112 protein-coding genes and 2 tRNA genes (2 of these 114 only partly in view) are annotated in these 112,862 nt (G+C 68.7%); 43 read left to right on the forward strand and 71 right to left on the reverse strand.

Features of this window, described 5'->3' with window-relative positions:
- On the reverse strand, positions 1-83 hold the 5' end (the start) of the coding sequence (locus FSY98_RS00875) for a biotin transporter BioY (protein ID WP_144872844.1). Its footprint begins 502 nt before the window's first position; the window shows 83 of its 585 coding nt (coding positions 1-83); the start codon lies at positions 81-83; its stop codon lies off the left edge, out of view.
- 53 nt (positions 84-136) lie between these two features.
- Here FSY98_RS00875 and FSY98_RS00880 point away from each other — a divergent pair, with 53 nt between their 5' ends.
- The gene (locus FSY98_RS00880; RefSeq protein ID WP_144872847.1) at positions 137-703 is read left to right on the forward strand and encodes a TetR family transcriptional regulator; all 567 of its coding nucleotides are present in this window, start codon (positions 137-139) and stop codon (positions 701-703) included.
- Position 704: 1 nt separating this feature from the next.
- On the opposite strand, the gene FSY98_RS00885 is transcribed toward FSY98_RS00880, so the two are convergent.
- The 7 genes from FSY98_RS00885 to sufB are packed head-to-tail and all read right to left on the reverse strand — an operon-like array spanning position 705 to position 7,293.
- Positions 705-2,084 (reverse strand): MFS transporter, encoded by a 1,380-nt coding sequence (locus FSY98_RS00885; protein WP_144872850.1) that lies wholly within the window; start codon positions 2,082-2,084, stop codon positions 705-707.
- Complete coding sequence (locus tag FSY98_RS00890) at positions 2,081-3,235, reverse strand: MalY/PatB family protein (RefSeq protein ID WP_144872853.1); 1,155 nt, start codon at positions 3,233-3,235, stop codon at positions 2,081-2,083. The genes FSY98_RS00885 and FSY98_RS00890 overlap by 4 nt, the downstream gene beginning before the upstream one ends.
- Before the next feature lie 2 nt (positions 3,236-3,237).
- Complete coding sequence (locus tag FSY98_RS00895; RefSeq protein ID WP_144872856.1) at positions 3,238-3,570, reverse strand: metal-sulfur cluster assembly factor; 333 nt, start codon at positions 3,568-3,570, stop codon at positions 3,238-3,240.
- A 9-nt stretch (positions 3,571-3,579) separates the two neighbouring features.
- The gene (gene sufC, locus FSY98_RS00900) at positions 3,580-4,350 is read right to left on the reverse strand and encodes a Fe-S cluster assembly ATPase SufC (protein ID WP_144872859.1); all 771 of its coding nucleotides are present in this window, start codon (positions 4,348-4,350) and stop codon (positions 3,580-3,582) included.
- Positions 4,351-4,677 carry a non-heme iron oxygenase ferredoxin subunit gene (locus FSY98_RS00905; RefSeq protein WP_144872862.1) on the reverse strand — a complete coding sequence of 109 codons (327 nt, stop codon included), beginning with the start codon at positions 4,675-4,677 and terminating at the stop codon, positions 4,351-4,353.
- Positions 4,674-5,873, reverse strand: coding sequence for a Fe-S cluster assembly protein SufD (gene sufD, locus FSY98_RS00910; protein ID WP_144872865.1), 1,200 nt, complete (start codon positions 5,871-5,873; stop codon positions 4,674-4,676). The genes FSY98_RS00905 and sufD overlap by 4 nt, the downstream gene beginning before the upstream one ends.
- Position 5,874: 1 nt before the next feature.
- Entirely contained in the window at positions 5,875-7,293 is a 1,419-nt protein-coding gene (gene sufB, locus FSY98_RS00915; RefSeq protein WP_144872868.1) for a Fe-S cluster assembly protein SufB, read from the reverse strand.
- A 235-nt stretch (positions 7,294-7,528) separates the two neighbouring features.
- Here sufB and FSY98_RS00920 point away from each other — a divergent pair, with 235 nt between their 5' ends.
- Both FSY98_RS00920 and FSY98_RS16580 read left to right on the forward strand, forming a co-directional pair.
- Complete coding sequence (locus FSY98_RS00920) at positions 7,529-8,662, forward strand: heme A synthase (protein WP_144872872.1); 1,134 nt, start codon at positions 7,529-7,531, stop codon at positions 8,660-8,662.
- Positions 8,663-8,753: 91 nt separating this feature from the next.
- Positions 8,754-9,236: a hypothetical protein gene (locus FSY98_RS16580; protein WP_186307506.1), complete on the forward strand. Its 483-nt coding sequence runs from the start codon at positions 8,754-8,756 to the stop codon at positions 9,234-9,236.
- Here FSY98_RS16580 and FSY98_RS00930 read toward each other — a convergent pair.
- On the reverse strand, positions 9,182-10,087 hold the full coding sequence (locus FSY98_RS00930) for a heme o synthase (protein ID WP_144872875.1): 906 nt from the start codon (positions 10,085-10,087) through the stop codon (positions 9,182-9,184). The genes FSY98_RS16580 and FSY98_RS00930 overlap by 55 nt on opposite strands.
- 147 nt (positions 10,088-10,234) lie before the next feature.
- Here FSY98_RS00930 and FSY98_RS00935 point away from each other — a divergent pair, with 147 nt between their 5' ends.
- From FSY98_RS00935 to pgl, 8 genes are all read left to right on the forward strand, one after another.
- Positions 10,235-10,768, forward strand: a complete 534-nt coding sequence (locus FSY98_RS00935; protein WP_144872878.1) for a hypothetical protein — start codon at positions 10,235-10,237, stop codon at positions 10,766-10,768.
- A gap of 179 nt (positions 10,769-10,947) precedes the next feature.
- Positions 10,948-11,607, forward strand: coding sequence for a hypothetical protein (locus FSY98_RS00940; RefSeq protein WP_144872881.1), 660 nt, complete (start codon positions 10,948-10,950; stop codon positions 11,605-11,607).
- Positions 11,608-11,836: 229 nt separating this feature from the next.
- The gene (gene tkt / locus FSY98_RS00945; RefSeq protein WP_144872884.1) at positions 11,837-13,936 is read left to right on the forward strand and encodes a transketolase; all 2,100 of its coding nucleotides are present in this window, start codon (positions 11,837-11,839) and stop codon (positions 13,934-13,936) included.
- A 14-nt stretch (positions 13,937-13,950) separates the two neighbouring features.
- Positions 13,951-15,063, forward strand: coding sequence for a transaldolase (gene tal, locus FSY98_RS00950; protein WP_144872887.1), 1,113 nt, complete (start codon positions 13,951-13,953; stop codon positions 15,061-15,063).
- Entirely contained in the window at positions 15,060-16,667 is a 1,608-nt protein-coding gene (locus FSY98_RS00955) for a glucose-6-phosphate isomerase (RefSeq protein WP_144872891.1), read from the forward strand. The genes tal and FSY98_RS00955 overlap by 4 nt, the downstream gene beginning before the upstream one ends.
- Before the next feature lie 21 nt (positions 16,668-16,688).
- Complete coding sequence (gene zwf, locus FSY98_RS00960) at positions 16,689-18,239, forward strand: glucose-6-phosphate dehydrogenase (protein ID WP_144872894.1); 1,551 nt, start codon at positions 16,689-16,691, stop codon at positions 18,237-18,239.
- The gene (locus FSY98_RS00965) at positions 18,236-19,171 is read left to right on the forward strand and encodes a glucose-6-phosphate dehydrogenase assembly protein OpcA (RefSeq protein WP_144872896.1); all 936 of its coding nucleotides are present in this window, start codon (positions 18,236-18,238) and stop codon (positions 19,169-19,171) included. Before zwf ends, FSY98_RS00965 begins: the two co-directional genes overlap by 4 nt.
- On the forward strand, positions 19,168-19,956 hold the full coding sequence (gene pgl, locus FSY98_RS00970; RefSeq protein ID WP_144872899.1) for a 6-phosphogluconolactonase: 789 nt from the start codon (positions 19,168-19,170) through the stop codon (positions 19,954-19,956). Before FSY98_RS00965 ends, pgl begins: the two co-directional genes overlap by 4 nt.
- 12 nt (positions 19,957-19,968) lie before the next feature.
- Here pgl and FSY98_RS00975 read toward each other — a convergent pair whose 3' ends face one another.
- The gene (locus tag FSY98_RS00975; protein WP_144872902.1) at positions 19,969-21,039 is read right to left on the reverse strand and encodes a DMT family transporter; all 1,071 of its coding nucleotides are present in this window, start codon (positions 21,037-21,039) and stop codon (positions 19,969-19,971) included.
- A 61-nt stretch (positions 21,040-21,100) separates the two neighbouring features.
- Here FSY98_RS00975 and def point away from each other — a divergent pair, with 61 nt between their 5' ends.
- The 3 genes from def (at position 21,101) to FSY98_RS00990 (ending at position 23,779) form a co-directional block, all read left to right on the forward strand.
- On the forward strand, positions 21,101-21,667 hold the full coding sequence (gene def / locus FSY98_RS00980; protein ID WP_144872905.1) for a peptide deformylase: 567 nt from the start codon (positions 21,101-21,103) through the stop codon (positions 21,665-21,667).
- A gap of 119 nt (positions 21,668-21,786) precedes the next feature.
- Positions 21,787-22,302 (forward strand): septum formation family protein, encoded by a 516-nt coding sequence (locus FSY98_RS00985; protein ID WP_144872908.1) that lies wholly within the window; start codon positions 21,787-21,789, stop codon positions 22,300-22,302.
- Positions 22,303-22,429: 127 nt separating this feature from the next.
- A complete protein-coding gene (locus tag FSY98_RS00990; RefSeq protein ID WP_144872911.1) occupies positions 22,430-23,779 on the forward strand; it encodes a hypothetical protein in 1,350 nt (449 codons plus the stop codon).
- A gap of 66 nt (positions 23,780-23,845) precedes the next feature.
- On the opposite strand, the gene FSY98_RS00995 is transcribed toward FSY98_RS00990, so the two are convergent.
- The 5 genes from FSY98_RS00995 to dusB all read right to left on the reverse strand — a co-directional run bounded on the left by FSY98_RS00995 (position 23,846) and on the right by dusB (position 29,222).
- A tRNA-Asn gene (locus tag FSY98_RS00995) sits at positions 23,846-23,921 on the reverse strand.
- Positions 23,922-24,018: 97 nt separating this feature from the next.
- On the reverse strand, positions 24,019-24,792 hold the full coding sequence (locus tag FSY98_RS01000) for an ATP-binding cassette domain-containing protein (protein ID WP_144872914.1): 774 nt from the start codon (positions 24,790-24,792) through the stop codon (positions 24,019-24,021).
- 35 nt (positions 24,793-24,827) lie between these two features.
- Positions 24,828-26,693: a DNA primase gene (dnaG, locus tag FSY98_RS01005; protein WP_144872917.1), complete on the reverse strand. Its 1,866-nt coding sequence runs from the start codon at positions 26,691-26,693 to the stop codon at positions 24,828-24,830.
- On the reverse strand, positions 26,693-28,078 hold the full coding sequence (locus FSY98_RS01010) for a deoxyguanosinetriphosphate triphosphohydrolase (RefSeq protein WP_144872920.1): 1,386 nt from the start codon (positions 28,076-28,078) through the stop codon (positions 26,693-26,695). Before FSY98_RS01010 ends, dnaG begins: the two co-directional genes overlap by 1 nt.
- Positions 28,068-29,222, reverse strand: a complete 1,155-nt coding sequence (gene dusB / locus FSY98_RS01015) for a tRNA dihydrouridine synthase DusB (RefSeq protein ID WP_144872923.1) — start codon at positions 29,220-29,222, stop codon at positions 28,068-28,070. Before dusB ends, FSY98_RS01010 begins: the two co-directional genes overlap by 11 nt.
- A gap of 59 nt (positions 29,223-29,281) precedes the next feature.
- On the opposite strand from dusB, the gene FSY98_RS01020 reads away from it, so the two are divergent.
- Positions 29,282-29,773, forward strand: coding sequence for a glutathione peroxidase (locus FSY98_RS01020; RefSeq protein ID WP_144872926.1), 492 nt, complete (start codon positions 29,282-29,284; stop codon positions 29,771-29,773).
- On the opposite strand, the gene FSY98_RS01025 is transcribed toward FSY98_RS01020, so the two are convergent.
- Complete coding sequence (locus tag FSY98_RS01025; RefSeq protein ID WP_144872929.1) at positions 29,770-30,462, reverse strand: DsbA family protein; 693 nt, start codon at positions 30,460-30,462, stop codon at positions 29,770-29,772. The genes FSY98_RS01020 and FSY98_RS01025 overlap by 4 nt on opposite strands.
- 54 nt (positions 30,463-30,516) lie before the next feature.
- Here FSY98_RS01025 and FSY98_RS01030 point away from each other — a divergent pair, with 54 nt between their 5' ends.
- Positions 30,517-31,128: an AAA family ATPase gene (locus tag FSY98_RS01030; RefSeq protein WP_144872932.1), complete on the forward strand. Its 612-nt coding sequence runs from the start codon at positions 30,517-30,519 to the stop codon at positions 31,126-31,128.
- On the opposite strand, the gene FSY98_RS01035 is transcribed toward FSY98_RS01030, so the two are convergent.
- Positions 31,068-31,871 carry an isoprenyl transferase gene (locus tag FSY98_RS01035; protein WP_144872935.1) on the reverse strand — a complete coding sequence of 268 codons (804 nt, stop codon included), beginning with the start codon at positions 31,869-31,871 and terminating at the stop codon, positions 31,068-31,070. The two genes, FSY98_RS01030 and FSY98_RS01035, sit on opposite strands and share 61 nt — an antisense overlap.
- Positions 31,868-32,611, reverse strand: coding sequence for a DNA repair protein RecO (gene recO, locus FSY98_RS01040; RefSeq protein WP_144872938.1), 744 nt, complete (start codon positions 32,609-32,611; stop codon positions 31,868-31,870). The genes FSY98_RS01035 and recO overlap by 4 nt, the downstream gene beginning before the upstream one ends.
- 34 nt (positions 32,612-32,645) lie before the next feature.
- Here recO and FSY98_RS01045 point away from each other — a divergent pair, with 34 nt between their 5' ends.
- Positions 32,646-33,338, forward strand: coding sequence for a trimeric intracellular cation channel family protein (locus tag FSY98_RS01045; RefSeq protein ID WP_144872941.1), 693 nt, complete (start codon positions 32,646-32,648; stop codon positions 33,336-33,338).
- A 192-nt stretch (positions 33,339-33,530) separates the two neighbouring features.
- Here FSY98_RS01045 and leuA read toward each other — a convergent pair whose 3' ends face one another.
- Positions 33,531-35,285: a 2-isopropylmalate synthase gene (leuA, locus tag FSY98_RS01050; protein WP_144872944.1), complete on the reverse strand. Its 1,755-nt coding sequence runs from the start codon at positions 35,283-35,285 to the stop codon at positions 33,531-33,533.
- A gap of 195 nt (positions 35,286-35,480) precedes the next feature.
- On the opposite strand from leuA, the gene FSY98_RS01055 reads away from it, so the two are divergent.
- A complete protein-coding gene (locus FSY98_RS01055) occupies positions 35,481-36,116 on the forward strand; it encodes a hypothetical protein (protein WP_144872946.1) in 636 nt (211 codons plus the stop codon).
- Here the strand turns inward: FSY98_RS01055 and FSY98_RS01060 are convergent.
- From FSY98_RS01060 to lepA, 13 genes are all read right to left on the reverse strand, one after another.
- Complete coding sequence (locus FSY98_RS01060; protein ID WP_144872950.1) at positions 36,113-37,078, reverse strand: NADP-dependent oxidoreductase; 966 nt, start codon at positions 37,076-37,078, stop codon at positions 36,113-36,115. The two genes, FSY98_RS01055 and FSY98_RS01060, sit on opposite strands and share 4 nt — an antisense overlap.
- Before the next feature lie 37 nt (positions 37,079-37,115).
- Complete coding sequence (gene era / locus FSY98_RS01065; RefSeq protein WP_144872954.1) at positions 37,116-38,012, reverse strand: GTPase Era; 897 nt, start codon at positions 38,010-38,012, stop codon at positions 37,116-37,118.
- Positions 38,005-39,297, reverse strand: coding sequence for a hemolysin family protein (locus tag FSY98_RS01070; RefSeq protein WP_144872957.1), 1,293 nt, complete (start codon positions 39,295-39,297; stop codon positions 38,005-38,007). The genes era and FSY98_RS01070 overlap by 8 nt, the downstream gene beginning before the upstream one ends.
- Positions 39,294-39,752, reverse strand: a complete 459-nt coding sequence (ybeY, locus tag FSY98_RS01075) for an rRNA maturation RNase YbeY (protein WP_144872960.1) — start codon at positions 39,750-39,752, stop codon at positions 39,294-39,296. The genes FSY98_RS01070 and ybeY overlap by 4 nt, the downstream gene beginning before the upstream one ends.
- Positions 39,753-39,768: 16 nt before the next feature.
- The gene (locus FSY98_RS01080) at positions 39,769-40,794 is read right to left on the reverse strand and encodes a PhoH family protein (protein WP_144876542.1); all 1,026 of its coding nucleotides are present in this window, start codon (positions 40,792-40,794) and stop codon (positions 39,769-39,771) included.
- A gap of 61 nt (positions 40,795-40,855) precedes the next feature.
- A complete protein-coding gene (locus FSY98_RS01085; protein ID WP_144872963.1) occupies positions 40,856-41,203 on the reverse strand; it encodes an HIT domain-containing protein in 348 nt (115 codons plus the stop codon).
- 42 nt (positions 41,204-41,245) lie between these two features.
- The gene (locus tag FSY98_RS01090) at positions 41,246-41,974 is read right to left on the reverse strand and encodes a 16S rRNA (uracil(1498)-N(3))-methyltransferase (RefSeq protein ID WP_144872966.1); all 729 of its coding nucleotides are present in this window, start codon (positions 41,972-41,974) and stop codon (positions 41,246-41,248) included.
- A 13-nt stretch (positions 41,975-41,987) separates the two neighbouring features.
- A complete protein-coding gene (dnaJ, locus tag FSY98_RS01095; protein WP_144872969.1) occupies positions 41,988-43,103 on the reverse strand; it encodes a molecular chaperone DnaJ in 1,116 nt (371 codons plus the stop codon).
- Positions 43,104-43,137: 34 nt separating this feature from the next.
- Positions 43,138-44,169: a heat-inducible transcriptional repressor HrcA gene (gene hrcA, locus FSY98_RS01100; protein ID WP_144872972.1), complete on the reverse strand. Its 1,032-nt coding sequence runs from the start codon at positions 44,167-44,169 to the stop codon at positions 43,138-43,140.
- A 127-nt stretch (positions 44,170-44,296) separates the two neighbouring features.
- Positions 44,297-45,514, reverse strand: a complete 1,218-nt coding sequence (gene hemW / locus FSY98_RS01105) for a radical SAM family heme chaperone HemW (RefSeq protein ID WP_144872975.1) — start codon at positions 45,512-45,514, stop codon at positions 44,297-44,299.
- On the reverse strand, positions 45,514-46,164 hold the full coding sequence (locus tag FSY98_RS01110; RefSeq protein WP_144872978.1) for a DUF1990 family protein: 651 nt from the start codon (positions 46,162-46,164) through the stop codon (positions 45,514-45,516). Before FSY98_RS01110 ends, hemW begins: the two co-directional genes overlap by 1 nt.
- A gap of 10 nt (positions 46,165-46,174) precedes the next feature.
- On the reverse strand, positions 46,175-46,708 hold the full coding sequence (locus FSY98_RS01115) for a DUF1990 family protein (protein ID WP_144872981.1): 534 nt from the start codon (positions 46,706-46,708) through the stop codon (positions 46,175-46,177).
- Complete coding sequence (gene lepA, locus FSY98_RS01120; RefSeq protein ID WP_144872984.1) at positions 46,709-48,562, reverse strand: translation elongation factor 4; 1,854 nt, start codon at positions 48,560-48,562, stop codon at positions 46,709-46,711.
- A gap of 239 nt (positions 48,563-48,801) precedes the next feature.
- Between lepA and FSY98_RS01125 the strand changes: the two genes are divergently transcribed.
- From FSY98_RS01125 to FSY98_RS01145, 5 genes are all read left to right on the forward strand, one after another.
- A complete protein-coding gene (locus FSY98_RS01125) occupies positions 48,802-49,785 on the forward strand; it encodes an ABC transporter permease (RefSeq protein ID WP_144872987.1) in 984 nt (327 codons plus the stop codon).
- A gap of 1 nt (position 49,786) precedes the next feature.
- Complete coding sequence (locus tag FSY98_RS01130) at positions 49,787-50,719, forward strand: ABC transporter permease (RefSeq protein WP_186307508.1); 933 nt, start codon at positions 49,787-49,789, stop codon at positions 50,717-50,719.
- Positions 50,716-52,659, forward strand: a complete 1,944-nt coding sequence (locus tag FSY98_RS01135; RefSeq protein WP_144872990.1) for an ABC transporter ATP-binding protein — start codon at positions 50,716-50,718, stop codon at positions 52,657-52,659. Before FSY98_RS01130 ends, FSY98_RS01135 begins: the two co-directional genes overlap by 4 nt.
- Before the next feature lie 141 nt (positions 52,660-52,800).
- On the forward strand, positions 52,801-54,513 hold the full coding sequence (locus FSY98_RS01140) for an ABC transporter family substrate-binding protein (RefSeq protein WP_144872993.1): 1,713 nt from the start codon (positions 52,801-52,803) through the stop codon (positions 54,511-54,513).
- A 69-nt stretch (positions 54,514-54,582) separates the two neighbouring features.
- On the forward strand, positions 54,583-55,332 hold the full coding sequence (locus tag FSY98_RS01145) for an alpha/beta fold hydrolase (RefSeq protein WP_144872996.1): 750 nt from the start codon (positions 54,583-54,585) through the stop codon (positions 55,330-55,332).
- On the opposite strand, the gene FSY98_RS01150 is transcribed toward FSY98_RS01145, so the two are convergent.
- Positions 55,256-56,515 (reverse strand): MFS transporter, encoded by a 1,260-nt coding sequence (locus tag FSY98_RS01150; protein WP_144872998.1) that lies wholly within the window; start codon positions 56,513-56,515, stop codon positions 55,256-55,258. The genes FSY98_RS01145 and FSY98_RS01150 overlap by 77 nt on opposite strands.
- Before the next feature lie 267 nt (positions 56,516-56,782).
- Here FSY98_RS01150 and rpsT point away from each other — a divergent pair, with 267 nt between their 5' ends.
- On the forward strand, positions 56,783-57,043 hold the full coding sequence (rpsT, locus tag FSY98_RS01155) for a 30S ribosomal protein S20 (RefSeq protein WP_144873001.1): 261 nt from the start codon (positions 56,783-56,785) through the stop codon (positions 57,041-57,043).
- 168 nt (positions 57,044-57,211) lie between these two features.
- Here rpsT and FSY98_RS01160 read toward each other — a convergent pair whose 3' ends face one another.
- From FSY98_RS01160 to FSY98_RS01170, 3 genes are all read right to left on the reverse strand, one after another.
- Entirely contained in the window at positions 57,212-57,907 is a 696-nt protein-coding gene (locus FSY98_RS01160; protein ID WP_144873004.1) for a histidine phosphatase family protein, read from the reverse strand.
- Positions 57,904-58,947, reverse strand: coding sequence for a DNA polymerase III subunit delta (gene holA / locus FSY98_RS01165; RefSeq protein WP_144873007.1), 1,044 nt, complete (start codon positions 58,945-58,947; stop codon positions 57,904-57,906). Before holA ends, FSY98_RS01160 begins: the two co-directional genes overlap by 4 nt.
- An 83-nt stretch (positions 58,948-59,030) precedes the next feature.
- The gene (locus tag FSY98_RS01170; RefSeq protein ID WP_144873011.1) at positions 59,031-61,373 is read right to left on the reverse strand and encodes a ComEC/Rec2 family competence protein; all 2,343 of its coding nucleotides are present in this window, start codon (positions 61,371-61,373) and stop codon (positions 59,031-59,033) included.
- Positions 61,374-61,559: 186 nt separating this feature from the next.
- On the opposite strand from FSY98_RS01170, the gene FSY98_RS01175 reads away from it, so the two are divergent.
- Positions 61,560-61,997, forward strand: coding sequence for a VOC family protein (locus tag FSY98_RS01175; RefSeq protein ID WP_144873014.1), 438 nt, complete (start codon positions 61,560-61,562; stop codon positions 61,995-61,997).
- Positions 61,998-62,010: 13 nt separating this feature from the next.
- On the opposite strand, the gene FSY98_RS01180 is transcribed toward FSY98_RS01175, so the two are convergent.
- On the reverse strand, positions 62,011-62,832 hold the full coding sequence (locus FSY98_RS01180; RefSeq protein WP_260857199.1) for an SDR family NAD(P)-dependent oxidoreductase: 822 nt from the start codon (positions 62,830-62,832) through the stop codon (positions 62,011-62,013).
- A gap of 57 nt (positions 62,833-62,889) precedes the next feature.
- Between FSY98_RS01180 and FSY98_RS01185 the strand changes: the two genes are divergently transcribed.
- On the forward strand, positions 62,890-63,435 hold the full coding sequence (locus FSY98_RS01185; RefSeq protein WP_144873017.1) for a TetR/AcrR family transcriptional regulator: 546 nt from the start codon (positions 62,890-62,892) through the stop codon (positions 63,433-63,435).
- 32 nt (positions 63,436-63,467) lie between these two features.
- Positions 63,468-63,890: a VOC family protein gene (locus FSY98_RS01190; RefSeq protein ID WP_144873020.1), complete on the forward strand. Its 423-nt coding sequence runs from the start codon at positions 63,468-63,470 to the stop codon at positions 63,888-63,890.
- Here FSY98_RS01190 and FSY98_RS01195 read toward each other — a convergent pair.
- The 3 genes from FSY98_RS01195 to FSY98_RS01205 all read right to left on the reverse strand — a co-directional run bounded on the left by FSY98_RS01195 (position 63,880) and on the right by FSY98_RS01205 (position 68,515).
- Positions 63,880-64,482: a ComEA family DNA-binding protein gene (locus tag FSY98_RS01195; RefSeq protein ID WP_260857200.1), complete on the reverse strand. Its 603-nt coding sequence runs from the start codon at positions 64,480-64,482 to the stop codon at positions 63,880-63,882. The two genes, FSY98_RS01190 and FSY98_RS01195, sit on opposite strands and share 11 nt — an antisense overlap.
- 112 nt (positions 64,483-64,594) lie before the next feature.
- Positions 64,595-67,171 (reverse strand): leucine--tRNA ligase, encoded by a 2,577-nt coding sequence (gene leuS / locus FSY98_RS01200; RefSeq protein ID WP_144873023.1) that lies wholly within the window; start codon positions 67,169-67,171, stop codon positions 64,595-64,597.
- A gap of 33 nt (positions 67,172-67,204) precedes the next feature.
- Positions 67,205-68,515, reverse strand: coding sequence for an anthranilate synthase component I family protein (locus tag FSY98_RS01205; protein ID WP_186307510.1), 1,311 nt, complete (start codon positions 68,513-68,515; stop codon positions 67,205-67,207).
- Positions 68,516-68,556: 41 nt separating this feature from the next.
- Here FSY98_RS01205 and FSY98_RS01210 point away from each other — a divergent pair, with 41 nt between their 5' ends.
- The 3 genes from FSY98_RS01210 to FSY98_RS01220 are packed head-to-tail and all read left to right on the forward strand — an operon-like array spanning position 68,557 to position 71,156.
- Positions 68,557-69,234, forward strand: a complete 678-nt coding sequence (locus FSY98_RS01210; RefSeq protein WP_144873026.1) for a DedA family protein — start codon at positions 68,557-68,559, stop codon at positions 69,232-69,234.
- 4 nt (positions 69,235-69,238) lie between these two features.
- Positions 69,239-70,264: an App1 family protein gene (locus tag FSY98_RS01215; RefSeq protein ID WP_144873029.1), complete on the forward strand. Its 1,026-nt coding sequence runs from the start codon at positions 69,239-69,241 to the stop codon at positions 70,262-70,264.
- Between the two features lies 1 nt (position 70,265).
- Positions 70,266-71,156 (forward strand): 3-methyladenine DNA glycosylase, encoded by an 891-nt coding sequence (locus tag FSY98_RS01220; RefSeq protein ID WP_144873032.1) that lies wholly within the window; start codon positions 70,266-70,268, stop codon positions 71,154-71,156.
- A 22-nt stretch (positions 71,157-71,178) separates the two neighbouring features.
- Here the strand turns inward: FSY98_RS01220 and FSY98_RS01225 are convergent, their stop codons facing one another.
- The 3 genes from FSY98_RS01225 to FSY98_RS01235 all read right to left on the reverse strand — a co-directional run bounded on the left by FSY98_RS01225 (position 71,179) and on the right by FSY98_RS01235 (position 74,215).
- Entirely contained in the window at positions 71,179-72,357 is a 1,179-nt protein-coding gene (locus tag FSY98_RS01225; protein WP_260857203.1) for a glycoside hydrolase family 3 N-terminal domain-containing protein, read from the reverse strand.
- A gap of 4 nt (positions 72,358-72,361) precedes the next feature.
- Positions 72,362-73,018 (reverse strand): SDR family oxidoreductase, encoded by a 657-nt coding sequence (locus FSY98_RS01230; RefSeq protein WP_144873035.1) that lies wholly within the window; start codon positions 73,016-73,018, stop codon positions 72,362-72,364.
- 132 nt (positions 73,019-73,150) lie between these two features.
- Positions 73,151-74,215, reverse strand: coding sequence for an NAD(P)/FAD-dependent oxidoreductase (locus FSY98_RS01235; protein ID WP_144873038.1), 1,065 nt, complete (start codon positions 74,213-74,215; stop codon positions 73,151-73,153).
- Positions 74,216-74,350: 135 nt separating this feature from the next.
- On the opposite strand from FSY98_RS01235, the gene FSY98_RS01240 reads away from it, so the two are divergent.
- A tRNA-Ala gene (locus FSY98_RS01240) sits at positions 74,351-74,423 on the forward strand.
- 64 nt (positions 74,424-74,487) lie between these two features.
- On the opposite strand, the gene FSY98_RS16585 is transcribed toward FSY98_RS01240, so the two are convergent.
- A complete protein-coding gene (locus FSY98_RS16585; protein WP_186307511.1) occupies positions 74,488-74,733 on the reverse strand; it encodes a hypothetical protein in 246 nt (81 codons plus the stop codon).
- 106 nt (positions 74,734-74,839) lie between these two features.
- On the opposite strand from FSY98_RS16585, the gene FSY98_RS16590 reads away from it, so the two are divergent.
- The 6 genes from FSY98_RS16590 to FSY98_RS01270 all read left to right on the forward strand — a co-directional run bounded on the left by FSY98_RS16590 (position 74,840) and on the right by FSY98_RS01270 (position 79,728).
- The gene (locus tag FSY98_RS16590; RefSeq protein WP_186307512.1) at positions 74,840-75,577 is read left to right on the forward strand and encodes a MerR family transcriptional regulator; all 738 of its coding nucleotides are present in this window, start codon (positions 74,840-74,842) and stop codon (positions 75,575-75,577) included.
- 64 nt (positions 75,578-75,641) lie between these two features.
- On the forward strand, positions 75,642-76,355 hold the full coding sequence (locus FSY98_RS01250; RefSeq protein ID WP_186307513.1) for a CPBP family intramembrane glutamic endopeptidase: 714 nt from the start codon (positions 75,642-75,644) through the stop codon (positions 76,353-76,355).
- 11 nt (positions 76,356-76,366) lie between these two features.
- Entirely contained in the window at positions 76,367-77,302 is a 936-nt protein-coding gene (gene bla / locus FSY98_RS01255; RefSeq protein WP_186307514.1) for a class A beta-lactamase, read from the forward strand.
- A 154-nt stretch (positions 77,303-77,456) separates the two neighbouring features.
- A complete protein-coding gene (locus FSY98_RS01260) occupies positions 77,457-78,248 on the forward strand; it encodes a glycosyltransferase family A protein (RefSeq protein ID WP_144873047.1) in 792 nt (263 codons plus the stop codon).
- Complete coding sequence (locus FSY98_RS01265) at positions 78,245-79,105, forward strand: endonuclease/exonuclease/phosphatase family protein (protein ID WP_144873050.1); 861 nt, start codon at positions 78,245-78,247, stop codon at positions 79,103-79,105. The genes FSY98_RS01260 and FSY98_RS01265 overlap by 4 nt, the downstream gene beginning before the upstream one ends.
- A complete protein-coding gene (locus FSY98_RS01270; RefSeq protein ID WP_144873053.1) occupies positions 79,102-79,728 on the forward strand; it encodes a hypothetical protein in 627 nt (208 codons plus the stop codon). The genes FSY98_RS01265 and FSY98_RS01270 overlap by 4 nt, the downstream gene beginning before the upstream one ends.
- Before the next feature lie 44 nt (positions 79,729-79,772).
- Here FSY98_RS01270 and FSY98_RS01275 read toward each other — a convergent pair whose 3' ends face one another.
- The gene (locus tag FSY98_RS01275) at positions 79,773-80,261 is read right to left on the reverse strand and encodes a pyridoxamine 5'-phosphate oxidase family protein (RefSeq protein ID WP_144873056.1); all 489 of its coding nucleotides are present in this window, start codon (positions 80,259-80,261) and stop codon (positions 79,773-79,775) included.
- 163 nt (positions 80,262-80,424) lie between these two features.
- Here FSY98_RS01275 and FSY98_RS01280 point away from each other — a divergent pair, with 163 nt between their 5' ends.
- Together FSY98_RS01280 and FSY98_RS16595 are read left to right on the forward strand one after the other, a co-directional pair.
- A complete protein-coding gene (locus tag FSY98_RS01280) occupies positions 80,425-81,570 on the forward strand; it encodes an AI-2E family transporter (RefSeq protein WP_144873059.1) in 1,146 nt (381 codons plus the stop codon).
- 98 nt (positions 81,571-81,668) lie between these two features.
- Entirely contained in the window at positions 81,669-81,842 is a 174-nt protein-coding gene (locus FSY98_RS16595) for a hypothetical protein (protein WP_186307515.1), read from the forward strand.
- Between the two features lie 67 nt (positions 81,843-81,909).
- On the opposite strand, the gene FSY98_RS01285 is transcribed toward FSY98_RS16595, so the two are convergent.
- The 7 genes from FSY98_RS01285 to FSY98_RS01315 are packed head-to-tail and all read right to left on the reverse strand — an operon-like array spanning position 81,910 to position 89,814.
- A complete protein-coding gene (locus tag FSY98_RS01285) occupies positions 81,910-82,959 on the reverse strand; it encodes an Lrp/AsnC family transcriptional regulator (RefSeq protein WP_144873062.1) in 1,050 nt (349 codons plus the stop codon).
- On the reverse strand, positions 82,956-83,855 hold the full coding sequence (locus tag FSY98_RS01290) for an alpha/beta fold hydrolase (protein ID WP_144873065.1): 900 nt from the start codon (positions 83,853-83,855) through the stop codon (positions 82,956-82,958). The genes FSY98_RS01285 and FSY98_RS01290 overlap by 4 nt, the downstream gene beginning before the upstream one ends.
- A gap of 46 nt (positions 83,856-83,901) precedes the next feature.
- A complete protein-coding gene (locus FSY98_RS01295) occupies positions 83,902-85,080 on the reverse strand; it encodes a Xaa-Pro peptidase family protein (protein WP_144873068.1) in 1,179 nt (392 codons plus the stop codon).
- Between the two features lie 14 nt (positions 85,081-85,094).
- Entirely contained in the window at positions 85,095-85,997 is a 903-nt protein-coding gene (locus tag FSY98_RS01300) for an ABC transporter permease (RefSeq protein WP_144873071.1), read from the reverse strand.
- Positions 85,994-86,956, reverse strand: coding sequence for an ABC transporter permease (locus FSY98_RS01305; protein ID WP_144873074.1), 963 nt, complete (start codon positions 86,954-86,956; stop codon positions 85,994-85,996). Before FSY98_RS01305 ends, FSY98_RS01300 begins: the two co-directional genes overlap by 4 nt.
- 30 nt (positions 86,957-86,986) lie before the next feature.
- On the reverse strand, positions 86,987-88,606 hold the full coding sequence (locus tag FSY98_RS01310) for an ABC transporter substrate-binding protein (RefSeq protein ID WP_144873077.1): 1,620 nt from the start codon (positions 88,604-88,606) through the stop codon (positions 86,987-86,989).
- Positions 88,606-89,814, reverse strand: a complete 1,209-nt coding sequence (locus tag FSY98_RS01315; RefSeq protein WP_144873080.1) for a dipeptidase — start codon at positions 89,812-89,814, stop codon at positions 88,606-88,608. The genes FSY98_RS01310 and FSY98_RS01315 overlap by 1 nt, the downstream gene beginning before the upstream one ends.
- A gap of 167 nt (positions 89,815-89,981) precedes the next feature.
- Between FSY98_RS01315 and FSY98_RS01320 the strand changes: the two genes are divergently transcribed.
- A complete protein-coding gene (locus FSY98_RS01320; protein WP_144873083.1) occupies positions 89,982-91,637 on the forward strand; it encodes an ABC transporter ATP-binding protein in 1,656 nt (551 codons plus the stop codon).
- A 46-nt stretch (positions 91,638-91,683) separates the two neighbouring features.
- Here FSY98_RS01320 and FSY98_RS01325 read toward each other — a convergent pair whose 3' ends face one another.
- From FSY98_RS01325 to rplU, 11 genes are all read right to left on the reverse strand, one after another.
- Positions 91,684-91,968: a hypothetical protein gene (locus tag FSY98_RS01325; RefSeq protein ID WP_144873086.1), complete on the reverse strand. Its 285-nt coding sequence runs from the start codon at positions 91,966-91,968 to the stop codon at positions 91,684-91,686.
- A gap of 106 nt (positions 91,969-92,074) precedes the next feature.
- Complete coding sequence (locus FSY98_RS01330; protein WP_144873089.1) at positions 92,075-92,764, reverse strand: SDR family oxidoreductase; 690 nt, start codon at positions 92,762-92,764, stop codon at positions 92,075-92,077.
- Position 92,765: 1 nt separating this feature from the next.
- Complete coding sequence (gene rsfS / locus FSY98_RS01335) at positions 92,766-93,143, reverse strand: ribosome silencing factor (protein WP_144873092.1); 378 nt, start codon at positions 93,141-93,143, stop codon at positions 92,766-92,768.
- On the reverse strand, positions 93,143-94,375 hold the full coding sequence (locus tag FSY98_RS01340; protein WP_144873095.1) for a hypothetical protein: 1,233 nt from the start codon (positions 94,373-94,375) through the stop codon (positions 93,143-93,145). The genes rsfS and FSY98_RS01340 overlap by 1 nt, the downstream gene beginning before the upstream one ends.
- On the reverse strand, positions 94,372-94,974 hold the full coding sequence (nadD, locus tag FSY98_RS01345; RefSeq protein WP_144873098.1) for a nicotinate-nucleotide adenylyltransferase: 603 nt from the start codon (positions 94,972-94,974) through the stop codon (positions 94,372-94,374). The genes FSY98_RS01340 and nadD overlap by 4 nt, the downstream gene beginning before the upstream one ends.
- A gap of 6 nt (positions 94,975-94,980) precedes the next feature.
- Positions 94,981-95,205 carry a hypothetical protein gene (locus FSY98_RS01350; RefSeq protein ID WP_144873101.1) on the reverse strand — a complete coding sequence of 75 codons (225 nt, stop codon included), beginning with the start codon at positions 95,203-95,205 and terminating at the stop codon, positions 94,981-94,983.
- A gap of 64 nt (positions 95,206-95,269) precedes the next feature.
- Positions 95,270-96,523, reverse strand: a complete 1,254-nt coding sequence (locus FSY98_RS01355) for a glutamate-5-semialdehyde dehydrogenase (RefSeq protein WP_144873104.1) — start codon at positions 96,521-96,523, stop codon at positions 95,270-95,272.
- A 9-nt stretch (positions 96,524-96,532) separates the two neighbouring features.
- The gene (proB, locus tag FSY98_RS01360; RefSeq protein WP_144873107.1) at positions 96,533-97,318 is read right to left on the reverse strand and encodes a glutamate 5-kinase; all 786 of its coding nucleotides are present in this window, start codon (positions 97,316-97,318) and stop codon (positions 96,533-96,535) included.
- Positions 97,315-98,814 carry a GTPase ObgE gene (obgE, locus tag FSY98_RS01365; protein ID WP_144873110.1) on the reverse strand — a complete coding sequence of 500 codons (1,500 nt, stop codon included), beginning with the start codon at positions 98,812-98,814 and terminating at the stop codon, positions 97,315-97,317. The genes proB and obgE overlap by 4 nt, the downstream gene beginning before the upstream one ends.
- 75 nt (positions 98,815-98,889) lie before the next feature.
- Positions 98,890-99,153 (reverse strand): 50S ribosomal protein L27, encoded by a 264-nt coding sequence (rpmA, locus tag FSY98_RS01370; RefSeq protein WP_144873113.1) that lies wholly within the window; start codon positions 99,151-99,153, stop codon positions 98,890-98,892.
- A gap of 18 nt (positions 99,154-99,171) precedes the next feature.
- Complete coding sequence (gene rplU, locus FSY98_RS01375; RefSeq protein ID WP_186307516.1) at positions 99,172-99,480, reverse strand: 50S ribosomal protein L21; 309 nt, start codon at positions 99,478-99,480, stop codon at positions 99,172-99,174.
- Positions 99,481-99,692: 212 nt separating this feature from the next.
- Here rplU and FSY98_RS01380 point away from each other — a divergent pair, with 212 nt between their 5' ends.
- Complete coding sequence (locus FSY98_RS01380) at positions 99,693-99,962, forward strand: DUF4031 domain-containing protein (RefSeq protein WP_144873116.1); 270 nt, start codon at positions 99,693-99,695, stop codon at positions 99,960-99,962.
- Here FSY98_RS01380 and FSY98_RS01385 read toward each other — a convergent pair.
- Complete coding sequence (locus tag FSY98_RS01385; RefSeq protein WP_144873120.1) at positions 99,924-102,497, reverse strand: Rne/Rng family ribonuclease; 2,574 nt, start codon at positions 102,495-102,497, stop codon at positions 99,924-99,926. The two genes, FSY98_RS01380 and FSY98_RS01385, sit on opposite strands and share 39 nt — an antisense overlap.
- 292 nt (positions 102,498-102,789) lie before the next feature.
- Here FSY98_RS01385 and FSY98_RS01390 point away from each other — a divergent pair, with 292 nt between their 5' ends.
- Positions 102,790-103,401: a vitamin K epoxide reductase family protein gene (locus tag FSY98_RS01390; RefSeq protein WP_144873122.1), complete on the forward strand. Its 612-nt coding sequence runs from the start codon at positions 102,790-102,792 to the stop codon at positions 103,399-103,401.
- A 63-nt stretch (positions 103,402-103,464) separates the two neighbouring features.
- Here the strand turns inward: FSY98_RS01390 and ndk are convergent, their stop codons facing one another.
- The 5 genes from ndk to FSY98_RS01415 all read right to left on the reverse strand — a co-directional run bounded on the left by ndk (position 103,465) and on the right by FSY98_RS01415 (position 110,204).
- The gene (gene ndk / locus FSY98_RS01395; RefSeq protein WP_144873125.1) at positions 103,465-103,881 is read right to left on the reverse strand and encodes a nucleoside-diphosphate kinase; all 417 of its coding nucleotides are present in this window, start codon (positions 103,879-103,881) and stop codon (positions 103,465-103,467) included.
- A 1-nt stretch (position 103,882) separates the two neighbouring features.
- Complete coding sequence (locus tag FSY98_RS01400) at positions 103,883-104,296, reverse strand: DUF4233 domain-containing protein (RefSeq protein WP_260857205.1); 414 nt, start codon at positions 104,294-104,296, stop codon at positions 103,883-103,885.
- On the reverse strand, positions 104,293-105,645 hold the full coding sequence (locus tag FSY98_RS01405; protein WP_144873131.1) for a folylpolyglutamate synthase/dihydrofolate synthase family protein: 1,353 nt from the start codon (positions 105,643-105,645) through the stop codon (positions 104,293-104,295). Before FSY98_RS01405 ends, FSY98_RS01400 begins: the two co-directional genes overlap by 4 nt.
- Positions 105,642-109,016 carry an isoleucine--tRNA ligase gene (gene ileS, locus FSY98_RS01410; RefSeq protein ID WP_144873134.1) on the reverse strand — a complete coding sequence of 1,125 codons (3,375 nt, stop codon included), beginning with the start codon at positions 109,014-109,016 and terminating at the stop codon, positions 105,642-105,644. The genes FSY98_RS01405 and ileS overlap by 4 nt, the downstream gene beginning before the upstream one ends.
- A 342-nt stretch (positions 109,017-109,358) precedes the next feature.
- Positions 109,359-110,204 (reverse strand): endonuclease domain-containing protein, encoded by an 846-nt coding sequence (locus FSY98_RS01415; protein ID WP_144873137.1) that lies wholly within the window; start codon positions 110,202-110,204, stop codon positions 109,359-109,361.
- Positions 110,205-110,403: 199 nt separating this feature from the next.
- Here FSY98_RS01415 and FSY98_RS01420 point away from each other — a divergent pair, with 199 nt between their 5' ends.
- On the forward strand, positions 110,404-111,054 hold the full coding sequence (locus tag FSY98_RS01420) for a pentapeptide repeat-containing protein (RefSeq protein WP_144873140.1): 651 nt from the start codon (positions 110,404-110,406) through the stop codon (positions 111,052-111,054).
- Here FSY98_RS01420 and FSY98_RS01425 read toward each other — a convergent pair.
- Together FSY98_RS01425 and FSY98_RS01430 are read right to left on the reverse strand one after the other, a co-directional pair.
- Positions 111,044-112,552 carry an ABC transporter ATP-binding protein gene (locus tag FSY98_RS01425; protein WP_144873143.1) on the reverse strand — a complete coding sequence of 503 codons (1,509 nt, stop codon included), beginning with the start codon at positions 112,550-112,552 and terminating at the stop codon, positions 111,044-111,046. The two genes, FSY98_RS01420 and FSY98_RS01425, sit on opposite strands and share 11 nt — an antisense overlap.
- Positions 112,549-112,862 carry the 3' end of an ABC transporter permease gene (locus tag FSY98_RS01430; protein WP_144873147.1) on the reverse strand. The gene runs 499 nt beyond the window's last position, so only the last 314 of its 813 coding nucleotides appear in the window; its start codon lies beyond the right edge, outside the window; its stop codon occupies positions 112,549-112,551. The genes FSY98_RS01425 and FSY98_RS01430 overlap by 4 nt, the downstream gene beginning before the upstream one ends.

The following is a 112,862-nucleotide window of genomic DNA, read 5'->3' on the forward strand; positions in this document are numbered from 1 at the left end:
ACGGAGCCGAGCACCGCGATGAGCGCGGCGAAGACGGCGATGCGGGCGAGATCGCGGCCGATCTCGGCGCGGTGTCGAGCCATGATGTATCCTCCTGAACACTGTTCACCTGAACGGTGTTCACTATAGTGAGGTTATGAGCCCCGAGCACAACTCGACCCGGCACGACCGCGACAGCGTCGCCGACGTCGCTCTCGCACTCCTCGACGAGGTCGGGCTCGCAGACCTCTCCATGCGGAGGATCGCCGGCCGCCTCGATGTGCAGCCGAGCGCGCTGTACTGGCACTTCTCCAGCAAGCAGGAGCTCCTCGCCGAACTGAGCGACCGCATCACCGCGCCCCTCCTCCGGGCCGTCGACGACGATGTGCTCCCCCTCGCCCGCCGCATCCGCGACGCGCTCTTCGCCTATCGCGACGGCGCGGAGCTGGTTCTCAGCTCCGCCGCGCTCGGTCTCGGATCGGCGCACGCGCAGACCGCACTCGAACACGCGCTGCGTCGGGCGGATGCCGATTCTCCCTACGACCGGGCCGTCGCCCTGATGCACTTCATCCTTGGCCACTCGACCCTCGTGCAGCAGCGCATGCACGCCGACAGCTACGGAGCGACCGCTTCGGGTGTCGGGGACGACGCGACGGCCGGTCTCGACCGCGTCTTCGACCTCGGGATCGCAGCCATCGCCGGACTCGAGCGCATCCGATCCTGATCTACCTGCGAGCGGTCGTCGGCTCCGCGCCGTGACCGAGGCGCAGCCCGGGGACGAGAGCGACGACGATCAGCACGGCGCAGATCGCGAAGACCGCGGGGAACGCGTCGACACCGCCTCCCAGTGTGGCGACTGACAGACCGGCCACCGCGATCACGATGGCGGCGCCTGTCGAGTCCGAGATCGACAGGGCCGACGAGTTGAAGCCCTGATTACCTGGGTCCGAGTACGCCAGGGTGAGCACGGTGAGGCGTGGATAGAGCAGCCCCATCCCGCCACCGGCGAAGCCCCAGCCGAGCACCACGAGCACCGGCGAGACGGCGCCCAGCGACGCGAGGATGACGAGCGCCATCGCGACGAACAGCAGAGCGAGGCTGAGCACCGTGATCCGCAGATTCCCGAGCCGCTCGCCGTACCGGCCCTGCAGCTGCGACGCGCCGGCCCAGGCGAAGGCGGCGAACATGAGCGCGAGCCCTGCCCAGGTGGCGGTGAATCCATACCGTTCGATGAGGAGGTACGGGATGTAGGCCTCTGCGGCGAAGAACGTCCCGGCGACCACCCCGCGCATCAGGACGACACTGGGCAGTCCGCGTCCGGAGCGGAGGGTTCGGCGCGGAAGCAGCGGGAGCACGGCGACGCCGATCACGGCGATCGCCCCGAGCGCCACCGGCCAGCCGATCGCGGCATCCATGTCGGCACTGAAACCGACCACGACGGCGGACACGGCGACCACGACGGCCAAGGCCATCCTCACGACGAGAGCGCGACGATCCTGGGGCTCGCCCCGCCCGAGGTCGAGACCGCGGAGACGGACGGCAATCATCACGAACGCGAGAGCGGTGAGCACCGCCACTCCGAGGAACGCCCAGCGCCAGTCGAGGTATTCCGCCACAGCTCCGGCGAGGAACGGCCCGATCATCGACGGCACCACCCACGCGGCGGCGAAGGCCGCGAAGATCCGTCCGTGCAGATGCGGCGGGTACAACCGCGCCACCACCACGTAGAGCGCCACGGTCTGTCCGCCGGTTCCGAGCCCCTGCACCAGACGCCCGACCAGGAACTGGTGCATCGTCACGGCGAACCCCGACAGCAGCAGACCGATGATGAACAGCGTGACCGCGGCGTACAGCGCCCCTCTCGGCCCGCGCGCGTCGGACCACGCCCCCGCCGCGACCATGCCGATCACGCTGGTGGCCAGCGTGCCCGCGAAGGCGACCGCGTACAGCGACTGCCCGTCGAGAGCGTCACTCACGATCGGCATCACCGTCGTGACGGCCAGCGCCTCTATCGCCGCGAGGAAGATCAGGGCCACCGAGCCCGCGGTCACCCAGACGCGCTCGCGGTCCCAGATGGAGACCGTGGCCGCGTCGGACTCGCTCATCGGCCGACGAGCGCGGCGATGCGCTCGATGGCCTCGGTGATGATCTCGGGACTCGTGCCGAAGTTCAAGCGCACATACCCCTTGCCCTCTTCACCGAAGGCCGGCCCGAAATGCAGGGCGACCCTGGCCTCACGGAGGATACGTCGAGAGGGATTGTCGCCCCAGCCGAGCCCGGACAGATCGATCCAGGCGAGATATCCGGCGTCGGGCAGCCGGTAGCGGGCCTCGGGGATCCGCGCAGCGAGCAGGTCCTCGAGCAGCATCCGGTTCTCATCGAGCGTGCGCAGCAGTCCGTCGAGCCACGTATCGCTCTCCGCCGAGAACGCGGCGGTCGCCGCGAGCAGACCGAGTTGACCGGTGCGCCACTCCACCTCCACCGGCAGACCCCGCACGACCGCGCTCGTCGGGTCGGACGCCGTCACCATGAGCGCACACTTGAGGCCGGCGAGGTTGAAGGCCTTGCTCGCGCTGACGACGGCGTACCCGACCCGCTCGGCGGACTCCCCCGCGTCGAGGAACGGTGTGAAGCCGGTGCCGGGCTGCGCCAGGGGTGCATGGATCTCGTCGGAGACGACGGCGGCACCGAACTCGTCGGCCAGTTCAGCGAGCGCGCGCAGCGCCTCCCGGTGGTGCACGGTCCCGGTCGGGTTGTGCGGATTGCAGAGCAGGATGGCCGTGGCGCCCTCGGCGAACGCCGAACGGATGCCGTCGAGGTCGAGCTCCCACCCGTGGCCGGTATCGCGCAGCGGTACGCGCTCGACCTGCGCCCCCGCCTCCTCGACGAGGTCGTAGAACGGCGGGTACACCGGAGGGGTCACGACGACACGCTCCCCCGGCTGAGTCACCCGGCGAAGGATCTCCACGATGCCCATGCTGACGTCAGCCGTGGAGCGCATACGCGCCGGGTCGGGCGTCCAGCCGTACCGACGCTCAGCGAACGCGGCGTACGCCGCGGGCAGCGGGGTCCGCGAGGCGATGTAGCCGGTGTCGCCGATCTCGACCGCGTGATGCAGCGTCTCGGAGATCTTGGGCGCGAGGGGGAAGTCGGTCTCGGCGACGAAGAGCGGCAGCACATCGTCGGGGTACTCGCGCCACTTCTCGCTGCTGCGTTCCCGCAGCTCGGCCAGCGGCAGCGCCTTGACCTCGAGCATCCTCAGATCGCGAAGCCGAGGGCGCGCATCATGTCGCGGCCGTCGTCGGTGATCTTCTCCGGGCCCCACGGCGGCATCCACACCCAGTTGATGCGGAAGCGCTCGACGACGTTGTCCAGGGCCTGAGCGGTCTGGTCCTCAAGCACGTCCGTGAGCGGGCAGCCGGCACTGGTCAGCGTCATGTGGATGACGAGAGCATCGTTCTCGTCATCCCAGGCGAGGTCGTAGATGAGGCCGAGGTCGACGACGTTGATCCCGAGCTCGGGGTCCATGACGTCCTTGAGAGCCTCGGTGACCTCGTCGTACTTCTCATCGGAGAGGGTGGCGGCGGTCATGCGATCAGCCTACGCCTCGAGAGGCGCCGCGGGGTCGAGGAAGCGGTCGTATCCCTCTTCCTCGAGACGGTCGGCGAGCTCGGGTCCACCCTCTTCCACGATCTTGCCCGCGACGACGACGTGCACGTAGTCGGGGCGGATGTAGCGGAGGATGCGGGTGTAGTGAGTGATGAGCAGCACACCGAGACCCGTGGCTTCCTTGGCGCGGTTCACGCCCTCGGAGACGATCTTCAGTGCGTCGACGTCGAGGCCGGAGTCGGTCTCGTCGAGAACGGCGAACTTCGGCTTCAGCACCTCGAGCTGCAGGATCTCGTGACGCTTCTTCTCTCCACCGGAGAAGCCCTCGTTGACGTTGCGCTGCGCGAACTTCGGGTCCATGCGCAGGTTCGCCATCGACGCCTTGACGTCCTTCGTCCACTGGCGGATCGAAGGCGCCTCGCCGTCGAGAGCCGTTTTCGCGGTGCGGAGGAAGTTCGTGACGGTCACGCCGGGGATCTCGACGGGGTACTGCATCGCGAGGAAGAGTCCGGCACGCGCGCGCTCGTCGACGCTCATCTCGAGGACGTCCTGGCCGTCGAATGTGATCGAGCCGGAGGTCACGGTGTACTTCGGGTGACCGGCGATCGTGTACGCGAGCGTGGACTTGCCCGAGCCGTTGGGGCCCATGATGGCGTGAGTCTCACCCGTGTTCATCGTCAGGGTGATTCCGTTGAGGATCGGGGTGGTCCCCGCCTCGGTCTCGACCGTCACATGCAGGTCGCGGATTTCGAGAACAGACATTCAGACTTCCTTCGTCACAGTCGGGTCGATGAGCACGTCGTCGCCGTCGATCTCGACGACGTAGACCGGGACGGGCTCATAAGCGGGGAGATTCTGGGGCTTGCCGGTGAGCAGCGAGAATGCGGAGCCGTGGGCCCAGCATTCGACCGTGTCACCCTCGACGAAGCCCTCGGACAGCGAGATGTCGCCGTGGGTGCAGGTGTCGCCGATCGCGTGGATCACGCCTTCGGAGTCCTTGATCACGGTGATCGGGACGCCGTCCGGGTCGACGCGCAGCGGGGTGTCGAGTTCGAGTTCGTCGACGCCGCAGACGCGCTGGGCGGTCATGCGTTCACCTCGGCGAGCTCGGTCTCGATGGCGGCGAGCAGCTCCTCCTCCAGGGAGGGGATGCCGAGGCGCTGCACGATGTCGCTGAGGAAGCCGAGAACGACGAGACGGCGTGCCTCTTCCTCACTGATGCCTCGCGCCTGCAGGTAGAACAGCTGCTCATCGTCGAAGCGACCGGTCGCGCTGGCGTGACCGGCGCCGAGGATGTCGCCGGTCTCGATCTCCAGGTTCGGGATCGAGTCGGCCCGAGCGCCCTCGGTGAGCACGAGGTTGCGGTTCGCCTCGTACGAGTCGGTGCCGGTGGCATCCGGACCGATCAGCACGTCGCCGATCCACACGGAGTGCGCGCTCTCACCCTGCAGGGCGCCCTTGTAGAGCACGTCGCCCTTCGTGTGCGGTCCCTTGTGGTGCAGGTAGACCTGGCTCTCGAGGTGCTGTCCGGCATCCGCGTACGAGAGGCCGTAGAGGTATCCCTCGGAACCGGCGCCGGTGAGCTCGAGGCTCGGGTTCACGCGCACGACACCGCCGCCGAAGCTGATCACGAAGTGCTTGAGCGTGGCGTCGGCGCCGACCGTGGCCTGATGGGCTGCGGCGTGCACGGCGTCGTCGTCCCAGCGCTGCAGGCTGATGACGGTGAGATTCGCGCCGTCACGGACGATGATCTCGACGTTCTGCGCGTACTGCGCGGAACCGGAGTGGTCGAGGACGACGGTCGCGCGCGAGTGCGGCTGGGCCTCGATGAGGATCTGGCCGAAGCCGCGCTTGTCGACTCCTGCCCCCTCGATCGGCACGATGAGCGGCTCGTCGAGCTCGGCCTCGGCGGGCACCTGGATGTGCAGGCCGCGAGGACCGTGCTTCCACGCGAGCGCGCTCGGGAGGTCCTCGGGGCGGAAGAACTCGCCGTACGCGTCCCCCTCGCCGGGCTGGAGGAGCGCCTCGACCGCGTCGAGACCGTAGGACACGGCATCCGCGTCTGCGGGCTCGTCGGCCAGGAGACCGGCGAGCTTCGCGACGGGCGTGTGCTTCCAATTGACCTCGCGGCCGGTCGGGGCGTCGAAGTCGGCCGGCTCGTACGAGTGCGGCCGCTCGGAGCGGGTCTGCACCGGAACGAAGCCGGCGTCGGCCACCTGGGCGGCGGGGTCCACGTGCGCGCTGGAAGAGCGCGACGCGGGAGGCGTCGTCGTCGGGGTCGTCATCTCAGCCGACCGATCCTTCCATGCCCATCTCGATGAGCTTGTTCAATTCCATCGCGTACTCCATGGGCAGCTCCCGCGCGATCGGCTCGATGAAGCCGCGCACGATCATCGCCATCGCCTCGTCCTCGGGCATGCCGCGGGACTGCAGGTAGAAGAGCTGTTCCTCGCTGACCTTCGACACGGTGGCCTCGTGGCCGAGCTGGACGTCGTCGACACGGATGTCGATGGCCGGGTAGGTGTCGGATCGCGACTTGGTGTCGACGAGCAGGGCGTCGCACCGCACGGTGTTCGCCGAGTGATGCGCGTTCGCGTCGACGCGGACCTCGCCGCGGTATCCGGCGCGACCGCCGCCGCGGGCGATCGACTTCGAGACGATCGACGACTGCGTGTACGGCGCCATGTGGATCATCTTCGCGCCGGCGTCCTGGTGCTGGCCGGGGCCTGCGAACGCGACGGAAAGAGTCTCGCCCTTGGCGTGCTCGCCCATGAGGTAGATCGACGGGTACTTCATCGTCACCTTGGAGCCGATGTTGCCGTCGACCCACTCCATCGTCGCGCCCTCGTGGGCCACGGCCCGCTTGGTGACGAGGTTGTAGACGTTGTTCGACCAGTTCTGGATCGTCGTGTAGCGCACGCGGGCGTTCTTCTTGACGATGATCTCGACCACGGCCGAGTGCAGCGAGTCCGACTTGTAGATCGGTGCGGTGCACCCCTCGATGTAGTGCACGTAGCTGTCTTCGTCGGCGATGATCAGTGTCCGCTCGAACTGGCCCATGTTCTCGGTGTTGATGCGGAAGTACGCCTGCAGCGGGATCTCGACGTGCACGCCCTTGGGGACGTAGACGAACGAGCCTCCGGACCAGACGGCCGTGTTCAGCGCGGCGAACTTGTTGTCGCCGGCCGGGATCACGGTGCCGAAGTACTCCTCGAAGAACTCGGGGTGCTCACGCAGCGCGGTGTCGGTGTCCATGAAGATGACGCCCTGCTGCTCCAGGTCCTCACGGATCTGGTGGTAGACGACCTCGGACTCGTACTGCGCGGCGACGCCGGCGACGAGACGCTGACGCTCGGCCTCGGGGATGCCGAGGCGCTCATACGTCTCGCGGATCTCCTCGGGGAGGTCTTCCCACGACTGCGCCTGCTTCTCGGTGGAGCGCACGAAGTACTTGATGTTGTCGAAGTCGATGTCGCTGAGGTCGGCGCCCCACGTCGGCATCGGCTTGCGCCCGAAGAGCTGGTATCCCTTGAGGCGGGTCTTCAGCATCCATTCGGGTTCGCTCTTGAGGGCGGAGATCCCACGGACCACCTCTTCGGAGATGCCACGTTGCGCGACCGCTCCTGCGGCGTCCTCATCGTGCCATCCGAATTCGTACACCCCCAGGCCATCGAGCTCCGGGCGGTCGATCAGCACATCCGACATCACACACTCTCCTCACAGGTCCCAAAACGGTGTAATCCGCCCCGACACACCTGATCCCCGTCGAGTCTGCGGGAGCGGGTGCCGTTGGTGGGCCCTCATCACCGGCGCTTCCATCGCGCCTAAACTGTTGACGATGCTTCAGCGCTGTCAGCGCTCATCGCAACAATCCGATTCTACAGGTTCCGCCTGACGACAGGGCCGCTCGCCGTGTCCGCCCCGCGGTTCGGAGACACCAATGCCCGACACCACCACCGCCCCCTCCCCCCGCCCCGCTGTTCCGGCGGCGGCGCGCGCCGATGTGTGGGGGCGGATGCTGCGGATCTTCGCCTGGATGTCGTTCGTGGCGGAGACGATCATCATCGGCACGGGCGGCGCCGTTCGTCTCACCGGATCGGGTCTCGGATGCTCGGAGTGGCCGCTCTGCACCCCGGAGTCCCTCGTCCCGATCTATGCCGATCAGGGCATCCACGGGGCCATCGAGTTCGGCAACCGCCTCATGACGGGCGTCGTCGGCATCATCGCCCTCGCCGTCGTGCTGCTCGTGCTGCACCGGACAGGCGGTCGCCGCAGCGTCGTCTCCGCCCTCTGGTTCGCCCTGAGCGGTGTCGCCGCTGCCGCCGTCGCCTTCGGCATCGCGACTCTGGTCGCCCACCTCGTCGCGCCCGGTGCGAACACCCCGGTGTTCTCGGTGGCCACGGCGGTGCTGCTGCTGGCGGTGATCATCGCCGCGGTGCGGTTCACGCGCCGCGCGCCGGAACGACGCGACCTCCTCGCCCTGGCCTGGATCGTGCTGATCGGCGTCGTCGCCCAGGCGCTCGTGGGCGGCATCACGGTGCTGACGGGCCTCAACCCGTTCATCGTCGGCTTCCACTACACCTCGTCGCTGCTTCTCGTGTGCGTCGCGGCGGCCTTCCTGGTGCGCCTGTACGCCGTTCCCGGACCCCGTGAGCGCGCCGTGCCGGCGTGGTTCGCGGTCCTCAGCCACGTGACCGGACTCGCCCTCGCCGTGACCATCGTCTTCGGTGTGCTCACGACGGGCTCCGGCCCCCACTCGGGCGACGCGGACGTGTTCCGTCACGGTTTCGACGCGACGGCGCTCGCGCACGTGCACTCCTGGCCCGGCTACATCCTGGCCGTGCTCGTGCTCGCACTGACGGTATCGGCGTGGATGCTGAAGCTCGAGCCGCGGAAGTGGCTGCTCGTGCTCGTGATCGCGATCGCCGTGCAGGTCGGTGTCGGCGTCTGGCAGGCCCGGGAGGGACTGCCGCCGCTGCTCGTCGGCATCCACATGGTGCTCGCCTCGCTCTCCGCGGCGACGTACACCGTGGTGGTGCTGCATCTGAAGAAGCCGGTCGCCGTGAGGGACTGACTGGGCAGCGGGCGGGTTCGACCCCTTCCGCACAGTGCACGCATAGCTCGCGCATCGACTGCTCATCAGTCGGTCCTGCATCGTCGCTGACATGAACAAGTCACTCACACGCAGCATCGGCTTCTGGCTCCTCCTCGTCCTCTCGCTCGCCTCGGCGGGAGTGGGTGCGTGGCTCGTCGCCGGTCAGGTTGGATCCATGACCAGCACGCTGCTCGACAACACCGCCACCGGTGTCGACGTGTACGTGGGTCAGTCGCTCGTCGTGGTCGGGTCAGTGCTCCTCGGCGCCGGCATCATCGGCATCCTGATCGCGGTGGCGCTCAGCGCCGTGCAGTCGCTGCTCCCGGCAGCGGCGCCCGTGGTGGTCGAGCCGATCGATTGGGCAGCCGAAGAGCCGACCGCCGAGTCGCCCGCGACCGAGGACCCCGCTCGGGCATCGGAAGTCGAGCAGACCGGCGTCGACGCGGCGACCGCAGAAGGGGTGACGGAGCCGGCGACCGAGACCGTCGGAGACGAGCGTCAGAACGGCAGCAGCGGATCGACCGCGACGGCCACGAAGATCAGCGTCAAGTAGGTGATCGAGGCGTGGAAGACCCGCATGGGCCGCGCCTCGTTCCCCCGCACCGCCTGGTTGTACAGGCGGTGCGACTCGTAGATGAACCATCCTCCGAACACGAGGGCGGAGACGGCGTAGACGAGGCCCATGCTCGCGATCGGGATGAGGAGCAGCGAGCAGGCGACGGTGGCCCAGGCGTAGAGGATGACCTGAAGGCCGACCTGCGACGCGTTGCGCGTGACGCCGAGCATGGGCACGTCGACGTCGTCGTAGTCGTCCCTGTACTTCATCGACAGCGGCCAGTAGTGCGGCGGCGTCCAGAGGAAGATGAGGGCGAAGAGGATGAAGGCCGGCCAGTCGAGCGAACCGGTGACCGCGGCCCAGCCGATCAGGACGGGGAAGCATCCGGCGATACCGCCCCAGATGATGTTCTGCTCGGTGCGCCGCTTGAGGATCATCGTGTAGATCACGACGTAGAAGAAGATGGCGGATGCCGAGAGCGTCGCCGCGAGCCAGTTCGTCGTGAACCAGAGCCACACGGTCGAGAGGACGGCGAGGGTCCAGGAGAAGATCAGCGCGCCGCGCGGGGTGATCTCGCCCGTGACGAGCGGACGGTTCTCGGTGCGGTGCATGTGCGCGTCGATGTCGCGGTCGAGATACATGTTGAACGCGGCGGCGGACCCGGCGCTCATCGAGCCGCCGATGACGGTCGCGACCACCAGCCACATGTTCGGGAGTCCGCCCTGGGCGAGGAACATCACGGGGACGGTCGACACCAGCAGGAGCTCGAGGACGCGCGGCTTGGTGAGGGCGACGTACGCCTTCACCGTGCGACCGACGGACTTCTTCACAACGGTCTGATCAGACATCGTCGAGATCTCGATCGCCTCCTCCACACACGTCACGACAGCTTTTCCAGTCTACGGCACGCGGATGCCGGGCCTGCGCGCCCGTCGCCACTCACCCCCTGTGGATAACGCCGACGTGCGTCGGCGCGATGCGTCTACCGTGTCCGGATGCCCCTCGTCGCCCGCACCGCCGTCATCACCGCGGGCCTGCTCGCTGCGCTTCTGGGACTGCTCGCCGGATGCGCTCCGGAGCCCGCACCGACCCCGACACCCACGCCGGCCTTCGCCAGCGAAGAAGAGGCCTTCGCCGCAGCGGAGAAGGTGTACCGCGACTACAACGATGCCGTCAATGCAGAACGAGCCGGTGATGAGTCGGCGGACCCGGCTCAGTTCCTGACATCGGCCGCACTCGAGACAGATATCTACTCTCGTCGCCTAGTCGCGCGAGAGGGGTGGTCTCTCGTCGGCGACGGCAAAGTGGACGCCTTCGTAGGTACTGAATCTCGAATGACCGCTACGTCCAGCGTGGTTACGGCAACGGTCTGCCTCGATGTGACCGGCTCGAAGGTACTCAACTCGGATGGCGATGACGTCACACCCTCGGACCGCGTGACGCGGGTACTTCTGGATATTGAATTTGTCAGCGCCGATGATCGTCTGTTGATCTCGAGGACCGAGGTGGCCAAGGAGAAGACGTGCTGAATCGGAGACCGCTGGTCATCTTCGCTGGGGCTGCACTCTGCATGCAAAGCGCATACATCGGGATACTTCCGGGGACACAATCCGGGTGCGACTCAGCACTCGCCCTAACCTCCCTCTGCAGCTCCACCGACGGCTCGATCCTGACCATCAGCGGGACGCAACAGAATCCAGGGAGTCCCATGGCCAGGAACGCTCCCGACGCCCCTCCGGCCAGGAGCACTCCCGACGCGCCGCGCTCCCCCAGCGAACGTGCGCTCGAACTGGCGAGATGCCTCGACGCGAACGGGACGACGCGCTGCGCCGATCTGCTCCGACCGACCGTCGGCACACCGGAGGAAGCCCCCGCTCCGGCGCTCCCTGCGGTGACGATCACCGACCTCCAGCAGTTCGCTCCCCCGCCCACGCACGCGAGCGCCGAGCCGGGTGATGTCGCTGTCGCCGGACTTCCGGCGAACTTCCTCGCCTCCGCCACGACCCGCACCGTCGCCGGCACGCTCTTCGGCCTGCCGCTCACCGTGCGGTTCACCCCGATCGCCTACGAGTACTCGTATGGCGATGGCGCCTCCGCATCCCTCCCTACGCCGGGGCGCTCGTGGGCCGAGCTCGGCCAGCCGCAGTTCACGCCGACGCCCACGAGCCATGTGTATGCGGAGCGCGGCACATACTCCGCGAGGGTCGACGTCCGCTACGCCGCCGAGGTCGACCTCGGCGGTGGATGGACCCCGGTCGCCGGGGAGATCCGAGCAGACGGGCCGCCCCAGACCATCCGGGTCTTCGAGGCACGCACCGCTCTCGTCGCCGCGACCTGCGCCGAGAAGCACGACGCGCCCGGGTGCTGAGAACCCGCGTTCCCGGCTTCCCGAGACCGAGTGCCGGACACCGCCGCGATGTCTCGCCTGCGCGGGAATTACCCCCGTCATGCAGCGTTGTAAAGGGGGTAAGCGGTCCGATCCCCGGCGCTATGCTGGGGGGACTCGCGCGCCCAGCGCACATCCACCAATTCCGTGACGGAGCGGACCGCGATGCTGCGATCCAGGCGCTATCGAACTGTTGCAGAAGGGCTTCACCGTGTCGGAATTGCAGTGGGATGAAATCGATCGGCGCGCGGTGGACACCGCTCGCGTGCTGGCCGCGGATGCTGTCGAGAAGGTTGGCAACGGCCACCCCGGCACCGCGATGAGCCTGGCTCCCGCCGCGTATCTCCTATACCAGCGCGTGCTTCGCCACGACCCGACCGACACCCACTGGCTCGGTCGCGACCGTTTCATCCTGTCGGCAGGTCACTCGTCGCTCACGCAGTACGTGCAGCTGTACCTCGGCGGCTTCGGTCTCGAGCTGAGCGACCTCGAGGCGCTCCGCACCTGGGGCTCCCTGACTCCCGGCCACCCCGAGTACGGTCACACCAAGGGCGTCGAGATCACCACCGGCCCGCTCGGCCAGGGTCTCGCCTCCGCGGTGGGATTCGCCTACGCGTCGCGCTACGAGCGCGGCCTGTTCGACCCCGAGGCCGCGGACGGCACCAGCCCGTTCGATCACTTCGTCTACGTGATCGCCGGCGACGGCGACCTGCAGGAGGGTGTGACCAGCGAGGCCGGTTCCCTCGCGGGCCACCAGCAGCTCGGCAACCTCATCGCGATCTACGACTCCAACCAGATCTCGATCGAGGACGACACGAACGTCGCCTTCACCGAAGACGTCGCGAAGCGCTACGAGGCCTACGGGTGGCACGTGCAGACCGTCGACTGGAAGAAGACCGGCGAATACGTCGAGGATGTCGCCGAGCTCTACGCCGCGATCGAGGCGGCCAAGGGCGAGACCTCGAAGCCCTCGCTCATCGTCCTCAAGACGATCATCGGCTGGCCGTCGCCCGGTAAGCAGAACAGCGGCAAGATCCACGGCTCCGCGCTCGGTGCGGACGAGCTCGCCGCCACGAAGGAGGTGCTCGGGTTCGACCCCGAGCAGAACTTCGTCGTCGCCGACGACGTCATCGAGCACACCCGCGGCCTCGCCGCTCGCGCCGCCGACGACCGCGCGACCTGGCAGGAGTCGTTCGACGCCTGGGCAGCCGCGAACCCCGAGCGCAAGGCATTGCTCGACCGTCTCGAGGCCAAGGAGCTCCCCGCTGACATCACCGCGGCGCTCCCCGTGTTCGAGAGCGGCAAGGACGTCTCGACCCGCGCGGCATCGGGGCAGGTCATCAACGCCCTCGCCGCCGAGCTCCCCGAGCTCTGGGGCGGATCGGCCGACCTCGCCGAGTCGAACTTGACCACCATCAAGGACGCGAAGTCCTTCATCCCGGCCGAGTGGTCGACGCACGAGTGGTCGGGCAGCCCCTACGGCCGCGTGCTGCACTTCGGCATCCGCGAGCACGCCATGGGCGCGATCGTCAACGGCATCGTGCTGCACGGCCCGACCCGCGCGTTCGGCGGCACGTTCCTCATCTTCAGCGACTACATGCGCCCGCCGGTGCGTCTGGCCGCTCTGATGAACGTGCCCAGCATCTTCGTCTGGACGCACGACTCCGTCGCTCTCGGCGAGGACGGCCCGACGCATCAGCCGGTCGAGCAGCTCGCCACGCTTCGCGCGATCCCCAACTTCACGCTCGTGCGCCCCGCCGACGCGAACGAGACGGCCGCCGTGTGGCTTGAGATCCTGCGCCGCCACGAAGGCCCGTCCGGCATCGCGCTGACCCGCCAGAACATCCCGGTGTTCGAGCGCGGTGACGGCGCAGCATCCGGCGACGTCCTCGCCTCCGCCGACAACGCCTCGAAGGGCGCGTACGTGCTCGCCGAGGCGCCGAACGGCACCCCCGACGTCATCATCGTCGCCACAGGTTCCGAGGTGCAGCTCGCCGTCAACGCCCGCGCCGAGCTGGCCAAGGACGGCGTCAACGTCCGCGTCGTCTCCGCTCCGTCGCTCGAGTGGTTCGACGAGCAGGACGAGGCGTACCGCGAGTCGGTGTTCCCGAAGAGCGTGACGGCCCGTGTCTCGGTCGAGGCCGGCTCCGTGCTGAGCTGGCGCGGAATCGTCGGCGACCGCGGCCGTTCGGTCGGCATCGATCACTTCGGCGCCTCCGCCGACTACAAGACCCTGTTCGAGAAGTTCGGGATCACCACCGAGGCCGTCATCGCGGCCGCCCGCGAGACCCTGGCCGACAGCGCCAACTGATCTAGGAGAATTTCATGAGCACCCCCACCGCAGACCTCGCCGCAGCCGGCGTCAGCATCTGGCTCGATGACCTGTCGCGCACCCGCATCTCCTCCGGCAACCTCGCCGAGCTGATCGAGAGCCGCAACGTCGTCGGAGTCACCACCAACCCGACGATCTTCGCGAACGCGATCACGAACAAGAACGACACGTCCTACGACGCTCAGCTCACCGAGCTGGCCGCATCGGGTACCAGCGCCGAGGATGCCGTTTTCGCCGCCACCACGCAGGACGTGGCGGACGCCCTCGACGTGTTCCGTCCCGTGTGGGAGAAGTCCGGCCACGTCGACGGACGCGTCTCGATCGAGGTCTCCCCCGACCTCGCGCACGACACCGAGGGAACCGTCGCCTCGGCGAAGCAGCTGTGGTCGAAGATCGACCGTCCGAACCTGCTCGTCAAGATCCCGGCCACGAAGGCCGGCCTCCCGGCGATCACCGAGGCGATCGCATCGGGGATCAGCGTCAACGTCACGCTGATCTTCAGCCTCGAGCGCTACGCCGATGTCATCGATGCCTACCTGACCGGTCTGGAGCGCGCGCACAGCGCCGGACTCGACCTGTCGACGATCCACTCGGTGGCCTCCTTCTTCGTGTCGCGCGTCGACACCGAGACCGACAAGCGCCTCGACGCGATCGGCACCGACGAGGCGAAGGCACTGAAGAGCAAGGCCGGTCTCGCCAATGCCCGTCTCGCCTACGAGCTCTTCGAGCAGAGGTTCGCCGAGAAGCGCGCGCAGGACCTGCTCGCGGCCGGCGCCAACGTGCAGCGCCCGCTGTGGGCCTCGACCGGCGTCAAGGACCCGAACCTCCCCGACACCCTCTACGTGACCGAGCTGGTCGCGGACGGCGTCGTCAACACGATGCCCGAGAAGACGCTCGAGGCCACCTTCGACCACGGCGTCGTCGAGGGCGACACCATCACCGGCGGCTACGCCGAAGCGCACCAGGTGTTCGACCAGCTCGCCGCGGTGGGGGTCGACCTCACCGACGTCACGCAGGTGCTCGAGGATGAGGGCGTCGCCAAGTTCATCGACTCGTGGCACGACCTCCTCGGTCAGGTGACCGAGGCCCTGGAGGCCCAGCGATGACATTCGCGATCCACGCGTCCGGAGCGGCGCGTGTCGCGATCGACGAGACCGTTCCGGCGCTCGTCCGCGATCTCGTCGCCTCGCGCATCACCAGCGGCGATGCGACCCTGTGGGGTGCAGCCGCCGAAGCCGAGGCATCGGTCCGGCTCGGATGGGTCGAGGCGGTGTCGATATCTCGCCCGCTCGTGGCCGAGATCGTCGCGCTGCGGGACGAACTCCAGGCGAAGGGCGTCACCCGCGTCGTCCTGGCGGGCATGGGCGGATCGTCGCTCGCCCCCGAGGTCATCGCGCAGACCGCCGGTGTGCCGCTGACGATCCTCGACTCGACCGCGCCGGGACAGGTGCTGGCCGCTCTCGATGACGACCTCGAGCACACGGCCCTCGTCGTCTCGTCGAAGTCGGGGTCGACGGTCGAGACGGACTCGCAGCGTCGCACGTTCGAGGCCGCGTTCCGCGACCTCGGCATCGACCCGACCGATCGCATCATCGTCGTCACCGACCCGGGCTCGCCGCTCGAGACCTCAGCCCGCGACGCCGGGTATCGCGTCTTCAACGCCGATCCGAACGTCGGCGGACGCTACTCGGCGCTGACCGCCTTCGGGCTCGTGCCGACCGGCCTCGCGGGCGTCGACATCGACGAACTGCTCGACGAGGCCGAGGCGTCGCTGCTCGAGGTCGCGGTCGACTCCGCCGAGAACCCCGCGCTGCGCCTGGGGGCGGCGATCGCCGCGACCTCCCCCCGCCGCGACAAGCTCGGCCTGATCACCGACGGCACCCACATCAACGGGCTGCCCGACTGGATCGAGCAGCTGATCGCCGAATCGACCGGGAAGGATGCCACGGGCATCCTCCCCGTCGTCCTGCTGCCGGTCTCGCCCGAGCTCGACACGCAGCCCGCCGACCTGCAGATCGTGCGGCTCGTCGACGACGCGGCGGAGTTCCACCTGCGGGAGCGCCACCAGGGCGAGATCCTGGTGAGCGGTACGCTCGGCGCGCAGTTCATCGTCTGGGAGTATGCGACGGCGATCGCCGGCCACCTGCTGGGGATCAACCCGTTCGACCAGCCCGACGTCGAGTCCGCGAAGGTCGCTGCGCGCGGCCTCCTGGATGCGCGGCCGGAGCAGGCCGCTCCGGTATTCGTGCAGGACGGCGTCGAGGTCCGCGTGTCGGATTCGTCCCTCGCCGCCTCCGGCACCGTCGAGGGTGTCCTCGACGCTCTCTGGGCACGCCTCGACGCAGACGGCTACGTCTCGATCCAGGCATATGTGAACCGTCTCGACCTGCCGCAGTTGCAGGGTCTGCGCGAGCTCGTCGCCGCCGATTCCGGACGCCCGACCACGTTCGGCTGGGGCCCTCGGTTCCTGCATTCGACCGGGCAGTACCACAAGGGCGGCCCTGCTCAGGGCGTCTACGTGCAGATCCTCGAGCGCACCGACGTCGACTTGGAGATCCCCGGCCGGCCGTTCACGTTCGGCCAGCTCATCGAGGCCCAGGCCGCCGGCGACGCCGGCGTCCTCGCCGAGCACGGGCGCCCCGTCGTCACGCTGACGATCACCGACTCGTCGGCCGACGTGCTCACCCTCTTCGAAGCAGCTCAGAAGTAACAGCCAGGAGAATCTCCACCGATGTCCGTTCCCATCTCGCGCACGCAGAATCCGCTGCGTGACCCAGACGACCGCCGTCTCAACCGGATCGCGGGGCCCAGCGCCCTCGTGATCTTCGGTGTCACCGGCGATCTGTCCCGCAAGAAGCTCATGCCGGCCGTGTACGACCTTGCCAACCGCGGTCTGCTGCCGCCCGGATTCGCTCTCGTCGGGTTCGCCCGTCGCGACTGGGAGGATCAGGACTTCGCCCAGGTCGTCTACGACGCCGTCAAGCAGCATGCCCGCACGCCGTTCCGCGAGGAGACGTGGGCGCAGCTGCTGCAGGGCATCCGGTTCGTCTCCGGCGAGTTCGACAACCCCGACTCGTTCCTCAAGCTCCGTGAGACGGTCGAGAAGCTCGACGTCGAACGCGGCACGATGGGCAATCACGCCTACTACCTGTCGATCCCGCCGAAGGACTTCCCGCTCGTCGCGAAGCAGCTGAAGGACTCGGGTCTGGTCGGAGAGGACGCCGATGACGACGAGCACTGGCGGCGCGTCGTCATCGAGAAGCCGTTCGGACACGACCTGGAGTCGGCTCGTGCTCTGAACGCCGCGCTCGAGGTGGCGTTCCCCGCCGACTCGATCTTCCGCATCGACCACTACCTCGGCAAGGAGACGGTGCAGAACATCCTGGCGCTCCGTTTCGCCAACGAGCTGTACGAGCCGATCTGGAACCGCAACTACGTCGACCACGTCCAGATCACCATGGCCGAGGACATCGGCGTGGGCGGTCGCGCCGGCTACTACGACGGCATCGGCGCAGCGCGCGACGTCATCCAGAACCACCTCCTGCAGCTGCTGGCGCTCACCGCGATGGAAGAGCCCATCAGCCTCTCCGCGGAGCACCTGCGCGCAGAGAAGGAGAAGGTGCTCGCCGCCGTCCACGTACCCGACGACCTCTCGCTCGCGACCGCTCGCGGCCAGTACGCGGGCGGGTGGCAGGGTGGCGAACAGGTCACCGGCTTCCTCGACGAGGAGGGCATGGACCCGAAGTCGGGCACCGAGACCTACGCGGCCATCAAGCTCGAGATCGACACGCGCCGCTGGGCGGGTGTGCCGTTCTACCTGCGCACGGGCAAGCGCCTCGGCCGCCGTGTGACCGAGGTCGCCGTGGTCTTCAAGCGGGCGCCCGAGCACCTGTTCGGTCGCTCCAATGCGTCGGAGCTCGGTCAGAACGCCCTCGTCATCCGCGTCCAGCCGGACGAGGGCGTGACCATCCGTTTCGGCTCCAAGGTCCCGGGCAACGGCACGAACGTCCGCGATGTCACCATGGACTTCGGCTACGGCCACGCCTTCACCGAGGCGAGCCCCGAGGCCTACGAGCGGCTCATCCTCGATGTGCTGCTCGGTGATCCGCCTCTGTTCCCACGCCACGAGGAGGTCGAGCTCTCCTGGAAGATCCTCGACCCCGTGGAGAAGTACTGGGCGTCCGCCGGAGGACCGGTGGATCAGTACGCCCCCGGGTCGTGGGGGCCGGCATCGGCCGACGACCTTCTTGCCCGTGACGGACGCGTCTGGAGACGACCGTGATCATCGACCTTCCCGACACGACCGTCAGCCAGGTCGCCAAGCAGCTCGTCAAGGTGCGCGAAGAGGGGGGTGCAGTCGCCCTCGGCCGTGTGCTGACGCTCGTCATCTCCGCGCGCAACGGCATCGCGGAGGCCGCGATCGACGCCGCGAACGATGCCTCCCGCGAGCATCCCATGCGGGTGATCGTGCTCACCACCGGCGAGGGAGAGGCGCACCTCGACGCGCAGATCCGCGTCGGCGGGGATGCAGGAGCCAGCGAGGTCGTCGTGCTGCGCGCTTACGGCGCGGCCGCCAGCAACCAGGAGAGCCTCGTCACCGGACTGCTGCTGCCCGACGCCCCGGTGGTGGCGTGGTGGCCCGAGCAGGCCCCGACCTCGCCCGCGACCTCGCCCCTCGGCAAGATCGCGGCGCGACGGATCACGGATGCCGCGACCTCGCCCGACGTGCGCGATCGACTTGCACTGCTGAGCAAGACGCACGAACCGGGAGACACGGACCTCGCGTGGACCCGCCTGACGCACTGGCGCGAACAGCTCGCCGCCGTGCTCGACCAGCCGCCGTACGAAGAGGTCACCGGTGTGGAGGTGCGCGGCGCCTCGGCCTCTCCGTCGACCGCGCTGCTCGCGGCCTGGTTGCAGATGGCTCTCGATGTGCCGGTCAAGTGGTCGTACGAGAGCCCCGACAAGTGGGAAGAGGGCATCAAGTCGGTGCGTCTGACCCGCGAGTCGGGTGACATCCTTCTCGAGCGCCCTGCGCCCGGCGACGCCGTCCTCACCCAGCCCGGCCAGCCCGACCACGACCTGCACCTCCCCCGCCGCACCCTGCGCGAGTGCCTCGCCGAGGAGCTGCGTCGCCTCGACCCCGACCTCCTGTACGGTCGAGTGATCACCGAGGGCTGGGAGAAGCTGGGTCCGCCCGAGACAGGAGCATGATGTCGATGCAGACAACGTCCGCGGAGAAGCGGGTCGTGGTCGAGACCACTCCGGGAGCGGTGGCCGAGCGCGTGGCCGACCGGTTCTTGACGAGGCTTCGAGCGCGAACGCGCAACGGGCGCCTCGCCCACGTCGCCCTGACCGGCGGATCCATGGGAAGCGCGGTGCTCCGGGCGACGCTCGAGCACCCGCGTGCAGCGAACATCGACTGGTCGCTCGTGCACTTCTGGTGGGGTGACGAGCGCTGGGTCGCCCGCGACGACGCCGATCGCAATGCGGTGCAGTCCCGAGCGGCGCTCCTCGACCACATCCCGGTTCCCGCAGAGAACATCCACGAGACGGCGGCCACCGGCGAGGGGCTGACCCTCGACGAGGCGGCCGAGGCCTACGCAGCCGAGCTCGCACGGTTCGGTACCGACGAGAACCCGTGGCCTTCGTTCGCGGTGTGCTTCCTCGGGGTGGGCCCCGACGGACACATCGCGTCGTTGTTCCCCGACCGCCCTGAGGTGACCGTGACCGAGTCAGCCGTGCTGCCGGTGCGCAACTCCCCCAAGCCGCCGCCCGAGCGGATCACCCTCACCCGCCCCGTGCTCAACGCCTCGAAGCGCGTGTGGCTGGTGCTCACCGGAGCCGACAAGGCCTCGGCTCTCGGTCTGGCCCTCGCGGGCGCGAGCTACACGAGCGTGCCCGCTGCCGGCGCCAAGGGGCGCAAGCGCACCGTGTTCTTCGTCGACGACGCCGCGGCATCCGAGGTCTCTCCCGACCTCATCGATCCCGCGTACTGACGCCCGCCGGCCTCAGGCTTCCTGGTCGCCCCGGGCAGCCGGGGGCTGCCGTGGTGCGTCGTCGTGAGGCGTCTGATCGCGCGTGCTCGGCTGCGGCGATCCGGTGGTGGGTGGCGCGTCCGACCCGCCACTGCCACGCGTGATGCCGAGGTCCTGACTATCGCTCAGCACCTGTGGGTGGTAGCGCGCGAGGCCGACGACTCCCCAGACGGCGATCGCTCCGGCGACACCGAAGATCACGAGTACCCACCCGGGTGCAGCGGCGGCCTCGCCGAGCACGACCATGCCGATGAGGACCGCGATCAGCGGATCGACGACCGTGAGCCCGGCGATGACGAGGTCGGGCGGGCCCGAGCTGTAGGCCGTCTGCACGAAGTACGCTCCGACCGCGCCGGCCGCCACGAGCGCGATCACGCAGACGAGCGTGATCCATTCGAAGTTGCCCGACTCGATGCGGTTGATGACGGCCTTGGCGAGCGTGGCGACGAAACCGTAGAGGATGCCGGCGCCGATCACGTAGAACAGGGCGCGCATCCGCCGACGGAGCACGAGCCAGCACGCTCCGAGCACGATGATGACCACCAGGAGGATCGCGAGGATCGTGAACAGCTCGCTGTCGCCGATCTTCTTCTCGGTGGCGAACAGTGCGGCGAAGGAGACGAAGAGGAAGATGCCTCCCACGCAGCAGACGATAGCGGTGATCGACTGCCGGGTCGGCGAGTGTCCGGAGATCCGTGCGTTGAGCAGGGTCGTGATGACGAGCGCGATCGCGCCGAGCGGCTGCACCACGATGAGCGGCGCCTGCGAGAGGGCGGCGAGCTGACACACGATCGCGAGACCGAGCATGAGGGTGCCCACGAGCCACGACGGCCGGGTGAGCAGAGCTCTGAGCTGGCCACCGCTGAGACCGCTGGTGCCCTGCGCGCCGCTCAGGCGTTCGACCTTCTCCACGCCGCGGTGCTGATACTGCGCACCGAGCGACATGAACACGGCGCCGGCGAGGGCGAGCGGGATGCCGAGGAGCAGCTTGGGGTTCTGGAAGACACCGACCAGCTGGTCGGTGATGTCTTCAGCCCCAGTCATCCATACCGCAATGCTCACACCAAGACCCTACCCGCCGATCCCCGCCGGATAGGGTTATGGCGTGGCTGTACTTCCGATTCGCATCATGGGCGACCCCGTCCTGCACTCCCCCGCCTCGCCCGTCGAGGAGATCACCGACGAGGTCCGCACCCTCGTCGCCGACATGTTCGAGACGATGGACACGGCGCCGGGCGTCGGGCTCGCAGCCCCCCAGGTCGGGGTGCCCTTGCGCATCTACACGTACGCGTACGTCGACGACGACGACCAGCCGTGGCGCGGCGTCATCATCAATCCCGAGCTGTGGATGGTGCCGCTGGAGCCGGGCGAACCGGACGAGGACCTCGAGTCGGAAGGCTGCCTGTCGTTCCCCGGCGAGCGGTTCCCCCTGCGCCGCTCCGAGCGCGTCCGCGTCACCGGAACCGATCTCGACGGAGCTCCGGTGGAGGTCGTCGTCGAGGGCTGGCGGGCACGGATCATGCAGCATGAGTTCGACCACCTCGACGGCATCCTCTACGTCGATCGCCTGTCCGATCGCGACTGGAAGACCGTGCAGAAGATCGCGAAGAAGCGCGGATGGGGACGCCCAGGGGCGGCATGGATGCCGGGAGTCGACGACCTGGAAGGGTGACCTTACCTTTCAGCTCGCTCAAAGGCTCTGTGGAGTTGCATCACAGACTCCGATCCCTATAGCGTTCTCGGGGCGGGATACCGATATTCCGCGCATGAAGAGGCTCTGGAGGGGTAGTCATGATGAAACCGCGCACACGACGCGCACTCGCACTCGCCGGCTCGGCGATCGCTCTGTCCGTCGCACTGAGCGGCTGCAGCGCGCTGAACGGGATCTTGGGCGGCGGTTCGGGAGACGCAGACCGTGACGAAGAGACCGGTCAGGTCACCGAGAGCTCGAACATCGACATCTTCTCGCTGAAGCTCGGCGACTGCAAGATGGCCAGCGCCACAGGCCTCATCGAGGACGCGGACGTCGTTCCGTGCGAGGAGCCGCACGACGAAGAGGTCTACTACGAGATCACGATGGACGACGGAGAGTTCTCGGAGGACGCCATCGACACCGCCTCGCAGGAGTGCATCGGCGACGCGTACACGAGCTTCGTGGGCGTCGCGTTCCAGGAGTCGACCCTCGAGGTCTACCCCATCACCCCGACCCAGCAGACCTGGGACCAGCTGAACGACCGCATCGTGCAGTGCGTCATCTCCGACCCGGCCGGCCAGACGACCGGCTCGCTGAAGGGCGCGGCTCGCTGAGCCCACGCGCACTGATGGAGGGGCCTCGCCGATCCGGCGGGGCCCCTTCTGCGTCTGGGCGTCCCGGACGTCTCAGTGTCTGGGCCGAGAATATTGCCATGCCATCGGGTGTGCGCGTTGATGAAGGGTGATTACTTCCGATCTGCGCCTCCCGCTCGCCGGAGCCGCCATCCTCCTTCCCGTCCTCGCACTCCTGAGTCCTGCGGCCTCATTCGGAGCGCCAGCTGAGACCGTTGCGCCCGACACGGCGCAGACAACCGCGGCCGCTCCCCTGCAGCTCTCCGAGGCAGAGCCGACCGGGCGGCGCGGCCTGAACGACTCGGTCGGCACAGCGGAGCGGATCGGCGAGTTCGGAACCTCCGCGCCCGCCAACAATCGCGTGCGCATGACCGGCGAGCTCTCGCAGCCCGACGACACCGATCGCTTCGCGGTGCAACTGCGGCCTGGCGACGTCGTCGGCGCCTCGGTCTCGGGGTCAGCCGACGTCATCGGCGTCGCCAAACCCGACGGCACGGTGCGAGTGCGCGGCGTCAACGCGGACAGTGCATACGACTATCCGCCGAGCAGCCCTCTGCCTCGCGGCGGGAACAGCAACATCGCCTACGTCGCCGAAGAAGCGGGCTGGTACAGCGTGGAGGTCGCCGGCGCCACCACCGGCGCGTATACGCTCACGCTCGAGGTGTACCGTCCGGGTACCGAAGGCGACACCGGCAGAACGCAGACCGTCCTTCTGGACTTCCGCGGCGGGAACGTCGACACCCGACCTCTCGGGACGATGCTCGCACGGGGCATTCCGAACGCCGTCCTCTCGCCGATGTCGTCGTTCCTCCCTCTCTGGAACATCCCGCTCGCCGAGCAGGTCCGCCTCGAAGAGGCCGTCATCGCCACCGTGAAAGAGAACTTGCAGACCGAGGTTCAGGACGGTGCCCTCAATCCCCGCGTCTCGGTCGAAGTGCTCAACGCACGCACGCACCCCGAACTCGTGGGCCAGGAGAACGTCTCGCAGGTCTACGTCGCGGGCAGAGCGACCGAGTCCCGGGTCGGTGGCGTGGGCATCGCGCAGTACATCGATCCGGGCAACTTCAGCCACGAGGATCTCGCACTCATCCACCTCAGCTCGTTCAGCGGCGCGGCGAACCCGGCGAACCGGGTGACTCTCAACAATCACCTGACAGCGGCCAGCGATCGCGTCAAGTTCGTCGGCACAGCGCTGGGGAACGTCATCAGCCATGAAGTCGGCCACACCCTGGGGCTCTTCCACACCGATCCGGAGAACGACATCAACGGCATCATCGATGCGGGAGACCATCTGGCCGTGACGCAGTACGGCCTGGGGCCCGACCGCGTCGGCGGCACCCCGGACGACGTGAACATGCGTTTCGGCGTGGACGACTATCTGCCCACCGGACCGGGCCAGGGCCTCACCGGCACACAGAACGCGAAGAACGTGATCGCCTGGGCGTACGCGGGCCACTGACCGACACCGCCGCCGCGAAAAGCAAAAGCGCCCCATCCCTGGACATCGGGATGGGGCGCCTTCTCTTGGCTCCCCGGCTTGGACTCGAACCAAGAACCTGCCGGTTAACAGCCGGCTGCTCTGCCAATTGAGCTACCGAGGAATGTGCTCCGCTGCGCGGGCAACTCGTCAATCCTAGCAAACTCCGACGCGTGCTCGTGACACCGGCCGTACATCGGGCGTGTCGATGCGACACCGCGTCAGCGCTGCGAATCCGCCTCCGCGTTCGGCACCCAGAGCAGGTCCTCGCCCACCCCACGGGCGACCACGTGACCGCTTCGGAGCATGAGCGTCTCGGCGTTCAGCTCGCGGATGAAAGCGGCGTCGTTGGTGACGAGCAGAGCGCCCATTCCCTGCTCCTTGCGGCGCCGGGTGATGGCGTCGAACACCACAGGACGCACTTCGAGGTCGAGGTTCGCGAGGATCTCGTCGGCGATGAGCACTCGAGGCTCGAGCACGAACGACCGGGCGATCGCGACCCGCTGCCGCATGCCCGCGCTGAGTTCGTAGGGGAACTTGGCCGCGGTCCCGAGCGGCAGGTGCAGTTCGTCGAGCAGAGTGGCCACACGGATCGACAGCGCCTTCGCATTGACGCGCTTCTCGCGGATCAGGATCGGCTCCGCGATGACCTCGTTCACGGTGAGCCGCGGGGGGAGGGCAGCGCCAGCGCCCTGCGGCACGAACCCCGTGCGATAAGTCAGCAGCCGGTGCTTGCGACCGGGGCGCCGCACGTCGACGCCGCAGACCTGGGCGCTGCCACCCACCACGCGCACGGAAGGATCGGTCGAGCCGGCGAGAGCCGCGACGAGTGTGGACTTGCCGGATCCGGTCGGACCGGCGACGCAGATGAGGTCGCCCGGGCGCAGCGCGAAGCTGACGCCGTCCACGGCCCGGGTCGGCGCGCTGTACCCGATGCGATCGATGACCAGATCAGAGCAGTCGATCACGTTGGTCGATTCGGGCCGAGAGGACATGAGTCCATCCTGCCGTGCGGACAGGCGCCTGGTCGTCACGACTCGGCGAACCGCTGCCGTTCGACATCGATGTCGCGCAGTCGCATACGCAGCGCTCGACCACCGTCCGAGTCGGCAGGCACCCGCTGGACCGCCCCCAGCAGCTCCTGCTTCTCGTGCTCGAGGGCGCGCATGATGAGGCGCCTGGCGAGGTCGGTCGCCGAGGCCACGGCTCCTGCCTCGTCACGAGCGGGGAACGGCGTCATCAGCAGCTCGCCGGCCAGCGAGCGGTACGGTTCCCGCACCGCGTTGACTGCTTCGGTGACCCACCCCGCGCGCGTGCGGTCGGGAGCGGATGCCACGGCCTCGCGCACCGCGTCGAGGCCCGCCGTGCGGAAAGGACCGGCCAGGGCGCGCGCGAGCAGTGCTTGGTCGAGCTGATGGCCGTACTGCAGGACTCCCATGAGCGCATCCCGTTCGACCGCGACATCGGCGGTGCGCGGCAGGCTCGCAAGGGTCACCGGGGCGAAGCTCTGGCCGCTCCCGTCGGAACTGGGAGCCTCGTCGCGCCGCTGCGGTTCCTGGCGGGCAGAGGACGAGCCGTGGCGGGCGACGCGCTCGACCTCGTTGCGCACCTCGGTCGGATCCATACCCAGTCGCCTCGCCAGCACGCGCTCGTATCCGGGGCGCAGCAGCTGGTCCCTGATCTCGGCCACGATGGGCGCCGCCGCGCGCAGGGCCCCGACTCGTCCTTCGACGGTGGAGAGGTCGAATCCGCCGAGCTTGCGATCGATGGCGAACTCGAACATCGGCTGCTTCGAGTCCATGAGCGACCGCACGGCCGCGTCGCCGCGCTGCAGGCGCAGGTCGCAAGGGTCGAGCCCGTCCGGCGCGACCGCCACGAACGTCTGCGCGTTGAAGCGGTCGTCTTCGGTGAAGGCGCGGAGCGCGGCCTTCTGCCCCGCTTCGTCGCCGTCGAACGTGAACACGACCTCGCCGGAGGCGTTGTCGTCGCCCATCACCCGCCGCAGCACCTTGATGTGGTCGGTGCCGAAGGCAGTGCCGCAGGTGGCGATGGCGGTGGTGAGCCCCGCGAGGTGGCAGGCCATGACGTCGGTGTAGCCCTCGACGACCACCACGCGACGTGGGTCGCCGCGAGAGATGTCGCGCTTGGCGAGGTCGAGCCCGTAGAGCACCTGCGCCTTCTTATAAATCGGCGTCTCGGGGGTGTTGAGATACTTCGGGCCCTGGTCGTCGTCGAAGAGCTTGCGGGCGCCGAAGCCGATCGTCTGCCCCGACACGTCGCGGATCGGCCACACCAGACGGCCGCGGAACCGGTCGTACACGCCACGCTGCCCCTGTGACACCAGGCCGGCGGTGAGGAGCTCCTCTCGCGTGAAGCCCTGAGCGGTCAGCGCCTTGAGCATCCCGTCCCAGCCCCGCGGAGCGAAACCCACGCCGAAGTGCGCTGCCGCTCCCGCGTCGAACCCCCGCTCGCCGAGGAAGCGGCGACCGGCCTCGGCATCCGCCGTGAGCAGCTGCGAACGGAAGAACTCCGCCGCCGCCGAGTTCGCTGCGTAGAGGCGGGTGCGGCCGCTCGTCTCGGGGGCCGCTCCCCCGTCTTCATAGTGCAGCGTGTAGCCGATGCGGCCGGCGAGACGCTCGACCGCCTCGGTGAAGCTCACATGATCCATCTCGCGGAGGAACGAGTACACGTCGCCCGACTCGCCGCAGCCGAAGCAGTGGTAGTAGCCGACCTGCGGTCGCACGTGGAAGCTGGGGCTCTTCTCGTCGTGGAACGGGCAGAGTCCCTTGAGCGAGCCCACCCCGGCGGACTTGAGGGCGACACGCTCACCGACGATGTCGGCGATGTTGGTTCGGGCCTTGACCTCGTCGACGTCGGCCTGACGGATGCGGGGCATCAGCGCACCCCGTCGATCACCGCCGCGGGCGGAGTGTGCATCCGCCCGCCGGGCCGCGCATGGCGGGGGGTCCAGATCCCGACCTCGGCAGGGTCGATCTCGCCGACGAGTCGGTTGTGCCAGTCGATGGCGCTCTGGTCGGTGAGACTCGCGATCTGGTCGACGACGACCCGCGCGCGCTCTGCGTCGCTGTCGGCGGCCACGAAGTCGGCCGAGAACGCCGGTTCCAGCACGTCTGCGCCCGCCGACCACAGCGCGTCGGTCGACCACAGGGCGTCGGCCAGGCGCTTCAGGACGCGTCGTTGCTCCTTGTAGACGCCCTTCCGCGCCTCGATCGTGACGATGGCCTGCCCCATGATGCCCTTGAGCACCGCGATCTCGGCCTCGACGACGCGCGGCACCACGACGTGGGCGTTGTACCGCACGAGCACCGGGCCCGCGTACGCGTCACGCGTCGCCGAGACCGCTGCCCTGGCGAAGCGGCCGATGAGGTCGCTGGTGAGGTTCTTCAACCGCGCCAGATCGCGCCGCGAGCGGTCGAAAGTGGCCAGCCACATCGACTGCGATGAGAGCCGGTACAGCGCGTCGGCGAGTTCGTCGCGGGTGAAGTCGTAGCCGACCCACTGCTGGATGCGGTCGATCAGCGCATCGTGCGCCCGGGGATCGGAGAGCTGCGCCACGTCGACATAGCCGTTCACGATCGCGTCCTCGAAGTCGTGCACGGAGTAGCCGATGTCGTCGGAGAGGTCCATGATCTCCGCCTCGATGCAGCGCAGGCGACCGGTGGCCCCCTGGCGCATCCACCGGAACACGGCCTCGTCCTCCGGGTACACACCGAACTTCAGACGACCGCCGGGGTCGGGCACGGGGCTGTCGACCGTCCACGGGTACTTGCACGTGGCGTCCAAGCTCGCGCGGGTGAGGTTCAGGCCGACCGACTGTCCGTCGTCGTCGATCGCCTTCGCCTCGAGGCGGGTCAGGATGCGCAGCGACTGCGCGTTGCCCTCGAACCCGCCGATGGGCTCAGCCCATTCGTTGAGCGCCCGCTCGCCGTTGTGCCCGAACGGAGGGTGTCCGAGGTCGTGACTCAGGCAGGCCGTATCGACCACGTCTGCCGAGACGCCGAGAGCCGAGGCGAGCTCACGCCCGACCTGCGCGACCTCGAGCGAATGTGTGAGTCGGTTGCGGGCGAAGTCGGCCGTGCTCGCGGGACTCAGCACCTGTGTTTTGGCGGCGAGCCGCCGCAGGGCGGCGGAGTGCAGCACGCGGGCCCGATCGCGTGCGAAGTCGTCACGGGACGAGCGGTGGGTCTCGGCGAAGAAGCGCTCGGCGTCTTGCGGGTCGTATCCGTCCGTCCGCGACGGAGCGGACGCCTCAGCCGCCACTGTTCTCGATCTCCGCGCCTCGCATCATCTCGGAGGCCGTCGCCGCGAGCTCGCGCGACTCGAGCCACTTGTCCGGCAGCGCCGGCCGCTTGGGTCGACCTGATCGGCCGCGCTGCCCCTCGGCATCCGCACCGGGGTAGGGCGCCGAGTGGTCGAGCTGCCCGAGCAGGTCGTCGATCTCCTGGAGGCTGGATGCCGTGGCGAGCCCGGTGCGGATGTCGCCGCCGACCGGGTAGCCCTTGAAGTACCAGGCGACGTGCTTGCGGACGTCGCGGCATCCGCGGTCCTCGTCCTCGAAGAACTCCACGAGCAGTTCGGCGTGGCGCCTGAACGCATCGGCGACGAAGCCGAGGTTCGCGTCGACCGTCTTGCCCTTGCCGCCGAATGCGTTGGCGAGCTCGCCGAACAGCCAGGGGCGGCCGAGGCATCCGCGACCGACGACGACGCCGTCGCAGTCGGTCTGCGCCATCATGCGCACGGCGTCATCCGCTGACCAGATGTCGCCGTTGCCGAGCACCGGGATGCTCGTCACGGCCTGCTTGAGCTCGCCGATGGCATTCCAGTCGGCGAAGCCCGAGTAGAACTCGCTCGCGGTGCGGGCGTGCAGAGCGACGGCGGCCGCTCCGGCATCCTCCGCGGCGCGTCCGGCGTCGAGGAACGTGAGGTGATCGGGATCGATGCCCTTGCGCATCTTGACCGTGAGGGGGATGTCGCCGGCGGCCTTGACGGCCTGCGTGACGATGTCGGCGAAGAGCGACGACTTCCACGGCAGCGCAGCCCCGCCGCCCTTGCGCGTGACCTTCGGCACCGGGCAGCCGAAGTTGAGGTCGATGTGGTCGGCGTGGTCCTCCGCGACGATGATGCGCACAGCGTCGGCGATCGTCTTCGGGTCGACGCCGTAGAGCTGGATCGAGCGCGGCGTCTCCGACTCGTGGTGGCGGATCAGGCGCATCGTCGTCTCATTGCGTTCGACGAGCGCACGCGACGTGATCATCTCGCTCACATACAGCCCGGCGCCGTATTCGCGGCACAGTCGGCGGAACGCCGTGTTCGTGATCCCCGCCATCGGCGCGAGCACGACGGGCACGTCGAGGGCGATCGGGCCGATGCGGAGCGTGGGAACGGGGGCGGTTGCGACAGTCATGACCTCTCCATTCTCCCAGACACGGGGCCGGGCGCGGCGCATCGACCTAAGCTGTGAGCATGAGCGATTCCGCAGTCCGTTCCATCCCCTTCCGCGACGCCGACGGCACCGAGAAGACCCTCGAAGATCTGGGCGATGTGGTGCTCGTCGTCAACGTCGCATCCAAGTGCGGGCTCACCCCGCAGTACGAGCAGCTGGAGGAGCTGCAGCGCCTCTACGGCGACCGCGGTTTCAGCGTGGTCGGCTTCCCCTGCAACCAGTTCTTCGGCCAGGAGCCTGGGTCGATGGAGCAGATCCTCGACTTCTGCTCCACCACCTACGGCGTGACCTTCCCGATCAACGACAAGGTGAAGGTCAACGGAAGGAACGCCGCCGACCTCTACAAGGCGCTGAAGCAGACGGAGGATGCCGGCGGCAAGGCCGGCCGCGTCGAGTGGAACTTCGAGAAGTTCCTCGTCCTCCCCGACGGCGAGGTCATCCGCTTCCGTCCGAAGCAGAAGCCGGACGACCCCGCGATCGTCGGTGCGATCGAGGCCGCACTGACCCGCTAGGCGGTCGCCTCCTCGGGCGCGGCCTCGGTCTCGCCGCGCTGGGACCACAGGTCGCGCAGCACGTTCTCGAAGGCGGCGGGCGGCTGGGCGCCGCTGATGCCGTACTGGCCGTCGATCACGAAGAACGGGACGCCCTGGATGCCGTAGGCCTGAGCCTGCGCCTGGTCCTGACGGACGTCGTCCAGGTGTCGGGAACTCTCCAGCGCCTCGCGCACCTGATCGGCATCGAGGCCGACCTCGACCGCGAGCTCGACGAGGTCATCGACGCGACCGACATGCTTGCCCTCGGTGAAGTAGGCGGACATCAGCCGCTCCTCCATCTCGTGTTGCAGGTCGTTCGCCTTCGCGAAGTGCAGCAGCTCGTGCGCCTTGACGGTGTTGGTGTGCTGCAGCAGGTCGAAGCGGTACTGCAGACCTGCGTTCTCCGCGACACCGGTGACGTGCGAGAGCATCTGCTCGACCTGCTCGCGCGGCATGCCTTTGTGTCCGGAGAGGAAGTCGATCTCATCGCCGTCGAAATCGACGGGGGTGTCGGGTGAGAGCTCGAACGAGTGGAACGTGATGTTCACCTGGGGCGCGTCGTCATCGCCGGCTACGGCTTCGAGGCCCTTCTCGAGGTTGCGCTTGCCGATGTAGCACCAGGGGCAGGCGATGTCGGACCAGATGTCGATGGAGATGGCGTCAGTCACACTGTCATCCAACCCCACCCGTCCCCCGGCTATTCCGGTCGGTAGGATTCTCGAATGCTCTCCGCCGACGATCCGCTCCCCGGACCGCCGCGCCGCGTGCTGGTCGCGGGTGTCACCGGGTCGGGCAAGACCACTCTCGCCCGGCGCGTCGCCGCGCTCTGGAATCTCCGCCACACCGAGATCGACGGCCTGTTCCACGGCAAGAACTGGACCCCGCGTCCCACCTTCCTCGACGACGTCCGCGCCTTCGCCGTCGAGAACCGCTGGGTCACCGAATGGCAGTACACGAGCCAGGGCACCGACGCGATCCTCGCACCGCGGGCCGACCTCGTGATCTGGCTGGACTACCCGTTCCGCGTGGTGCGGTCACGGCTGCTGCGCCGCACGGTCAGCCGCAGCATCCTCCGCACGAAGATGTGGAACGGCAATGTGGAGAAGCCGCTCTGGCGCATGTTCCGCGTGGATCCCGAAGACAACATCGTCGCCTGGCAGACGAAGACGCTGCACAAGTGGACCGAGCGGATGCCGGAGGCCGAGATCGAGTTCCCGCACCTGACCATCGTGCGCATGCACCATCCGCGCGAGACGGAGCGGTGGCTGCGGACTCAGGCCGAGGCGTCCGGCGTGTCGACCGCACCGCCGAAGCGTCGGTCGCGCGACAGGTAGATGCCGATCGCGCGCCACAGCTCCTCGCGGGAGAAATCAGGCCAGAGCGTGTCGAGGAACACCATCTCGGCGTATGCGGACTCCCACAGCAGGAAGTTGGACGTGCGCTGCTCGCCCGAGCTGCGGACGAACAGGTCCACGTCAGGCATGTCCGGCACGTAGAGATGGCGGCGGATCATCTTCTCGCTGATCGCGTTCGGCTTGACGCGACCGGCCGCCACGTCCGCGGCGATCGAGCGCATCGCGTCGACGAGCTCCACGCGGCCGCCGTAGTTCACGCACATCGTGAGCGTCAGCCCCGTGTTCGTCTTCGTGAGCTCCTCTGCGCGCTGCAGCTCCGTGATCACACTGCCCCAGAGGCGCGGCTTGCGGCCGGCCCAGCGGATGCGGACGTTCCACTCGTTGAGCTGATCGCGTCGACGGTGCAGCACGTCGCGGTTGTACCCCATGAGGAAGCGAACCTCCTCGGGCGACCGTGCCCAGTTCTCGGTCGAGAAGGCGTACACGGAGAGGTGCTTCACACCTGCCTGGATGGCGCCGGCGACGACGTCGAGCAGTACCTCCTCGCCCGCCTTGTGCCCCTCGATGCGGTTGAGACCGCGGCGGTTCGCCCAGCGGCCGTTGCCGTCCATGACGATCGCGACGTGCTCGGGCACCGCGCGGAACTGCGGCGGATAGAGCCCCGTCCAGTCGAGGGGGCGGTACGCCACGGCATCCTTGTGCGTGTAGGGCTTCGGGCTCACCTGGCTCCTTCTCGGGAATCGTCGATCACGTGGGCGAGCGAGCGGATGCCGCGCTCGAGGTGCCACTGCGCATAGGCGGCGATGAGTCCGGAGGCCGCTGACGTCTCCTGCGCGGATGCCGCGTCGATGACGTCCCACTCACCCGCCATGAGCGACCGAAGCAGTGCCAGCGTGCTCTCCGCGACGCGAGGGCTTCCCGCAGGCGCGTCGTTGCGGCACACCACGCCACCGAGCTGGCCGACGAACGTGGTGTGCGGACCGGGCATGCCGCACCGGGCGCAGTCGGTCAGTGACGGCGCCCACCCCGAGAGCGCCATGACGCGCAGCAGATACGAATCGAGGATGCTGCGCGGAGAGTGCTCTCCGCGGGAGAGGGCCCGCAGCCCGCCGACCAGCAGCAGATACTGCTCCGGAGTCGCCTCGGAGTCGCTGAGACGATCAGCCGTCTCGACCATGGCGTTCGCCGACGTGAACCGGTCGTAGTGGGCGGCGATGTCCGCGCCGTACGCACCAAGCGACTCGGCCTGCTGCACGATGTCGAGCGAGCGGCCCTGATAGAGCTGCACGTCGGCGACCATGAAGGGCTCGAGGCGCGAACCGAACTTCGACGACGTGCGCCGCACGCCCTTGGCCACCGCACGTATCTTGCCGTGACGCCGCGACAGCATGATGACGATGCGATCCGCCTCGCCCAGCTTGTGGGTGCGCAGGATCACCGCTTCGTCTCGATACGTGGGCACCCCTCGATTATCCTCCGTGCGCGACAATGGACGGGTGACCGAACCGCTCTTCATCATTCCGTTCTGGGCGGATCTGCTCGGTGTCGGGCTCGGCGGGGTGCAGGGCGCCCTCTTCGCCTCCGGATTCCAGGGGCAGCGGCGACTGGACTGGCTCGGCGTCGCGATCATCGGAATCATGATCGGCATGGGCGGGGGCCTCATCCGCGACATCCTGCTCGGACAGACCCCCGCGACCCTGCAGAACCAGTGGTACCTCGTCACAGCGACGGCCGCTGCGCTGTTCGGGATGCTGCTCGCCGGTCTGTTCACGCGTCTCAACAAGGTGATCGTCGGACTGGACGCGGTCGTGATCGGGATGTTCGGCGCCTTCGGCACGAGCAAGGCCCTGGCGCTCGGCATCCCCGAGGTGCCGGCCGTCTTCATCGGCGTCTGCGCGGCGGTCGGAGGGAGCGTGCTGCGCGACATGCTCATGGGGCTGCCGACGGCGATCATGCACGTCGGCTCGCTCTATGCGGTCGCGGCCGGCGGTGGGTCGGCGTTCATCGTGATCGCGCACGCCCTCGGCATGTCGATCCCGCTCGCCGCCGTCATCGGCATCGCCGTCACCGCTGTGATCCGCGTACTCGCCGTCAGCTTCGACGTGTCGCTTCCCGAACAGCGCCGTCTGTACCGCCGCAAGGTGGCGGCCGAGACGGGCGTGATCCCGATCGTCAAGCCGGGCGACTGAGGTCCAGCGCCCACCGCGCCTCGCCCCACCGCTCGGCATCGCACTCGTCAATGCCCGTCGCCCCCGTCGACGCCCCTGTTGCGCTACGAGGCCCCTGCTCAGTTGCGTGACTGGGCAGGGGCCTCGTAGCGCAGCGGGGGCGTCAGCGTCTGACGAGTCGGCGCCGAGCGCAGGCGCTTTCTCGCGTCGGCGTCAGACCGCGGCGAGCTCGTGCTGACGGCTGCGGATCGACCGGTTCACGCCCGAGACGATCGCCTTGAGCGAGGCCGTCGAGATGTCTCCGTCGATGCCCACGCCCCACAGACGCTGGTCCCCGATCTGCAGCTCGACGTAGGCAGCGGCCTGCGCGTCGCCGCCGGAGCTGAGTGCGTGCTCGACGTAGTCGTACAGCGTGATGTCGAAGCCCTGCGCGCGCAGCACCTCGATGAAGGCCGCGATCGGGCCGTTGCCCGAACCGGTCACGGAGACCCGCTCGTCGTCGTCGCGCAGCTCGACGTCCAAGACGACCTCGCCCGACATGTCGCTGCGGGTCTGCGTCGCCAGCAGCTCGAAACGGCCCCACTTGGCGGACGCATCGTCGGCGGGCAGGTACTCGTCGTTGAAGACCGACCAGATCTGCTCGCTCGTGACCTCTCCCCCCTCTGCATCCGTCTTCGCCTGCACGACCCCCGAGAACTCGATCTGCAGCTTGCGGGGCAGGTCGATCGCGTGATCGGCCTTGAGAAGGTAGGCGACACCGCCCTTGCCCGACTGCGAGTTCACGCGGATGACCGCTTCGTACGAGCGTCCCAGGTCCTTCGGGTCGACGGGCAGGTACGGCACCGCCCACTCGATCTCGTCGACCGAGACACCCCTCGAGGCGGCCTGCGCGGCCATGGCCTCGAAGCCCTTCTTGATCGCATCCTGGTGCGAACCGCTGAAGGCGGTGAAGACGAGGTCTCCGGCCCAGGGGCTGCGCTCCGGCACAGGCAGCTGGTTGCAGTACTCGACCGTGCGCTTGACCTGATCGATGTCGCTGAAGTCGATCTGCGGGTCGATCCCCTGCGTGAACATGTTGATGCCCAGCGCCACCAGGTCGACGTTGCCCGTGCGCTCGCCGTTACCGAACAGGCAGCCCTCGATGCGGTCGGCGCCGGCCATGTATCCCAGCTCGGCCGCCGCGATCGCGGTGCCGCGGTCGTTGTGCGGGTGCAGCGAGAGGATGACGTTCTCGCGATGGGACAGGTGACGGCTCATCCACTCGATCGAATCGGCGTAGACGTTGGGCGAAGCCATCTCGACCGTCGCGGGCAGGTTGATGATGACCTTGCGGTCGGGCGTCGGCTCGAAGATCTCGATGACCTGGTTGCAGACGTCGACCGCGAACTCGAGCTCGGTGCCGGTGTAGCTCTCGGGCGAGTACTCGTAGTACACCTTGGTGTCGGGGATGGTCATCTCGAACCGGCGGCACAGACGAGCACCCTCGAGCGCGATGTCGATGATGCCCTGCTTGTCGGTGCGGAACACCACCTCGCGCTGCAGCACGCTCGTGGAGTTGTACAGGTGCACGATCGCCTGCTTGGCGCCGGCGATCGACTCGTAGGTGCGCTCGATGAGGTGCTCGCGCGCCTGGGTCAGCACCTGGATCGTGACGTCGTCGGGGATCAGGTTCTCTTCGATGAGCTGACGCACGAAATCGAAGTCGGTCTGGCTCGCCGACGGGAATCCGACCTCGATCTCCTTGTAGCCCATGCTGACGAGCAGCTCGAACATGACGCGCTTGCGCTCGGGCGACATCGGATCGATGAGGGCCTGATTGCCGTCGCGCAGATCGACCGCGCACCAGCGGGGCGCCTCGGTGATGCGTGCGTCGGGCCAGGTGCGGTCGGGCAGATTCACCGAGATCTGCTCGTGGAACGGCCGGTACTTGTGGATCGGCATCGACGACGGGCGCTGAGTGTTCTTCATGAGGGGCTTCTTCTCTCGTCAGGAATGTGTTCGGGCCAACACGAGCGCCGCGACGAGGAAGGCCCTAGCTATCAGGACTCGTCGCGGCAGCTAAGAAGAAGCAGACCGCCGAAAGGCATGCGGCCATGCTAGCAGGGCATCCCGGCGGGTTCGACCGAGTCTGAGACGATCGCCGGCCGCGCGACACTGTCGGGTATGAGCATCTCGCGTCGTCGCCTGTCCGTCCTGAGCGGTGCTGTCGTGTGCCTGCTCTCTCTGTCGGCCTGCGCCGCAGGCCCTGGGGCCTCGCCCGCGCCGACGAGCACGGCATCCTCCATGGGCGACATCGTGGTGCCGCCGCCGCAGGGGCGCGTGCTCGGCGTCGGCACCGTCATCGAGGCCGGCGGCGACGCGCAGCTCTGCCTGGGCATCGTCATGGAGTCCTACCCGCCGCAGTGTGCCGGCGTTCCCGTCGACGGCTGGGGGTGGGCTGGTCTCGATGGCAGCGAGTCGAGCGGAGACACGACCTGGGGCGCGTATGCGGTCTACGGCACCTATGACGGTCAGCGGATCACGGTCACCGACGCGCCGATCATGCTGGCGCTCTTCGATCCGGCTCCGCTCGACGACCCCACGGGCGGCGTCGACGGAACCTCAGACGATGCCGAGCTGACGCGCATACAGGACGAGATGCTGGACGGCTGGGGTGATCGCATTCTCACGAGCAGCGTCGAACGCGGGTACGTGCGGGTGTTGACGGTCTGGGACGACGGCACACTGCAGGATGCGGTGGACGGCGCCTACGGGGAGCGTGTCGTGATCATCGACTCCGCGCTGCGGGAGATCGACTAGTCCGAATCGGCCGGGATCAGGGCGACCTTGCCCCCGGGATGGCCGCCCGCCACCAGAGCGAGCGCCGCCGGGGCCTCAGCCAGTGCGAAGGTGCGCGCGACGGGGACGACGAGCTGCCCGTCCTGCGCGAGGGAGGCGAGCTCGCCCCGGATCTCATCGCGGAAGCGCGCACTGGCGGGCATGGAGCCGGCGATCGCGATGATCCCCTCGTCGGCCGCGCGACCGAAGGCCGCGATCGTGACGATGCGACCTCGATCGCGCACGAGCGCCAGGGAGGCGTCGATCGCCTCGTCTGTCCCCACCGCGTCGAGGGCGGCGGCGATCGGTCCGTCGGCGAGCTGACGGACGCGCTCCACCAGTCCCTCGCCGTAGACGACGGGGATGCCGCCGAATCCACGGACGACGGCGGCGCGCTCCTCGCTGGCTGTGCCGATCACCCGGATGCCGCGGAGCGCCGCCTGCTGCAGCACACTCACGCCCACCGCGCCTGACGCGCCGTGCAGCAGAATCGTCTCCCCGGGCTCGGCGGACGTCACTGCGAGCATCTCAGCTGCTGTCGTGCCCGCCAGCAGCAGATTGGCCGCCTCGGCGTGGGTGAGCGTCGTGGGCTTGCGGAACGCCTTCGACGCGGGAATCGTCACCGCGGACGCGTAACCGCCCTGCACACGGAAGGCGATCACCTCGTCACCGACCGCGACCTCCCCGGATCCGATCGTCGTGTCCGCCCCGATCGCGACGACCTCGCCGGAGATCTCATAGCCGATGGCGACGGGAGGCTCGACACCCGGCCGTTCGGCCGCGACGTGCTTGGCATCCGCCGGATTCACTCCGGCCGCGCGCACGCGCACGGTGATCTCGCCCTGTCGTGGGGCGGGGACCGCGACCTCGACGAACTCCCACTCCTCCGGCGGTCCCCACGAGGGCGCGATCCAGTGGTGCGCGTTCAGAACTTCGCTGTCCATCGAGCTGTCCTCTCGTCGTTCCCGACGCGTCGTCGTCTCAGAATCCGAGGCGACCGAGCTGCTTCGGGTCTCGTTGCCATTCCTTCGCGACCTTCACGTGCAGGCCGAGGAACACCCGCGTCCCGAGGAGTTCCTCGATGCCGCCGCGCGCACGCGCGCCGACGTCGCGCAGACGCGACCCCTTGTGGCCGATGATGATCGCCTTCTGGCTGTCGCGCTCGACGACGATCGACGCGTGCACGTCGGTGAGATCGCTGTCCTCACGGGGCGCAACGTCGTCGATCACGACCGCGATCGAATGCGGCAGCTCATCGCGCACGCCTTCGAGGGCCGCCTCCCTGATGATCTCCGCGATGCGGTCTTCGTCCGACTCGTCGGTCGTGATGTCCTCCGGGTAGAGCGCCGGCCCCTTGGGCAGGAGGGAGAGGATCTCGTCGGAGAGCACGTCGAGCTGATCGCGCGTCAGAGCCGAGAGCGGGATCACGGCGTGCCAGTCCTCGCGGAGCGCGTCCGCCTCCATGAGCCTCTCCGTGATCTCGTCGCGCGAGGCGGCATCGGTCTTCGTCACGATCGCGATCTTCTTCGCTCGGGGATACCCGTCGAGCGATGCCGCGATACGGCGGTCGCCCGGTCCGATCTTCTCGGTCGCCGGGACGCAGAATCCGATCACGTCGACGTCGCCGAGGACCTGCTCGACGAGATCGTTGAGCCGCTCGCCCAGCAGGGTGCGCGGCTTGTGGATGCCGGGGGTGTCGACGATGACCAGCTGGCCCTCCGGTCGATTGACGATGCCGCGGATCGCCCGACGAGTGGTTTGCGGCTTCTCGCTCGTGATGGCGATCTTCTCGCCGACGAGCGCGTTGGTGAGCGTCGACTTGCCGACGTTCGGGCGTCCGACGAACGTCACGAAGCCGCTCCGCGTCTGGTCACTCATCGTGTGCTTCTCCCTCTGGGTCTGTTGTCTCCGGCGCCGCCGCCCTCTCGACGAAGACCGTCGCGATGCCGCGCCCACGGCCGCGTGATGCGCCGCCCGTCAGCGCGAGCCCGTCGACCGTGGCCGTTGCGCCGGGCTGCGGCACCTGTCCCAGCGTCTTGCCGAGCAGGCCCCCGATCGAGTCGACGTCCTCGTCCTCGAGCTCGAGGCCGAACAGGTCGCCGACATCTTCCAGTGAGAGCCGCGAGCTCACTCGGTACCGTCCTTCGCCGAGTTCGACGACCTCCGCCGACACCTGATCGTACTCGTCGGAGATTTCGCCGACGAGCTCCTCGATGAGGTCTTCGAGGGTGATGAGGCCGGAGATCCCGCCGTGCTCGTCGATGACGAGGCAGACGTGGACGGCGTCGCGTTTCATCTGCTGCAGAAGGGTCTCTGCTCGCATCGACTCCGGGACGAAAGTCGCCGGCCGCGAGATGGGACGGATGGATGCCGCGCGCCACGCGTTCTCGTCGCGGTAGGCGAACTGCACGAGGTCTTTGAGGTAGAGCACCCCGACGACGTCGTCGGCCTCGTCATCGACCACCGGCATGCGCGACACGCCCCGCTGGAGGAACAGGGTCATCGCCTCGTCGGTCGTGGAGGTGGCGTCGACCGTCACCATCTCGGTGCGCGGCACCATGACCGCGCGGACGAACTGGTCGGTGAAGTCGAAGACCGAATGGATCAGATCGCGGTCGTCGGCCTCGATGAGGTCGTTCGACGCGGCCTCGTCGACCATGCTGAGCAGCTGCTCCTCCGAGGTGAACGAGCTGCGCCCCCGCCCGGGCGTCACGCGATTGCCGAGGACGACGAGGCCGTGAGCGAGCGGACCGAGGATGATCCGCAGACCGCGCACGACCGGGGCGTTGGCGCGCAGCATCCCCTCCGCATGCTGACGCCCGAACGAGCGGGGGCTGGCGCCGACGAGCACGAACGTGATGCCTGTCATCAGCACAGCCGCCGCGAGCATCGCCAGCCAGTTGTTCTCGATGAGGATGGTGAACGCCACCGTGACGAGCACGGCCGCCGTCACCTCCGCGAGGACGCGGATGAACGCGACGGAGTTCACGTGCGCGTCCGGATCGGCCGCGATGCGCGCGAGCTGTTTCGTGTGGCGTCCCTCGCCGGCCATCTCCTCGAGATCCGTGCGCGAGGTGACGCCGAAAGCGGCGTCGATCGCGGCCATCAGACCGCCGAAGGCGACGAGCAGAACGGCGCCGGCGAGCAGGAGAGCTGCGGTCATCGGCGGCGTTCGGCGGCGGCGAAGCTCTGGATGAGCTCCTTCTGCAGGCCGAACATCTCACGCTCCTCATCGGGCTCGGCGTGATCGAAGCCGAGCAGGTGCAGCAGACCGTGCGTGGTGAGCAGGATGAGCTCGTCCATCAACGAGTGCCCCGCGGCCTGCGCCTGGGTCTCGGCGACCTGCGGGCACAGCACGATGTCGCCGAGCAGACCGGGAGCGGTCGGACGGTCCTCCGTGCCGGGGCGCAGCTCGTCCATCGGGAAGCTGAGCACGTCGGTGGGGCCGGGCTCGTCCATCCACTGCACGTGCAGGGCCTCCATGGCCCCCTCGTCGACGAGGACGATCGCGACCTCGGCGTCGGGGCTGACGTGCAGCTCCGCCAGGTTGTGGTCGGTGAGTCGCTGCAGCACCGTCTCGTCGACGTCGATCGCCGACTCGTTGTTGATCTCGATCATGCCTGTGCTCGTTTCATCAGGAGAGGCCGCGTTTCGGCATCCGGTCGCGGGGTCCGGGACGTGGGGCGCCGCGGCGCTCCGCACGGTTGGCGAACTCGGCCGCCTGCTCGCGCTCGTGGCGCTGTGCCGTCCGACGCTCGTCGTACTCGCTGTAGGCGTCGACGATGCGACCGACGAGCGAGTGGCGGACGACGTCGTCGCTCGTGAGTCGGGCGAAGTGAATGTCATCGATGCCGTCGAGAACGCGGGTGACCAACCGGAGGCCCGATGCTCCCTGCGGCAGATCGACCTGCGTGATGTCGCCCGTCACGACCATGCGCGTGCCGAATCCGAGCCTCGTGAGGAACATCTTCATCTGCTCGGGAGTCGTGTTCTGGGCCTCGTCGAGCACGACGAACGAATCGTTGAGCGTGCGGCCGCGCATGTAAGCGAGCGGTGCGACCTCGATCGTGCCCGAGGCCATCAGACGGGGGACGATCTCCGGGTCCATCATCTCGTTGAGGGCGTCGTACAGCGGGCGCAGATACGGGTCGATCTTGTCGGTGAGCGTGCCGGGCAGGAACCCGAGCCGCTCCCCCGCCTCGACCGCGGGACGAGTCAGGATGATGCGCGTGACTTCCTTGCGCTGCAGCGCCTGCACGGCCTTCGCCATCGCGAGGTACGTCTTGCCGGTACCGGCCGGACCGATGCCGAACACGATCGTGTTCTCCTCGATCGCGTCGACGTACTCCTTCTGACCGAGCGTCTTGGGGCGGATGACCTTGCCGCGGGTCGACAGGATGGCCTCGCCGAGCACCTCGCTGGGTCGTGGACCGCCGTCGACACGCAGCATGCGCGCAGAGCTCTCGACGTCGCCGGGGGCGAGATCGTGCCCCGCCTTGGTCATCGTCATCAGCTCGTCGACGAGTTTCTTGGCGCCCGCCACGGCGTCCGGCGAGCCCGTCAGGGTGATCTCATTGCCGCGCACGAGGACCTGGACGTCGCGGTGCTCTTTCTCGAGCATGCGGAGCAGGCGGTCCTGCGGACCCAGCAGCTGCACCATGGCGATGCCGTCGGCGTAGATCCGCTCGGTGACGGAGCTGTCGGTGGTGTTGATGTCGTCGTCAGAAGCCAACGAGCTTGTTCTCCTCGATGTTGCCGAGCACATGGGCGTGCACGTGGAAGACGGACTGGGCGGCGCTGGCGCCGTTGTTGAAGATCAGGCGGTATTCGCCGTTCGCGTGCTCGTCTGCGAGCTGCTTCGCGGCGGCGACCATCTCTGCGAGAAGTGCCGGGTCGCCGGACGCCAGCTCGGTGACGTCGCGGTAGTCCTCGGTCTTGGGGATCACGAGCGCATGCAGCGGTGCCTGCGGGTCGATGTCGCGGATCGCGAAGACGCGACCCGTGTCCAGCAGGATCTCACCCGGGATGTCGCCGTTGAGGATGCGTGTGAAGATCGAGGGTTCGGACATGATTCCAGTCTACTGACCGGGACCGACGTGCGGCCGAGCGGGTCACCACCGGCCGAGGGTCACCGACAGCACCGCGATCGCCGCGGGGCCCGCTGTCGAGGTCCGGAGAACGGTGTCGCCGAGCAGCGCGCGCTCGGCGCCGGCTGCCTCGAGAACCGAGATCTCCTCATCGGATATGCCACCCTCCGGCCCCACGACGAGCACGAGGTCGCGGTCGTCCGCCTCGAGCGCCGAGAGTCGCGTCGAGGCGCTCGGATCGAGAAGCACCACCCGCTGGGTCGCCGCGCGGGCGACGAGGTCTTTGGTCGCCGAGGGCGTCGCGACCACGGGAACCCAGGGACGATGAGCCTGCTTGGCGGCTTCTCTCACGATCGTCGACCAGCGCTCCCGACCCTTGACCGCCTTCGGCCCATCCCACCGAGACACGCTGCGGCTCGCCTGCCACGGAACGATCTCATCTACTCCGAGCTCGCACGCGGCCTGCACCGCGAGCTCATCGCGGTCGCCCTTCGCGAGGGCCTGCACGAGGATCAGCCGGGGCCCCGGCTGATCGGTGACCCGGCGCTCCGTCACCCGCACCTCGACCAGCGAGGGCGACACCTGCTCGGTCTCGCCGGTGAGCCAGACGCCTCGGCCGTCGCCGACCGTGACCTGCTCGCCGACGCGCAGGCGCCTGACCACAGCCGCGTGCTTGGCCTCGGCTCCGGTGAGAGCGACGAGGTCGCCGACGACGGCATCCGACGAGGACTCGGCGAGGAAGTGCAGTGCCATCGGGACTCCCGGGTCAGTGCGAGCGGAAGCGGTCGCGGAGCTTCGAGAACAGTCCCTGCTGGAACTGTGCGAGCTGGGGCGCGGGCGCCTTCGTCTTCTTGGCGAAGTCCTCGATGAGGGCGCGCTGCGCCGAGTCGATCTTCGTCGGGGTCAGCACCTGCACGCCGACGCGCAGGTCCCCTCGCTGGGTGCCGCGCAGCGGGGTGATGCCTCGGCCCTTGATCGTCAGCACGTCGCCGGACTGCACACCCGCGCGGATCTCGAGATCGACCTCGCCGTCGAGACCCTGGATGGTCGTCTCTGCGCCGAGGATGGCGTCCGTCATCGCGACCTCGAGCGTCGCGAGCAGGTCGTCGCCGTCGCGGCTGAACGCGGGGTGCGGGTTCACCGTCACCTCGACGTACAGGTCGCCGTTCGGACCGCCCGCCTTGCCGACCTCGCCGGACCCGGGCAGCTGCAGCCGCAGGCCCGTCTCGACGCCGGCGGGAATGTCGAGCGAGACCGTGCGACGCGAGCGCACGCGTCCCTGACCGCCGCAGGTGCCGCACGGGTAGGGGATGGTGGTGCCGTACCCCTCGCACGTCCCGCAGGGCTGCGAGGTCACGACGTTGCCCAGCAGGCTGCGCACCTGGCGCTGCACGTGACCGGTGCCACCGCAGATGTCGCAGGTCACGGGCGACGTGCCCGCCTGGCAGCACGACCCCTGGCAGGTCTCGCAGAGCACGGCCGTGTCGACCTCGATGTCGCGGTGCGCGCCGAACACGACGTCGCCCAGGTCGAGCGTGACACGCACGAGGGCGTCCTGCCCGCGTTCCCTGCGCGAGCGCGGTCGAGCCCCGCGCCCGCCGCCCTGCGCCGCACCGAAGAACGTCTCGAAGATGTCGCCGAAACCGCCGAAGCCCCCGAAGTTCCCCGCCGCGCCGTCGCCGCCGCCCATGTCGTAGCGACGACGGGACTCGTCGTCGCTCAGCACGTCGTAGGCGTGAGTCACGAGCTTGAACTTCTCGGCCGCCTCGTCGCCGGGGTTCACGTCGGGGTGCAGCTGACGCGCCAGACGTCGGTACGCCTTCTTGATCTCGTCGGTCGATGCGTCGCGCGAGACGCCCAGTACCTCGTAGTGGTCCGCCACAATGGCCCTTCTGCGTGTAGTCCGGTCGCCCGCGTCAGCGGGCGGCCTCGTCTTCGTCGAGCAACCGCGACAGATAGCGGGCCACGGCCCGCGCTGCCGCGAGATTGCTCGGATAGTCCATGCGCGTCGGCCCCATCACGCCGACGCGTGCGGTGCCGGTGCGCGCCGCGTAGTTGCTCGCGACGATCGACGCCTCGCCGAGACCGAACGACGCGTTCTCGGTGCCGATGCTGGCGGCGAGCCCCTGGGCGTCGGCCTCCATCTCGCTCATCAGCCTGATGAGCGTCACCTGCTCCTCGATGGCCTCGAGCAGCGGATGGATGCTGCCGCGGAAGTCCTGCTCGCGTCGAGCGAGCGTCGCGGCGCCGGCCATCACGAGGCGCTCCTGCCGGAACGTCCCGAGTTCTTCGACGATCACCGTCGCGAGGGCGCGGAGCACGGCATCCTTCGCGTGCTGCTCGTCGGCGAGCAGCCCCTGCAGCCGATCGGCCGCGTCGCTGACGGCGCGACCGGCGAGGAGGGCGGACAGGCGGGCCCGCAGCAGCGCCATGTCGGACTCGTCGACGTCGGCCGGCAGCGGCGCGATGCGCTGCGAGACGCCACCCGCATCCGTCACGAGCACCACGAGGAGTCGATTCGGGGCGAGTCCGACGAGCTCGATGTGCGTGAGCTGCGCGCGGGCGAACGAGGGATACTGCGCCAACGCGACCTGGCCGGTCAGCTGCGTGAGGACGCGGACGGTGCGGGCCATGAGGTCGTCGAGGTCGGCCGGGTCCGTGAGGAACGACTCGATCGCGGTGCGCTGCGCGCCGGAGAGCGGACGCAGCTGAGCGAGGTGATCGACGAAGACGCGATACCCCTTGTCGGTCGGCACCCGCCCCGACGAGGTGTGCGGCGCGGCGATCAGCTCTTCGTCTTCGAGCAGCGCCATGTCGTTGCGGATCGTCGCAGCCGAGACGCCGAACGAGTAGCGGTCGACGATCGACCGACTGCCGACCGGCTCGTGGGTCTCGACGTAGTCCTGCACGATCGCGCGGAGCACTTGAAGGCCTCTTTCGCTGACCATCTCGACTCCCCTCGCCTGGCACTCACCGGTTACGAGTGCCAATTCTACTCGCCGCGCCGACACCTGCGCTGAACGCGGCGCCGCCACGCCCGCTGCCGTGTCGATCGGAGGCGACCGGCGCCCGCGGTCAGTCGGTGAGCTCCCGCACCACCGCGTCGGCGAGCAGACGGCCTCGGAGCGTGAGCTGCACCCGCCCCCGCACGGCCGACGCCGCGTCCACGAGCCCGTCGGCGATCAGCCCCGCCACCCTCGGGCGCTTGTCGGGCTGCAGCTCGTCGACCGCTATCCCTTCCCGGATGCGGCTGAGCAGAAGGACGCGCTCGAGCATCCGCGACCTGTCATCCGGTCGCTCGGTACCCGCGGCAGGGGATTCTGATGCCGCCAACCGCTGGGCGTACGCCGCCGGGTGCTTCACGTTCCACCAGCGCAGTCCCGCGACATGACTGTGCGCGCCGGGGCCGAAGCCCCACCAGTCGCTCCCGCGCCAGTACGCGAGGTTGTGGCGTGAGCGCTGCGCAGGGGTACGCGCCCAGTTGCTCACCTCGTACCACTCGAATCCCGCCTCCGCGAGGCGTCGGTCCGCGAGCTCGTACATGTCGGCCTGCAGATCGTCGTCGGGAGTCGGCACCTCGCCGCGACGGATCTGTCGGGCGAGCTTGGTGCCGTCCTCGACGATGAGCGCGTAGGCCGAGACGTGGTCGGACTCGAGTTCCAGCGCCGCGTCGAGCGATGCCTCCCAGTCTGCGAGCGACTCCCCCGGTGCACCGTAGATGAGGTCGACGCTGACTGCGAGGCCGGCGTCCTTCGCCGCGGCGACCGCCGTGCGGACGTTCTCGGGACGATGGGTGCGATCGAGCGCGGCGAGTACGTGCGGCACGGCCGACTGCATGCCGACCGACAGCCTGGTGACCCCCGCCTCGGCGAGAGTCTGCGCCACCTGCGGGGTGACGGTGTCGGGGTTCGCCTCCACCGTCACCTCGGCGCCGTCGGCGAGGCCGAAGGCCGCGGTCGCCGCTCCCAGCATCCTCGCGAGGTCGCCGGCGGGGAGCAGCGTCGGGGTGCCGCCGCCGAAGAAGACAGTGTCCATCGGTCGCAGCGCCCCGGCATCCGACAGCACCCCGTGCGCGAGCGCGATCTCACCGATCAGCGTCGAGGCGTAGTCCTCCTGCTTGGCTCCGCGCAGCTCACCGGACGTGTACGTGTTGAAGTCGCAGTACCCGCACCGCACGCTGCAGAAGGGGATGTGCAGGTACGCCGAGAACGGCACGGCCGTATCGATCGGCAGATCTGCCGGCAGGCGTCCGTCACTGGGGGCGGGATCTCCGAGGGGAAGCGGTCCTGCCATCAGACGGGGGTCGCGTACAGCGGTGATATCGCGCGCAGATAGCGGGCGAACAGCTCGCGCCGGCGCCGCTTCACGAGCGCTGGTACCAGGCGGTACAGCAGCGAGTTCGGTGCGTCGAAGGCGCGAACCGTGAACCACACCTCGTCGTCGTCTCGCCATTCGATGTCGAAGGACTCCTCGCCTCGCACGACCGATCCGCCGACGGTGCCGAGCACGAACCCGATGCGACGCTTCTCTTCGGTGACGGAGATGACGCGCAGCTCCGCGTCGGCGTGCATGTTGGCCACGCGACCGCGCAGACGCAGAGTCATGCCGGCGCCGGCGAACGGCACGCCCTCCGCGTCGAACCGCTGCTCGACCTCGGTCTTGCTCGGAGCGATCGGGGCGCCCTCGGCATCGAAGCTGACGCCCGCGTAGGCGGGACCCGGCGCGGGTCGCACATCCTCGACGGTGAGGCCGGCTGCGCGCTGCGCGGTCCACGACAGCAGCGCCTCTCCGGCGCTCCGGAAGCGGTCGACGCCGCTGCCGATGCGCCACGAGTTCTCCGCGGGGATGCTGCGCTCCGGCGGATACTGCATCAGATCGGGCGCATGGGTCGCACCCACAGCCGCATAGTCAACCGTGTCGTCTCGGAAAGTCCCGCGCCGCATGTGATCCAGCCTACTTGGGGTTGCCTGGACGAACACCCGACCCGCGACCAGCGGGCCCCCGACCCGAGTCGATGCAGCGCCTCACCTCGGCGGAGACGATCGCGATGTAGCGGTCGTGAGTGGACCGCTGCATCCACCGCAGTGCGGGTGCGAGGACGACCCACAGCAGGGTCGCCGGGCGGGAGATCGACCGCGCCGTGAAGACCCCGTCGTCGAGCACGAAGGACTCTTCTCCGTAGAGGGGGTGTCCCGGGCGCGTCTCGTAACCGAAACCGTGCTCAGACGCCCACACGACGCGGATCGGCTCGCTGAACCGGACGCCGAGAACCCGCTTCGACAGTCGGCCCTCCTGCCCCTCCTTCGGGGCTGCGTCCGGCGTGCCGAAGCCGGCTCGCCGCTTGAACTCCCAGGAACGGATCAGTGCCGAGACGGCGGGCCTGGCCGTCTCCGGCACCTCGACCGACCGCTCCTCCGCCCGCAGCCCAGAAGGGACGTCGACCAGCGCGTGCCTCGTGACGCCGCGCTCGTACGGCGGGCGCCGCACCTACTTCTTGTCCTTGCCCTCGACATCACCCGACAGTGCGGCGATGAAAGCCTCCTGGGGCACCTCGACGCGACCGACCATCTTCATGCGCTTCTTGCCCTCCTTCTGCTTCTCGAGGAGCTTGCGCTTCCGGCTGATGTCACCGCCGTAGCACTTCGCGAGCACGTCCTTCCGGAGCGCCCTGATGGTCTCTCGGGCGATGATCCGCGCACCGATCGCTGCCTGGATCGGCACCTCGAAGTTCTGACGAGGGATGAGCTTGCGCAGACGCTCGGTCATGAGCGTGCCGTAGGCGTACGCCTTGTCCCGGTGCACGATCGAGCTGAAGGCGTCGACCTTGTCACCCTGCAGGAGGATGTCGACCTTGACGAGGTCGGCCTCCTGCTGCCCGGCCGGCTCGTAGTCGAGGGAGGCGTACCCCTGGGTCTTGGACTTGAGCTGGTCGAAGAAGTCGAAGACGATCTCGCCGAGCGGCATCGTGTAGCGCAGCTCGACGCGCTCCTCGGAGAAGTACTCCATCCCCAGGAGCGTTCCCCGGCGCGACTGGCACAGCTCCATGACGGTGCCCACGTAGTCCTTCGGCAGCAGGATCGCCGTGTTCACCATGGGCTCCGACACCGAGCCGATGCGCCCGTCCGGATACTCGCTCGGGTTGGTGACGGTGACGGTCTCTCCGGTGTCGGAGGTCAGCACCTCGTAGATCACGCTCGGCGCGGTCGTGATGAGGTCGAGGCCGAATTCCCGCGCCAGGCGCTCGGTGATGATCTCCAGGTGCAGCAGACCGAGGAAGCCGCAGCGGAATCCGAACCCCAGAGCCACCGAGGTCTCCGGCTCGTACTGCAGGGATGCATCGGAGAGCTTGAGCTTGTCGAGGGCCTCGCGGAGCTCGGCGTAGTCACTGCCGTCGATCGGGTAGATGCCCGAGAACACCATGGGCTTGGGATCCGTGTATCCGGCGAGGGCGTCCGTCGCGGGCTTGCGGGCGGTCGTGATCGTATCGCCGACCTTCGACTGGCGCACGTCCTTCACGCCCGTGATGAGATACCCCACCTCACCGACACCGAGTCCCTTGGTCGGGGTGGGCTCGGGGCTCGACACGCCGACCTCGAGAGCCTCGTGGTTCGCGCCGGTCGACATCATCTGGAGGCGCTCACGAGGCGAGAGGCTGCCGTCGACCATGCGGACGTAGGTCACGACGCCGCGGTACGCGTCGTACACGGAGTCGAAGATCATCGCGCGCGCCGGGGCCTCCGCGTCGCCGACGGGTGCGGGGATCTCCTGCACCAGACGGTCGAGCAGCTCCTCGACACCGACGCCCGTCTTCCCGGAGACGCGCAGCACATCCGCCGGATCTCCGCCGATGAGCGACGCGAGTTCCTTCGCGTACTTGTCCGGGTCGGCGGCCGGGAGGTCGATCTTGTTCAGCACGGGGATGATGTGCAGATCGTTCTCGAGCGCGAGGTAGAGGTTCGCGAGCGTCTGCGCCTCGATGCCCTGCGCGGCGTCGACCAGCAGGATGGCGCCCTCGCAGGCGGCCAACGAACGGGAGACCTCGTAGGTGAAGTCGACGTGCCCCGGGGTGTCGATCATGTTCAGCGCGAAGGTCTGACCGTCGAGCTCCCACGGCATCCGCACCGCCTGGCTCTTGATGGTGATGCCGCGCTCGCGCTCGATGTCCATGCGGTCGAGGTACTGCGCCCGCATGTCGCGATCCGACACCACCCCGGTGATCTGGAGCATCCGGTCGGCGAGTGTCGACTTGCCGTGGTCGATGTGCGCGATGATGCAGAAGTTGCGGATCTGCGTCGCGGGCGTCGCGGCAGGCTGAAGCGGAGTGAGGGCGCGTGGTGACATGTCCCGACGATTCTACGGTGAGGTGTCGGCGATGCTCGATTCGCCGGATCCGGTGCTATTCTGCCCAGGTTGCCCGGGGGCCGTTCCTGACACCGGATCCCACGGGCGATAAGACTCCGTCACAGGCCCTGTGCAGGTGTCGTCTCGCGCAGATCGGCAGATGGTGATTGACTGTCTCCCGGCTCAGCGTTGCGTCGGCAGATCCCGCGCGCGTCTGTAAAAGAGAAAGAATCAACACCTTGATCAAGTATCTCCTGCGCCGCTCACTCGGCTGGCTGCTGATGATCGTGGTTGCGACCAACGTCACCTATTTCCTCGCGTGGTCGTTCCTCGATCCGCGGAGCAACTACGTCGGCCGTCGCCCTCCCCTCTCCCCCGAGGAAGTGACACGGATGCTGGAGCCCCTCGGGCTCAGCGACACCGTTCCCCTCGTCCAGCGCTGGTGGGACTGGTTCACCGGAATCCTGCTGCGGTGGGACTGGGGCCAGAGCCCCGTGGGGCAGTCCGTGAACGACCAGATCGCCTACCGCATGTGGATCTCGGGCGAACTCGTCATCGGCGCGACCATCCTCGGCGCCGTCCTCGGCATCGCGCTCGGCGTGTACACGGCGTCGCGGCAGTACAAGGTCGCCGACCGCATCGGCCAGGCCACCTCGATCGTCACGATGAACATCCCGATCGTCGTCGCGGCGCTCGGCATCGTGCTGCTCGCCATCTCGTTCAACGAGGCGGTGGGGGTGCGCGTCTTCTACGTCACCGGAGCCGGCGGCAAGGGCGTCGACGGATTCTTCCCGTACATCATCGACAAGCTGCAGCATCTGACGCTTCCGACGATCGCACTCGTGATCACCGGATATGCCAACTACCACCTGCTCCAGCGGTCCCTGCTGCTCGACAACATCAAGGCCGACTACGTCCGCACCGCGCGGGCCAAGGGACTCACGAAGCAGCAGGCGATCCGCAAGCACGCCCTCCGCCCCTCGTTGATCCCGGTCGCCACGCAGCTCGCCTTCACCATCCCGACGGTGTTCACCGGTGCGATCCTCACGGAGACCATCTTCGGGTGGAACGGCATGGGCAAGTACTTCGTCGACACGATCAGCAAGAACGACGTCCACGGCGTCGTGGCGATCGCCGCGTTCGGCGCCGTCCTCACGGCCATCGGGGCCATCCTCGCCGATATAGCCGTCGTCGTCCTCGACCCGAGAGTGAGAGTGAGCTGACATGAGCACCGAAATGATCGACCCCACTCTCCACACCGCAGAGGCCGAGACCCCGGCACCCGCCGCCGTACAGCGCAAGCGCATGTCGGTGTTCGGTCTGTACTACCGGCGCTTCATGCGCAACAAGCCGGCCGTCTTCGGCGTCTTCATCTTCATCGCCCTGGTGCTGTTCTCGATCATCGGGCCGCTGGTCGCCCGATACGACCACATCTTCCTCGACTTCCTGAACCTCGGCACGCCGCCGTCGGGCGAGCATTGGTTCGGCACCACGCCTGCCGGCAACGACCTCTTCGCCCAGGTGTCGATCGGGCTGCAGCGCTCGCTCATGATCGCCGTGACGGTGTCGGTCGGCACGACCGCGATCTCGGCGATCGTCGGAACGGCAGCGGCGTACTTCGGCGGCTTCGTCGAGCGCACGACGCTCCTGATCATCCACTTCCTGATGGTCATCCCGACCTTCCTCATCCTCGCGCTCGTCTCCAACAGCGCGGGTGGTGACTGGCGCGTCATCTCCCTCGCCCTGATCTTCATCGGCTGGTTCTTCCAGGCCCGCGTGATCTGGACGATGGCGCTGTCGCTCCGGGAACGCGAGTACGTGCACGCTGCGCGCTACATGGGCGTTCGGGGCATGAAGATCGTGCTGCGCCACCTGCTGCCGAACATCGGCTCGCTGCTGGTGATCAACTTCACGCTGGGCGTCGTGGCCGCGGTCATCACCGAGACCGGTCTGTCGTTCATCGGCTTCGGCGTGAAGATCCCCGACGTCTCGCTCGGCTCCCTGATCGGCAGCGGCGCCAACACGATCACGAGTGCCCCGTGGGTGTTCTACTTCCCCGCTGCCGCACTGACGCTGCTGACCGTCTCCATGGCGCTCGTCGCCGACGGTCTCCGCGACGCTCTCGATCCCACCTCTGCGGCGGGAGGCCGCGCATGAGCACCACTCCAGCATCCACCGTCCTCTCCGTCCGCGACCTGCGCGTCAGCTTCCCCTCGGAGGCCGGCCGCGTCGACGCCGTCCGAGGGGTCTCCTTCGACCTCGAGGCCGGCAAGACGCTCGGCATCGTCGGCGAGTCCGGATCGGGCAAGTCGGTCACCTCGCTCGCGATCATGGGACTGCTCGACGAAAACGCCAAGGTCACCGGATCGATCGTCTTCGACGGTCAGGAGCTCCTCGGCAAGAGCGACAGGCAGATGTCCGTGATCCGCGGCAACGGCATGACCATGGTCTTCCAGGACCCCCTCACGTCGTTGACCCCCGTGTTCACGATCGGCGACCAGCTCGTCGAGGCCCTGACCGTGCATCGGAATCTCTCGAAGCGCGAGTCGTGGGATCGGTCCGTCGAGCTGCTCTCGCTCGTCGGCATCCCCGAGCCCGAGAAGCGGATGAAGTCGTTCCCGCACGAGTTCTCGGGCGGGATGCGCCAGCGCGTCGTCATCGCGATCGCGATGGCCAACAACCCGAAGCTCATCATCTGCGACGAGCCGACGACCGCGCTGGACGTGACCATCCAGGCGCAGATCCTCGACCTCATCGAGAAGGCGCAGGACGAGACCGGGGCTGCGGTCATCATGATCACCCACGACATGGGTGTCGTCGCCCGCACCGCCGACGACGTCATCGTCATGTACGCGGGCAAGCCGGTCGAGCACGCCGAGGCGCGGGAGCTCTTCCACCGCACCCGGATGCCGTATTCGATCGGTCTGCTCGGCGCCATCCCGCGCGTCGACAAGGCCGAGAAGCAGCCGCTGGTGCCCATCAAGGGCAACCCGCCCCTGCTCATCGACCTCCCGGACGCGTGCCCCTTCGCAGACCGGTGCCCGATCGTGCGGGATGCCTGCCGCGCGAGCGAACCCGAACTGCTGCCCGTCGCGACCGGCACGGACGCGGCGCACAGCGCGGCATGCATCCGCTCCGGCGAGATCGAGGACGGCGGCCTGATCGGCGGCCTGCCCGTCTACCCCGTGCACGAGGTCCCGGAGAGCGACCTCACCCGCACGCCGCGCGAGCAGCGTCCGGTGACCCTCGAGGTCCGCAACATGACGAAGTCGTTCCCGCTCATGAAGGGCGCCGTCTTCAAGCGCAAGGTCGGCGAGGTGCATGCGGTCAAGGGCATCAGCTTCGACGTGCGCGAGGGCGAGACCATGGCGATCGTCGGCGAGTCCGGCTCCGGCAAGACGACCACCCTGCTGCAGATCATGGACTTCGCCAAGCAGGACGACGGCGACATCGTGATCGCGGGGACGAGCGTCGGCGACATCAGCAGCGGTCGCCAGGAGCGCGAGCTCCGCCGCGACATCCAGATCGTGTTCCAGGACCCGATGGGTGCGCTGGACCCCCGGATGACGGTGAGCGACATCATCGCCGAGCCGATGATCGCGATCGGCGTCTCCCGCGCCGACTCGCAGCGTCGCGTGCAGGAGCTCATGGACCTGGTCGGTCTCAACCCGGCGCACCTCGACCGCTTCCCCGGCGCGTTCTCGGGCGGTCAGCGTCAGCGCATCGGCATCGCCCGTGCCCTATCGACCAACCCGAAGATCGTGGTGCTCGACGAGCCGGTGTCGGCGCTCGACGTGTCGATCCAGGCGGGTGTCATCAACCTGCTCGACGAGTTGAAGGTCAAGCTCGGGCTGTCGTACCTGTTCGTGGCGCACGATCTCTCGGTGGTCCGGCACATCGCCGACCGCGTGGCGGTCATGTACCTCGGCGAGTTCGTCGAGCACGGCGACGTCGACGATGTCTTCGACAACCCGCAGCACCCGTACACCAAGGCCCTGCTGTCGGCGATCCCCGTTCCGGACCCTGATATCGAGCGCGGTCGGCAGCGCATCGTGTTCGATCCGAGCACGCTCACGGACCAGCCCGTCGCATCCTGACGAGACCGCCGGCCGCCCGCGATCGGGCGGCCGGTTAAGGTCCGATAACGGTATGCCGATATTGGTCGTCATCCGAGGCGTAACGGACCTCGGCGAACTAACCTCCCCCTTATGGAAACGCCGAAAGGCGAAAGGAGCACCATGAGAAGCACCACGAAGCTGACGGGCGTCATCGCCCTCAGTGGCGCCCTCGCACTCGTGATCAGCGGATGTGCGGCGGGCAACGGCAATGGCGGAACCGACGGAGGCAACGAGCCTCAGGAGACGAAGGCCGCGGACTACAACCCGCAGCCCCGCGAGAACCTGCAGGAAGGGGGCGAGGTCCACTTCGGCATCAACGAGGTCACCCCGCAGATGAACCCCTTCAACGGCAACGGAAGCGCCGACACGCAGCGCCTCAGCTCCTGGTACAACCCCCAGGTGTTCCTGATGGACCCCGAGGGCAACGTCTCGGCCAACCCCGCGTACCTCGACGAGTGGGACATCAGCGAGAAGGACGGCAAGACCGTCATCACGATGAAGGTCAACGAGAAGGCCGTCTACAACGACGGGACCCCGATCGACTACAAGGCGTTCGAGACCACGTGGAAGGCCAACAGCGGCGAGGACGAGGCCTACGAGACGAGCTCGACCGACGGGTACAAGGAGATCGAGTCCGTCGTCGCGGGTGACACCGATAAGGACGTCATCGTCACCTTCAAGGGCGAGTTCGCCTGGCCGAAGATGCCGTTCCTCAACGGCATCCTCAACCCGAACGTGAACTCGGCCGATGTCTTCAACACCGCGTACATCGAGAACCCGCACCCCGAGTGGGGCGCCGGTCCGTACAAGCTGACCGAGTACGACGTCAACGGCCAGAGCGTCACCTTCGAGCCGAACGAGAAGTGGTGGGGCGACGCTCCGCTGCTCGACAAGGTGACCTTCACAGGTCTGGACGCCGCCGCATCGATCAACGCCTTCAAGAACGGCGAGATCGACATGGTCGGCACCAACACCAAGGACCGCCTGGCGCAGGTCGCCGACATGGACGACGTCGTCACCTACCGCTCGCAGCAGACCGCCAAGACGATCGTCATCGTCGACGCCGAGAAGCCGCAGCTGCAGGACCTGAAGGTGCGCGAGGCGTTCTTCAAGGCGATCGACATCGATCAGCAGAAGCAGATCGCGTGGAACGGCCTCGGCTACGAAGAGGCCAAGGCCGGTTCGCTCAACCTCTACGACTTCCAGGACGGATACGCCGACTCGTTCGGTGAGGCCGGTCTGGAGTTCGACGTCGACGGTGCCAAGAAGCTCCTCGACGAGGCGGGCTGGACCGAGGGCGACGACGGCATTCGCGAGAAGGACGGCGAGAAGCTCTCGATCGTCTTCCCGGTGCACAGCGACGACCCCACGCAGGAGGCCCTCGCCAAGGCGCTGCAGCAGCAGCAGAAGGCGGTCGGCATCGACCTGCAGATCGAGAAGCGCGCACCCGCGGACTTCTCGACCGACTTCAGCACGAAGAACTGGGATGCCTTCTCCCTGCGCTTCACGGACTCCGACCCGTTCGGTCCGCTGTACTTCTGCCAGCTCTACTGCTCGGACAGCGGTCTGAACCTCTCCGGTACCGGCACGGCCGAGATCGACGAGAAGATCAAGGACCAGGTCGAGTCGCAGACCACGGCTGAGGACTGGACCGCCGCGACGATGAAGCTCGAGCCCGAGATCATCAAGGAGACCTGGGGCGTCATCCCGCTCTACAACGGTCCCTCGATCTTCACGGTCAAGGAGGGTCTCGCCAACCTCACGCCGGAGCCCTACGTGGGTCTGGACCTCTTCGGAGTCCAGCCAGTCGAGAACGTCGGCTGGGAGAAGTAAGCAGTCTCCCTGAGTGACTGAGCGGGGCCGGTGGGTATCCACCGGCCCCGCTTTCCCTATGCTGAGACCGTGACCGTGCAGATCGTCCTCGTGCACGGCATCCGCACGTCCGCCACCATGTGGCGCTCTCAGCTCGCGTACCTCGCCGAGGCCGGCGTCCCCGCCGTCGCCGTCGATCTACCCGGCCACGGCACCCGGATGGCCGAGGACTTCACTCTGCACGAGGCGCTTCACACGATCGATGCCGCGGTGCGCGACGCCGCGACACGCGGACCGGTGCTCCTCGTGGGGCATTCGATGGGCGGTCTGCTCTGCCTCGCCTACGTCGGCGGCGCGGAGAAGCCGCCGATCGCCGCGCTCGTCGCGGCCTCCTGCACCGCCCTCCCCCGAGGCGCGGGGCTGCGCGCCTACCGGACGATCGCTCGGGCGGTCGATCGACTGCCCGACCGCGGCATGTGGATCACTCAGCGCATCCTCGACGCCACCATCCCGGTCGACACCCGCGCCGATTTCGCCGCCGGCGGCTACGCCCTCGATACGCAGGACGTCGCGTTGAGCAACCTCGCCGCCCTCGACCTCGCCACCGCGGTGGAGCGGATCCGGATTCCGCTGTGGTTCGTCAACGGCCAGTACGATCAGCTCCGCGTCAACGAGACGCTCTTCCAGCGGCTGGCCCCGCACGCCGAGCTCATCGTCGTGCCACGCACGACCCACCTCGTCACCGCGATGCGTCCACAGGTGTTCAACGCGGTGCTGCGTCTGGCGATCGCGACGGTCGACGCCGCGCAGGACGAGTCCGCGAGCCCGCGCGAGCGGTGAGGATGCCGCCGGCGAGCGAGAACACCGCCGCCGCCACGAACACCAGCCAGAAACCGCCGACGAGCGCGACGAGGCCCGCACCGAGCACCGGGCCGATGAGCTGTCCGAGCGCGGCCGTGACCGTGACGATGCCGAGATCGCGGGCGTGGTCGTCCTCGTCGGGGAGCAGGTCGGCTGCGAACGCGAGTCCGACGGTCGAGAAGGCACCGTAGCCGACGCCCATGAGCGCGGCGGCCACCATCGTGGCCTCGAACGTGGGAACGATCGCGATCACGATTCCCGAGGTCGCCTGGACGAGGGTGGCGGCCACCGTGAGCGAGCGCCGGTTCCCGGTGCGGTCGGAGAGGATGCCGGTGAGCACCGCTGCGAGCACGACGAACACCGTGTAGACGACGATGAGCAGCAGCAGGTTGTCCTGAGCGGTCACGGTGTCCTGATGCAGGCCGTGGAGCAGGAAGAAGAGGAAGAGCGCAGTCCCGAGCGCGTTCCCGATGTTCGTGACGAGGCGTCCTGACAGCATCCAGGCGAAGTCGGAGTCACGGAGAGCGGAGAGCAGCGGACTGCGTCGCCGCGTCGCGACGACCTGAGCCGCAGGCGGATCAGGGAGGAGCAGCGCCGCGGTCGAGCCCGCGACGGCGATGATCGCAGCCAGCAGCAGATAGCCGTCGCGGACACCGAGCCCCACGAGCACGACGACTCCGACCCCGAGCACGATGCCCACCGCCTGGCTCGACCCGACCGCCGCGGACGCCGCGCCGCGCCGCGTCTCGGGGAGCTGGTCGGCGATCAGGGCGGTGAACGCCGCCGACGATACGGCGATGCCGACGGAGACGCCCACCCATGCCAGGCCGACGGCCCACGCGCCCTCGGCGAATCCGGTGATCACGAGGAACACCGCGGTCAGCAGAACTCCTCCGAGCGCCAACGGCCGACGTCTGCGGCGCCCGGCGCCCACGCGGTCGGAGAGCGCTCCGGCGACCGGACCCGCGACGATGCCCGCGAGGCCGCCGAGTCCCAGCACGAAGCCCGAGGAGACGACCCCGCGGATCCAGTCGTCCTCGGGCGTATCGAGCTGCAGAGGCAGCAGGAGCTGCACCGGGGTGAGCTGCACCATCCAGATCGCCAGCCACGCGACCGTGAAGAGGGTGAGCCAGCGGGCGCCCACACCTATGCCGTCGCTCATCGGCGGCTTCGTCGGTGGGCGGCGCGAATGCCGGAGATCAGTGCCTGAATCATGTCGCTCCTTGACGGCGTCGTCGAGCTCGGGTCGGCGGCAGACCGCGGATACGCTCGATTGTGCACCCGCGGTCACCCGTTTAGGGCGAACGGCTCGACTGCTGGTAGACTCGACTCTTGGCTTGCGTGTGGGTTCTTCCCTCACGACCGTCGTGCGGAAGCCCTCTTCTTCTGCCGGCATTCCGAACAACCTCCGTACAGAAAGCGTCCACACGTGGCAAACATCAAGTCGCAGATCAAGCGCAACAAGACCAACGACAAGGCGCACGAGCGCAACAAGGCCGTCAAGAGCGAGCTGAAGACGCACATCCGCGCCGCCCGCACCGCCATCGCCTCGGGCGACAAGGCTGCCGCCGAGGCCGCTGTGAAGACGGCGACCCGCAAGCTCGACAAGGCCGTCAGCAAGGGTGTCATCCACCAGAACCAGGCTGCGAACCGCAAGTCGGCCATCGCCAAGAAGGTCTCCGCTCTCTGAGCATCGACCACTGAGAAAGGGCCCGTCTCGATGAGACGGGCCCTTTCTCGTGCGCGGCCGGGGCTGCTGCACGCGCTGCCGTACGTCATGCCGCACGCTCTTACGAGGATCCTGCACGGCGCGCCACGCGCTGCAGTGCGGCGGCGCTACGTCGGTGGGCGCCGTCTCTCAGCCCGCGGGGGTCTCGACCGGATCGCCGGGCTCCCCCACCGGTTCGGCCGGGACATCGAGAGCAGACGGATCCTCGAGGTCGAGACCGCCGAGCGGCTCTTCCCGCCACGAGATCAGGCGCCATCCCGAGTCCGGGTCGCCGTCGAGAACACACATGCCCGTGTTGTAGAGCCGCCAGTGCACAGCGTCGTCGAGATCGATGCCGTCGAGCCTCGCGGCGGCCCAGACGCGGATCGCGGCGCCGTGGCTGACGACGACGGCCGCGCCGTCGACGTTGCGGGCTGCGACGTGGGCGATCGCCGCGTCGTAGCGCGCGAGGAACTCAGTACCGCTCTCGCCGCCCTCGATCGCGAAGTCGAGCTCGCCGGTCAGCCACCGCCGCGCGGCACCCACGTAGGCCTCGAGGGCCTCGCGGTCGCTGTGCATCTCCCAGCGACCGGCCGAGATCTCTTCCAGACCCTCGATGATCTCGATGTCCACACCGCGATCCTCGGCGAGCGGAGTCGCGGTGAGCTGAGTGCGCACGAGAGGCGATGCATAGATCGCGTCGATGCGTTCCTCGGAGAGGGCGGCGGGGATCGCTGCCGCCTGGGCATGACCGAGCGGGGTGAGCCCTGGCCCCGGACGGCCGGTGTCGAGGGCCCCGACCACGTTGCTCGGTGTCTGTCCGTGGCGGATGAGCAGGAGTCTCACGAGTCTTCTCCGAAGGGTCGTCGGGTGGCGATGACGGTCAGCATGCGTTCCAGCGCGAAGACGGGGTCGCGGGCAGCGCCCTTGACCTCGGCGTCGGCCCGCGCCGTCGCCTGGATCGCGAGACCCAGCGAGTACTCGTTCCACCCTGCGAGGTCGCGGCGGGCGCGGTCGACCTGCCAGTCCTTCATGCCCAGTCGCTGAGCGAGCTGGCGGCTCGGCTCGCGATTGCCGGCTACACGGGCCATGGTGCGCAGCTTCATGGCGAACGCGGCGACCATCGGGACCGGGTCAGCGCCCGATGCCAGCGCATGACGCAGGGCCACGAGCGCCTCGCCGTAGCGTCCGGCGATCGCCGTGTCGGCGACGACGAATGCCGAGACCTCGACCCGGCCGCCGTAGTACTTCGTGACGACCTCTTCGGTGATGTCGCCCTCGACGTCGCCGATCAGCTGCTGACAGGCGGCGGCGAGCTCCGTGAGGTCGTCTGCGAACGCCGAGACCAGGGCACGCAGCGCGGGTGGAGCGATGCGCTTCTTCGCCGCCTTGAACTCCCCGGCCGCGAAGTCGACGCGGTCGCCGTCGCGCTTGATCGCGGGGCAGGCTATTTCGACGCCCTCACCCGTTCCGGCTCTGACGGCGTCGAGCAGCTTCTTGCCGCGCACGCTCGCGCCGGTGTGGCGCAGGATGACCGTCGCGCCCTCCTGCGGGTGGTCGAGGTACGACACCGCCTCCTGGATGAAGGCATCGGTGCACTTCTCCACGCCTGCGACGCGCACGAGACGCGGTTCGCCGAACAGAGACGGGGAGGTGAGTGCGAGGAGTGTTCCCGGCGCATAGTCATCGGCGCGGACATCGGTGACCTCGAGAGCAGGATCCTCCGCGCGCAGATAATCCCGCACACCGGCGATCGCGCGCTCGGCGCACACCTCTTCAGGGCCGGACACGAGCACGATCTGGGCGGGACGCGGGTCGCGCCACGACAGCTGCCGGATCTTCGCCGACGACGCCGCGCCACGGGAGGAAGTACGCGCAGCAGCCATGGATTCAGCCTACCGGGGGCCCACCGACACGCGGCCGCGCCCGATGCACCCGGTGCGTTGCGACCGAGTCTGCCCCGCGCCCGTCACGGGGGCCGTCGCTCCGTCCACACCTCCAGTACCCCCTCGTGCGTGCCGAGGAGCAGACGCCCCTCGAAGTCGGTCCGCAGGGCTCGCGCACCGTTCACGCCGGCCAGCCCGAGCGCTTCCGTTCGGGGGTGGCCGTAGTCGTTGTCGAGGCCCACGCTGAAGACCATCACTGCCGCATCGATCTGCTCGTACAGCGACGGGTCCTGGTCGGCGCTGCCGTGATGCGCCACCTTGACGATCTCGTAGGGGCCACGGACGCGCCCCGAGCGACGCAGCATCCCCTGCGGCTCGGCCGAGAGGTCGCCGAGGAAGAGTGAGCGCGGCACTCCGGCCCCTCCGATCTCGATGACGACGCTGGCGTCATTTCCGGTCGGGAAGGCGCGCGACTCGCGCTCGGGCCACAACACCTTCCAGGCCGCCGCGCCGAGATCGCCCCGCATCCCGGCAGACGCCTGCGTCATCGTTGCACCGCCGCCGCGCAACCGGTCCAGCGTCCTCAGGTCGGCGGGTTCAGCGACCGGACCGTGCAGCACCGCGCCGACCCTCCCCTGCACGGCGTCGACGCCACCGACGTGATCGAGGTCGAAGTGCGTCAGCACGAGCAGGTCGGTTCGGGCGACGCCGAGGGACCGAAGGCACGCCGCGAGCGACGCGGGCTCGGGGCCGGTGTCGATCAACGCCACCTGCTGCTCAGAGCGGACCAGCAGTGCGTCTCCCTGGCCGACATCGCACGCGGCGACGGACCACCCCGCAGGAGTCGTCATATGCGCGATCGGACCGGTGAGCAGCACCTGCGCGCCGGCCACCGCCACACCCCCGGCGAGCAGGATCGATGCGGTCGCGCGGACGCCGGGGATGCGCACCCTCTCCCCCGCGAGGACGATCGCGATGCAGCCGCTCACTCCGGCGACGACCGCGGCGCTGAGGATACCCGGCGGTACGGCCACCTCCGCGAACGGCATGCGGGACGTGACGTCTGCCGTCGCGGCGATCCAGGATGCCGGGAGCCAGGCCGATGCGGCGAGCAGATCGGCGAGCATCGGGAGTGGCGCACTGAGGCAGGCGAGCAGCCCGATCACCGTGGCGACGGGCGCGGCCGGCGCCGCGAGCAGGTTCGCCGCGAGGCCCACGAGGGACTGCTGCTCGGCGAACAACGCGATGATCGGGCCGCAGGCCAGCTGCGCGGCCAGAGGGACGGCGATCGAGAGCGCCAGCGGCCGCGGCATCCATCGCTCGAGTCCCCGCGACAGCACCGGCGCGAGCAGGATGAGAGCTCCGGATGCGACCACCGAGAGAGCGAACCCGGGCGTGGATGCCAACCACGGGTCGACGACGAGGATACCGGCCGCGCTGAGCGCCAGCATCCCCGCGCCGGCGCTGGGTCGTCCTGTGAGGATCGCGAGCATGGCGACGCCTGCCATGACCGCCGCCCTGATGACGCTGGGTTCGGGAGTGACCAGGATCACGAAGCCGGCCAGCGCGACGGCTGCGAGCAGGATGCGGGTCCCCCGACCGGCACCGCACAGGGCGGCCAGCCAGAACACCGCACCGACGACGATGGCGCAGTTCGCTCCGGAGACGGCGGTGAGGTGGCTCAGCCCGCTGATGCGCATCGCGTCGTTCAGCTCGGTGTCCACGGCACGGGTGTCGCCGACCGCGAGACCTGGTAGCAGACCGGCTCCCGGCTCGGGCAGTCTCGTCGAGCGTTCGATGAACTGATGCCGGAGACCAGCCGCGACCGCGAACACACCCGATGACTCCTGCTCCACCGAAGCGGTGCTGGCGAACAGCACGAGTGCGGCTCGCTCCCCCGCCTCGGTCGCAGCAGCCTCGCCCGTCACTCGGACGACGGCACCGAGATCGAACCCCTCGGCGGGATCCACCCCGACCCGCATCGGAGCGGATGCCGCGCGCACGGCGCCCGGCGGTCCGATCCCGCGCAGCTGCACGTCCATCCAGAGCCGCCCGTCGCGCCCCACCGATGCCGACGACGAAACCTCCCCCACCGCCTCGACGACCCGCCCGTCCCACTCCCGCGCAGCGTCACGATGCACCGATTCCGACAAGACGGTGAATGCCACGGCCGCGCCGACCGCCAGCACCACGACCACCAGCCCGCCGACCGTCGCCACCCGCAGACGGCACCGCGCGACCACCCCGGCGACGACGACCGCGCCGAGCACGCATCCGCCCGCGACCCACCCCGATGCCGACGGCACGAAGACGCAGACGAGAGCCACCGCCCACGCCCCGCAGGCCACCGGCAGCAGACGGACATCGCGCGCCGCACCCCGAACCGATCCCGGGTGCGCGCGCACCACCTCGGTCCGTACAGCCATTCGAACAACGTAGGAGTCCGCGGAGAGTACGGGAGACCACAAACACTCGAACGGTGAAGAGCTTCCACCTGATCGAGGATGTGCAGGAATCGTGCCGGACGCGGGCTGCCTGATCCCCCACTTTCCTCGACCGGACCGGTGCGGCCCATCCCTCCCTCCGCCCCTGGCAGGAGTAGCGTACGGCGCATGACGATAAAGCTCGAGAATGTCGGGATCGCGGTCCGAGACATCGAGGCGGCGATCGCGTTCTTCAGCGATCTGGGTCTCTCCGTCGTCGGCCGCGACACGATCAGCGGCGAGTGGGCCGACACCGCGGTCGGGTTGGACGGGAATCACGCGAAGATCGCGGTGCTCAGCACTCCGGACGGCCAAGGTCAGCTCGAGTTGTTCGAGTATCTGCATCCCGACGCCGTCGAGACCGAACCGACCCGCCCGAACGAGATCGGCATGCACCGCGTCGCTTTCTCGGTCGACGACATCGATGCGGCCCTTGCAACCGCCGCCCGGCACGGCTGCCACCCCTTGCGGGGCGTCGCCAACTACGACGACGTCTACAAGCTGACTTACCTGCGGGGCCCCAGCGGCATCCTCGTGATGCTGGCGCAGGACCTGACCCGCAACTGAGCGGCCGCGGGCATCACCCGGCGGCGAATCGGGGGTCGTGCGCGTAGTCCGCGTATCGGAGGTCGAGTGCTGCTCGCACCTGCGCCGGCGCATCGTCGCCGACGAGCACTCGCAGTCGATCGTCGGTCGGCGCGTGCACCCACGAGAGGATGGCGTCAGCCGCATCCTCCGGCGCCGTGCCTCCGGACGCCTCTCCCGCCGGCCAGGGCACCTCCGCCGTCCCGAACAGCTCCGTCCGCAGCGCGTCGTTGTCTCGAGTGGGCTCGGCGAACCGCATGCTCGTACCCGCCCAGTCGGTGGCGAGCTCGCCCGGCTCGACGAGGGAGACCCGGATGCCGAACCTGCGCACCTCCGCCGCCATCGCCTCGCTGAACGCCTCCAGGCCCGACTTCGACGCGTTGTAGAGACCGAGCGTCGGCATCGTTCCGACCGCACCGACCGAGGAGATCTGCACGATGTGACCGGACCCTTGCGCCCGCATGATCGGGATGACGGCCTGACTGAGCCACAGCGGGCCGAGCAGATTCGTGTCGAAGACCGTGCGCGCATCCTCTTCGGACACCTCCTCCACCGCACCGATCAGCCCGATACCGGCGTTGTTCACGAGCACATCGAGGCCACCGAGGTGCTCAGCGGCAGCTGAGACGGCATCCCGCACACTCTCCCGATCTCGCACGTCGAGTTGGATGACATGAAGTCGCTCGTGCGGCGGCAGCGAGTGCTCCGCTCTCGTCGTCGCGACGACAGAATGTCCCGCATCGAGAGCGGCGAGGGTCAGCGCCCGCCCGAGACCGCGGTTGCCGCCGGTGATCATCCATCCCTGGCTAGTCGTCATGGTGACAGCCTAGCCAGAACTGGACGCTGCGTCTTGTTCCGAGGGTAGACTCGTCTCATGGCGCGCCCACGGACACGGAGGAAGGTGTACGACGCCGTCCTCGTGCTCGCTCAGACCGGCAGCATCCGAGCCCTCACGATGGAGGGCATCGCCGCCCGCGCCGGAGTCAGCAAACAGACGCTGTACAGCTCGTGGCCGTCGTCGGGCGCGGTCCTGTTCGACGCCCTGCTGGCTCAGAGCCTCGACGACGACGGTGTCGTGGCTCTCCCCGACACCGGCGACCTCGCGGCCGACCTGTTCACGATCGCGTCGGCCATGATCGCCGAGATGAGCGATCCCACCCAGGACACGCTGCTCCGGGCGGTGACGGCGCAGCTGCAGGTCGACGACGCGCTGGCCGCCGAGTACCGCGAGAGGCTCTTCGACATCCAGCAGGATGCCGTCGCCGCTCGTCTGACCACAGCCGGCGTCGACGGTGCCGACGAGATCGCCGAGCTGTTCTTCGGACCGATTCTGCACCGCTGGCTCCTCCGCACTCGCCCGTTCGACGACGCATGGGTGCGGCGACACGTCGAACGCGTCGTCCGTGCGGCTGCACCCTGAGGAACAGCCCTCCCGTGTGCCAGACTCACCCCATGGAACAGCGCGTGAGCTTCATCACCCTCGCCGTCGCCGACCTGAGGCGCAGCCGGGCCTTCTACGTCGATGGGCTGGGCTGGGAGCCCCTCTTCGCCGGCGACGACGTCCTGATGCTGCCGGTCGCCGATCGAGTGATCCTGTCGCTCTGGTCGGTGGAGGGCTTCACCGCCGAGATCGGTGAGGCGCCGGCATCCGGCGTCGCCCCGATCACCCTCGCCCACAACCTCCCCACCCCCGCGGAGGTCGACGCGGTGCTCGACGAGGTCCGCGCTCTCGGCGCACCCGTGAGCGCCGGTCGCGAGCGCGAGTGGGGCGGCTACTCGGGGTACTTCTCCGACCCGGACGGATTCCGCTGGGAGGTCGCGGTCAACCCCGGCGAGACCGGTGACTTCGTGTTGAACGGTGGCATCACACCCTGACCCCGTCGCGGATGCCGGCGAGGAGCTTCTCTCCGATACCCGGCACCGCCAGGAGGTCGTCGACGGATTGGAAGCGTCCGTTCTCCTCCCGCCAGGCGATGATCCGCTCCGCGATCGCCGGTCCGATGCGGGGCAGGGTCTCGAGTGCTGTCTGGTCGGCCGTGTTGAGGTCGATGCGGTCATCCGCTGGCGCAGCCGCTCCGGGCACGTCGGCAGCGGTTCCGATCACCGGCACCACGATCTGCTCTCCGTCGGTGACGGCGCGCGCGAGGTTCACGCCGGCGAGATCAGCCTGGTCCGTCGTCCCTCCCGCCGCGGCGACGGCATCCACCAGCCTCGCGTCCAGGTCGAGCACGTAGAGGCCCGGCTGCTCGACCGCGCCGAGCACGTGCACGTAGAGCTCCCCCGATGCCGACGCCGATGGCTCACCCGTCGTCGACAGGGGGATCGATTCGGTCGGGGCCGCCTGGCCGCGCATGAGCCCCAGACCGACGGCACCCGAGAGAGCGACCAGCCCGACCACCACGGCCGCGCCGATGCTCAACCGCAGGCGGCGTCGCCGAGGCGGCGGTGGAGGCGGGGAGTCAGTCACCCCGCAACCCTAGACACGCACGCCGGTCACCGATCGACGCGTGAACCCTCGTCGTGCAGAACACTCGCCGACCAGGCGGTGTGCAGGAGTGCTCGACCCTAGCGCCCCGACGTCACTTGACGACGATGCTCACGATCTTCGGGGCACGCACGACGACCTTCACGATCTCGCGATCGCCGATCGAGCGGATCACCCGCTCATCGGCGCGGGCGAGCGCTTCGAGCTCGGCCTCGCCGATGCGGGCAGGGACCTCGAGCTGGGCTCGCACCTTGCCGCCGACCTGGACGACCGCGGTCACGGAGTCCTCGACGAGGAGAACCGGGTCGGCCGACCGCCAGGTCACGAGACCCACCGACGGCTCGTGCCCCAGTGCCTCCCACATCTCCTCCGCCGTGTGCGGGGCGATGAGGTCGAGCATCACAGCCACCGTCTCGGCCGCCTCGCGCACGGCAGGGTCGGCGGCTCCCGACGCACTGGTGTCGATCGTCTTGCGCGTCACGTTGACGAGCTCCATCAGGCGGGCGACGAGCACGTTGAACTTGGTCTGCTCGACGAGGCCGGGCGCCTCGGAGAGCAGCTTGTGCGTGGCGCGGCGCAGTGCGGCGTCGCCGCCATCGAACACCACATCGACATCGCTCGAGACCTGGTGCGCGATGCGCAGGGCACGGGACAGGAACTTCTGCGCGCCCGTCGTCGAGACGTCCGCCCAGTCCTTGTCGTCCTCCACCGGACCCGCGAACGCCAGACCGACCCGGAGCGCATCCGCTCCGTGCGCGTCGAGCTCCTCCTGGAACAGCACCAGGTTGCCCTTGCTCTTCGACATCTTCTGGCCGTCGAGCAGCACCATGCCCTGGTTGATGAGGTTCGAGAAGGGCTCGGTGAAGTCGATGAGCCCCATGTCGAACAGCACCTTCGTGATGAAGCGCGCGTACAGCAGGTGCAGGATCGCGTGCTCGACGCCGCCGATGTACGAGTCGACCGGCGCCCAACGCGAGGCCAGAGCCGGATCGAACGCCTCCGTCTCGCTGTTCGGCGACAGGAAGCGCAGGAAGTACCACGAGCTGTCGACGAACGTGTCCATCGTGTCGGGATCGCGCAGCATCGGCTCGCCGGAGACCGGATCGATAGTGCGCACCCAGCTCTCGGCTCCGCCCAGCGGCGACGTGCCCTTCGGCTTGAGGTCGAGGCCCTCGACACTCGGCAGCGTCACGGGCAGCTTGTCCTCCTGCACCGGAACGATGTCGCCATCCTCGCCGTGCAGCATCGGGATCGGCGTTCCCCAGAACCGCTGGCGCGAGATCAGCCAGTCGCGCAGGCGGTAGTTCTTGGCCGCCCGACCGGTGCCCGATGCCTCGAGCTGCTCGATGGCGCGAGCGATCGCGTTGCGCTTCGACAGCCCGTTGAGCGGGCCGGAGTTGATCATGCGGCCCTCGCCGGTGAGGGCGATGCCGGTGGATGCCGGGTTCTGCTCGTCTAGAGCGGCATCCGGGTCGATCGGCACGCCCTCGTCATCGACCTCGATCACGCGCATCGCGCCGGTGACGGGAGCGGTCGTGTCGACGACGACCTTGACGGGCAGATCGAAGGCGCGGGCGAAGTCCAGGTCGCGCTGGTCGTGCGCCGGCACGGCCATGACCGCGCCGTGACCGTAGTCGGCCAGCACGTAATCGGCGGCCCAGATCGGCAGCTTCTCGCCGCTCACCGGGTTGATCGCGTAGCGCTCCAGGAAGACGCCGGTCTTCGGGCGGTCGGTCGACTGACGGTCGATGTCGGTGGTCTTCTGCACATCGGCGAGGTAGTTCTGGAAGCGCTCGCGCACGTCGTCCGGCGCCTCGGCGGCGAGCTCGGCCGCCAGGTCGCCATCGGGCGCCACCACGAAGAAGGTCGCGCCGTGCAGCGTGTCAGGACGCGTCGAGAACACCGTGACCGGTGCGTCGCGGCCCTCGATGCGGAAGTCGACGTCGGCGCCGATCGACCGGCCGATCCAATTGCGCTGCATCTGAAGCACCTTGTGGGGCCAGCGGCCCTCGAGCTGATTCAGGTCGTCGAGCAGACGGTCGGCGTAGTCCGTGATGCGGAAGTACCACTGCGTCAGCTTCTTCTTGACGACCTCGGCGCCGCAACGGTCGCAGCGTCCGTCGATGACCTGCTCGTTCGCGAGCACAGTCTGATCGTTCGGGCACCAGTTGACCGGGCTCTTCTTGCGGTACGCCAGACCGCGCTCGTAGAGCTTGAGGAACAGCCACTGGTTCCAGCGGTAGTACTCGGGGTCGGAGGTGTGCAGCACACGGCTCCAGTCGAACGAGACGCCGTACTGCTCGAACCCGACCTTCTGCTGCGCGATGTTCTGGTACGTCCACTCGCGCGGATCCGCGCCCTGGCGGATGGCGGCGTTCTCGGCCGGCAGACCGAAGGAGTCCCATCCGATCGGGTTCATGACGTTGTGCCCGCGGTGCCGCCAGAACCGCGCGACGATGTCGGAGTAGAGGTAGTTCTCGGCGTGCCCCATGTGCAGATCGCCCGACGGATACGGGAACATCGCCAGCACGTAGCGGCGGGGCCGCGTGTCTTCGTCGCCACCCGTGAGGAACGTGCCGTTCTCCGCCCAGTACTTCTGCCACTTGGCCTGGATGTCGTGCGCCGAGACGGTGTCCTCGGCGACGGGAGAGCTGGACAGGTTCTCAGACAACGAACGCACTACCAATCTGGAGGGAAAGAGGGGTCAGTTCAGGATATAGGAAGCCCAGGCCAGGGGCATGTCCGCCCCCAGCGCTGCGAGCGGCGCCTTCGCTTTGGTGGCCACCTCCGCCACCTCGGATGCCGCGACCGATCGCCACGTGATCCCTCCCCCCGCGCCGACGACCGCTTCGTCCCCCTCGACGAGGATGCTGCGGATCACCATCGCCAGGTCGAGGGCCCCGTCGTCGCCGATGAAGCCGAAGCATCCGGCGTAGACGCCGCGAGGACCGCCCTCGAGTTCGTGCAGTCTCGTCATGGCGGAGAGCTTCGGGGCACCGGTCATGCTGCCGGCAGGGGCTGCGGCGGCGAACAGCGCCGCGACGTCGACACCGGGCGCTGCTGTACCGCTGACCGTGCTCACGAGCTGGTGCACCGCAGGGTAGGTCTCGACAGCCCACAGTGCGTCCACGCGGATCGTGCCGGGCACGCACACCCGAGACAGGTCGTTGCGCATGAGATCGACGATCATCACGTTCTCCGCGCGCTCCTTCTCGTCGGCGGCCAGCTCTGCGGCGAGCGCGGCGTCCGTCTCCGGATCGGCAGCGCGGGGTCTCGTGCCCTTGATCGGCCGGGTGGTGATCGTGCCCCCCTCCCCCTGCAGGAACTGCTCGGGACTCGCGCTCAGGAGCGATCGCTGCCCGATTCGCAGGAATCCGCCGTGATGAGCGGGGGTGGCGGTTCGCAGTCGCCGGTACACGTCGACCGCGTCATCCACTCCGGCGACGGTGAAACGCGTGGTGAGGCAGAGCTGATAGGCGATACCGGCCCGGATGAACTCGCGGCATCGTTCGATGAGCGCCGCGTAGACGTCTGGGGTGTGCCGCGCGGATGCGGGGCGGCCGACGGGCGCCGTGATCGGACGGACCTCCGCGGTCGACGCGTCGGCGATGAACGCCGTCCAGTCGTCGACATCTTCTCCTGCGAGAGCCCAGGCCGTTCCGTCGTCGTGCCGGACGGCCAGGAGGCGGGTCACGCGCAGCCAGGCATCTCCTGCATCCCGGGGGTTCGCGTCGACGGGAGCCCCTGCTTCGCGGGCACCGCTCTCGTAGTCGTACCAGCCGACCCAGCCGCCGCGGAACGGGGGCGCATCGGTCGAACGCTCCGTCGGCACGTCGAGGCGCACCTCGCCGGGGAACGACTCCCGTTCCCCCGTGCCGACGTAACTCCATCCGTCAGCGGCCGCCGCACCGGCGTCCAGCCAGAAGACATCCGCATGGCGCTCTTCGAGGGCGAGGAACACCGCCTCGGGGTCCACCGCACGACCGAGGAGGCGGCTGGTCAGTCGCTCGGGCACGTTCCCAGCCTAGGCCGCGACCGCTCCCGTAGTCTCGGAGGGTGGACGACCTCCTGCTGTGGCTGTTCGATGTGATCCAGTCGATCGATCCGGTCACTCGCACGCTCATCGCCGGGGTCGCCGTCATGCTCGAGACGAGCATCCTCATCGGCCTCATCGTGCCGGGCGACACCGTCGTGATCATCGCGTCCATGGGCGTGGCGAACGTGTGGGAGGCGGTCGCGATGGTGATCGCCGTCGTCATCGGCGCGCTGATCGGCGAGAGCATCGGCTTCTGGCTCGGGCGGTGGCTGGGTCCGCGCATCCGTCAGTCCTGGCTCGGAAGGCGAGTGGGCGAGAAGAACTGGGTCCGCGCCGAGAACTATCTGGCGCGACGCGGCGGCATCGCCATCTTCCTGTCCCGGTTCCTCCCCGTGCTGCACTCCCTCGTACCCCTGACCGTGGGCATGAGCCACTACTCGTATCGTCGGTTCCTCGCATGGACAGCACCGGCCTGCCTCCTCTGGGCGGTCGCCTACGTGAGCATCACCTCGCTCGCCGCGGGCAGCTTCCGTGAGCTCGTCGACCGGGTGCACTACGCCGGCTACATCTTCGTCGGCATCATCGCCGTCTTCCTTCTGCTGATCTTCCTCGGCAAGCGACTCCTCGGGCGTCTGGAGTCCCGTCACATCGAGACGCCCGACGCCGACGCGCAGAGCAGTGCGGACGTGAAAGACTGAGGCAATGGCTTCCGCATCCCTGGCCCCACGGATCCACTGGTTCGCGCGCCTGGAGCACCGCTTCCACGTGTGGCGTGAGGGGCGTGCGCGCCGTCGCGGTCGCACCGCGACCGTCCTTCCCTTCCCCGGCTACGGCGGACCGGGCTGGGTGCGCGTGCTCGGCCGCGTGCTGATCGTTCCCCCGCTGCGCAAGGGAGACGACGGCGAGCCTGCGAGCATCCGCGGGTGGCGGAGCTTCGTCGGCATCCCCGTGAGCTTCGCGAAGGTCACCGTGACCATCGGCGACACGGTGCATCACGTGGTGGCGGATCGGGGCGGCGTGATCGACTCGGTGATCCACGCCGAGCTCGAGCCGGGCTGGCAGACGTTCACGTTCTCGGTCGAGGGGAAGGACCCGATCGAGGCGACGGCCTTCATCGTCGCGGAGTCGACGCGTTTCGGCGTTCTGTCCGACGTCGACGACACCGTCATGGTCACGGCGCTCCCTCGTCCGTTCATCGCGGCCTGGAACTCGTTCGTCGTCGACGAGCACGCGCGCATCCCCGTGCCGGGCATGGCCGTGCTGCTCGACCAGCTGCTGCGTCAGCATCCGGGCGCCCCCATGATCTACCTCTCCACCGGCGCCTGGAACGTCGCGCCGACGCTCCGACGATTCCTCGGCAGGCACCTGTTCCCCGCGGGGTCGATGCTGCTCACCGACTGGGGCCCCACGCACGACCGCTGGTTCCGCAGCGGCCAGGACCACAAGCTCACGAACCTGCGTCGTCTCGCGACGGAGTTCCCGCACGTGCAGTGGTTGCTCATCGGCGACGACGGCCAGCACGACGAGGCGATCTACTCCCAGTTCATGGAGGAGCACCCCGACTCGGTGGGCGGTGTCGCGATCCGCCGGCTGCTCCCCGCCGAGGCTGTGCTGGCCGGCGGCCGCGCAGGGCGCGAGCCGCACTCCGAGGACGTGGCCCCCTGGGTCAGCGCTGAGGACGGCGCGGGGCTCCGCGACCTGCTCGGCGAGGCCGGCATCCTCGACTGACATGTCGCTCTCCCGGACCACCTGGCTGGAGCGCGAGCAGGCGCATCAGGAACGAGCGGATGCGCTGACAGCGGATCACCGTGCGCGGGCGTCTCGGCGGGAACGCCATCCCGTCTTCGACTTCCTCTTCACGTATTACTCCTACAAACCCGCACAGCTGCGCCGCTGGCACCCCGGGGCCGGCGTGGAGCTCGAGGATGCGGGAGAGCGGCGCAGCTGGCGCTGGTACTCGCCCGGTCGGACGCCCGACGGGGCGGTACCGGACGCGGCGGTGTTCGCGGCGGAGAAGTCCGATCTCGCCGGTCTCATCGAACGGATGCTGCGCCGCACCGCCTCGCGACCCGGACAGTTCGGCTGCTTCGGGCTGCACGAGTGGGCGATGGTGTACCGAGCCGACGAGCACCGTCACCCTGTGCCGTTGCGTCTCGGTCAGGCAGGCACGGATCTCGTCGTGGAGAATCACGAGTTGCGGTGCACGCACTTCGATGCCTTCCGCTTCTTCACGCCCGATGCGGTACCGCGGAACCGCTCGCCGCTCTCGCGTGACGAGCGATCGCTGTTCGAGCAGCCGGGTTGCCTGCATGCGGGAATGGACCTCTACAAGTGGGCGCTGAAGCTCGGACCGCTGGTGCCGGGCGAACTGCTGCTCGACGCCTTCGAGCTGGCACGTGACATCCGGCTGCTCGACATGGAGGCTGCTCCGTACGATCTCAGCGAGTGGGGAATCGTCCCCGTGCCGATAGAGACGACCGAGGGCAAGGCGGAGTACGTGCGTCGGCAACGGGACTTCGCCGAGCGAGGAGCCGCCGTGCGCGCGCGACTGCTCGACTCGTGGTCGGGTGCGGAGTCCACCGCGGAGCCCGTCGTGGAGTCTGTCGCGGCGGCGGGCTGAGGCTCCGGCTCGGCGGCGGCGCTCAGTCGACCGGTTCGCAGTCCGCGCAGAGCTGCCAGTCGGCAGGCGCGGCCGATTGCTGCAGCCGGAGAGTCATCACTCGCGTCGCGGCATCGACGAGTCGCTCTTCCGGCACCGTGCCCGACTCGACCGCTGCGGTGATCCCTGCGGCGAGCTGTCCGGCGGTCTCGGGTGTGGACCCCGCGATCATGAGCAGCAGGTCGCTCCCGGCAGCCAAGGCGGCGACCGCATTCGTCACCGGGTCGGCGTACGCGTCGATACCCGACGACGACAGCATCCCGAGGTCGTCGGTCACGATCACCCCCTCGAAGCCGAGCTCGTCTCTCGCGATGTCGTGCCATGCCGGTGAGAGCGACGCCGGCGCCTGGTCGACTGCGGTGTAGGCGAGATGCCCGAACATGAGCAGAGACGCGCCGGCGTCGATGCCCGCGGCGAACGGCAGGGCGTCGGTCGCACGCCACTCGTCGAGCGTCTTCGCGGTGGTCGGGATCGCGTGATGCGAGTCGCCCGGCGCCGCGCCATGGCCGGGGAAGTGCTTCAGCGTGGAGGCGACGACCGGTTGCTGTGCGGTGGTGGCTGCGGCGACCCGCTCGGCCGCATCCAGCGGATCTGCGCCGAGCGCGCGACCGAAGATGAACGACGACGGATCGGCGGTGACGTCGGCGACCGTTCCGAAGTTCACGCTGACGCCCGCGCGGGCGACCAGTGCAGCGCGGGCCGTGAACGCTGCCGACGTGGCCGCGACGGGCTGCGCCTTCAGCGTCGTCGACGCCGGGTACGTGTCCGCGCCGAGCCGCGAGACGATCCCGCCCTCCTGATCGATCGCGATCAGCGGCGGCGGGCTCGAGTCCGCGACGAGCGCGTGGGTCACGGGCGTGGCGTCACCGCTCTCCGGCACGTTCGCACCCATGAGGATGAAACCGCCGAAGCCCTGCGTCATGTACGCCGCGAGAGCGGCCGGGTCGGTGGTGGGGATGTGCCCCATGACGACGCTGGCCGCCTGCTCGGCGGTGCTCATCCGCTCCACGAGCTCTGCCGCCCGCTCGTCGATGCCACGGGCTTCGGTCGCCTCGGCGGACATGCCGGGAGCCGGCGCGTCGACCGCGACGGCGGGTGACGACAGCATCCCCAGCCCGACGAGGAGCGCCGTGCCGATGGTCGCCGCCCGACGCCGCTTCATCGTCTCAGGCGCTGAGTGCCTCGTCGATCGCGACGGCGCTGTCGGCGTCGCCGTTGCCGAAGCGGATCGTGCGTCCGAACGTCGACGGGTTGCCGAGCGTCTCTGCGATGACGTGCGCGACGTCGGCGCGGGACACTTCTCCGTGGCCCTCGGGGTCGATGACGATGCGTCCGGTGGGATCGTCGAATGTCAGCGTGCCAGGGCCCAGGATCGTGCCGTCGAGATCGGTGCTGCGCAGATGCTCATCGGCGGCCCACTTGGCGTCGGCGTACGCGAAGAACGAGTCGTCTTCCGGCACGCCGTGATCGGCTTTCGACCCGATCCACGACACGAGGACGTATCGGCGGACGCCGGCGTCGGCCGCAGCATCCATCGTGCGGATCGCGGCGTCGCGATCGACGGCGTACGCGCGCTCGGGCGATCCGCCGCCCGCGCCGGCCGACCAGACGATCGCGTCGTGCCTGGCGATGATCTCGGAGAGCCCGCGCGTGTCGAGCTGCTCGATGTCGGCGACGAGCGCCGTGGCACCGGTCTTCTCGACGTCGGCGACGTGGTCGGGATTGCGGACGACCGCCGTGACCTCGTCACCTCGGGCGACGAGCAGGGGGGCGAGCAGCAGGGCGATGCGGCCATGGCCGCCGAAGACGATGATGCGCGACATACCTTCACCCTACGCGCCGGATCCGACATCGGCACGGCCGCGCGGAGGGCCTTGCGCACGGTGCCGGACGTGTGATCGCGGGCGCGGTATCGGTCGCCGCATCGCCGGACATCACCACGGCGAGAATGCGCCTCAGGGGGCGGGAACAGCCCGCGCAGCGAGCGCCCGCTGCACGCCCTTGGCCGCGGAGCGACCCGCTCGATTGGCACCGATCGTGCTCGCCGAGGGGCCGTAGCCGACGAGCTGCACGCGCGGGTCGGCGACGGCGGTCGTGCCACGTCCTTGGCGATCGAGCTGGATGCCGCCTGCCGCGCTCCGGAGGTGCAGGGGCGCCAGGTGACTGATCGCGGGGCGGAACCCCGTCGCCCAGAGGATGACGTCGACGCGTTCGAAGGACCCGTCAGCCCAGCGCACGCCGTCCGGCTCGATGCGCGCGAACATCGGCCGCCTTGCGGCATAGGCGCCGAGCCGCTCGGCATCGCGCTCCTGCTCTCGCAGCATCAGCCCGGTCACACTGACGACGCTCTCGGGCGGCAATCCCCGTGCCACTCGCTGCTCGACGAGAGCGACCGCCGCGGCCCCCGCCTCGGGGGTGAAGTCGTCCGTGCGCCAGACCGGTTCGCGGCGGGTCGCCCAGACGGTGTCCGCGATCGGCGCGATCGCGCCGAGGAACTGCACCGCCGATGCTCCGCCACCCACGACGAGAACACGCTTCCCGCGGAAGAACTGGGGCCCCGGATAGTCGACCGTGTGGAACTGCTCGCCGAGGAACGTCTCCATCCCCGGGTAGTGCGGGAGGAACGGATGCGTCCACGTGCCGGTGGCGTTGACGATCGTGCGGGTGCGCCATTCGCGGCGTCCCGCCCGCACCACCAGGATGCCACCGTCATCCGTGACGTGATCGACGCGCACCGGCCGCACCACGGGGAGTGCATGCGCCCGCTCATAGGCCGCGAAGGTCGCCGGCACTGCGACGTTGGCGAGCTCCTCGTCGCGCGGCGGGGCCGCGTCATCCGGGAGCTCGGCCACGCCGTGCACATCACGCATCGTGAGGGCGTCCCAGCGGTGCTGCCACGCCCCGCCCGGCTCCTCGTCGGCATCCAGCACCACATGACCGATGCCGAGACGGGTCAGGTGATACGACGCCGAGAGCCCTGCCTGCCCCGCGCCGATCACGACGCTGTCGAGGATGTCCACGCTGTCGTCAACGCCCGGCCGGGCGGGGTTGTTCCGCGCGGCGCCGACGCGCCCGGAGTACCCGCCCCGATTGGTGCTGTGCGTGATCCGTGTAGTACTCTTTCCAAGTTGCTTCGAGCAGACGGAAGCAGTTCTGGGCCTGTGGCGCAGCTGGTAGCGCACCTGCATGGCATGCAGGGGGTCAGGGGTTCGAGTCCCCTCAGGTCCACGATGAAACCCGCGAGAGATCGCGGGTTTTTTCGTGTTCGCGCGGGCCGCCCGGTGAGCGCCCGTCACCTTCGCGACCGGGGCGAGGCGCTCCTCTCGATGCGACTCTCGACGGAGAGTCGCGCGAGGATCGCGAGAGCACCCACGGCGGTGCCGATCCACGACACCCACCCGTGGTCGGTCATGAAGTCGGTGATCGGATCGGGCAGGAACTGCAGCACGTTCGGGTTGTTGCCGTGCACCGTGAACGATACCGCGACGAGGATTCCGAGACCGGCGAGAACGGCGAGGACAGCACTCAATTTCTTCATGGGTCGAGGAGACACCGTGCCCTGGGGGCCGGGTCAACCGGGAATCTCCTTGACCGTGCCCCTGGGGCACCTGCTGATATGGATATCGGCGACGGAGGAGGAACGCATGGCGTGGAGCACGAAGCAGCTGGCCGACCTGGCCGGCACGACGGTGAAGACGGTCCGGCACTACCATCGGGTCGGAGTGCTGGACGAGCCGGAACGCGCGGGCAACGGGTACAAGCAGTATCGGACCGCTCATCTGGTCCGTCTGCTGCAGGTCAAGCGGATGAGCGATCTCGGCATCTCTCTCGCGCAGATCCGCGCGCTGGCCACGAATTCGGCCGACGCAGACGCCTCCATCGCCATCCTCGATGCGGAACTCGAGGCGACCATCGACCGACTGCAGCGCGTACGCGCCGAACTCGCTCTCCTCCTGCGATACCGAGCACCACTCGACACGCCCGCGCCGTTCGCGCATTCCGCAGAGGGCCTCCCGGAGAGTTACCGCGGGCTGCTCACCGTGTACTCCCGCGTCCTGAACGAGACGGTGCTCCACGACACGAGCGTCCTGCTCAACGAACCCGACGACGCGAGCCAACCGTTCGAGGCTCTCACCGACGAGTCAGACGGCGCGGTCATCGAGCACGTCGCCCAGCTCCTCGCCGCCTCGATGGCGGCGCACCGCGAGCGATTCCCCTGGGCGTCCGACCTGCGATCCGCGACACGCACGAAGGGGAGTCTCGCGCAGGAGGCTCTCTCGTCCGCACTCCTCGAGACCTTCAACCACGGTCAGCTCCGGGCTCTCGCGCGAGCCGACGAGATCCTTCGACGCGCGGATGCGGAGGACGATTCACCGGGGTGACCGATCTCCGTCCTGCCGCCGTGGCGTTGACCCTGCCCCGAGGGCACGGTGTCCACTGACATCCATGACGAACAACACCTCGAAAACGAACGCCTCGAAAACGAACGTCTCGACGAATGCGGAGCGTCGACCGCAATGGCTGGAGCTGATAGTCGCGCTGTTCGCCGCGGTGCTGATCTACGGAGCGGGCATCGCCCTGCTGGGGATCTTCCCCGCGCCGACCCCGGCCCTGGAGGGAGTCGCCGGGCTCTTGTTCTCGGGCGCGGCGCCGATCCTCGTGTTCACGATCGTCGTCCTTGTCCGCATGCGCGACCTCTCCGCCTTCGGAGTTCGGCGGGTCGAGCCCCGATGGCTGCTCATCGCCGTGCTCCTGGCGGCCGCGTGCTTCGCCGTCATCCTGACCTTCGACACGGTCGTCCAGCACCTGTTCCCCGGCGTGGACGACTCTCAAGACACCCTGCGGGCCGCGGCGTCGGGAGGAGTGCTCGCGCTCATCGGTACGATCTTCTTCGGAGCGGCCCTCACGCCGCTGGGCGAGGAGCTCGTGTTCCGCGGGATCCTGACTCGCTTCTTCGAGAGGTGGGGCAGGTGGGCGGCGATCGTGCTGAGCGCGCTGATCTTCGCCGTCTTCCACGGCATCAACCTCGTGCTCCCTTCCGCCCTCCTCGTCGGACTCGTCAACGGGTGGCTGATGGTCAGCACGAAGTCGGTGTGGCCAGGAGTCGTCGTGCACATCGTCTACAACTCGGCGTTCCTCATCCTCTACTCGTTCAGTTGAAAGGAATGTCCGTGACAGACGCGAAGCACACGAAGACGACCTCGATGCGGGCCGTCGCCGTGTTGGCGCTGACCGTCGTGCTGGCGGCATCGGGCTGCAGCGCCGACTCCGGTCCGTCGTCTGCGGTGAAGACCGATCGGGCCGCTGCACCCACTCCCCCCGCGGCCGCGGACATCGGCTTGCAGATCCGAGCGATCGAGGCGGAGTTCGCGGTCACCGTCGGCGTCGTCGCCATCCGAGACGACGGCCGGATCGTCGAGCACGACGGCGACGTCCGCATGCCGTACGCCTCGACCGTGAAGGTCTTCATCGCCGCCGCCCTGCTGGCCACCGCATCGCCGGAGGAGCGAGGGACGAACGTCCGCTGGACCGCGTCGCAGATCGTCGCCGCCGGATACTCGCCCGTGACCTCCGAGCACCTCGGCGACGGACTCAGCCTGGATGCTCTCGCCGAGGCTGCCGTCCGCGACAGCGACAACACGGCAGCCAACCTCGTGATGGAGTCACTGGGCGGCCCGGCAGCCGTCCAAGACTTCCTCCGCGCGCGGGGAGACACGACGACCGTCGTCACCGCCTACGAGCCTGAGCTCAACGTCGTCGTCCCCGGCGGCGACGACAGCACCAGCACGGCGTCGGCTCTCGCGACGAGCCTGAAGAGCCTCTTCGACGGCGATTCCCCCGACACCGGTTCCCGCGAGACGCTCCTGGACTGGATGAGCGGCAATGCGACCGGCGAGGCCCTCATCCGTGCGGCAGCGCCTGCCGGATGGATCGTCGCCGACAAGTCCGGAGGGGCCGGGGGCGTGCGCAACGACGTGGCCGTGGTGACGACGGGATCGGGTGAGCGCATCTACATCGCGATCCTGACAGCGAAGACCGACCCGGACGCCGCGTACGATGACGAGGTCGTCGAGCAGGTCGCGCGCATCGTGCTCGCCGAATTCTGACCCGTGGACGCGGCGGCGTGCAGCCGCGACGCTCACGAGCGCTAGCGGCGCGCCGAACCGTCGTCAACCCGGCCACGTCCCTTCCCTGCCCTCCGTAGGGTGGGGGGAGAGCACGGACGGACGTCCGTGCGCTGACGTCATGGGAGGCGCGCGGATGCCGGAGCTGTCGGTCGACACCGGATACGTCCGGACGACGGTGGTCATCCCCGTCAAGGACGATGCCCCGCTGCTCGCCCGCTGCCTCCGGGCACTCGCCGCGCAGACAGTGCCGCCCGACGAGGTGGTCGTCGTCGACAACGCCTCCTCCGACGACTCGGCCGCGATCGCGCTCGCCGCCGGCGCCCGCGTCGTCTTCTGCGCAACGCCCGGCATTCCCGCCGCCGCGTCGACGGGGTACGACTCGGCGCAGGGGGAACTGATCCTGCGCCTCGATGCCGATTGCGTGCCGGCGCCGACCTGGGTGGCTGAGGTCCGAGACGCGTTCTCGAGCGCCGAAGAGGTCGCGGCGTTCATGGGACGCGCGCACTTCACCGACGGCCCGCGTGCTCTCCGCGCCCCGCTCGCACTCCTGTATCTCGGCGCCTACGCCGCGATGACCGGCATGGCGCTCGGCCACTTGCCGCTCTTCGGATCGAACCTCGCTTTCCGCCGCTCGGCATGGGAGCACGTGAAGGACCACGTGCACCGGGAGGACTCCGAGGTCCACGACGACCTCGACCTGGCCTTCCACCTCGGCGCGGCGTTCACGATCGCCCGTCTTCCCGGATCGTCGATGGGCATGTCGATGCGACCACTGACTCAGGGTGCCTTCGGCCGACGCGTGCATCGAGGATTCCGGAGCGTGACGGTGCACTGGCCCGACGACTTCCCTCCCCGCCGCTGGCGCCGCCTTGTCGCTCGCCGCCGGGCGGCATCCCCCCGCGCGACGGCCGGGGTCGCCGCATGACGGCGTCGGACTCGTCGGCGTCCGCTGCGGGGACCGCCGCACTGTCGGGCCCGGTCGATCCCGACGACATCCACGTCATGACCTTCAACCTCCGCCGGCCGACGGACGGCATCCTGCAGCGGCGAGCGGATCGGTGGAGCACGAGGGGTCCGGCGGTCTCGGCGCTGCTCCGTGCGAGCCGTCCCTCCGTGCTCGCCCTCCAGGAGGTGCTTCCCCACGCCATGCCGACCGTCCGTGACGCACTCGGCGACGCTTATCGCAGCATCGGTCGTGGACGCGGGCCCGAAGGCCGCGGCGAAGGCACTCCCCTGCTGTTCGACGGCACGCGACTGACCCTGCGGGCGTGGCGACAGGAGGCGCTGTCGGACGAGCCGGACCGCGCGGGGTCCCGGGGCTGGGGAACGCCGTTCCCGCGAATCCTCGTCTGGGCCGAATTCGAGGACCGACGCACGGGGTCGACGTTCCTCGCGGTGAACGCTCACCTCGACCCGCTGTCCGCCCGATCCCGCGACCGGTCGGTCGACCGCATCCGAGCGCTCATCCGCGATCGCAGACTGCCGGCGATCGTCCTCGGAGACTTCAACGCCGGGCCACGATCGGCGACCCTCCGGCGGATGCTCGACGGTGGGCTGCTCGCCGACGCCTGGACGGCCGCCGATACTCGGAGCACACCGGAGTGGGGCACGCACGCGAACTATCGGCGACCGCGAGTCGGCGCGAGGCGGATCGACTGGATCCTCACCACCCCCGGCATCGACATCCGGTCGACGGCGATCGACGCCCGGCGCTTCGGCGGCGTCTCCCCGTCAGACCACCTGGCCGTGCACGGCATCCTGCGCATCGGAGGAGCAGCGTGAAAGAGGACTTCCTGCGACCGCCGGCGACGCCCGGCGAGTGGCTCGCCGACGCACTGCGCCTGATCGGCGTGCTCGGGGTGATCGCCGCGGCGATCTGGATGAAACCGACGGATGCCGGCATCGCCGCCCTCGCGCTGCCTGCGCTCATGCTCCCGCGGATGCTGGGCCTCGCCGCCTGGTTCGACGTGGCCGCGTGCGCGACGGTGCTCGTCGCGGCGTGGAGCAACGTCTTCGACCTCTACCGCACCGTGATGGGCTGGGATCTCGTGCTGCACTTCCTGTGCACCGGGGTGCTCGCCGTCGTCGCGGCGGTCATCCTCACCCGCACGGGTGTCGTCGCCCTCACGACAGCTGCCGGCGGCGATGAGGGCGTACCGCGCCGTCGCACTCCGATCATCCTCGTGCCGCTGCTGGCGCTCGCGATCAGCGCCGTGTGGGAGATGATCGAGTGGCTCGGCTGGAAGTTCCTCAGCGACGACATCTTCGTCACCTATCAGGACACCATCGGCGACATGGTGATGGGCGGGATCGGCGGGGTCGCCGCGGGCGTCCTGCTCGCGTTCGTTCCCGTCGCGAGGCGCTCGATGACCGACGCGCACCCCGGCCCCATCCGCCGGCGCTGAACGGCGCCGCGCCCCGGAGGACGCGACGCCGAAGTGCTCAGTGCTCAGTTCTCAGGCAGACGCACGGTCTCGTTCTCGGCGTCGTACGGCTCGCCGGTGATCTTCGACTTCACGAAGCTGAACAGCGAGGCGATCTTGCCGCCGGGGCTGTCCCAGTACTCCGCGGTCTCGGCCGTGAACTTGAGCAGGCCGACCTCGGGGTCGTCGGGTCCGTCGGTGAACCACGCCTCGACCGTCGGGCTCCACAGCTCCTTGATCTTCGCTCGGTCGTCGACGAGCTCGGCGCGGCCGGACAGCGAGACCCAGGAGTCGTTCGAGCTGAGCGACACGCCGACGCGGTCGTCGGCCCGCAGGTCGGTGACGAACGTGGCGCCCTTCCCGACGAGGAACCAGAGGTCGCCGTCGAACTCGGCCTCCTGCACCGTGAGCGGGTGCGCGACGAGTCGGTCCTCCGCATTGCGGGTCGTGAGCATGGCGAAGCGGAAGTCCTTGATGAGCTCCGCGACGCGCTGCGTGGGGGTCTGGTCGGTCATGTGGCGTCGTCCTCTCCCGCCGCCTCGCTGGCGGCATAGAAGAATAGTGCGGCCTGCGCAACCCGCACGCCAGGGGCTTGCCATCGACAGCGGGCCTGGATAGTAAGGACGGAGCGGTCTTTCGTCATCCGGGCGTCGACGCGAACAGCAGGAGGCGCACGTGATGGGACTGTTCCGACGACCGGAGCCGACGACCTCGGACTCGACGACCTCGGACTCGACGACACCGGACGCCGGCACCCTCTGGGCGCGCGGATGGGGACGTGCCGCGACCCGCAGCCTGCAGACGCTCGCAGTGCTCGCCCTCGTGGCCGTCGGCGTGCTCGTCATCACCCAGCTGTCTCTCGTGTTCATCCCCGTGACGATCGCGCTCATCCTCGCGAGCGCCATCCACCCGCTCGTCGCCCTGATGCGACGACACGGGGTGCCGTCGATCCTGGCGACGTGGATCGCGCTGATCGGCATCATCGTCATCCTCGGCGGCGTGGTCTGGGTGATCGTGCTCACCGTCCGTTCGCAGTGGGACGACCTCATCGATTCCGCTGGAGAGGGCGTGTCGAAGGTCACCGCCTGGCTCGACACCCTGCCGTTCGACTTCGCGTCGATCGACCTCGACGAGGTCTGGTCGAGCGTGGGCGACTTCCTCACCAGCGCATCATTCGGTCAGGGCGCCCTCGCCGGCGTCTCGGCCACCGCGAGCTTCTTCACGGGCCTGGCGCTCATGATCGTCGTGCTGTTCTTCTTCCTCAAGGACGGTCCGCGCATCTGGGAGTTCCTGCTCCGCCCGTTCACCGGCGAAGGCTACGAGCGCGCTCGTCGCATCGGAGACAAGACGGTCGATGTCTTCGGCGGCTACGTCCGCGGCACCTCGATCGTCGCCGCGGCCGATGCGGTCGGCATCGGCGTCGGTCTGGCCATCCTGCAGATCCCGCTCGCCATCCCGCTCGCCGTGATCGTCTTCCTCACGGCGTTCATCCCGCTCGTCGGCGCCACCGCGGCCGGCATCCTGGCGGCTCTCGTCGCGCTCGTGACGCACGGCCCCGTCGCCGCTCTCATCGTCGTCGGCATCGTCGTGCTCGTGAACCAGCTCGAGGGCAACTTCCTGCAGCCGGTCGTCATGGCTCGGTCGCTCAAGCTGCACGCCCTCGTCATCCTGCTCGCGCTGACCACGGGCACGATCCTCGGCGGCATCGTCGGAGCGGTGCTGTCGGTGCCGATCGCTGCCGTCGCCTGGGGCATCATCACCGTGTGGGACGGCCCGCACACCCCGGCCCGCCCCTTCCGCAAGAAGCGTCCCGAGACCGTCTGATCGCGGCACCTAGCCCCGCGGCGACCGCGCGTCAACCGACTCCCGCTCGGCGTGCGGTCGCCGTAGCGTGGCACCACTCACGACGAGAGGAGCAGCTCATGTCAAGCAATCCCCCACCCCCGATCCCTCCGGTGCCGCCGCTCGGCGACGGCGACGAGTCGCAGGACGAGCCGATCCGCGAGGTCGACGGCGAACGTCAGCTCGACCCCGACGCGAATCCCGAGCTCATCGACAGCGCGGACGCCGACCGCATCGCGGCCGAGGGCGACTGAACCAGGCGCGGGCTGGGTGGGCGCGGACGCCGACTCAGCCCGCCGCTGGACAGCGCGCGACTGCCGCTCAGCTCGCGCCGACCGCGCCGGCCGCACCGGCTGCTTCGGCTGACGCGACCTGCGCGCGCCACCACGGCGTCTCGATGAAGCCGCGCTTCATGAACACGAGCTCCATGGCGGCGTTCCACCCGCGGACACCCTTCAGATGCGCGATGGTCCCGGTGAGGAAGTCGTGCAGGGTCTCGGTGCTCGGCAGGATGATCTCGCAGTAGAGCGAGTTCTCCTCGAGCGCCGCCGCGAGGAACCGCACCGACACGTGCTGAGACAGCGTCTTGGCCACCGACGCCAGCCGCGACGGCTCGACCCTCAGCATCAACAGCGTCTCGGCGCTCATTCCGAGAGCGGATGCCGGCACCATCGTCACCGTGGTCAGGCATCCTGCCGCGCGCATCCGGTCGTATCGCCGACGCACGCTGCTCTCGTTCATGTCGAGCTTCGCGGCGATCGACAGGAACGATGCCCTGCCGTTCTCGCTCAGCTCCCTGACGATCGCGCGGTCCGCATCGTCGAAGTGGCTCGGGTCGCAGGTGTTGGGCGCGGGCATGTACGACTGCGGGTCGGACGCCGCCTCCGCGTGCGTGTCGTAGAGCTGCCGCCCCCAGTCGAAGCTCACCTTGTACGTGTGCACCACCAGGTCGCTGCGCCAGCGCTCGACGCCGGGGATCGCCTGCAGGTCGGACAGCACATGGGCGTAGTGCGCGGCCCCACCGGGGATGACGACCTCGGCGAACACGTCGAACTTGCCGGTGACGAGCGTGACGAAACGTACATACGGCGAGCCGATCAGCGCCTCGGCGACGCCCAGTTGCGAGCCGGGCGTGCAGTTGATCCGCACGAAGAAGGTCTCGACGTGCCCCTCGCTGCCGAGGGTAGGCACGATGCCGACGCGCACGATCCCCTCGGCGAGCAGCTGCTGACCGCGGCGGGTGACCGTCGACACGGACGCGCCGGCGAACTCGGCGATCGACGTCCAGCTGGCGCGGCCGTCCTGCTGCAGGGCGACGACGATACGGCGGTCGAGGTCGCTGACATCCCTCACGAGTGCGGCGCTGCTCATGCCGTGGGCGGGTGCACCCGGTGGAGGAACGTGCGCACCGTCTCCGTCCACGCTGCTGCCTCCTCGATCTGCGGGGAGTGCCCCGACTTCTCGAACACCACCATCTCGGAGTCCGGGATGAGATCGGCGATCGTCTGGCTACACGATACTGGCGTGATCCAGTCGGTCCGTCCCACGGTGATGAGTGTCGGCACCGATATCTCGGAGAGCCGGGGCTTGAGGTCGTAGTTCGGAAGGTTCACCGAGAACGCGTAGTTGTGCGCCTCGTAGCGATACGGGGTCGCCCGCACCTTGCGCTCGACGGCATCCGGATCGTAGGTGAAGTCGTAGAGCGGAAGGATCTCGCGCCAGCAGTCCTCGAGGTCCTCGTTGTCGCGGACCTGGCCGACATCGATGCGGTCGAACTTCTCCATGTCGATCGTCACCCGATCCGATGCCAGCGCGTTCTCCCGCGCGAGGTGGGCGTTGGAGTTGTCGGGCGACGTGTCGCGCAGCACGACCGCCGCCACGCGATCGGGGTAGCGCAGCGCGTACTCCATCGCCATGAAGCCGCCGTACGACCCGCCGGCCATGACGATCCGCTCCGCTCCGACCCATTCGCGGAGTCCGTCGATGTCGGCCGCCCACTGCTCGTGGCTGAACGTGCCGTTGCCTTCGCTCTGTCCGCTGCCACGGGCGTCGAACACGACGACGCGGTACTCGTCGGCGAGGCGTCCGAAGCTGGCACGCGGTTCCGCGCGGGAACCGAGCCCGGGGGCACCGTGATGCGTGATGATGACGGGGGCGCCCTCCGGGCCGAGCACCTCGACCGCGAGGTGGTTGCCGTTGATCTCGACCCACTGATGGTCGGTGGTGGCGGCGGCGAACTCCGGAGAGACCTCGGGCGTGCTGGTCATGGTGTTCCTCTTCCTTCGTATGGTCGTGTGATGCGAGGGGCGGTGCTCAGAGCGGGATGACGCAGTCGTCGAGGCCGCGCGGGAAGGTCGTGAGCGGCTCGGCTCCGTCGTCCGTGATCAGCATGCTGTCGCTGATGCGGTAACCGGCATGGCCAGGGACGTAGATGCCGGGCTCGTTCGAGACGACCATCCCGCTCTGCAGCACGGTCGCGTCGCCGTCTTCGAGCCACGGCGCTTCGTGCATCCCGAGCCCGATGCCGTGCCCCTGACGGTGCCGGATGTACTCGCCGAGCCCCGCGTCGCGAATCACGTCGAGGCAGAGCCGGTTCGCCTCCCTACCCTCGATACCCGCCCGGATCGTCTCACGGCCCACCTTCTGCGCGGCGTGGATCGTGTCGTGGTACCGACGCTGGTCGGCCGTCGGCTCGCCCAGGACGAATGTGCGCTCGCCCTCGATGAAGCGTCCGCCGACCGCGCAGCCGAGAGACAGCATGAACGTGTCGCCGTCGCGCAGGCGGTTGACCGATGGCAGCCCGTGCGGGAAGGCGGAGTTCGGCCCGGAGTACACCAGGCCTCCGGCGAGCAGCGAGGCCACGACGACGTTGCGGTGCTCGGCGTACATGATGCGCGTGCCTGCCGCGGTGACGTGGCGCTCGAGCTCGGTCTCGGTCGGGAGGTCTCCCCCGGCTGCCACGGCGTCCGCGACCAGCTGCACGCCGGCGTCGAGCATGCGGTCCGTGATCCTCGCGGCCTCGCGGTGCAGCACGACCTCCTCGGGGAACTTCGCGTACCGAGCGCGGATGGTGAGGTCCGAGCCGATGAGCTCGGCGGGGCCGAACGCGGAGCGGGCCGCGGCGAGGCGCGCATACGGCATGGTCGAGGCGAACCCGACGCGACGGGCGGGGGCCACCGCGTCCGCCAGCACCTGGAAAGGCGGCACGACCCCGGGGTATTCGAAGAAGGCCACGAGCTCCGCCCGCGCAGCCTGCGATTCGGCGTACTCGCGCTCGAGCTCGGGCAGCAGCATGACGGTGCGTCCAGAGGCCTCCACCCACACGGCGACCGGACGTTCGGACGGGTGGTGGAAGAAACCCGTCAGGTAGGCGATGTCCTCCGGGTGGTCGGTGAGGAACGCGTCGAAGCCCTCCTGCGCCATCATCGTGCGGACGCGCTCCTGCGTGCGATCGAAGAACTCGGGCGCGAGTCTCTGGTCGAAGTCGTTCATGGGGTCCGTTCCGGTCAGCGCTTGATGTGACGGGGGTTTCTGGCGTCGTTGTACGCGATCGAGAGCAGGGTCGCCGACAGCACCAGGATCAGGATCGCGATCGACGGGAACAGCGTGAGCCACCAGGCACTGACCATCGCGCCGGCCTGCTGGGCTTCGTAGAGGATCCGACCCCACGACCACGTCGTCGGGTCGCCGAGGCCGAGGAAGGCGAGGCCGGCAGCCGACAGCACGGCGCGTGAGGCCGTGACGACGACCGAGACGACGACCACCGGGGTGACGGCGGGGAGGATGTGACGGGTGATGATCCAGAACGGAGACGTCGTCATGAGGCGCGCCGCGTCGACGTACGGCAGTCCGACGACCGTGAGCGCCTGGGAGCGCACGAGACGCGTCACCTCCGGCCACGAGAACGCGGCGACGACGAGGATGATCGTCGTCGTGCTGGGGCCGACGAGCGCGGCGATGAGGATCATGAGCGGCAGCACGGGCAGGGAGAGGGTCATATCGACGACGACGCTGATGACCCCGTCGAGGCGCCGGAAGTAGGCCCCGATCACCGCGATGATGGTGCCGAAGATGATCGCGATGACGGATGCCGCGACGGCGACGAGCACGCTCTGCTGCGTCCCCCAGATCACCTCGGAGAAGACGGAGCGGCCGAGCGCGTCGGTGCCGAACAGGTGCTCGGCGCTGGGTGGCCGCAGCACGTCGGGACCGTAGCTCGCCGGATACGGTGCGATCAGCGGGGCGGCGAGCGCCACGACGACGAGCAGCAGCAGGAGGCCGAGGGAGATCATCCCGAGCGGATCGCGGCGGAAGGCCCGCCAGGTGTGCGCGCTCGCACGCTCGCTGCCGACGGCGGCAGGTTCGGTGAGGGGCGCGCCCTCGGCGGTGGGCAGAAGAGGAGCGGTCATGACGTCTTCACTCTCGGGTCGAGGTAGCCGTAGACGATGTCGGTGATGGTGTTCGCGACCACGACGGTGACGGCGAGCATGAGGAACGCGCCCTGCAGCACCGGGAAGTCGAGCTGGGTGACGGCCTCGTAGATGCCGCGGCCGATACCCGGATAGGCGAATACGGTCTCGGTGAGCACCGCTCCCCCGACGAGGGAGCCCAGCTGCAGGCCGATCAGAGTGGTCGTGGGGAGGAGGGCGTTGCGCAGGGCGTGCTTCCAGAGGATGCGCCGGCCGCGCAAGCCGTTGGCCTTGGCGAGGAGGATGTAGTCCTCGCTGAGGGTCTCGATGAGGGTGGACCGCATGGTGAGCACGTACGATCCGACCTGGATGAGCATGAGCGACACCGCCGGCAGCACGAGGTGCTGCGCCACGCTGAGGTACCACTCCATGCCGTAGGTGTTGTTCGTGTACGCCCCGCCGATCGGGAACCAGCCGAGATTCAGACCGAACACGAAGAGCAGCAGGATGGCGACGCTCGGGACGAACAGCGACTGCCCCGTCACGCCGAGCACCTGCACGGCCCGGTCGATGAACCGGCCCTTGAAGGACGCGGCTGCCACGCCGAGCGGGATGCCGATGACGATGGTCAGGACGAGCGCCGTCATGGTGAGCAGCAGCGTCCAGGGAAGTCGTTGCACCAGCACGTCGAGCACGGGGATCGACTGGGTGAACGAGATGCCCAGGTTGCCCTGAACGAGCTGCCACATGTAGAGGCCGTACTGGATGAGCAGGGGCTGGTCGAGCCCGTACTGCTCGAGGATGGTCGCCCGGATCTCGTCCGTCATGTTCGGGCTCGCCAGCGCGAGCGCCGGGTCGCCGGGGAGCAGGCGGAGCAGCAGGAACGTCACGGTCACGGCGAACCAGATCGTGAGCAGGCCTCGCCCTGCGCGGCTGAGAATGAACGATGCTCGGGACACCCGGGCGACCTTCCTCGAGAGTGGGGGTTGTTACTCGACCGGGTGCGCGCTCGCGAGCGAGAGCGGGTTCACGATCGAGAGCAGTTCGCTCGGCTTCGAGATGAAGCCGTCCCATTCGTCGCTGGCTGCGAAGAAGAGGTTCTGCGTGTACATGATGTTGTCGTAGACCTGCTCGTGCACGATCTTGTTCGCCTCGCGCATGATCGAGATCTTGTCGTCCTCGTCGAACGTGACCATGCCCTCCTCGATCAGCGCGTTCAGCTCGGGGTCGTCGACGTGGGTGTAGTTGATCGCCCCACCCGGCAGGTACGACAGGGCGAAGTTCGTCACCGGGTCGTCCATGATCGCGAAGTTGCCGGCGTAGATGTCGTAGTCACCCGCGTTGGTCATCGAGAGGTAGGTGTTGCGCTCGGTGCCCTGCAGCTCGATCGTGATGCCCGCCTCGGCCGCCGTGTCCTTCACCAGCTGCGCCCACTGACTGGTCACGCTGTCCTGCAGCGAGTAGATCAGTCGGAACGAGACCGGGAAGGTACCGTTCGCGTCGGCCGTGTATCCGGCGTCCTCCATGAGCGAGCGCGCCATCTCGGGGTCGAACACGTACTCGGTGACGGAGTCGTCGTAGTACTTGGCCAGCACCGGCATGAGCGCGCTCGATCCCGTCGAGACCGCCTGTCCCTGCAGCACGACCGTGCGGATGGCTTCGTAGTCCACCGCGTGGGCGAGCGCCTGGCGCACCTCGGTCTTCGCGAGGTCGGGCTTCTCCATGTTGTAGACCAGGTGCGCGTAGCCGAGCCCCGGCGCCTCGATGACCTGCAGCCCGTCCGTGTTGCTGAGCTGCTCGACCTGTGCCGGCGGCAGCGCGTTGGCGATCACGTCGATCTCGCCGCTCTGCAGGGCGAGGATCTCGGTGTTCACATCGGGGTACACGCGGTAGACGACCTCGGCCGGGCCGGGAACGCCGCCGTCGATGAGGGGGTAGTCCTCGACGCGCTTCAGCGTGTAATGCTGTCCGACCTGGAAGTCGTCGAGGATGAACGGCCCCATGCCGACCCAGCCTCCGTCGCTTCCGTCGTTCGCGAACTCCGCGATCGACCCCTGCGGTTCGAACACGTGCTGCGGGACGACCACTCCCCAGAAGCCGATCTCGTCGATGATCGACGAGTCGGGCTGCGTGAGGGTCAGCTCGACACGGGTGTCCGACACCGCGGTCGCGGTGTCGAGGTTGCCCAGCTGTCCGTAGAAGGTTCCCGGCGCCTGGTCGCGCTTGACCGCGTTCAGCGTCCACGCCACGTCTTCGGCGGTGAGCGGCTCGCCGTCGCTCCACGTCAGGTCGTCGCGGATCTCGTAGTACCCGGTGGTGTCGTCCACGTAGCCCCAGTCGGTGGCGACGTGCTCCTCCTTGGTACCGTCCTCGCTGATGCTCAGCAGGTGCGGATACATCAGGTTGGTGATCCACGAGTCCGTGCGGCTGTTGCCGAGCACCGGGTTGAAGTTGACGACGTCCGTCGTCGTCCCGACGCTGAGCGTCTCGTCGCTCGGCCCGGTGCTGGAGGATGACTCCCCCGGCTCCGGTGCGGATGGGGCGCACGCGGTGAGGCTCACGGCGAGTGCCGCGGCCGCACCGAGGGCGAGGTATCTCTTGTGCTTCATCAGACCCAGACCTCCTCGAGTACGCGCATGGTGTTGCCGCCGACGACCGCGCGGATCTCGTCGTCGGAGTAGTCGTGCTTCACGAGCCAGCCGATGATGTTGTAGAACGCCTCGGCAGGGTTCTCGATCCCGTCGACGTACGGCTGCTTCTCGTACTCGACGTTGGCGTGCGCCTGGCCGAGCGAGAGGTTCGACGAGAACGCGTCGTGCAGTCCGACGTGATCGCCGAACAGGGTGTCGGGTCCGAAGCTCACGTGCTCCAGCCCCACCAGGTCGACGCAGTACTGGAAGTGGTCCATGACCGACTCCAGCGAGTGCTTCGGATGCTGCGGCGAGATCGTCGTGTGCGGTGCGGCCTCGATGCCGATGACCCCGCCGCGCTTCGCGCACTCGATGATCGTCTCATCGGTCTTCATCCGGTTCGTCGGCCACAGGCCCCGTGCGCCGGCGTGCGTGATGAACACGGGCTTCTTCGAATGCGCGACCACATCGAGGCACGTCTGGTCGCCCGAGTGCGAGATGTCGATCGCGATGCCGAGCTTGTTCATGCGCTCCACGGCGCGCTCGCCGAAGTAGGTGAGACCGCCGTCGCCGCGCTCCTTGAGGCCGCCGCCGAGCATGTTCGCCTCGGAGTACGCGATGCCCATCTGGCGCACGCCGAACCCGTAGAGCACGTCGAGCCTGTCGACCTCGTTCTCGATCATGGTCGCGGCTTCGAGGGCGAAGATGTGCGCCACGCGCCCGGTCTCGGCCGCGTAGCGGATGTCCTTGATCGACTCCGCCTTGATGACGAAGTCCTGGTGGGCGAGGTCGGCCATGCGCACGCCGAGGTCGAACAGCACGTCCTGGTACTTCCACCCGGCGTCGCTCGAGATGCAGCAGGTGCCGTCCATGCCGTTGTCGAACACGGCGGTGAGGCCGGAGCGCGCGAGGCCCTGGTACCCGGTGGGTTCCCGGCCCTGGCGGATGTGGTCGCGCAGCTCGCCCATGTCCTCGGGGAAGACCTGTACGTGCTCGTGGAGGGAGATCACGGTCTCCTCGCGCAGCAGGCGCTCCGTGCGCTCCTTCTGCGCGTCCGTCAGCTCGAGTCCTTCGTAGGCGGGGACGCGGCCGATCTGCTTGGCGTAGCGGAACTCGCGGTAGTCCTTGCCCGCTTCGAGGTACTCGTAGGCGGTGTAGCCGTCATAGCGGTCAGCTTTTTCGAGCACGAATGCTCCTTCGGTTCGATGGTGCGGGATGCCTCTCCCGTCCGGCGAAGGGAGATTTCCTCGAATCTCGATGATTTCGGCGCTGGTGTCAACTGAATTGAGAAAATTCGGCTGAGATGTTTCATGATCGAAACATTTCAGAGCTGATGTGCTGGCATGATGGCTGCATGGAGAACACGTCTGCACCCGGAGACGGCACCGTGCTCGAGGTCGCCGGTCTCACCGTCACGCTCACCGGAGACGGCAGGAGCAACCGCGTCGTCGACGGCATCGACCTCGCGGTACACCGCGGTGAGGTGTTCGCCCTGCTCGGCGAATCCGGCTCGGGGAAGTCGATGACCGCCCGCGCGATCATGGGGCTCATCGACGACGGAGAGGTCCGAGCCGATACCCTCGCCCTCAGCGGCGTCGACCTGCTCTCCCTCTCCCCCGAGCAGCACCGACGCCTGCGCGGCGTCAAGGTCAGTCTCGTGATGCAGGACGCCCTGTCGGCTCTCAACCCGGTGCTGAGCATCGGTGACCAGATCAGCGACCTTCTCCGCGCTCACCGGAGGATGTCGCGACGCGACGCTCGGGCACGAGCCGTCGAGCTCCTCACCCTCGTCGGCATCCCGACCCCCGACAAGCGCGTTCACGACTACCCGCACCAGTTCTCCGGGGGGCAGCGGCAGCGCATCCTCATCGCCATGGCGATCGCCCTCGACCCCGACCTCATCATCGCCGACGAGCCGACGACCGCCCTCGACGTCACGGTGCAGGCGCAGATCCTCGACCTGCTGCTCTCGCTGCGCGACCGTCTCGGCATGGGCATCCTGCTGATCACGCACGACCTCGGCGTCGTGATGGAGGTCGCCGACAGCGTCGCCGTGATGCGCACCGGTCGCATCGTCGAATCGGGCAGCGCCGACCTCGTGCTGACCGCCCCGCAGCATCCGTACACGCAGCAGCTCCTGAACTCGATGCCGAAGGACGTGAGCGCTGCCGCCGAAGACGACGGCTCCGCACCGATCCTCGAGGCGACCGCCGTCGAGCGCACCTTCCGCTCCGGAAGCGGACGCCGGGCGCATCGCGTCGTCGCTGTCGCCGGCGTCGACCTGCAGCTGCGCAGCGGCGAGATCCTCGCGATCGTCGGGGAGTCCGGAAGCGGCAAGTCCACGCTCGCCCGGATGCTGGTCGGCCTCGACTCCCCGGACTCAGGCACCCTCACCTATCGCGACAGCGACGTCACCCGCGGACGCCTGCAAGACCGCAAGACGCTGCGCAAGGGGGTGCAGATGGTCTTCCAGGACCCTTATCTGTCGCTCAACCCTCGGATGACGGTGCAGCAGCTCGTGTCGGAGCCCCTCGCCGCCACGGGCACCGGCACGGCCGCGAGCCGCCGCGAGCGCGTCGCCGAGCTGCTCGATCTCGTCGGCCTGTCCCCCGAGATGGGATCGCGCTTCCCGCATCAGTTCTCCGGAGGTCAGCGGCAGCGCATCGGCATCGCTCGGGCCCTGGCTCTCGACCCCGACGTACTGGTCTGCGACGAGCCCGTGTCGGCGCTGGACGTGTCGATCCGCGCCCAGATCATCGACCTGCTGTGCGATCTGCGCGAACGGCTGGGCATGTCTATCGTCTTCATCGCGCATGACCTGTCGCTCGTGCGGCACATCGCCGACCGCGTCGCCGTGATGTACCTCGGCGACATGGTCGAGGTCGGCGACACGGAGACGGTCTACCGCGACCCATCGCACCCGTACACGAGATCGCTGCTCTCGGCGATCCCTCCGCAGACGAGAGCGGATCGAGGGATGCTGGCACGCCGCACCCGTCTCTCCGCCTGAACGGAGCCGACGCGCAGCGCGACCCCCGCTCGGGTCGCCGCGTCGCTCAGTTCGCGAGCAGCGGCGGCAGGTGCGGGATGGCGATCGGACGGGTGGCCCGGCTCGAATCCTGTACGCGCGAGACGTCCTCCAGCACGTCGTAGGCGGTGGAGTACCGGATCGCCAGAGGGAGATCCCGCAGCCACACGACCTCCACCTCGGTCTCCGCGTACTCGTACACGCATGCCACGACGTAGCGAGGGTCGGTATCGGCGTACCGCCGGTCGTTGATCACCCATTCCGACGGTGTGATGCGGGTGAGCACGTATCTCGGCTCCGGATCTCCATTCATCAGACAGTCCTCCCTGACTCTCTCCCCGAGCAGATCATCTCCGGCGGGTCGGCGACGACCGAGCCCCTTGACAACCGGGCCGATCGACGGCAGACGGGTGGGCCGCTCAGCGCGCGGGTCGCACCGTGAGATCCGTGAGAGCCGCGTCGGACGGCAGGTCGAGCGCGGTGAGCACGGTGGTCGCGACGCTCTCGGGGGTGATGAAGCGTTCCGCGTCGTACTCCCGCCCCTCCTGCTGATGCACCTTCTCCTGCATCGGCGTCGCGGTGCGTCCGGGGTAGATCGAGGTCACCAGCACCCCGTGTTCCGACTCCTCCGCGCGCAGAGCATCGGCTAGCGCTCGGAGCCCGTGCTTCGACGCCGCGTACGCGGCCCAGCCGGCGTGAGCGTGCAGCCCTGCACCCGAGTTGACGAAGATCACGCGGCCCCGCGACACCCGGAGCACAGGCAGCAGCAGCCTCGTCAACTCGGCGGGGCCGACGAGGTTCACGGCGAGCTGCTGCTCCCACAACGAAGGCGGAAGGTCGGCGACGGATCCGAGATCGACGACGCCGGCGACGTGGATGAGCGAGTCGATCCGCTCCGGGAGCGGCTGCTTCGAGAACGCCCACGACAGACGGCCGGGCTGAGCGAGGTCGCCCACGAGCGCGGAGGCGCCCGGCAGCGCCGCCGTCATCTCACGGGCGCGTCCCGCATCGCGTGCGAGCACCACGACCTCGTCGCCGCGCTCCAACAGACGTCGCGCGACGACCGCTCCGATGCCGGAGCCGGCGCCCGTCACCAGGTGGGTTGGCATGTCAGCTGCGGTCGGCGGGCTCGGCCAGCTCGATCGGGATGACCGGGCAGTCCTTCCAGAGTCGCTCGAGTCCGTAGTAGACCCGCTCCTCCTGATGGAAGACGTGCACGATCAGGTCGCCGAAGTCGAGCAGGACCCAGCGTGCCTCGGCACGACCCTCGCGACGAACGCGCTTGTGTCCGGACTCGATCAGTCGGTCCTCGACCTCGTCGGCGATCGCGGCGACGTTGCGCTCGCTGTTCCCGGTGACGAGCAGGAAGATGTCGACGAGCGGCAGCGGCTCCGACACGTTCAGGGCGACGAGATCCTCGCCGCCCTTCGAGACGGCGGCCTCAGCTGCGATCTGCAGCATCTCTTCGGCGGTTTCAGGTGATTGCATCAGAAGACATTCGTGGTGATGGCGATCACGACGGCGACCCCGACCGCGAGGGCCAGACCGCCCGTCACGATCGCGAGGATGATGGTGAGCCGGTTGCCCTTCTCGGGCGCCGGGGGACGGATGACCTCTCCGGCGGGCTTGATGGTGCTGATCGCGGAGCTGGCCGCGATCGGGGTGGGAGAGGATGCCGGAGGCAGCTCTCCGTCGATGAGGACGGCGTCGATGTCCTTGCCGTCCGTGGTGCCGTGGGCATGCCCTTGCGAGCCCAGGCCCTTCGGCAGTTCGTAGGACCCGGTGATGAGGATCTCGCCGGTGGAGGCGACGGGACCCGACAGCGATCCCTCCCCCGGTCCCGGCGTGAAGATGAGGGTGTTCGGCGCCCGGTGCGACCCGGTCGAATCACCGACCGTGAGCAGCTCGTCGAACGACGGGGCGAAGGGCTTTTGCTGTTCCGGCTCACCGCCGCGCACACCGCTGCCGAAGGCCGAGTTGACCGTGGGGCGCTCATCGTCGGCGACCGACGCATCGTCCGTCGCGTCGACGTCGGCGAGAACGTCGTCGACGGCCACGGCGTCTTCGTCGGTCTCGGACGCCGGCTCGATGCCGAGATCGGAGACGGAAGACTCCGAGTCGTCGTCTGCGGAAGAGCCTGACCCGACTTCGTCGGTCGTACTCTCCTCGGGCTCGACCGTCGCGGGCACGAGCGGCACGACGCCGACGCTGTCTGCTGCGGCGACGGGCAGCACGGTGAGCTCCTCGTCGACCTCGTCGTCCTGATCCTGCTGCGCCTCCGACGGAGCGGACGGAGCGAAGACGGGAACGGCGGTGACCACCGGCTCGGGCGTGCCGGCGGCCGGCTTGTCGGCGGCTGTCGTGTCATCGGCCGTGGGTGCGTCATCGGCGGCGGGCTCGGGCGAGCCCGCGGCATCCTCGTCCGCCGTCTCGTCCGTCGAGGCGGGCTGCTCGCCGATGACGGGAACGGATGCGGTGCGTACGCGTTCGCGGACCTGGCGACGGGTCAGGCGGGTCTCGCCGGTGTCTTCACCCTCGGCGGAGTCCTGCGGAGCAGACGTGGGCTCCGTGCGGCTCGGGGCGGGGGGCGCGGGCGGGGCAGCCGCGGCGGCCGCCTCGATCTCCTCGGGCGTGATGACAGGTGTCGAGCCCGTCAGGCGGAGCTCCCGCAACTGCTTTCGTGTCAGCGGACCCTGCGCGGGCTGATCCGATGTACTCATGCCTTGCTCCGATACAGATGATGCTTCGCGATGTACTGAACGACTCCGTCGGGAACGAGATACCAGACCGGCTCATCCTCGCGCACGCGCGCGCGGCATGCGGTCGAGGAGATGGACAGCGCTGGAACCTCGAGCTGGCTGACGTCCTCGCTCGGGAGGCCGTCCGTGCTCAAGACGTGTCCTGGGCGGGAGACCGCGACGAAGTGGGCCAGCTCCCACAGTTCATCATGGTCCCTCCAACTGAGAATTTGCGCCACGGCGTCCGCGCCCGTGATGAAGAACAGGTCGGCGTCCGGGCGATCGCGCTTCAGATCGCGGAGGGTGTCGATCGTGTAGGTCGGGCCCTCGCGGTCGATATCGACCCGGCTGACCGTGAACTGCGGATTGGATGCCGTCGCGATCACCGTCATCAGATAGCGGTGTTCGCTCGGCGTCACCTCGGACTTCTGCCAGGGATGACCCGTGGGTACGAAGACGACCTCGTCGAGGCCGAAGGAATGCGCGACCTCACTCGCGGCGACGAGGTGCCCGTGGTGGATGGGGTCGAACGTGCCGCCCATCACACCGATGCGCGCGGGGCGCGAGGTCGTGTCAGTCATACGGGACTAGTGGCCGTGCCCTGCGTCGTGGCCGTCCTTGCCGTGCCTCGCAGCCCACGCCTCCGCCTTGGCCGAGTGACGGTTGGCGACGTTCTTGTACGACAGCGTGACGAGCGCGAGGAAGGCGAACACGATCGCGGCGATGACCCCGAAGATCAACGTCTCGAGCGCGACGTTGCCGTGGTGCTCGGTCTCGGCGGCGGCCATCGCGATCTGTGCGACGAGGTTCATCCTTGCTCCGTTTCGTGGCTGGCGGGTGGCGCGCGAAGCGCCGCAGCGCCACCTAGTCTAGCCCTCAGCCTCGGGTCTGCCCCGCCCCACGCGCCAGCCACTTCGTGCTGGTCAGCTCGGCGAGCCCCATGGGGCCGCGGGTGTGCAGCTTCTGCGTCGAGATGCCCACCTCTGCACCGAAACCGAATTCTCCCCCGTCCGTGAATCGCGTCGACGCGTTCGCCATCACCACGGCGGAGTCGACTTCTGCGAGGAACCGCTCGGCGTTGCGGGAGTCCGTCGTCACGATCGACTCGGTGTGGCCTGTGCTGTAGCGACGAATGTGGTCGAGGGCATCGTCGAGCGTGTCGACGACCTTGATCGCGATGTCGAGGCTGAGATACTCGGTCGCCCAGTCCTCTTCAGTCGCGGGTATCACGTTCGAGACGAGGCCTGCGACGATGTCGTCACCGTGAATGGCGACGCCTTCGCTCTGCAGCGCGCTGGCCACGAGCGGCACCAGGCGCGGCGCGGCCTGGCGATGCACGAGAACGGTCTCGACGGCGTTGCACACGCTCGGACGCTGCACCTTCGCGTTCACGACGATGTCGCGTGCCCAGTCGTCCGGCGCACTCTCGTCGAGGACGATGTGGACGTTGCCCGCCCCGGTCTCGATCACGGGGACCGTCGACTCCGTGACCACGGTCTCGATCAGTCCGGCGCTGCCCCGCGGCACGAGCACGTCGATGAAACCCCGGCCGTGCATGAGCGCCTTGGCCCCGTCGCGGCCGAAGTCATCGACCGTCTGGATCGCCTCGGGGGTGACCCCGGCCGCACCGAGCGCATCGCGCATGATCCCGACGAGCACGGTGTTCGAGTCGCGGGCCGCGCTACCGCCGCGCAGGACGGCCGCATTCCCCGACCGCAGCGCGAGCGCGGCGATGTCGACCGTCACGTTGGGTCGGGCTTCGTAGATCGCGCCGACCACACCGAACGGCACGCGCACCTGCTCGAGCGCCACGCCGTTCGGCATCCGGTGCCCGCCGACGACGCGTCCGACCGGATCGGGGAGCGCCGCGACCTCGCGCACGGCGGAGGCGAGGGCTGCGACGCGCTTCTCGTCCAGCCGCAGACGGTCGATCAGCGATTCGCCGATGCCGTCGACGCGCCCCCGTTCGATGTCGCGGGCGTTCGCGGCGATGATCCTCTCGGCGTTCGTCTCCAGAGCAGTGGCGATCGCTTCGAGCGCTCGCGCCTTGTCGTCACTGGTCAACGCGGCGGTGGCGCGGGACGCCTCCTTGGCGCGTTCGAGGCGCACCTGCGGGGTCTGGTCGGTCATCCGCCCAGTCTAAGAGAGCGCCGGTTCGAACCAGGTTCCTATTTCTTCGCCGTCCAGGGCCTGGCCGACGAGGTCCGCGCTGGTCACGAGCACGCCGATCCCGGATGCGGCCGCGAGCCGGGCCGCCGACACCTTCGTCGCCGCTCCCCCGGTGCCGACGCTGTTGACGACGGTCGACCCGAACTCGAGTCCGGAGAGGTCGGCATCCGGGGCGACGACATCGATCGGCTCGGCGCGAGGATCGGACGGCGGGCGCGTGTACAGGGATTCGATGTCGCTCAGCAGCACGAGGGCATCGGCCTGCGTGAGCTGAGCCACCAGGGCGCCGAGCCTGTCGTTGTCGCCGAACCGGATCTCCTGCGTCGCGACGGTGTCGTTCTCGTTCACGATAGGCAGGATGCGCAGGCCCAGCAGACGTTCCATGGCCCGGCGGGCGTTGCTGCGCGACGTGGGGTTCTCGAGATCGCCGGTGGTCAGCAGCACCTGGCCGGCGACGATGTCGAACGGACGCAGTGCCTCCTGGTAGCGGTAGACGAGGATGTTCTGCCCCACGGCCGCAGCGGCCTGCTGGGTGGCGAGGTCGGTCGGACGGGCATCGAGACGGAGGAACGGGATGCCGGTGGCGATCGCGCCGGACGATACGAGGATCACCTCGGCGCCGCGGGCATGAGCTGCCGCGAGTGCCTCGACCAGCACCGGGATACGCCATGACGCCTCACCGCTGATCGACGAGGAGCCGACCTTCACGACAATGCGGGAGGCGGTCGCGAGGTCCGCCCGGGTGCGGGCCGTCACGCGTCGTCTCCGCGCGTCGCGAGACGGCGCTCCTCCGCCTCTGCCCTGGCCTCGGCCTTGGCGTCCATCCGCTCGTAGTACTGCTCGCGACGCTCCGACGTGGTGCGGCGGCCGTTCGGCGCGAGGCGGGGGTCGGTGCCGCGAGGAGCCGTCATGAGCTCGGCGGCCGACGACATCGTGGGCTCCCAGTCGAAGACGATGCTGTCGCCCTCTCCGATCACCACGGTCGAGCCCTGGACGGCGCCGAGCCGGAAGAGCTCGTCTTCGGCACCGAGCTTCTCGAGGCGGTCTGCGAGGAAGCCGACGGCTTCTTCGTTCTGGAAGTCCGTCTGCTGCACCCAGCGCACGGGCTTCTCGCCGAGGATGCGGTAGATGTTGCCGTAGGTACCGCCCTCGACCCGGATCGAGAAGTCCTTCTTCGACCCCTTCGGGCGGATCACGACGCGCTCGCGCGCCGGCTCGGCTGCGGCCTGCTCGGCGCGGTGCCGGTCGACGATCTCGCCGAGGGCGAAGGTGAGGGGGCGCAAGCCCTCGTGCGACACCGTCGAGATCTCGAACACGCGGAATCCGCGCGCCTCGAGGTCGGGGCGGACGAGGTCGGCCAGGTCGCGCGCCTCGGGGACGTCGACCTTGTTGAGTGCGACGAGCTGCGGGCGCTCGAGCAGCGGGGTCTGCCCCTCGGGCACCTCGTAGGCCGCGAGCTCGGCGAGGATGACGTCGAGATCGGAGATCGGGTCGCGACCGGGCTCCAGCGTGGCGCAGTCGATGACGTGCAGCAGAGCGGAGCAGCGCTCGACATGGCGCAGGAACTCGAGGCCGAGACCCCGTCCTTCACTGGCACCCTCGATGAGCCCCGGCACGTCGGCGACGGTGTAGCGGAAGTCGCCCTGCTGGACGACCCCCAGGTTGGGGTGGAGGGTCGTGAAGGGGTAGTCGGCGATCTTCGGACGCGCGGCGGAGATCGCGCCGATCAGGCTCGACTTGCCGGCGGAGGGATACCCGACCAGTGCGACGTCGGCGACCGTCTTGAGTTCGAGGACGACATCGCCCTCGTGCCCGGGCGTCCCGAGCAGGGCGAATCCGGGTGCCTTGCGCTTCGGCGTCGCGAGCGCCGCGTTGCCAAGGCCACCCTGGCCGCCCTGCGCGACGACGAAGCGCTCGCCGGGCTCGACCAGGTCGATCAGCACGTCGCCCGCGGTGTTCTTGACGACGGTGCCGACGGGCACCGGCAGGACGAGGTCTTCTCCCATGAAGCCGGCACGGTGGTCGCCCATGCCGGGGCCGCCGTTGCCGGAGCTGCGGTGCGGCGAGTGGTGATACGAGAGGAGCGTGCCGGTCTGCGAGTCGGCCACGAGGACGATGTCGCCGCCGTCGCCGCCGTTCCCGCCGTCGGGTCCGCCGAGCGGCTTGAACTTCTCGCGGTGCACCGAGACACAGCCGTTGCCGCCCTTGCCCGCACGCAGATGCAGCGTCACGGTGTCGACGAAGGTGACCATGTCTCTCTCCTTGCAAAAAAGAATCGGGGCGGGCCGAAGCCCGCCCCGATTCGAATGTCTAGCGTCGTGCTGTGATCACTCAGCAGCAGCAGCGGCGACGATGTTGACGACCTTGCGGCCACCCTTCGCGCCGAACTCGACCGCGCCGGCGGCGAGGGCGAACAGCGTGTCGTCGCCACCACGGCCGACGTTCACGCCGGGGTGGAAGTGCGTGCCGCGCTGGCGGACGATGATCTCGCCGGCGAGGACCTGCTGGCCGCCGAAGCGCTTCACGCCGAGGCGCTGAGCGTTGGAGTCACGACCGTTACGGGTGGAGCTTGCGCCCTTTTTGTGTGCCATGTCCTGGTCTCCTCGGTCTTACTTGATGCCGGTGATCTTGACGCGCGTGAGCTCCTGGCGGTGGCCCTGACGCTTCTTGTAGCCGGTCTTGTTCTTGTACTTCTGGATGATGATCTTCGGGCCGCGGAGGTTGCCGAGAACCTCAGCCGTGACCTTGACCTTCGCGAGCGAGTCAGCGTCGGTGGTCACCGTGGCGCCGTCGACGAGCAGCACAGCGGCCAGCTCGATCTTCTCGCCCTGAGCAGCCTGAACACGGTCGAGCTGAACGATCGTGCCGACCTCGACCTTCTCCTGCCGCCCACCGGCGCGCACTACTGCGTAAACCACTTCATACCTGTTTCGTTGGGGAGCTCGCGGCTCCGAGAATCTCACGGGAAGACTGTTGCTTGCTGCGTCGCGGGGGCGACGGGTGCGACTGCAAGACTCTCCGCTCCGACCGTCGAGGACGACGCGGCATGCGCACCAAGGGACTACTTTACCGGATGCCGGACACGGAGGCAAAACGTCGAACGCGACGCGTCCGGTCGTAGGCTGACGAGATGACCGTTCTCATCGACGACCCCGTCTGGCCGGCCCACGGACGACTGTGGGCGCACCTGGTCAGCGACGAGAGTCTCGACGAGTTGCACGCGTTCGCCCGTGCCCAGGATCTCCCCCGGCGCGCCTTCGACCTCGACCACTACGACGTCCCGGAGGACGCGCTCCCGCGGCTCCTCGCCGCCGGTGCTCAGCATGTCGGCGGCAAGGAGCTCGTCAGGAGACTGATCGCGTCAGGACTCCGAGTCCGGGGTCGCGATCGGAGCCGCTGAGTCGGAGTTCACCGACACCGGGGTCCCGGTGAGCGCGGCGGTGGTCACGCGACGGCGTCCACGTCCCTGCCCCGGAGCCTTCGGCTCGGGGAGAGCGTCGAGCACGGAGTCGAGCAGCTGCTCGGCCGGCGACTTGGGGCCCTTGCGCTCCGAGCCGCGCTTCTTGCGGGGCTTCTTGGGGCGCTCCTGCGCGGCGGGCGCCGGCGCATCGACCTCGACGTCCGGAGCGTCCGGAGAGTCCGCGAGCACATCGGCGGCTGGGGCGCGCGTGGAGGCGGCGATCTGCGCGAGTGCGGACTTGGCGCCCTCGGGGATGCTGTGGGTGGTCGCCGCGGGCGCGGAATTCTGATTCTGGCCGTTGCCGTTCCCGCGCTGGCGACGGTTCGACGAAGAGCCTCCGTTGCCGCCGCCGTTGCCGTTCGAGGCGCCGTTGGAGCGGTGCTTCACCACGGGATCGTGATGAACGATGACGCCGCGACCGGCGCACACGTCGCACGCCTCGCTGAACGTCTCGAGCAGCCCGAGGCCGAGCTTCTTGCGCGTCATCTGCACGAGGCCGAGCGAGGTGACCTCGGCGACCTGGTGCTTCGTCCGGTCGCGGCTGAGGCACTCGATAAGACGACGCAGCACGAGATCACGGTTCGACTCGAGCACCATGTCGATGAAGTCCACGACGATGATGCCGCCGATGTCACGCAGACGCAGCTGACGGACGATCTCCTCGGCCGCCTCCAGGTTGTTCTTCGTGACCGTCTCTTCGAGGTTTCCTCCCGAGCCGACGAACTTGCCGGTGTTGACGTCGACCACGGTCATGGCCTCGGTGCGGTCGATCACGAGCGAACCGCCGGAGGGCAGCCAGACCTTGCGGTCGAGCGCCTTCTCGATCTGCTCCGTGATGCGGAACGCGTCGAAGGGATCGACCTCGTCCTCGTAGGACTCGACGCGCTCGAGCAGGTCAGGGGCGACGCTCTCGAGATAGGCGCGGATCGTGCGCTGCGCGTCCTCGCCCTGGATGAGCATCTTCGTGAAGTCCTCGTTGAAGACGTCACGGACGATCTTGACGAGCAGATCAGGCTCGGCGTGCAGGAGTGCCGGGGCCTGCTGGCTCTCGACCTGCTTGCGGATGTGCTCCCACTGTGTGGTGAGCCGCTGCACGTCGCGGGTCAGCTGGTCTTCGGTGGCGCCTTCGGCGGCGGTGCGGACGATCACGCCGGACGATTCGGGCAGCACCTCCTTGAGGATGCGCTTGAGACGCGCACGCTCGTTGTCGGGGAGCTTGCGGCTGATGCCGTTCATCGATCCGCCGGGCACGTACACGAGGTATCGGCCGGGGAGCGAGATCTGGCTCGTCAGTCGCGCACCCTTGTGCCCGACCGGATCCTTCGTGACCTGCACGAGGACGCGATCGCCGGCTTTGAGCGCAAGCTCGATGCGGCGGGGCTGGTTGCCGGTCTCGACGCCGTCCCAGTCGACCTCTCCGGAGTACAGCACGGCGTTGCGGCCACGGCCGATGTCGACGAACGCCGCCTCCATGCTCGGCAGAACGTTCTGCACGCGGCCGAGGTAGACGTTGCCGATCAGCGATGCGTCCTGATTGCGGGCGACGTAGTGCTCCACGAGCACGCCGTCCTCGAGGACGCCGATCTGCGTGCGGCCGTTCTTGGCGCGGACGACCATCTTGCGGTCGACCGACTCGCGGCGCGCGAGGAACTCGGCCTCGGTGACCACGGGGCGACGACGACCGGCGTCGCGTCCGTCGCGACGACGCTGCTTCTTGGCTTCGAGGCGCGTCGATCCCTTGATCGCCTTCGGCTCGGTGATGTATTCGACCGTCCGCTGGCGCGGCTGACGGGGCTCGTCGCGCTGATCGCCCTCATCCGAACCGCCACGCCGGCGGCGGCCGCGGCGGCCGGAGGACGACTCCTCGGTGTCGCGCTCGAGGTCGCGCTCGAACCCACGGTCACGGTCGCGATCGCGTCCCGTCACCGCCGGCAGCGGCACGATCTCGGGCGCGTAGAAGTGCAGGCGCGTCGAGACCTGCGACACGAAGACCTCGGGAAGCAGACCGAGGGAGACGGCGGTGACCGGAGCGGGCTTCGCGGGCTCCACGGCCTGCGGCGCCTCGGTAGTCGGCTGGTCTGCGGGCTCGTCGATCGCCGGAGCCTTCTCGGCAGCCGGAACTTCGTCGGCGACCGGAGCTTCCTCTGCGACCGGAGCAGCCGGAGCCTCCTCGGCGACCGGAGCCTCCTCCGCGACCGCAGCATCCTCGGCAACCGGAGCCTCCGCCGCGACCGGGGCTTCCTCCGCAACCGGAGCATCCTCCGCAACCGGGGCATCCTCCGCGACGGGGGCATCTTCCGCCACCGAGGACTCCTCGTCTGCGGGCGCGGCGTCGATCTCGACCACCGTGTCCTCGGCGGGCGTCTCCTCCGCGGGCGACTCCTCGGGAGTCTCCGCGATCACTGCGTCTGATGCGTCGGCATCCGCAGCGAAGTCGAGAGTGTGGGCGTCGTAGTCATTGTTCTCGTCGGCCATCTCTGGCGTACTCCTCGCGCGGGGCACCGGGTGCTCCGCGAATTCTCATGCGGCACCGGGGTGTCGCGAACTCATTCGGCGTGCGACCGGCTCTGGGCTCTGATCGCGAGGGGCATACGGCCCCGAAGTCTTCGTCGATGCGTGCTGCGACCGGGTCGAGCGGTGCATCACAGGCCATTATCGCACCAAGTGGGCGCGAACGCGGCATCCGACGATCCCCCGGTCGCGGCGGGGCAGATATTCTCCGGCGGCGTCTCGCCGGATCCATAGCGATCGCTGTGATAATCCACATATGAGCGAGCAGCGCACCCGCCCCACCGTCTACGCCGTCTGGCTGATCATCGCGAGCATCGTCGGGCTGACCGCGGCCTTCGCGCTGACCGTGGAGAAGTTCATGCTCCTCGAGAACCCCCAGGACGCCCTGGCGTGCGACATCAGCCCGTTCATCCAGTGCAGCAAGAATCTCGAGTCGTGGCAGGGCGAGGTGTTCGGTTTCCCGAACCCGATCATGGGTCTCATGGGCTGGATGGCGCCGCTGATCCTCGGAGTGGCGATCCTCGCCGGCGCACGGTTCCCGCGGTGGTTCTGGGCCGCGTTCGGCGCCGGGGTCACCTTCGCCTTCGGTCTCGTCTGCTGGCTCATCTGGCAGAGCCTCTACGACCTCTTCGTCCTGTGCCCGTGGTGCATGATCACCTGGGCCGTCACGATCCCGACCTTCTTCGCCACCATGCTGCACCTGACCCGCAACGGCACGTTCACGAGCAACGAGATGGTCAGGGCCCGCGCCGACAAGCTCATGGTGTGGGTGCCGCTCGCGTCGATCCTCGCCTACGCGGTCATCATCATGCTCGCGCAGCTGCAGGGGCTCGACTTCCTCGGCGAGATGGCTCGCATCATCTTCTGACCCTCGACGTCACGACGAAGCCCGCTGCACCCGGGGGTGCAGCGGGCTTCGTCGTGACGTGCGTCAGTCGAACCAGAGGCCGAGCTCGCGGGCAGCCGACTCGGGGCTGTCGGAGCCGTGCACGAGGTTCTGCTGCACCTTGAGGCCCCAGTCGCGGCCGAAGTCGCCGCGGATCGTGCCGGGGGCGGCGGTGGTGGGGTCGGTGGTGCCGGCGAGCGAGCGGAAGCCCTCGATCACCCGGTTGCCGGCGAGACGGATCGCGACCGACGGGCCGGAGAGCATGAACTCGAGCAGCGGCTCGTAGAACGGCTTGCCCTCGTGCTCGGCGTAGTGGGCGGCGAGCAGATCGCGGTCGGGCTCGACGAGGCGGATGTCGACGAGGGCGTAGCCCTTCGATTCGATGCGCGCCAGGATCGCGCCGGTGAGGCCGCGGGCGACGCCGTCGGGCTTGACGAGGACGAGGGTTTCTTCGGTGGCCATGTCATTCACTCTCTGTCTGAGTCTCGGTGGCGGATCCGCCGGGGCGTCGTGCGTCCAGACGGGCCCCCATGATCGTCGCATACGCCCACATGCCGCCGAAAATCAGCACCACGAGCAGGATGGCCGGCACGAGGATCGCCGACAGCGCGATGAGCGCCTGGATGACCCACCCTGCGATGATGGCCCACGGCTTGGTGATCATGCCGGCCACGGCGATGCAGGCGAGACCGAGCACCCCTCCGGCGACGATCCCCCACCACTGCGGGATGCCGGCAGGCAGCGTCTTGAGCCCGAAGACCGTGAGTCCGGCGAGGAAGACGACGATCGACTCGAAGCCGAGCACGATCGAGGCGAGCTTCTGCACGAGGGTGCGCTGCGGTCGTGACCGTCGCGCCGGGGCGGAGTCCGCGCTCACGCGCGCCACCCCGACTTCCAGTCCTCCTCCTCGGCGAGGGCGATCGCCTCGCCGGCGAGCACGACGGAGCCCGCGACGACGACGGCGCGGCGGTCGGACGACGCGGCCCACTCGCGTGCGGCATCGGCGGCGTCGGCGAGCGTCTGGTGCACGGTCGCACGGTGTCCCGTCGCCTCGACGAGGTCGGCGATGCTGTCGGCGTCGCTCGCCCGATCGGACTCCGGCGCGGTCGCGAAGACGTGCGCGGCGACCGGAGCGAGACGCGCGACGATGCCCGCCGCGTCCTTATCGGCGAGGATGCCGAGCACGACGCCCCACTCGTCGAAGTCGAAGCTGTCGTCCATGGCCTGTGCGAGCGCAGCCGCGCCGTGCGGATTGTGCGCAGCGTCGACGATCACCGTGGGGGCGATGCCGAGCAGCTGGAGGCGCCCGGGCGACGTCGCTCCCTGGAGTCCCTCCGAGACGATGTCGTCGGCGATGCGCTGCTGCGCTCCCCCGATCAGCGACTCGACGGCGGCCAGGGCGAGGGCCGCGTTGTGGCCCTGGTGCGCACCGTACTGCGGCAGATACTCCTCGACGTAGTTGCCCGCGAGTCCGCGGATCGTGATGAGCTGCCCGCCGACGGCGAGCTTCTGCTCGACGAGGCCGAAGTCGTCGCCCTCGAAGGCGATCGTGGCGTTGCGCTCGCCCGCGACACGTCGCAGCACCTCCGCGGCAGCCTCGGACTGCTGCGCGGAGACGACGGACGCGCCCTCCTTGATGATCCCCGCCTTGACCTGCGCGATCTCGGCGACCGTGTCCCCCAGCCGATCGGCGTGGTCGATGTCGATCGGCGCGAAGACCGCGACGTCGCCGTCCGCCGTGTTGGTGGAGTCCCACTCGCCGCCCATGCCGACTTCGAGCACGAGCACGTCGACCGGCGCATCGGCGACAGCGACGAAGGCGAGCACGGTCAGCAGCTCGAAGAACGTCAGCGGCTCCTCGCCCGCGGCCTCCAGCTCGCCGTCGACGATGCCGACGAACGGCTCGATCTCGTCCCAGGCATCGGCGACCGCCTCGTCGGCGATGGGCTCGCCGTCGATCATGATCCGCTCGGTGAACCGCTCCAGATGGGGGCTCGTGAAGAGACCCGTGCGCAGCCCATGGGCACGCAGCAGGCTCTCGATCATCCGGGCCGTCGACGTCTTGCCGTTGGTGCCCGTGATGTGCACGACCCGGTAGGTGCGCTGCGGATCGTCGAGCAGCTCGAGCACACGAGCCGTGCGCTCCTTTCGCGGCTGCACCCAGCGCTCCCCCGCACGGCTCAGCAGGGTCTCGTAGACGGCATCCGCTCTGTCGCGCGCGCTCATGCGTCCACCCCCTCGCGCTCCACCGACGTGGCGTCGATCGTGACGATGATCGGTCCCTTCGAGGCACCGAGCGCCCGAGCGCCCGTGCGGAAGACGCCGTCGCCCGGGCTCTCCACCCCGTCGACCACGGCGTCCAGGCCGTCGGTCGGCTGCGCGGCGAAGGCGATGGCCAGGGTCTCGCGGGAGATGAGTTCGGAGTGCGCGTTGAGAGCGATCGCGTCCTCGGGCGTGGCGTTGAGGGCGAGCACGATGCGATCGCTGACGTCGAGGCCCGCGTTCTTGCGTGCCTCCTGCACGACGCGGATCGCGTCGCGGGCGAGGCCCTCGGCCTCGAGCTCGGGGGTGGTCTGCGTGTCGAGCAGCACGAAGCCTCCGCTCGGGACGAGTGCGAGAGCTTCGCCCTCGGGGCGGCCCGAGGTTTCCAGCACGAGCTCGTACTCCAAGGGCTCCAGCGCGACACCGCCTGCCGTCACCACTCCATCGACCTCCGACCAGTCGCCGGCCTTGGCAGCCTTGATAACCGTCTGCACGTTCTTGCCGAGACGCGGCCCCGCCGCTCGGGCGTTGACGCTCAGCCGATGGCTGATGCCGTAGTCCGCAGCTGTGGCGTCGGATTGCGGCACGAGCTCGACCGACTTGACGTTGAGCTCCTCGCGCAGGATGTCCTCGAACTGGCCGAGCGTGTCGGCGAGGGGCGACACGACCGTGAGGCGCGCGAGCGGCAGGCGGACGCGCAGCTTCTCGCGCTTGCGCAGGGCGTTGCCGACGCTCGAGAGCTCGCGCACGGCATCCATGGCGTCACGGATGTCGTCGGCGGCCGGGAACGCCTCGGCGTCCGGCCAGTCCTGCAGATGCACACTGCGTCCGCCGGTGAGTCCCTGCCAGACGCGCTCGCTCACGAGCGGCACGAGCGGAGCCGCGACGCGGCACAGGGTCTCGAGGACGGTGTAGAGCGTGTCGAACGCGTCGGTGGACGAACCTTCCCAGAACCGGTCGCGCGAGCGACGGATGTACCAGTTGGTGAGCACCTCGGCGAAGTCGCGCAGACGAGCGGACGCCGTGGTCGAGTCCAGTCCTTCGAGGTCGGCGCGCACGTCACGGACGAGGTCGCCGAGCCGGGCGAGGATGTACCGGTCGAGCACATCGGTCGAGTCGGTCCTCCAGGACGCCTCGTACCCGCCGTCCTTTGCCGCATTGGCGTACGTGGCGAAGAAGTACCAGGAATTCCACAGCGGCAGCAGGAACTCGCGCACCCCGGCGCGGATCCCCTCTTCGGTGACCGCGAGGTTGCCACCGCGCAGCACCGAGCTCGACATGAGGAACCAGCGCATCGCATCGGATCCATCGCGGTCGAGCACCTCGGACACGTCGGGGTAGTTGCGCAGCGACTTCGACATCTTGTAGCCGTCGCTGCCGAGCACGATGCCGTGGCAGCTCACACCGGTGAACGCCGGACGGTCGAACAGCGCGGTCGACAGCACGTGCATGACGTAGAACCAGCCGCGGGTCTGGCCGATGTACTCGACGATGAAATCGGCCGGGGCGTGCGAGTCGAACCACCCCTGGTTCTCGAACGGGTAGTGCACCTGGGCGTAGGGCATCGACCCCGAATCGAACCACACGTCGAAGACGTCCTCGATCCGGCGCATCGTGCTCTTCCCGGTGGGGTCGTCGGGGTTCGGCCGGGTGAGGTCGTCGATGTACGGCCGGTGCAGATCGACCTCGCCCTCCGGGTTGCGCGGCAGCGTGCCGAAGTCGCGCTCGAGTTCTTCGAGCGACCCGTAGGTGTCGACGCGCGGGTACTCGGGGTCGTCGCTCTTCCACACGGGGATCGGTGACCCCCAGTAGCGGTTGCGGCTGATCGACCAGTCGCGGGCACCCTCGAGCCACTTGCCGAACTGGCCGTACTTCACGTTCTCCGGCACCCAGGTGATCTGCTCGTTGTTCGCGAGCAGGTCGTCCTTGATGTCGGTGACGCGGATGAACCAGCTCGACACCGCCTTGTAGATCAGGGGGTTCCGGCAGCGCCAGCAGTGCGGGTACGAGTGCACGTAGCTCTGCTCGCGCAGCAGCCGGCCCTCGCCGCGCAGAAGCCGGATGAGCGGCGTGTTGGCGTCCATCCAGAGCTGCCCCGCGACGTCTGCGACGTTCGGCAGGAACCGTCCGCCGTCGTCGAGCGACAGGATAGTCGGGATGCCGGCGGCACCGGCGACCCGCTGGTCGTCCTCACCGTAGGCGGGCGCCTGGTGGACGATGCCGGTACCGTCGCTGACCGTGACGTAGTCGTCGACGAGGATGCGCCACGCGTTCTCAGTGCCGTAGGTCTCGGCATCCGCGTAGTAGTCGAACAGGCGGTCGTAGGTGACATCCTGCAGCTCTGAGCCCCGGACGGTCTGGTCGACCGCGGCGAGCGCGTCGTCCGCGCTCTCGTAGCCGAGGTCCTTCGCATAGCCGGAGAGCAGCTCGCGCGCGAGGAGGTACCGGTGCGCGGAGGCCTCGACCGCGGCATCCGTGGTGCCGGCGGTGGCGTGCACGTCGGCGGCGCCGCCCGGGCCCGCGGGGACGACGACGTACTCGATGTCCGGCCCCACGGCGAGCGCGAGGTTCGTCGGGAGGGTCCAGGGCGTGGTCGTCCAGGCGAGGGCGCGCACGGCGGTCAGGCCCAGCGCCTCGGCCTTCGCGCCCGTGAGCGGGAACGTGACCGTCACCGACGGATCCTGACGGTTCTGGTAGACGTCGTCGTCCATGCGGAGCTCATGTGCCGACAGCGGGGTCTCGTCGCGCCAGCAGTACGGCAGCACGCGATAGCCCTCGTAGGCGAGGCCCTTGTCGTAGAGCGTCTTGAACGCCCAGAGCACGCTCTCCATGTAGCCGAGGTCGAGCGTCTTGTACCCCCGCTCGAAGTCGACCCAGCGCGCCTGGCGGGTGACGTAGTCCTGCCACTCGTGCGTGTACTTCAGCACCGAGGAGCGCGCCTTCTCGTTGAAGACGTCGATGCCCATGGCCTCGATCTCGCTCTTCTCGGTGATGCCGAGCTGCTTCATGGCTTCGAGCTCGGCAGGCAGGCCATGGGTGTCCCAGCCGAAGACGCGGTCGACCTTCTTGCCGATCATGGTCTGGAACCGAGGGAACACGTCCTTCGCGTAGCCGGTCAGCAGGTGCCCGTAGTGGGGCAGGCCGTTGGCGAACGGCGGGCCGTCGTAGAACACCCATTCGTCCGCGCCCTCGCGCTGTTCGATCGAGGCGCGGAACGTGTCGTCCTGCTTCCAGAAGTCGAGCACGTCCTGCTCGATCTCGGGGAAGCGCGGGCTCGGGGCGACGGAGGCAGCCTGGTCGGCGGCGGGGCCGAAGGAGGAACGCGGGTAGGTCATGTCGTCTCGCAGGAGTCGTGGCGGATGCTGCTGCGAGGACGACCCTCCGGATTCTCTCTCCGGATGGACCGCGGTACCACCTCGCGTGCCGCGCCTCACGGCGGGACCACTCTCACTGCGGCTGTGACGGGCCTGCCCCGCTCGGTTCTACTGGGTCCTGGGACCGTTCTTCCGAGAGCTCCCCGGTGATGGCCGGATCAGTGCTCGTGACTCCATTGTACGCGGGACCCGGCGCCTCCGGCATCCGCACTCCCGGTCGCGCGTGCGCGCTCCCGTCGCAGATTCACACTCCCGTCGCACGAATTTACGACGTCCGTGCGACGCGGGTGCGACTTTGCGACGTCAGCGTCGCTTGTGAAGTCCTTGGGCGACCGCACGCATGATCGCATCCTGCACCGCCGGCCAGTCGTGCATGACCTGGTGGTAGCCGACCCGGATCACGTGGTACCCCATGAGCAACAGCTCGGCGTCATGACGGATATCCGCCGTGCGCTGAGCCCCGACGTGCGTAGATCCGTCGATCTGAATGATGAGCCGTTCTCCGACCAGAGCGTCGACGCGATGGCCGGCGATCCAGGTCTGGAAGTGCAGGGGCACTCGGAGGAACCGCAGCCGCGGCCGCAGATACGTCTCCAGCCCGGCATCGGCGAATGGCCAAGCATCCGCGAGCAGCCTGCGCGCAGCGGGCTTGAGACGGAGCCGCGCGAGGGCTTCCTTCGTCACGAGTCCCCGGTTCAACGCCGAGTCCCAGGTGGCGAGCGCCTGTTCATAGGGCTCGCAGGCGGCGACGATCGCCAGCACGTTCTCGATCGGGTCCTCGAGGAGGTCCGGATGCCGAGCCACGACCGGCCGCGACCAGTGAACCCGCAGATGCGCGTCCTGCCCTCCGCGCGATCCGGGAGTCAGACCGACGTGCGGAACGTTCCGCTCGTCGTGCACCCAGAGCCCGAGACGGCGCGCCTGGGTCACGCAGGTCAACACCACACCGCGTCGGGCGGCCTCCACCAGCATCCGATCCGCGCCGGGAACCGCGACCCACCGCGGTCGCAGCCGCATGAGCATCCCCGCATCCACGGCTGTCTCGATACCCCGTCTGCTGATTCCACGATCGCGGAGGCGCTCGGTCCGTGCGACCCCGCCGAACTCGGACATCGCGACGAGCAGACGGGCTCTTCTTCGCTCCTGCATCCCGTGATCCTGCCTCAGTTCCAGAGCACTCTTTCCCCGCTGTCCAGGACAGCGAAGAACAGGGTCGTCGACGGGAGGATGTGCAGGAGGGGTGGCGCGTCGCACTTTCGCACCCGCGTCGCAGGAATCAGCCCCATCAATGTGACGCGCATGCACATCTGCGACAGGTCAAGGTCGGCCCCCGGCCTACGCTCGACCCATGGCTCGCTCATTCGACACCCTCGTGGCCCCTCGGGTCTCCCCTCCCGACCTGCCGCCGCATCTCGCACCCGCAGAACCCGGGCGGGCCGTCGATCTCCTCGAGGCGCAGCTCGACCTCCGCGGCACCGTCGACCTCGCACACTCGTCGCTCGAGCAGTGCGCCATCAGCGCGGATGCCGACAGCGTCGACCTCACCGGAGCGACCCTGATCGACGTCGCGATCGCCGACGCCAGGATGGCCTCGCTCCGGCTGCGGGACGCGAACCTCCGCCGAGTCCGCATCGAGGGCGGTCGTCTCGGCACTCTCGACCTCAGCGGCGCACGCATCGACGAGCTCGAGCTGCGGGGCGTGCGGATCGACTACCTGAACCTCGGCGGGGCGAAGGCCACGGATGTCGAGATCGCCGACTGCGGCATCCATACCCTCGACATGCCGCAGGCCGAGCTGACCCGCGTCCGGTTCTCGGACAGTCGCACCGACGAAGTCGATCCTCGTGGGCTCCGCGCGGCGCACGTCGACCTTCGCGGTCTCGATGCGGGCGCGTTCCTCGACGCGAACAGTCTGCGGGGTACGACGCTCTCGTCGTTCCAGGTGCAGCAGCTCGCCCCGGTCCTCGCGGCGAGCATCGGCATCCGCGTCATCGACTGAACGGCCCACCTGCCTCCAGCAGCTCTTTGGTGAACGGATGCTGCGGTGCGGCGAACACCGACGCCGCCGCCCCCTGCTCGACGATGACCCCGTCCTGCATGACGATGACGTCGTCCGCCACGGCTCCCACCACATCGAGGTCATGCGACACGAAGACCATCGTCAGTTCACGCTCGCGCTGCAGCCGGAGCAGAAGCCGCAGGACCCGCTCCCGCACCGAGGGGTCGAGCGCGGAGACGGGTTCGTCGAGCACGAGCACCTGCGGGTCGGCGGCGAGCGCACGGGCGATGGCTGCGCGCTGGCGCTGCCCTCCGGAGAGGGCGTGCGGTCGCCGGCGCGCGAGGCCCGCGTCGAGATCGACCTCGCGCAGCAGTTCGTCGACGCGGCGGGCGCGCTCGGAACGCGCGATCCCTCCGGCGGCCAGCGCCTCCCGCAGCGAGCGGCCGATGGTCCATCGGGGATCGAACGCTCCGAGCGGGTTCTGGTGCACGAGCTGCACCCGCGGCGACCCTGACCACTTCAGCGTGCCGTCGTCCGGTCGCTCGACCCCGACGATCATGCGGGCCAGGGTGGTCTTCCCCGATCCCGACTCGCCGACCACGCCGAGCGTGCGCCCGTCGGCCACCGAGAACGTCGCCCGGTCGACCGCCGGTACGCCGCCGAAGGACTTCGAGACACCGGCCGCGACGAGCACGGGGGCGGCCGGGTCCGCGACACCCTCCCTCGGTTCGTGGATGGTCGCGGCGATGAGCTGGCGCGTGTACTCGTGCTGCGGGTTCTCCATCACCCCGGCCACCGGGCCGGACTCCACGACCTCGCCTCTGCGCATGACCAGCACCCGATCGGCCACGCGGCGCACCGCGGCGAAGTCGTGGCTGATGAAGACGACGGCCGTGCCGGCATCGGCGATGTCGCGCAGCAGTCGGAGGATCCGCGCCTGCACGGTGGCATCGAGCGCCGTGGTCGGTTCGTCGGCGATGAGCACAGCCGGGTCGGCCGCCAGAGCCGAGGCGATCAGGGCCCGTTGCCGCAGCCCGCCCGAGAGCTCGTGCGGATACTGCCGCACTCGGCGTTCGATGTCGGGCATCCACACCCGCCGGAGGAGGTCCCGCACTCGCTCCGGCACCGTGCGTCGACTGTCCGCGAGACCGTGCAGGTGAAGCGGCTCGGCGACGGCGTCCCCGATCCGTTGCAGCGGATCGAGCGACACGAGCGCATCCTGCGACACCAGGGCGATTCGTCTGCCTCTCACCCCGCGCCAGCGGCGCTCGCTGAGCTGGCGAGCGTCGATCCCGTCGATCATCAACCTCTCCACGCGCACCAGGGCGTCCGCGGGGGCGAGCCCGAGCAGAGCCCGAGCCGTCAGGGATTTGCCTGCTCCCGACTCTCCGACGACGGCGACGCACTCCCCTGGCTCGACGCGCAGCGAGACACCGTCGACGACGACGTCCGCCCCGAAGCCGATGCGGAGTCCGTGCACCTCCAGGGCCGCACTCACGATGCCCGCCCCTCGGCACGCGCCCAGAGGGTGCGACCCACGATCGTCGCGGCGATCACCGTCACCGTGATGGCGATGCCGGGGAACACGGCGATCCACCACGCCTGGCCGAGCACGTTCCGGCCGCCGGCGAGCATCAGCCCCCACTCGGGTGTGGGCTCCGACGGTCCGAGCCCGAGGAAGCTCAGCCCCGCCGCGGCGAGGATGCTCGATCCGATGCCGATCGTCGCGAGCACGCTCAGCGATCCCAGGACACCCGGTGCGACGTGACGCACGAACGCTCGCACCGGACCGACACCGAGGATGCGGG

Source organism: Microbacterium sp. 1.5R (assembly GCF_007667425.1).
In the GTDB taxonomy this organism is placed as follows: domain Bacteria; phylum Actinomycetota; class Actinomycetes; order Actinomycetales; family Microbacteriaceae; genus Microbacterium.

Excerpts from the sequence above, each read along its gene's own strand:
- FSY98_RS00880 (WP_144872847.1), top strand. The coding sequence starts at position 137 with ATGAGCCCCGAGCACAACTCGACCCGGCACGACCGCGACAGCGTCGCC.
- FSY98_RS00885 (WP_144872850.1), bottom strand. The coding sequence starts at position 2,084 with ATGAGCGAGTCCGACGCGGCCACGGTCTCCATCTGGGACCGCGAGCGC.
- FSY98_RS00890 (WP_144872853.1), bottom strand. The coding sequence starts at position 3,235 with ATGCTCGAGGTCAAGGCGCTGCCGCTGGCCGAGCTGCGGGAACGCAGC.
- FSY98_RS00895 (WP_144872856.1), bottom strand. The coding sequence starts at position 3,570 with ATGACCGCCGCCACCCTCTCCGATGAGAAGTACGACGAGGTCACCGAG.
- sufC (WP_144872859.1), bottom strand. The coding sequence starts at position 4,350 with ATGTCTGTTCTCGAAATCCGCGACCTGCATGTGACGGTCGAGACCGAG.
- FSY98_RS00905 (WP_144872862.1), bottom strand. The coding sequence starts at position 4,677 with ATGACCGCCCAGCGCGTCTGCGGCGTCGACGAACTCGAACTCGACACC.
- sufD (WP_144872865.1), bottom strand. The coding sequence starts at position 5,873 with ATGACGACCCCGACGACGACGCCTCCCGCGTCGCGCTCTTCCAGCGCG.
- sufB (WP_144872868.1), bottom strand. The coding sequence starts at position 7,293 with ATGTCGGATGTGCTGATCGACCGCCCGGAGCTCGATGGCCTGGGGGTG.
- FSY98_RS00920 (WP_144872872.1), top strand. The coding sequence starts at position 7,529 with ATGCCCGACACCACCACCGCCCCCTCCCCCCGCCCCGCTGTTCCGGCG.
- FSY98_RS16580 (WP_186307506.1), top strand. The coding sequence starts at position 8,754 with ATGAACAAGTCACTCACACGCAGCATCGGCTTCTGGCTCCTCCTCGTC.
- FSY98_RS00930 (WP_144872875.1), bottom strand. The coding sequence starts at position 10,087 with ATGTCTGATCAGACCGTTGTGAAGAAGTCCGTCGGTCGCACGGTGAAG.
- FSY98_RS00935 (WP_144872878.1), top strand. The coding sequence starts at position 10,235 with ATGCCCCTCGTCGCCCGCACCGCCGTCATCACCGCGGGCCTGCTCGCT.
- FSY98_RS00940 (WP_144872881.1), top strand. The coding sequence starts at position 10,948 with ATGGCCAGGAACGCTCCCGACGCCCCTCCGGCCAGGAGCACTCCCGAC.
- tal (WP_144872887.1), top strand. The coding sequence starts at position 13,951 with ATGAGCACCCCCACCGCAGACCTCGCCGCAGCCGGCGTCAGCATCTGG.
- FSY98_RS00955 (WP_144872891.1), top strand. The coding sequence starts at position 15,060 with ATGACATTCGCGATCCACGCGTCCGGAGCGGCGCGTGTCGCGATCGAC.
- zwf (WP_144872894.1), top strand. The coding sequence starts at position 16,689 with ATGTCCGTTCCCATCTCGCGCACGCAGAATCCGCTGCGTGACCCAGAC.
- pgl (WP_144872899.1), top strand. The coding sequence starts at position 19,168 with ATGATGTCGATGCAGACAACGTCCGCGGAGAAGCGGGTCGTGGTCGAG.
- FSY98_RS00975 (WP_144872902.1), bottom strand. The coding sequence starts at position 21,039 with ATGACTGGGGCTGAAGACATCACCGACCAGCTGGTCGGTGTCTTCCAG.
- FSY98_RS00985 (WP_144872908.1), top strand. The coding sequence starts at position 21,787 with ATGATGAAACCGCGCACACGACGCGCACTCGCACTCGCCGGCTCGGCG.
- FSY98_RS01000 (WP_144872914.1), bottom strand. The coding sequence starts at position 24,792 with ATGTCCTCTCGGCCCGAATCGACCAACGTGATCGACTGCTCTGATCTG.
- dnaG (WP_144872917.1), bottom strand. The coding sequence starts at position 26,693 with ATGCCCCGCATCCGTCAGGCCGACGTCGACGAGGTCAAGGCCCGAACC.
- dusB (WP_144872923.1), bottom strand. The coding sequence starts at position 29,222 with ATGACTGTCGCAACCGCCCCCGTTCCCACGCTCCGCATCGGCCCGATC.
- FSY98_RS01020 (WP_144872926.1), top strand. The coding sequence starts at position 29,282 with ATGAGCGATTCCGCAGTCCGTTCCATCCCCTTCCGCGACGCCGACGGC.
- FSY98_RS01030 (WP_144872932.1), top strand. The coding sequence starts at position 30,517 with ATGCTCTCCGCCGACGATCCGCTCCCCGGACCGCCGCGCCGCGTGCTG.
- leuA (WP_144872944.1), bottom strand. The coding sequence starts at position 35,285 with ATGAAGAACACTCAGCGCCCGTCGTCGATGCCGATCCACAAGTACCGG.
- FSY98_RS01055 (WP_144872946.1), top strand. The coding sequence starts at position 35,481 with ATGAGCATCTCGCGTCGTCGCCTGTCCGTCCTGAGCGGTGCTGTCGTG.
- FSY98_RS01060 (WP_144872950.1), bottom strand. The coding sequence starts at position 37,078 with ATGGACAGCGAAGTTCTGAACGCGCACCACTGGATCGCGCCCTCGTGG.
- era (WP_144872954.1), bottom strand. The coding sequence starts at position 38,012 with ATGAGTGACCAGACGCGGAGCGGCTTCGTGACGTTCGTCGGACGCCCG.
- FSY98_RS01070 (WP_144872957.1), bottom strand. The coding sequence starts at position 39,297 with ATGACCGCAGCTCTCCTGCTCGCCGGCGCCGTTCTGCTCGTCGCCTTC.
- ybeY (WP_144872960.1), bottom strand. The coding sequence starts at position 39,752 with ATGATCGAGATCAACAACGAGTCGGCGATCGACGTCGACGAGACGGTG.
- FSY98_RS01080 (WP_144876542.1), bottom strand. The coding sequence starts at position 40,794 with ATGGTGCAGCTGCTGGGTCCGCAGGACCGCCTGCTCCGCATGCTCGAG.
- FSY98_RS01085 (WP_144872963.1), bottom strand. The coding sequence starts at position 41,203 with ATGTCCGAACCCTCGATCTTCACACGCATCCTCAACGGCGACATCCCG.
- FSY98_RS01090 (WP_144872966.1), bottom strand. The coding sequence starts at position 41,974 with ATGGCACTGCACTTCCTCGCCGAGTCCTCGTCGGATGCCGTCGTCGGC.
- hrcA (WP_144872972.1), bottom strand. The coding sequence starts at position 44,169 with ATGGTCAGCGAAAGAGGCCTTCAAGTGCTCCGCGCGATCGTGCAGGAC.
- hemW (WP_144872975.1), bottom strand. The coding sequence starts at position 45,514 with ATGGCAGGACCGCTTCCCCTCGGAGATCCCGCCCCCAGTGACGGACGC.
- FSY98_RS01110 (WP_144872978.1), bottom strand. The coding sequence starts at position 46,164 with ATGCGGCGCGGGACTTTCCGAGACGACACGGTTGACTATGCGGCTGTG.
- lepA (WP_144872984.1), bottom strand. The coding sequence starts at position 48,562 with ATGTCACCACGCGCCCTCACTCCGCTTCAGCCTGCCGCGACGCCCGCG.
- FSY98_RS01130 (WP_186307508.1), top strand. The coding sequence starts at position 49,787 with ATGAGCACCGAAATGATCGACCCCACTCTCCACACCGCAGAGGCCGAG.
- FSY98_RS01135 (WP_144872990.1), top strand. The coding sequence starts at position 50,716 with ATGAGCACCACTCCAGCATCCACCGTCCTCTCCGTCCGCGACCTGCGC.
- FSY98_RS01140 (WP_144872993.1), top strand. The coding sequence starts at position 52,801 with ATGAGAAGCACCACGAAGCTGACGGGCGTCATCGCCCTCAGTGGCGCC.
- FSY98_RS01150 (WP_144872998.1), bottom strand. The coding sequence starts at position 56,515 with ATGAGCGACGGCATAGGTGTGGGCGCCCGCTGGCTCACCCTCTTCACG.
- holA (WP_144873007.1), bottom strand. The coding sequence starts at position 58,947 with ATGGCTGCTGCGCGTACTTCCTCCCGTGGCGCGGCGTCGTCGGCGAAG.
- FSY98_RS01170 (WP_144873011.1), bottom strand. The coding sequence starts at position 61,373 with ATGGCTGTACGGACCGAGGTGGTGCGCGCGCACCCGGGATCGGTTCGG.
- FSY98_RS01175 (WP_144873014.1), top strand. The coding sequence starts at position 61,560 with ATGACGATAAAGCTCGAGAATGTCGGGATCGCGGTCCGAGACATCGAG.
- FSY98_RS01180 (WP_260857199.1), bottom strand. The coding sequence starts at position 62,832 with ATGACGACTAGCCAGGGATGGATGATCACCGGCGGCAACCGCGGTCTC.
- FSY98_RS01185 (WP_144873017.1), top strand. The coding sequence starts at position 62,890 with ATGGCGCGCCCACGGACACGGAGGAAGGTGTACGACGCCGTCCTCGTG.
- FSY98_RS01190 (WP_144873020.1), top strand. The coding sequence starts at position 63,468 with ATGGAACAGCGCGTGAGCTTCATCACCCTCGCCGTCGCCGACCTGAGG.
- FSY98_RS01215 (WP_144873029.1), top strand. The coding sequence starts at position 69,239 with ATGGCTTCCGCATCCCTGGCCCCACGGATCCACTGGTTCGCGCGCCTG.
- FSY98_RS01220 (WP_144873032.1), top strand. The coding sequence starts at position 70,266 with ATGTCGCTCTCCCGGACCACCTGGCTGGAGCGCGAGCAGGCGCATCAG.
- FSY98_RS01225 (WP_260857203.1), bottom strand. The coding sequence starts at position 72,357 with ATGAAGCGGCGTCGGGCGGCGACCATCGGCACGGCGCTCCTCGTCGGG.
- FSY98_RS01230 (WP_144873035.1), bottom strand. The coding sequence starts at position 73,018 with ATGTCGCGCATCATCGTCTTCGGCGGCCATGGCCGCATCGCCCTGCTG.
- FSY98_RS16585 (WP_186307511.1), bottom strand. The coding sequence starts at position 74,733 with ATGAAGAAATTGAGTGCTGTCCTCGCCGTTCTCGCCGGTCTCGGAATC.
- FSY98_RS16590 (WP_186307512.1), top strand. The coding sequence starts at position 74,840 with ATGGCGTGGAGCACGAAGCAGCTGGCCGACCTGGCCGGCACGACGGTG.
- FSY98_RS01250 (WP_186307513.1), top strand. The coding sequence starts at position 75,642 with ATGACGAACAACACCTCGAAAACGAACGCCTCGAAAACGAACGTCTCG.
- FSY98_RS01260 (WP_144873047.1), top strand. The coding sequence starts at position 77,457 with ATGCCGGAGCTGTCGGTCGACACCGGATACGTCCGGACGACGGTGGTC.
- FSY98_RS01265 (WP_144873050.1), top strand. The coding sequence starts at position 78,245 with ATGACGGCGTCGGACTCGTCGGCGTCCGCTGCGGGGACCGCCGCACTG.
- FSY98_RS01275 (WP_144873056.1), bottom strand. The coding sequence starts at position 80,261 with ATGACCGACCAGACCCCCACGCAGCGCGTCGCGGAGCTCATCAAGGAC.
- FSY98_RS01280 (WP_144873059.1), top strand. The coding sequence starts at position 80,425 with ATGGGACTGTTCCGACGACCGGAGCCGACGACCTCGGACTCGACGACC.
- FSY98_RS16595 (WP_186307515.1), top strand. The coding sequence starts at position 81,669 with ATGTCAAGCAATCCCCCACCCCCGATCCCTCCGGTGCCGCCGCTCGGC.
- FSY98_RS01285 (WP_144873062.1), bottom strand. The coding sequence starts at position 82,959 with ATGAGCAGCGCCGCACTCGTGAGGGATGTCAGCGACCTCGACCGCCGT.
- FSY98_RS01290 (WP_144873065.1), bottom strand. The coding sequence starts at position 83,855 with ATGACCAGCACGCCCGAGGTCTCTCCGGAGTTCGCCGCCGCCACCACC.
- FSY98_RS01295 (WP_144873068.1), bottom strand. The coding sequence starts at position 85,080 with ATGAACGACTTCGACCAGAGACTCGCGCCCGAGTTCTTCGATCGCACG.
- FSY98_RS01300 (WP_144873071.1), bottom strand. The coding sequence starts at position 85,997 with ATGACCGCTCCTCTTCTGCCCACCGCCGAGGGCGCGCCCCTCACCGAA.
- FSY98_RS01310 (WP_144873077.1), bottom strand. The coding sequence starts at position 88,606 with ATGAAGCACAAGAGATACCTCGCCCTCGGTGCGGCCGCGGCACTCGCC.
- FSY98_RS01320 (WP_144873083.1), top strand. The coding sequence starts at position 89,982 with ATGGAGAACACGTCTGCACCCGGAGACGGCACCGTGCTCGAGGTCGCC.
- FSY98_RS01325 (WP_144873086.1), bottom strand. The coding sequence starts at position 91,968 with ATGAATGGAGATCCGGAGCCGAGATACGTGCTCACCCGCATCACACCG.
- FSY98_RS01330 (WP_144873089.1), bottom strand. The coding sequence starts at position 92,764 with ATGCCAACCCACCTGGTGACGGGCGCCGGCTCCGGCATCGGAGCGGTC.
- rsfS (WP_144873092.1), bottom strand. The coding sequence starts at position 93,143 with ATGCAATCACCTGAAACCGCCGAAGAGATGCTGCAGATCGCAGCTGAG.
- FSY98_RS01340 (WP_144873095.1), bottom strand. The coding sequence starts at position 94,375 with ATGAGTACATCGGATCAGCCCGCGCAGGGTCCGCTGACACGAAAGCAG.
- nadD (WP_144873098.1), bottom strand. The coding sequence starts at position 94,974 with ATGACTGACACGACCTCGCGCCCCGCGCGCATCGGTGTGATGGGCGGC.
- FSY98_RS01350 (WP_144873101.1), bottom strand. The coding sequence starts at position 95,205 with ATGAACCTCGTCGCACAGATCGCGATGGCCGCCGCCGAGACCGAGCAC.
- FSY98_RS01355 (WP_144873104.1), bottom strand. The coding sequence starts at position 96,523 with ATGACCGACCAGACCCCGCAGGTGCGCCTCGAACGCGCCAAGGAGGCG.
- obgE (WP_144873110.1), bottom strand. The coding sequence starts at position 98,814 with ATGGTCACCTTCGTCGACACCGTGACGCTGCATCTGCGTGCGGGCAAG.
- rpmA (WP_144873113.1), bottom strand. The coding sequence starts at position 99,153 with ATGGCACACAAAAAGGGCGCAAGCTCCACCCGTAACGGTCGTGACTCC.
- FSY98_RS01380 (WP_144873116.1), top strand. The coding sequence starts at position 99,693 with ATGACCGTTCTCATCGACGACCCCGTCTGGCCGGCCCACGGACGACTG.
- FSY98_RS01385 (WP_144873120.1), bottom strand. The coding sequence starts at position 102,497 with ATGGCCGACGAGAACAATGACTACGACGCCCACACTCTCGACTTCGCT.
- FSY98_RS01390 (WP_144873122.1), top strand. The coding sequence starts at position 102,790 with ATGAGCGAGCAGCGCACCCGCCCCACCGTCTACGCCGTCTGGCTGATC.
- ndk (WP_144873125.1), bottom strand. The coding sequence starts at position 103,881 with ATGGCCACCGAAGAAACCCTCGTCCTCGTCAAGCCCGACGGCGTCGCC.
- FSY98_RS01405 (WP_144873131.1), bottom strand. The coding sequence starts at position 105,645 with ATGAGCGCGCGCGACAGAGCGGATGCCGTCTACGAGACCCTGCTGAGC.
- ileS (WP_144873134.1), bottom strand. The coding sequence starts at position 109,016 with ATGACCTACCCGCGTTCCTCCTTCGGCCCCGCCGCCGACCAGGCTGCC.
- FSY98_RS01415 (WP_144873137.1), bottom strand. The coding sequence starts at position 110,204 with ATGCAGGAGCGAAGAAGAGCCCGTCTGCTCGTCGCGATGTCCGAGTTC.
- FSY98_RS01420 (WP_144873140.1), top strand. The coding sequence starts at position 110,404 with ATGGCTCGCTCATTCGACACCCTCGTGGCCCCTCGGGTCTCCCCTCCC.